This is a genomic window from Candidatus Cloacimonadota bacterium, from assembly GCA_016932035.1.
Classification (GTDB): domain Bacteria; phylum Cloacimonadota; class Cloacimonadia; order JGIOTU-2; family JGIOTU-2; genus Celaenobacter.
Window position 1 is genome coordinate 57,672 of record JAFGDR010000040.1, and the last position, 85,119, is coordinate 142,790.

General features: G+C 39.9%; 88 protein-coding genes and 1 tRNA gene (1 of these 89 cut by a window edge). 41 read left to right on the forward strand and 48 right to left on the reverse strand.

What is annotated here, in order from left to right:
• The 5 genes from JW794_07320 to JW794_07340 form a co-directional block, all read left to right on the forward strand.
• Nucleotides 1–598, forward strand: the 3' portion of a protein-coding gene (locus tag JW794_07320) for an NAD(P)/FAD-dependent oxidoreductase (GenBank protein MBN2017918.1). The gene continues 503 nt to the left of window position 1, outside the view; the window shows 598 of its 1,101 coding nt (coding positions 504–1,101); its start codon lies off the left edge, out of view; it ends in the stop codon at nucleotides 596–598.
• A gap of 73 nt (nucleotides 599–671) precedes the next feature.
• The gene (locus tag JW794_07325) at nucleotides 672–2,549 is read left to right on the forward strand and encodes a tetratricopeptide repeat protein (protein ID MBN2017919.1); all 1,878 of its coding nucleotides are present in this window, start codon (nucleotides 672–674) and stop codon (nucleotides 2,547–2,549) included.
• 1 nt (nucleotide 2,550) lies between these two features.
• Nucleotides 2,551–3,003 carry a TerB family tellurite resistance protein gene (locus JW794_07330; GenBank protein MBN2017920.1) on the forward strand — a complete coding sequence of 151 codons (453 nt, stop codon included), beginning with the start codon at nucleotides 2,551–2,553 and terminating at the stop codon, nucleotides 3,001–3,003.
• Nucleotides 2,996–3,538, forward strand: a complete 543-nt coding sequence (locus JW794_07335) for an HDIG domain-containing protein (GenBank protein MBN2017921.1) — start codon at nucleotides 2,996–2,998, stop codon at nucleotides 3,536–3,538. Before JW794_07330 ends, JW794_07335 begins: the two co-directional genes overlap by 8 nt.
• 13 nt (nucleotides 3,539–3,551) lie before the next feature.
• Nucleotides 3,552–4,445, forward strand: a complete 894-nt coding sequence (locus tag JW794_07340) for a universal stress protein (protein MBN2017922.1) — start codon at nucleotides 3,552–3,554, stop codon at nucleotides 4,443–4,445.
• Nucleotide 4,446: 1 nt separating this feature from the next.
• Here the strand turns inward: JW794_07340 and JW794_07345 are convergent, their stop codons facing one another.
• Complete coding sequence (locus JW794_07345; GenBank protein MBN2017923.1) at nucleotides 4,447–6,102, reverse strand: NFACT family protein; 1,656 nt, start codon at nucleotides 6,100–6,102, stop codon at nucleotides 4,447–4,449.
• Nucleotides 6,103–6,403: 301 nt separating this feature from the next.
• Between JW794_07345 and JW794_07350 the strand changes: the two genes are divergently transcribed.
• The 5 genes from JW794_07350 to JW794_07370 all read left to right on the forward strand — a co-directional run bounded on the left by JW794_07350 (nucleotide 6,404) and on the right by JW794_07370 (nucleotide 11,629).
• Nucleotides 6,404–7,321: a histone deacetylase gene (locus JW794_07350; protein MBN2017924.1), complete on the forward strand. Its 918-nt coding sequence runs from the start codon at nucleotides 6,404–6,406 to the stop codon at nucleotides 7,319–7,321.
• A complete protein-coding gene (locus JW794_07355) occupies nucleotides 7,303–10,005 on the forward strand; it encodes a bifunctional acetate--CoA ligase family protein/GNAT family N-acetyltransferase (protein ID MBN2017925.1) in 2,703 nt (900 codons plus the stop codon). Before JW794_07350 ends, JW794_07355 begins: the two co-directional genes overlap by 19 nt.
• Before the next feature lie 211 nt (nucleotides 10,006–10,216).
• Nucleotides 10,217–10,624, forward strand: a complete 408-nt coding sequence (locus tag JW794_07360; GenBank protein MBN2017926.1) for a hypothetical protein — start codon at nucleotides 10,217–10,219, stop codon at nucleotides 10,622–10,624.
• 126 nt (nucleotides 10,625–10,750) lie between these two features.
• Complete coding sequence (locus JW794_07365; GenBank protein ID MBN2017927.1) at nucleotides 10,751–11,158, forward strand: PH domain-containing protein; 408 nt, start codon at nucleotides 10,751–10,753, stop codon at nucleotides 11,156–11,158.
• A 12-nt stretch (nucleotides 11,159–11,170) separates the two neighbouring features.
• On the forward strand, nucleotides 11,171–11,629 hold the full coding sequence (locus JW794_07370; GenBank protein ID MBN2017928.1) for a hypothetical protein: 459 nt from the start codon (nucleotides 11,171–11,173) through the stop codon (nucleotides 11,627–11,629).
• A gap of 184 nt (nucleotides 11,630–11,813) precedes the next feature.
• On the opposite strand, the gene JW794_07375 is transcribed toward JW794_07370, so the two are convergent.
• From JW794_07375 to JW794_07415, 9 genes are read right to left on the reverse strand one after another with little or no spacing between them, the layout of a single operon-like run.
• Nucleotides 11,814–12,932, reverse strand: a complete 1,119-nt coding sequence (locus JW794_07375; protein ID MBN2017929.1) for a sodium ion-translocating decarboxylase subunit beta — start codon at nucleotides 12,930–12,932, stop codon at nucleotides 11,814–11,816.
• Entirely contained in the window at nucleotides 12,925–13,368 is a 444-nt protein-coding gene (locus JW794_07380) for a biotin/lipoyl-binding protein (protein ID MBN2017930.1), read from the reverse strand. The genes JW794_07375 and JW794_07380 overlap by 8 nt, the downstream gene beginning before the upstream one ends.
• Nucleotides 13,369–13,375: 7 nt before the next feature.
• Nucleotides 13,376–13,882 carry a hypothetical protein gene (locus JW794_07385; protein MBN2017931.1) on the reverse strand — a complete coding sequence of 169 codons (507 nt, stop codon included), beginning with the start codon at nucleotides 13,880–13,882 and terminating at the stop codon, nucleotides 13,376–13,378.
• Nucleotides 13,882–15,432, reverse strand: a complete 1,551-nt coding sequence (locus JW794_07390) for an acyl-CoA carboxylase subunit beta (protein MBN2017932.1) — start codon at nucleotides 15,430–15,432, stop codon at nucleotides 13,882–13,884. Before JW794_07390 ends, JW794_07385 begins: the two co-directional genes overlap by 1 nt.
• A 15-nt stretch (nucleotides 15,433–15,447) precedes the next feature.
• Nucleotides 15,448–15,846, reverse strand: a complete 399-nt coding sequence (gene mce / locus JW794_07395; GenBank protein ID MBN2017933.1) for a methylmalonyl-CoA epimerase — start codon at nucleotides 15,844–15,846, stop codon at nucleotides 15,448–15,450.
• A gap of 3 nt (nucleotides 15,847–15,849) precedes the next feature.
• The gene (locus JW794_07400; GenBank protein MBN2017934.1) at nucleotides 15,850–16,398 is read right to left on the reverse strand and encodes a 2-oxoacid:acceptor oxidoreductase family protein; all 549 of its coding nucleotides are present in this window, start codon (nucleotides 16,396–16,398) and stop codon (nucleotides 15,850–15,852) included.
• 8 nt (nucleotides 16,399–16,406) lie between these two features.
• Nucleotides 16,407–17,294 (reverse strand): 2-oxoacid:ferredoxin oxidoreductase subunit beta, encoded by an 888-nt coding sequence (locus tag JW794_07405; protein MBN2017935.1) that lies wholly within the window; start codon nucleotides 17,292–17,294, stop codon nucleotides 16,407–16,409.
• A complete protein-coding gene (locus JW794_07410; GenBank protein MBN2017936.1) occupies nucleotides 17,291–18,445 on the reverse strand; it encodes a 2-oxoacid:acceptor oxidoreductase subunit alpha in 1,155 nt (384 codons plus the stop codon). Before JW794_07410 ends, JW794_07405 begins: the two co-directional genes overlap by 4 nt.
• Nucleotides 18,432–18,761, reverse strand: a complete 330-nt coding sequence (locus JW794_07415; GenBank protein ID MBN2017937.1) for a 4Fe-4S binding protein — start codon at nucleotides 18,759–18,761, stop codon at nucleotides 18,432–18,434. The genes JW794_07410 and JW794_07415 overlap by 14 nt, the downstream gene beginning before the upstream one ends.
• A gap of 187 nt (nucleotides 18,762–18,948) precedes the next feature.
• On the opposite strand from JW794_07415, the gene JW794_07420 reads away from it, so the two are divergent.
• Both JW794_07420 and JW794_07425 read left to right on the forward strand, forming a co-directional pair.
• Entirely contained in the window at nucleotides 18,949–20,247 is a 1,299-nt protein-coding gene (locus JW794_07420) for an outer membrane protein transport protein (GenBank protein MBN2017938.1), read from the forward strand.
• Nucleotides 20,248–20,401: 154 nt separating this feature from the next.
• Complete coding sequence (locus tag JW794_07425; GenBank protein MBN2017939.1) at nucleotides 20,402–20,818, forward strand: RDD family protein; 417 nt, start codon at nucleotides 20,402–20,404, stop codon at nucleotides 20,816–20,818.
• 58 nt (nucleotides 20,819–20,876) lie between these two features.
• Here the strand turns inward: JW794_07425 and JW794_07430 are convergent, their stop codons facing one another.
• The 12 genes from JW794_07430 to JW794_07485 form a co-directional block, all read right to left on the reverse strand.
• Entirely contained in the window at nucleotides 20,877–22,331 is a 1,455-nt protein-coding gene (locus tag JW794_07430; protein ID MBN2017940.1) for an NADP-dependent malic enzyme, read from the reverse strand.
• Between the two features lie 35 nt (nucleotides 22,332–22,366).
• Complete coding sequence (locus JW794_07435) at nucleotides 22,367–23,497, reverse strand: efflux RND transporter periplasmic adaptor subunit (GenBank protein MBN2017941.1); 1,131 nt, start codon at nucleotides 23,495–23,497, stop codon at nucleotides 22,367–22,369.
• 11 nt (nucleotides 23,498–23,508) lie between these two features.
• Nucleotides 23,509–24,750 (reverse strand): TolC family protein, encoded by a 1,242-nt coding sequence (locus JW794_07440; GenBank protein MBN2017942.1) that lies wholly within the window; start codon nucleotides 24,748–24,750, stop codon nucleotides 23,509–23,511.
• Nucleotides 24,751–24,774: 24 nt separating this feature from the next.
• On the reverse strand, nucleotides 24,775–25,347 hold the full coding sequence (locus JW794_07445) for a hypothetical protein (protein MBN2017943.1): 573 nt from the start codon (nucleotides 25,345–25,347) through the stop codon (nucleotides 24,775–24,777).
• On the reverse strand, nucleotides 25,347–26,096 hold the full coding sequence (locus tag JW794_07450; protein MBN2017944.1) for a TPM domain-containing protein: 750 nt from the start codon (nucleotides 26,094–26,096) through the stop codon (nucleotides 25,347–25,349). The genes JW794_07445 and JW794_07450 overlap by 1 nt, the downstream gene beginning before the upstream one ends.
• Before the next feature lie 209 nt (nucleotides 26,097–26,305).
• Entirely contained in the window at nucleotides 26,306–26,527 is a 222-nt protein-coding gene (locus JW794_07455; protein MBN2017945.1) for a hypothetical protein, read from the reverse strand.
• On the reverse strand, nucleotides 26,491–27,216 hold the full coding sequence (locus tag JW794_07460; protein ID MBN2017946.1) for a CPBP family intramembrane metalloprotease: 726 nt from the start codon (nucleotides 27,214–27,216) through the stop codon (nucleotides 26,491–26,493). Before JW794_07460 ends, JW794_07455 begins: the two co-directional genes overlap by 37 nt.
• A gap of 280 nt (nucleotides 27,217–27,496) precedes the next feature.
• Nucleotides 27,497–29,464 carry a hypothetical protein gene (locus JW794_07465; protein MBN2017947.1) on the reverse strand — a complete coding sequence of 656 codons (1,968 nt, stop codon included), beginning with the start codon at nucleotides 29,462–29,464 and terminating at the stop codon, nucleotides 27,497–27,499.
• 130 nt (nucleotides 29,465–29,594) lie between these two features.
• Nucleotides 29,595–31,652 (reverse strand): T9SS type A sorting domain-containing protein, encoded by a 2,058-nt coding sequence (locus JW794_07470; GenBank protein MBN2017948.1) that lies wholly within the window; start codon nucleotides 31,650–31,652, stop codon nucleotides 29,595–29,597.
• A gap of 16 nt (nucleotides 31,653–31,668) precedes the next feature.
• A complete protein-coding gene (locus tag JW794_07475) occupies nucleotides 31,669–31,860 on the reverse strand; it encodes a hypothetical protein (GenBank protein MBN2017949.1) in 192 nt (63 codons plus the stop codon).
• 59 nt (nucleotides 31,861–31,919) lie between these two features.
• Nucleotides 31,920–33,704, reverse strand: coding sequence for a hypothetical protein (locus tag JW794_07480; protein MBN2017950.1), 1,785 nt, complete (start codon nucleotides 33,702–33,704; stop codon nucleotides 31,920–31,922).
• Nucleotides 33,695–34,672 (reverse strand): NAD-dependent epimerase/dehydratase family protein, encoded by a 978-nt coding sequence (locus tag JW794_07485; GenBank protein MBN2017951.1) that lies wholly within the window; start codon nucleotides 34,670–34,672, stop codon nucleotides 33,695–33,697. Before JW794_07485 ends, JW794_07480 begins: the two co-directional genes overlap by 10 nt.
• 136 nt (nucleotides 34,673–34,808) lie before the next feature.
• Between JW794_07485 and JW794_07490 the strand changes: the two genes are divergently transcribed.
• The 23 genes from JW794_07490 (at nucleotide 34,809) to JW794_07600 (ending at nucleotide 56,374) form a co-directional block, all read left to right on the forward strand.
• Nucleotides 34,809–37,304 carry a T9SS type A sorting domain-containing protein gene (locus JW794_07490; protein ID MBN2017952.1) on the forward strand — a complete coding sequence of 832 codons (2,496 nt, stop codon included), beginning with the start codon at nucleotides 34,809–34,811 and terminating at the stop codon, nucleotides 37,302–37,304.
• 228 nt (nucleotides 37,305–37,532) lie between these two features.
• Nucleotides 37,533–38,159 carry a TetR/AcrR family transcriptional regulator gene (locus tag JW794_07495; GenBank protein MBN2017953.1) on the forward strand — a complete coding sequence of 209 codons (627 nt, stop codon included), beginning with the start codon at nucleotides 37,533–37,535 and terminating at the stop codon, nucleotides 38,157–38,159.
• 1 nt (nucleotide 38,160) lies between these two features.
• Entirely contained in the window at nucleotides 38,161–39,579 is a 1,419-nt protein-coding gene (locus JW794_07500) for a T9SS type A sorting domain-containing protein (GenBank protein ID MBN2017954.1), read from the forward strand.
• A 200-nt stretch (nucleotides 39,580–39,779) separates the two neighbouring features.
• Complete coding sequence (gene sucC, locus JW794_07505; GenBank protein MBN2017955.1) at nucleotides 39,780–40,949, forward strand: ADP-forming succinate--CoA ligase subunit beta; 1,170 nt, start codon at nucleotides 39,780–39,782, stop codon at nucleotides 40,947–40,949.
• A gap of 2 nt (nucleotides 40,950–40,951) precedes the next feature.
• Nucleotides 40,952–41,821 (forward strand): succinate--CoA ligase subunit alpha, encoded by an 870-nt coding sequence (sucD, locus tag JW794_07510; protein ID MBN2017956.1) that lies wholly within the window; start codon nucleotides 40,952–40,954, stop codon nucleotides 41,819–41,821.
• A gap of 9 nt (nucleotides 41,822–41,830) precedes the next feature.
• Entirely contained in the window at nucleotides 41,831–42,676 is an 846-nt protein-coding gene (locus JW794_07515) for a fumarate hydratase (GenBank protein ID MBN2017957.1), read from the forward strand.
• 12 nt (nucleotides 42,677–42,688) lie between these two features.
• Nucleotides 42,689–43,243 (forward strand): Fe-S-containing hydro-lyase, encoded by a 555-nt coding sequence (locus JW794_07520; GenBank protein MBN2017958.1) that lies wholly within the window; start codon nucleotides 42,689–42,691, stop codon nucleotides 43,241–43,243.
• Between the two features lie 45 nt (nucleotides 43,244–43,288).
• The gene (locus JW794_07525) at nucleotides 43,289–43,639 is read left to right on the forward strand and encodes a four helix bundle protein (protein MBN2017959.1); all 351 of its coding nucleotides are present in this window, start codon (nucleotides 43,289–43,291) and stop codon (nucleotides 43,637–43,639) included.
• A 97-nt stretch (nucleotides 43,640–43,736) separates the two neighbouring features.
• Nucleotides 43,737–43,997, forward strand: coding sequence for a 4Fe-4S binding protein (locus JW794_07530; protein MBN2017960.1), 261 nt, complete (start codon nucleotides 43,737–43,739; stop codon nucleotides 43,995–43,997).
• Complete coding sequence (locus JW794_07535; protein ID MBN2017961.1) at nucleotides 43,997–45,154, forward strand: 2-oxoacid:acceptor oxidoreductase subunit alpha; 1,158 nt, start codon at nucleotides 43,997–43,999, stop codon at nucleotides 45,152–45,154. The genes JW794_07530 and JW794_07535 overlap by 1 nt, the downstream gene beginning before the upstream one ends.
• A complete protein-coding gene (locus JW794_07540; protein ID MBN2017962.1) occupies nucleotides 45,144–46,103 on the forward strand; it encodes a 2-oxoacid:ferredoxin oxidoreductase subunit beta in 960 nt (319 codons plus the stop codon). The genes JW794_07535 and JW794_07540 overlap by 11 nt, the downstream gene beginning before the upstream one ends.
• The gene (locus JW794_07545) at nucleotides 46,100–46,642 is read left to right on the forward strand and encodes a 2-oxoacid:acceptor oxidoreductase family protein (protein MBN2017963.1); all 543 of its coding nucleotides are present in this window, start codon (nucleotides 46,100–46,102) and stop codon (nucleotides 46,640–46,642) included. The genes JW794_07540 and JW794_07545 overlap by 4 nt, the downstream gene beginning before the upstream one ends.
• A complete protein-coding gene (locus JW794_07550; protein ID MBN2017964.1) occupies nucleotides 46,639–47,046 on the forward strand; it encodes a 4Fe-4S dicluster domain-containing protein in 408 nt (135 codons plus the stop codon). The genes JW794_07545 and JW794_07550 overlap by 4 nt, the downstream gene beginning before the upstream one ends.
• Before the next feature lie 35 nt (nucleotides 47,047–47,081).
• Nucleotides 47,082–47,960: a CoB--CoM heterodisulfide reductase iron-sulfur subunit B family protein gene (locus tag JW794_07555; protein ID MBN2017965.1), complete on the forward strand. Its 879-nt coding sequence runs from the start codon at nucleotides 47,082–47,084 to the stop codon at nucleotides 47,958–47,960.
• A 9-nt stretch (nucleotides 47,961–47,969) separates the two neighbouring features.
• On the forward strand, nucleotides 47,970–49,925 hold the full coding sequence (locus JW794_07560; protein MBN2017966.1) for a CoB--CoM heterodisulfide reductase iron-sulfur subunit A family protein: 1,956 nt from the start codon (nucleotides 47,970–47,972) through the stop codon (nucleotides 49,923–49,925).
• A gap of 32 nt (nucleotides 49,926–49,957) precedes the next feature.
• The gene (locus JW794_07565; GenBank protein MBN2017967.1) at nucleotides 49,958–50,374 is read left to right on the forward strand and encodes a hydrogenase iron-sulfur subunit; all 417 of its coding nucleotides are present in this window, start codon (nucleotides 49,958–49,960) and stop codon (nucleotides 50,372–50,374) included.
• 98 nt (nucleotides 50,375–50,472) lie between these two features.
• Nucleotides 50,473–51,159, forward strand: coding sequence for a 4Fe-4S dicluster domain-containing protein (locus tag JW794_07570; protein ID MBN2017968.1), 687 nt, complete (start codon nucleotides 50,473–50,475; stop codon nucleotides 51,157–51,159).
• A 25-nt stretch (nucleotides 51,160–51,184) separates the two neighbouring features.
• Complete coding sequence (locus tag JW794_07575; GenBank protein ID MBN2017969.1) at nucleotides 51,185–52,852, forward strand: FAD-binding protein; 1,668 nt, start codon at nucleotides 51,185–51,187, stop codon at nucleotides 52,850–52,852.
• A 95-nt stretch (nucleotides 52,853–52,947) separates the two neighbouring features.
• Nucleotides 52,948–53,961: an oxidoreductase gene (locus tag JW794_07580; GenBank protein ID MBN2017970.1), complete on the forward strand. Its 1,014-nt coding sequence runs from the start codon at nucleotides 52,948–52,950 to the stop codon at nucleotides 53,959–53,961.
• A gap of 6 nt (nucleotides 53,962–53,967) precedes the next feature.
• Entirely contained in the window at nucleotides 53,968–55,428 is a 1,461-nt protein-coding gene (locus tag JW794_07585) for a Ni/Fe hydrogenase subunit alpha (protein ID MBN2017971.1), read from the forward strand.
• A gap of 2 nt (nucleotides 55,429–55,430) precedes the next feature.
• Entirely contained in the window at nucleotides 55,431–55,892 is a 462-nt protein-coding gene (locus JW794_07590) for a hydrogenase maturation protease (GenBank protein MBN2017972.1), read from the forward strand.
• Between the two features lie 35 nt (nucleotides 55,893–55,927).
• Nucleotides 55,928–56,003: transfer RNA gene (locus tag JW794_07595), tRNA-Ala, on the forward strand.
• Nucleotides 56,004–56,134: 131 nt separating this feature from the next.
• Nucleotides 56,135–56,374: a GIY-YIG nuclease family protein gene (locus tag JW794_07600; protein ID MBN2017973.1), complete on the forward strand. Its 240-nt coding sequence runs from the start codon at nucleotides 56,135–56,137 to the stop codon at nucleotides 56,372–56,374.
• Nucleotides 56,375–56,464: 90 nt separating this feature from the next.
• On the opposite strand, the gene JW794_07605 is transcribed toward JW794_07600, so the two are convergent.
• From JW794_07605 to JW794_07680, 16 genes are all read right to left on the reverse strand, one after another.
• Nucleotides 56,465–59,197 carry a PKD domain-containing protein gene (locus tag JW794_07605; protein ID MBN2017974.1) on the reverse strand — a complete coding sequence of 911 codons (2,733 nt, stop codon included), beginning with the start codon at nucleotides 59,195–59,197 and terminating at the stop codon, nucleotides 56,465–56,467.
• 159 nt (nucleotides 59,198–59,356) lie between these two features.
• Nucleotides 59,357–60,223: a radical SAM protein gene (locus tag JW794_07610; GenBank protein ID MBN2017975.1), complete on the reverse strand. Its 867-nt coding sequence runs from the start codon at nucleotides 60,221–60,223 to the stop codon at nucleotides 59,357–59,359.
• 40 nt (nucleotides 60,224–60,263) lie between these two features.
• Complete coding sequence (locus JW794_07615) at nucleotides 60,264–61,115, reverse strand: hypothetical protein (GenBank protein MBN2017976.1); 852 nt, start codon at nucleotides 61,113–61,115, stop codon at nucleotides 60,264–60,266.
• Nucleotides 61,112–62,158 carry an MCE family protein gene (locus tag JW794_07620; protein ID MBN2017977.1) on the reverse strand — a complete coding sequence of 349 codons (1,047 nt, stop codon included), beginning with the start codon at nucleotides 62,156–62,158 and terminating at the stop codon, nucleotides 61,112–61,114. The genes JW794_07615 and JW794_07620 overlap by 4 nt, the downstream gene beginning before the upstream one ends.
• The gene (locus JW794_07625) at nucleotides 62,148–62,894 is read right to left on the reverse strand and encodes an ATP-binding cassette domain-containing protein (GenBank protein ID MBN2017978.1); all 747 of its coding nucleotides are present in this window, start codon (nucleotides 62,892–62,894) and stop codon (nucleotides 62,148–62,150) included. The genes JW794_07620 and JW794_07625 overlap by 11 nt, the downstream gene beginning before the upstream one ends.
• A gap of 4 nt (nucleotides 62,895–62,898) precedes the next feature.
• Nucleotides 62,899–63,684 carry an ABC transporter permease gene (locus JW794_07630; GenBank protein ID MBN2017979.1) on the reverse strand — a complete coding sequence of 262 codons (786 nt, stop codon included), beginning with the start codon at nucleotides 63,682–63,684 and terminating at the stop codon, nucleotides 62,899–62,901.
• Nucleotides 63,685–63,825: 141 nt separating this feature from the next.
• Entirely contained in the window at nucleotides 63,826–65,640 is a 1,815-nt protein-coding gene (gene htpG / locus JW794_07635; GenBank protein ID MBN2017980.1) for a molecular chaperone HtpG, read from the reverse strand.
• 74 nt (nucleotides 65,641–65,714) lie between these two features.
• A complete protein-coding gene (locus JW794_07640; protein ID MBN2017981.1) occupies nucleotides 65,715–66,281 on the reverse strand; it encodes a DUF3267 domain-containing protein in 567 nt (188 codons plus the stop codon).
• Nucleotides 66,274–67,173 (reverse strand): cation transporter, encoded by a 900-nt coding sequence (locus JW794_07645; protein MBN2017982.1) that lies wholly within the window; start codon nucleotides 67,171–67,173, stop codon nucleotides 66,274–66,276. The genes JW794_07640 and JW794_07645 overlap by 8 nt, the downstream gene beginning before the upstream one ends.
• On the reverse strand, nucleotides 67,157–67,624 hold the full coding sequence (locus JW794_07650; protein MBN2017983.1) for an arsenate reductase ArsC: 468 nt from the start codon (nucleotides 67,622–67,624) through the stop codon (nucleotides 67,157–67,159). The genes JW794_07645 and JW794_07650 overlap by 17 nt, the downstream gene beginning before the upstream one ends.
• The gene (locus JW794_07655) at nucleotides 67,593–67,829 is read right to left on the reverse strand and encodes a TM0996/MTH895 family glutaredoxin-like protein (protein MBN2017984.1); all 237 of its coding nucleotides are present in this window, start codon (nucleotides 67,827–67,829) and stop codon (nucleotides 67,593–67,595) included. Before JW794_07655 ends, JW794_07650 begins: the two co-directional genes overlap by 32 nt.
• A gap of 51 nt (nucleotides 67,830–67,880) precedes the next feature.
• Nucleotides 67,881–68,597, reverse strand: coding sequence for a cytochrome C biogenesis protein (locus JW794_07660; protein ID MBN2017985.1), 717 nt, complete (start codon nucleotides 68,595–68,597; stop codon nucleotides 67,881–67,883).
• Between the two features lie 10 nt (nucleotides 68,598–68,607).
• Entirely contained in the window at nucleotides 68,608–69,117 is a 510-nt protein-coding gene (locus JW794_07665) for a thioredoxin fold domain-containing protein (protein ID MBN2017986.1), read from the reverse strand.
• Between the two features lie 8 nt (nucleotides 69,118–69,125).
• Nucleotides 69,126–70,247 (reverse strand): permease, encoded by a 1,122-nt coding sequence (locus JW794_07670; protein ID MBN2017987.1) that lies wholly within the window; start codon nucleotides 70,245–70,247, stop codon nucleotides 69,126–69,128.
• Nucleotides 70,248–70,255: 8 nt separating this feature from the next.
• A complete protein-coding gene (locus JW794_07675; GenBank protein ID MBN2017988.1) occupies nucleotides 70,256–70,579 on the reverse strand; it encodes a winged helix-turn-helix transcriptional regulator in 324 nt (107 codons plus the stop codon).
• A gap of 59 nt (nucleotides 70,580–70,638) precedes the next feature.
• Nucleotides 70,639–71,196 (reverse strand): manganese efflux pump, encoded by a 558-nt coding sequence (locus JW794_07680; GenBank protein MBN2017989.1) that lies wholly within the window; start codon nucleotides 71,194–71,196, stop codon nucleotides 70,639–70,641.
• 95 nt (nucleotides 71,197–71,291) lie between these two features.
• Here JW794_07680 and JW794_07685 point away from each other — a divergent pair, with 95 nt between their 5' ends.
• Complete coding sequence (locus tag JW794_07685) at nucleotides 71,292–72,011, forward strand: class I SAM-dependent methyltransferase (GenBank protein ID MBN2017990.1); 720 nt, start codon at nucleotides 71,292–71,294, stop codon at nucleotides 72,009–72,011.
• A gap of 10 nt (nucleotides 72,012–72,021) precedes the next feature.
• Here the strand turns inward: JW794_07685 and JW794_07690 are convergent, their stop codons facing one another.
• The 10 genes from JW794_07690 to JW794_07735 all read right to left on the reverse strand — a co-directional run bounded on the left by JW794_07690 (nucleotide 72,022) and on the right by JW794_07735 (nucleotide 79,697).
• Nucleotides 72,022–72,672 (reverse strand): cysteine hydrolase, encoded by a 651-nt coding sequence (locus tag JW794_07690; GenBank protein ID MBN2017991.1) that lies wholly within the window; start codon nucleotides 72,670–72,672, stop codon nucleotides 72,022–72,024.
• Between the two features lie 43 nt (nucleotides 72,673–72,715).
• Entirely contained in the window at nucleotides 72,716–73,120 is a 405-nt protein-coding gene (locus tag JW794_07695) for a hypothetical protein (GenBank protein ID MBN2017992.1), read from the reverse strand.
• Between the two features lie 111 nt (nucleotides 73,121–73,231).
• Nucleotides 73,232–73,954, reverse strand: a complete 723-nt coding sequence (locus JW794_07700) for a tRNA 2-thiocytidine biosynthesis protein TtcA (GenBank protein MBN2017993.1) — start codon at nucleotides 73,952–73,954, stop codon at nucleotides 73,232–73,234.
• A gap of 6 nt (nucleotides 73,955–73,960) precedes the next feature.
• On the reverse strand, nucleotides 73,961–74,416 hold the full coding sequence (locus tag JW794_07705) for an arsenate reductase ArsC (protein MBN2017994.1): 456 nt from the start codon (nucleotides 74,414–74,416) through the stop codon (nucleotides 73,961–73,963).
• Between the two features lie 84 nt (nucleotides 74,417–74,500).
• The gene (locus JW794_07710) at nucleotides 74,501–74,998 is read right to left on the reverse strand and encodes a flavodoxin (GenBank protein MBN2017995.1); all 498 of its coding nucleotides are present in this window, start codon (nucleotides 74,996–74,998) and stop codon (nucleotides 74,501–74,503) included.
• On the reverse strand, nucleotides 74,977–75,165 hold the full coding sequence (locus tag JW794_07715; protein ID MBN2017996.1) for a hypothetical protein: 189 nt from the start codon (nucleotides 75,163–75,165) through the stop codon (nucleotides 74,977–74,979). Before JW794_07715 ends, JW794_07710 begins: the two co-directional genes overlap by 22 nt.
• Nucleotides 75,155–75,625 carry a hypothetical protein gene (locus tag JW794_07720; protein MBN2017997.1) on the reverse strand — a complete coding sequence of 157 codons (471 nt, stop codon included), beginning with the start codon at nucleotides 75,623–75,625 and terminating at the stop codon, nucleotides 75,155–75,157. The genes JW794_07715 and JW794_07720 overlap by 11 nt, the downstream gene beginning before the upstream one ends.
• Before the next feature lie 21 nt (nucleotides 75,626–75,646).
• Complete coding sequence (locus JW794_07725) at nucleotides 75,647–77,386, reverse strand: hypothetical protein (GenBank protein ID MBN2017998.1); 1,740 nt, start codon at nucleotides 77,384–77,386, stop codon at nucleotides 75,647–75,649.
• 3 nt (nucleotides 77,387–77,389) lie between these two features.
• Nucleotides 77,390–78,982, reverse strand: coding sequence for a hypothetical protein (locus JW794_07730; protein ID MBN2017999.1), 1,593 nt, complete (start codon nucleotides 78,980–78,982; stop codon nucleotides 77,390–77,392).
• A 283-nt stretch (nucleotides 78,983–79,265) separates the two neighbouring features.
• Nucleotides 79,266–79,697: a hypothetical protein gene (locus tag JW794_07735; protein MBN2018000.1), complete on the reverse strand. Its 432-nt coding sequence runs from the start codon at nucleotides 79,695–79,697 to the stop codon at nucleotides 79,266–79,268.
• A gap of 127 nt (nucleotides 79,698–79,824) precedes the next feature.
• Between JW794_07735 and JW794_07740 the strand changes: the two genes are divergently transcribed.
• The 5 genes from JW794_07740 to JW794_07760 form a co-directional block, all read left to right on the forward strand.
• On the forward strand, nucleotides 79,825–80,754 hold the full coding sequence (locus JW794_07740) for a glycosyltransferase family 2 protein (protein ID MBN2018001.1): 930 nt from the start codon (nucleotides 79,825–79,827) through the stop codon (nucleotides 80,752–80,754).
• Nucleotides 80,741–81,658, forward strand: coding sequence for a glycosyltransferase (locus JW794_07745; GenBank protein MBN2018002.1), 918 nt, complete (start codon nucleotides 80,741–80,743; stop codon nucleotides 81,656–81,658). Before JW794_07740 ends, JW794_07745 begins: the two co-directional genes overlap by 14 nt.
• A 57-nt stretch (nucleotides 81,659–81,715) precedes the next feature.
• The gene (locus tag JW794_07750; GenBank protein MBN2018003.1) at nucleotides 81,716–82,666 is read left to right on the forward strand and encodes a polysaccharide deacetylase family protein; all 951 of its coding nucleotides are present in this window, start codon (nucleotides 81,716–81,718) and stop codon (nucleotides 82,664–82,666) included.
• 17 nt (nucleotides 82,667–82,683) lie between these two features.
• Entirely contained in the window at nucleotides 82,684–84,549 is a 1,866-nt protein-coding gene (locus tag JW794_07755; GenBank protein ID MBN2018004.1) for a cobalamin-binding protein, read from the forward strand.
• A partial coding sequence (locus tag JW794_07760; protein ID MBN2018005.1) for a class I SAM-dependent methyltransferase occupies nucleotides 84,542–85,119 on the forward strand: 578 nt, incomplete at its 3' end. The genes JW794_07755 and JW794_07760, both read left to right, overlap by 8 nt.

Consider the following 85,119-nt stretch of genomic DNA (forward strand, 5'->3'; position numbering starts at 1 on the left):
CAACACAGAAGCAGTTGGCATAGAAAAAGTTGATGACAGCTATATTGTCACCTTTAAAGACGGCTTCCAGGTCAAATCTCCTATTGTGATAAATTCTGCAGGATTATGGTCGGATAAAGTGTCCGGTATGGTTGGCATACACCCGGAAAAACATAACTACAAAATTCATCTCTGCAAAGGTGAATACTACAAAACTACCAAGTATAATAATATCGAACACCTGGTCTATCCTGTTCCTGATCCGACAGGTATCTCTCTTGGAATTCATATTAGAATAAATTTGAATGGTGAACTATCGTTCGGTCCTAATGCATATTATGTTGATGAGCTAGAATACAGTATGGATGAAACCTATCACAGACTATTCCATGAATCCGTCTCAGAATACCTCGACATCGAATTTGATGAAATGTGGCAGGATGATGCAGGCATTCGACCCAAGCTGCAGGGAAAAGGAGAGGGATTCCGGGATTTTGTTATCGAAAATGAAAAAGATAAAGGTTTTCCCAATTTCATAAATTTAATCGGTATCGAGTCTCCCGGACTTACCTGTTGTCTTGCAATAGCTGAATTTGTTGAGAATCTTATCGAACATTGATCAATATATAACATATAAATATTGACATACTTCATAGGTATAGCACGCTCTTTTTTACTAGATCGGGGGTACAATGAAGAGAATAATAGTATTATTTGTAATGGTTTTATTTGTTTCAGTAAGTCTGTGTGCACAAAACGTGACACTGCTCTTTAAGGAAAAAAAGACCTTCTCCAAAGAAAAAGTGTTATCAATCTCTCTTTGTGATCAAAATGGAAATGAGCCTGTTACAGAAGAAGAATTTATTCAGTCAGATATGCTGTATTTTGCATATAAACCAATTGGAGAATGGGAGTTCAAAGAAAAAGACCTTGATGAAGATGTAGCCACGATTTACATCAAGCAGCAAGGTGTTAGGATCGATCAGCAGGAAATTAATGCTCAAACCTTTGATGGAAAAATAAATCAGGTTATTACGGCATATCCGAAGAGGAACTTCAATCTTGCAGAACCTTTCTCTTTCCACAACGAACTGACCAACTCACAGCCAATGATCCTGCCAGAAAAATTCTGGATTGATTACGATGCTTTCCGTAATGCCTATACAAAAGGCGCTGATCTTGCAGATCAAGAACAATACCTTGAATCCTTCTCTGCACTTACGTGCTTCCTCAGTAATACACCTGAGGTCGAAGGTTTATCATTTCATAGACTCACCCTTCAATTGGTAACTAACGATGTTAGGATACTCATAAATGAGACTCAATCAGAATTCAATATTCTCAAGCTCGAACTTATAAAATCTCTTAATGAGACAACATTGGGGCAGCTCGATGATCTGTATTCACAAGCACTTACGCTTCAAGATAGCTTTTCTGTCTATTTTGATTACATGAATAATGCGGAGAGTAATAACCTTCACAATAAACTCGATACTCTCGTGCAGGAATCCGGAGATTTACTTCAGCAATATACTGATGAATTCAAGCTTCAAAAGTTAACGATCTTTGAAAAAGGGCATTATTCCGACAACCGATTTGCGTATTACATCGATCTGCTTAGCAGAATGCTTTGCTACTCTGACAGCATTCACATGATAGACAGTTTGCATCCGATGAACATCGAAACAGTGAACAACTTTCCGGAACAGAAAAATCGTCTTGAACTTCTGGAATGGCTTGATGACTTTCTTGCAGGCATCACTCTTATCAACCGTTCCATCGAGCGGGATCAATGTGTGCTGTGTGACTCTGCAATGATGAACCTTAAGGCTCAGCTCTTAATTGAGAAGCAGCCATATTATGAGATCGTCACCGCATTCAACGAACTTGGTTCACAAGAAAGGGATGCTTTTGCTCAAAACATTTCTGCAGCCTGCGTAAAATGCACAGACGAAGAACTCCTCGATCTTCTCGAGCTTCAGTATCTGTCATGGCTTGCGACGAATTCCAATATATCGGAAACTGTTCTTTCTGCAATAAATAACGGTCTCGAATATGAGAAAGCAGGTAATATCGTAGATGCAGAGCAGCAGTTCACCAAAGCAACATTGCTTGCAAGTAATTATGCACCTCCACAATTCTATCTTGGGAGGATCTACCATCAAAAAGATGAAAAATATACTGCTGAAATATACTTCCAAAGAGCGCTGGAAATTTCTCCAACATATATCTCACCCATGAAATATATGATCGATTTTCTTATTGAGGACGGCAGTTATCAGGAAGCGCTGGATCAGGTGAATACAGCACTCGAATCAAATCCGATCTGGTTTTTCCATTACCTTAAAGCCCTCGCTCTTTACCATCTTGGGCAATATGCTGAAGCTGGCAACGTGTTGAATGAAGCAATCCGGATCAATGGCTTCGACTTTGATGAATATATTCTTCTCGGTGATATATATAAAGGACAGGAGAACATTGACCGTGCCAAAGAAGCGTATAGCAATGCAGGTAAGATCGATCCTACCAATAAAATCTTTACAGAACGGATGGCTTCATTAAAGAAGTGATATGTTTAATTTCAAAAATTTGTTCCAGGCTTCAGAACCTGAAACTCAACTTGAAAACAGCTCTTCGGAGAAACGATTGCAGATTGCAACCTGTGCATTATTTCTTGAAATTGCACAGAGTGACGAACACTTTTCCGAGCTCGAACACAGCACAATTATCGATATTCTAAAACAAGAATTTTCTCTTTCGGAAGATGAGGTGCAATCTCTCATCAAAAGCACCGAACATGAACTGGATGAGAGTATCGATCTATGGCAGTTCACCAATTTGATAAATCAGAATTTCTCTGATGAGGATAAGATCAAAGTAATGGAGAATATCTGGAGAATCATTTATGCCGATCAAAAGCTCGATGCACAGGAAGACTATCTTGCCCACAAGATCGCAAACCTTCTCAGATTATCACATAATATATTAATTGATACAAAATTAAAGGTGAAAAAACATGAATAATGAGATAAAAGAACTCTGGCCTGAACTCAACTGGATCGAAAATGAAGACCTGCAAGAAAAAGTGGCTGCTACGTGGGAACTTGCGTTTTCAAAAAGTGTTCTCACTCCTGAAGATCTTCAGAGAATCCCATTTACTCTTCTTGTTGAAGATTGCAAGGTAAATTTTATGGCGCACAAACGCGCTGTTGTGCATGTTGCGTATGAATCAGCAAAGATCATGCAAAAATTCTTTGGTGATGAACTTCCGATCGATCTCGATGTTGTTGTTGCAGGAGCTATTCTTGCTGATGTGGGCAAATTGCTTGAGTATGAAAAAGACGGTGATTCGATCAAATTCAGCAAATCAGGTCAGCTCCTTCGTCATGCCTTTACCGGTGTTGCACTGGCTCATGCATGTGGCGTGCCGGATGAAGTATGCCATGTGATCGCTGTGCATTCAAAAGAGGGAGATGGCTTCCGTCGAACCACTGAAGGACTCATCATCCATCATGCTGATTTCATGACCTATTTACCATTTAAAAATCTTATAAAATAACGGAGAGACTTCTATGAAAAAAATAATTGTGCCAGTCGATTTTTCTGAAAATACAGAATGTGCATGTGACTATGCACTGAAATTCGCCGCAAAAGAAGAAACCGAGATACTGCTCTTTCATGCGTATATGTATCCTATCGCAACCGCAGATATGACGGACGATGTGGTAGACAGCTCAACGCTGATCACACCTGAAATTATGGACAGTATAGAACAAGCAGCACACGCAGGCATGAAACGCTTAAAAGACAAGCTCGATAAAAAAATTAAGGAGGAAAAGGTTTCGACCATCAAGCTGAAAACAAAAGTTACCAATGGAATGGTCGAATATGAAATCCTCGATGGATGTGATACATACAATCCCGATCTCGTTATTATGAGTTCCTCCGGTCAGGGTCACACTTCAGGAAAATTGCTGGGAAGCATTGCACTCAAGATACTCGAACATGCTGCAATTCCTGTCATGACAATTCCTGATGGTACAAAGTTCAAAAAGATCCGTAATGTCCTGTATATCACTGATTTTGATGAATCGGATATCACTGCCATAGAAAGTCTTCTCAGCATTCTCGATCCCTTCAAGGTCAAAATACACTGCCTGCATGTCGAGCATTCAAAAAAGGATATGCTGGACAATATGCTTATGGATTATCTCAAGAAACATTTCGAGAATGAGTTCAAAAAAGAAGTGATGTTCTTCGAGATCGTACAGGACAAGGATGTCTCAAAAGCAGTTGAAGAGTACATCAAAGAGAAAGATATTGATCTTGTTGGGCTCCTGCATCACAAGCGGGGATTGCTTTCCAAGATATTCCATCCAAGCATGACCAAAAAGATCTTCTATCAAACCGGTCTGCCCATCCTCACTTTTCATGATACCGCAGAAGAGGATGATTCGATAGAATAGTTCAGAATTTTAATGTTCTTGGATGGATGGGATCCACGAACACTGTTTTCTGATTTTTATAAACCACAAACCCGGGAGCGCTTTTCCTAGGTTTTGTTACATACCGAACTTTTGTAAAATCCACCGGAACTTTTGTCGAATGTTTTGCCTTGCTGTAATATGCTGCGATACCTGCTGCAACTTCTCTCACCTTCTCAGGCAAGTGATCGAGTTTCGATGGATTCTTTACAATGACATGTGAACCGTGATAAACCCTCGTATGGAAAAACCAGTCGTCGGGCTTTGCATAATGCGTTGTTAATTCATCATTCTCTTTATTTGATCGTCCGGTAAGGATCTCCCAATTTTTCCCTTCTGCTGAAATAGTAAATCGTCTGAATGGAAGAGTTGTTTTATCTTTAGGCACAGTATCTTTTTTCCCAACAAATCCTTTGAGACTATTCACATCCTCGAATGATCTGATGTCAGAGATTTCCTTTTCAAGTTGAGTTATTTTTTTCTGATTGTTTGTAATATTTCTACTGAGTTTCTCTTTGCCGGATACTGCTTTCTTGTACTTCTTGAAATAGAATTCCATATTCTGCTGTGGGCTTTTATCTGCCTGCAGAGGAATTATAATACTAGGATTTTCACTCTCAAAATAATCAATGACTTCGACTTCATCAATTCCTTCTTTGATCGCATGCAGATTGATCTTTAACAACTCGCCTAATTTCTGCCAGTGTGATGCATCCTCAAGTTCTGTCATATCCTTTTTTTGTTGAGCAAGCGTTTTGAGTAACTTCTTTTTCTTTCGCTCCAGTTCATGCAGGATTTTCTCTTTAGTTTGATGAAGTTGCGATTGAACGATCTCGTTTTTGAAGTAATACTCATAAGCACTATTTACCGATTCCATCTCAAGGCAGTCTTCACAATTGAATACGTTGAAGTATTTGCCTTTGGGATCATAATATAATTTGTTTGATGCAGACCATCTCTCGCACGTTGAGCGAATGATATTTATGAATTCCCACATTTCTTCAGTACGCATCTCAGGCTTAAAAAAATTCTTGAGAAATTTTGGTGTATTGCTGAATTGCGTTATAAAATCTTTCCATAAAACGGGCAATGTATTTGGATATAGCTCAAAGTACATTTCTCTACTCACAGCAAAAATATACGGTTTTTCAGCTGCTGGAGGTGGCGTATATGAAATTCCAGGATACAATTGCCGGTATGCGCTATCCGAGATATGGACTCTTCGATGGCAATCAAGAATAACATCCTCACCTTTTTCCTCTCGTGTGAGTATCAGGTTTTCATAGCGTGGGATTAACTCTAAAATAAGTTTGTAATATGAGGTTTCTCCATAAAAGGATTCTTTTTCAAATGCGAGAACAAGCACCTTGTCGTTTTTCTGCAATTCAATACCCATTATCGTACTTTTTAAGAGGTGTTTTCTCAGCAACAATGAAAGGTGATTATCAGTCCAATCATTATCATCGATATTTTTCGACAGAAAGCAAAGTGGGTTTTTACCATTAAGCGAGATGACAAATTGTATAGATGCAAGATCGAGAACATACGTCGTATCATGGAAATACACTTCTTTTACATCCCTTTTTGTAAAGTGGATCTTATTTTCTTTTTGCCATAAATCAAGAAACGTATATTCCATATTTCAACCTGAATCTTTTAACAAAATATTATGTGATTAATCTCACATATTGTCACCAAGGAATTTATTGTGAATATAGGCAAGATTTATCATATCTGCTTCATTCAACATTGCGGGAATAGTAAACGGAAATTCAACAAAAATATTTCGATTTCTACTTGACAGCTTTTCTATCCTTGCAAAGAAGCACCTTTTAAGTGGTTATTTATGAAATTCTTTGTATATTTTTCATATATTCACTTTAGGAAAGGTTGAAATGCAATTAATTTATAATCCTGTCTTTTTAGAACATGACACCGGCATGCACCCCGAGAATAAGAAGCGGCTCACTTCGCTTGGAGAGCTGCCCGTTACAGAACTCGAGAATGGTGAAAAATATCTTACACTCGTCCACACACCGGAATATGTTACACAGATAAAAGAAGCGTGTATGCGTGGTGGTCATATCGATAATGATACGATCGTTTCTCCTGGCAGTTACGAAGCAGCAATCTATGCAGTTGGTGCTACGATCATGGCATCAGAAACCGGTGACTTTGCCCTTACACGCCCCCCAGGACATCATGCTCATATTAGCAGATCGAGCGGTTTCTGTCTTTTTAACAATGTTGCTATAGCATCACAGTATCATGTTAACCAGGGAAAACGAGTGCTTATTTTCGACTTTGACGGACACCTCGGCGACGGCACGGTGAAATTTTTCAACGATACTGACAGAGTTTTATATTGGTCACTTCATCAATATCCGGCATTTCCCGGCGGTGGAGACGCTGATGAGATTGGGATTGGCAAAGGTGAAGGATACACAATAAATTTACCTCTCCCTCCCGGAGCTGGTGATGAAATTTTTATGGATGCTGTCGAAACCTTCCTCCCGATCGCAAAGGAATTCGATCCGGACATAGTTGCTGTTTCAGCCGGCTTCGATTCCCATCAATATGACCTTCTTCTCGATCTTCGACTTTCGATCAATTCATATTATAAGATTGGAAGGATGCTAACCGATAACTTCGATAAGGTCTTTGCAACACTCGAAGGTGGATACAACATCGAGATGTTCCCCAAGTGCCTTTACAGCTTCCTCGATGGAATCAATCATGATGAAATGAGGTTCCAGGAACGGGAAACGGATTCTATGATACAGACGTACTACGAGTGGGAGGGCAGAAAAGCCATGGCACGACAAGCGCTATCAAAATATTGGAAATCAAAAATTTAAAGGATATATTAATGGGTACAAAAAAACTAACCAAACTTTTTAATCCAAAAGTAGTTGCTGTTATTGGTGCAACTGCACGAGACGGAACTGTAGGATTTTCTTTGATGAACAACCTGATCGGTTCGGGATTCGACGGTATTGTATATCCCATCAATCCTAAACGCACGAATGTTCTTGGTGTGAAAGCCTACAAGAATATTAGTGAAGTGCCTGATAAGGTTGATCTTGCAGTTATTGCCACTCCCGCTAGAACCGTTCCGGCAATTGTCGAAGAATGCGGTGAAGTAGGTGTTGATGGCATAGTACTGATCTCAGCCGGTTTCTCGGAAATCGGCAAAGAGGGCAAGGAACTCACCAAACAGATCCTTGAAATCCTTAGAAAATACGGGATGAGGATGATCGGACCAAACTGTCTTGGATTCATTAAACCTTCTATCAATCTGAATGTCAGTTTTGCTAACAAGATGGCGCTCACCGGAAAAATCGCTTTCATCTCTCAGAGTGGTGCGCTCTGTACAGCTATTCTCGACTGGTCTGTCGATCAGAATGTCGGATTCAGCCATTTTGTCTCAATCGGTTCAATGGTCGACGTCAGTTTTCATGACCTTATCGACTATTTCGGCAGTGATCCCCACACCACGAGTATCGTAATCTATATGGAATCCCTCACCGATGCCAGAAGCTTCCTGAGCGCTGCGCGTGCATTTGCCCGTAACAAGCCGATCATTGTGCTCAAATCAGGAAAGAGCTCGGAAGGTGCGCAGGCAGCGAAGTCGCATACCGGTAGTCTTGCAGGTAATGATTTTGTTTTTGATGCTGCATTCAAAAGAGCGGGTGTTATTCGCGTTAACACAGTCGATGAGCTTTTCCATATCGCACAATCACTTGCGATGCAAAACAAACCGGAAGGAAATCGTTTAGCAATCATCACAAATGCTGGTGGACCCGGTGTTATAGCTACCGATACTTTGATAGAAAAAGGTGGTAAGATCGCCAAGCTCTCCAAAGAGACGATCGATGAATTGAACAAACACCTTTCACCCAACTGGAGTAAGGGTAATCCGGTCGATGTCCTAGGAGATGCAGGTCCTGAGCAATATGAAAGAGCAGTGGAACTCTGTGCAAAAGATAAAAGTGTCGATGGCATCCTTGTTATCCTCACACCTCAGGAAATGACAGATCCGACCGGTGTGGCAGAAAAAGTTGCAACACTCAGCAAGAAATGCAAGAAAACACTACTTGCTTCATGGATGGGTGCCGAAGATATCGCTGAAGGACAAAAGGTGCTGGAAAGTCATCAAATTCCAGTGTATCAAACCCCTGAAGATGCTGTGAAATGCTTCATGTATATGTATGATTATACCCGTAATCTCGATATCCTTCATGAAACCCCGTCTCAAATTCCTCATGAATTTGTTCCGGAAAAAGCAAAAAGCAAACAACTTATCAATGAAGTATTAGCCGATAAGAGAACGGTCATGACCGAGTTCGAGGCAAAGCAGCTTCTTGATTATTACGGCATACCTGTTATCAAAAATGGACTTGCAAAGACCGAAAATGAGGCAATCAAACTCGCAGAAAAGATCGGATATCCTGTTGTTATGAAGATCGCATCACCGGACATTCTTCACAAAACAGACGTTGGCGGTGTGATACTCAATATTGTTAATAAGGAAGAAGCAAAGAAGGCATACAACAAGATCATGAAATCCTCAAAGGAACAAGCGCCCGATGCAGACATTCGAGGTGTATTCGTCGAGCAGATGCTCAAACGTAAATACGAGCTGATCATTGGGTGTAAAAAAGATCCTATCTTTGGACCTACGATTGTATTCGGTATGGGGGGTGTTGCTGTCGAAGTCTTTAAAGATACGACCATCGGACTTCCTCCGCTCAACATGGCGCTGGCAATGAGAATCATTGAGGATACCAAGATATATAAACTGATCAAAGGATATAGAGGCATGCCCGGTGCGGATATTCCATCGATACAATTCCTTCTGTATAAATTTGCATACATGATCATGGATTTCCCGCAGATCAAAGAAGTGGACATCAATCCTTTTGGTGTTGATGAGCGCGGGGGTGTTGTCCTCGATGCAAAAATAATTCTCGATGATAAAGTCAAGGTATCTGCTGAACATCCAAATGAACATCTTGTCATCTCTCCATATCCTTCAGAGTATATAACAGAATACACAATGAGCAATGGGGAAAAAGCGATCCTTCGTCCCATTAAACCAGAAGATGAATTAATGGAAAAAGAGATGTTCTCCAATTTCTCAGAAAGAACACAGCGATACAGATTCTTCCAGCTTATCAAAGATATATCTCACGACGAACTCGTCCGTTACACACAGATCGACTATGATCGTGAAATTGCCATCATTGCTATTGTTAAGGAAAACGGCAAAGAAAAGATGGCTGGTGTAGTGCGATTGATCGCCGATCAATATAATGAAACTGCTGAGTTTGCTATCGTGATTGCTGATCCGTGGCAGAATCTTGGACTTGGTAATAAATTTACAGACTACATCATGGAAATTGCAAAAGCTCGTGGTATTCAGAAGATTTATGCAAACATTCTTGCAGATAATCATATCATGCTGCACATGTTCAGGTCACGTGACTTCAAGATGATCAAGACAGAAGACAGCTTCTATGCTGAAAAAGTTATCAACTAAGCAAGAAATCACAAACTATCATTCAGGAGCATGACCACAAGTTGTGCTCCTTTTAATTTCACCAAAGAAGATCGTTTTATTCTTGTCAGGAAATTCATAATGCACTTCTAAAACAAGTTAACAGGAATATTATGAAAACTGGAGAAAGAAAACAGGTCGATCACATATACTTTGAATTCTATATAATTTATCAACAAGACATAACGAGGGCATGAATACCTTATCCGCAGAAAACCAACGAAAAAAGCTGATCATGATGAAGCTTCAACACACACTGACGTATGTAGGAACATCTGCACTCATATTTGCCGGATACAGCATCATCGGATATTTTGTAGTTATTACCATCCTTACAGTTACTGCAATCATATACACTCCCTACCTGATCAAAACATTGGTACAACTAAAAAAATGGAAATGGATTATCGGTTTTGTGATATTCGTACTGGGACCGATGATGTTGAGTCGTTTCGTTGTTCGAGGATTACTGCTCATACAAATATTGTCATCAATTACATTTTTCATGTATTTTTTATATTGCTGTATATTACGCTACTGTTTACATGACTGGATCGAAGAGATTGACATAGCGGAAGCGGAAATGGATTTTGATGAATAACTATTATTACACATCACTCAGTTTACAATGGATGTCGGTATAAAGGTTGCAATCGTAAATATCCTATTTCATTGACATTTTATCCTTACATTTCAAAAATACCTTATCATCAACCAAGGAGTCTGTATGGCCATAACCCGGGCACAGCTGAAAGATTCACTTACAAGGCTTAACAAACTCCCACTTTTAGATGATGACAATCTGAAAAGAGCATTCGAAAACATAGCTGAAAGAATGCAAGCGAATGAAGATATCGAGTATGTCTTCAGCTCTGATAACATTCCTTCCACCTATCTGCTTGTCGCGACGAATAGGAGAGTCCTTATCATAAGCAGACCTCTCCATGGCAAAGAACACGAATTTGAATTATCCTATAAAAACACACGTAATGTAACATTAAAAAAAGGTATATTTTCACCAAAAATTATCATTCAAACAAGAGATGGAAGGATCTATCGTTTTAGAACTCGAAGTTATGAGGAGTGTATCATGTTCGCTGAATTTATAAATAAAAAGATCAAGTATATCTTATAAAAGGGAGAAACCATGAAAAAAATATTAGTAACATTTACAGCAGTATTACTGCTTGTTTCGATGTCTTCAATGCTTTGTGCATATGATGACGACACACAGGTTATGCTAGAAACGATAGGTGCATTCTGTGCTCAGGGACTGTATCTTACGTATAGTGCGATCGGCACAACGATCGATGCCTGGAGTTTTGATACATACACCGACGAAGACGCTGTTGCAATGATATCGGAATATGTTGGAATGTGTGAAGCCGTAAAAGAACAGTTGGAAATCCTTCTCGATTCAGGTGTCATGAACACTGAAGATGATACGTATGTATCAGAAGTCAACGAAACATTCGACCTTCTGGTCGCTCAAGGTGATGCTGCAATCGACTATATCAACACATACGAAGAGAGTTACCTGGACAGGTTTGAAGTAAAACGCAATGCTGCCTGGGATATGATCGAATATTTGCTTGGATTGGAGTAATTTCTCGAATTTATTTTCAAATAATGGCAGCTGCAAATAGAATACAGATACTCACTGATAAAACGGATTTCCACTGTTAGTGAATTAATTGTTAATTAACTGCGTATTTAATATTTCATTCCGGTTGACCAGTTCAACCGCTACTTCATCATTGAAAATTGAATATTGGCTATTGGATATTCTCTTAGTGTCCCAATATCCCCCACAGGACACCTGCTGCTACTGCTGAACCGATCACACCGGCTACGTTCGGCGCCATGGCATGCATAAGCAGATAGTTTGATTTATCATATTTTTGACCTTCCTGCTGAACAACACGTGCTGAGTCCGGCACAGCAGAAACGCCTGAGGCTCCAATAAGTGGATTTATCTTCCGTTTAAGGAAAAGATTCATTAATTTTGCAAAAAGTACACCCGCAGCTGTGGCAATAGCAAATGAAAATGCACCAAGTACAAAAATTTTCAGTGATTTATATGTAAGAAATACACTTGCCTGAGTACTTGCTCCAACTGCAATTCCCAGTAGAATCGTTACAATATCTGTCAGGGCATTTCGTGCAACATTGGCAAGACGCTCCGTAACACCGGATTCTTTGAGTAAATTCCCAAAGAAAAGCATACCAAGAAGAGAAATTGCACGAGGTGCGATTGCTGCAGTGACGAGTACGCCGACAAGAGGAAATATAATCTTCTCACGTTTTTCAACAATGCGGGGACTCTTCATTTTGATGACACGCTCTTTTGGTGTTGTTAAAAGCCGCATAATGGGAGGTTGAATGATCGGCACCAATGCCATATACGAATATGCAGCAATAGCGATTGGTCCTAAAAGGTGTGGTGCTAGTTGCGATGAAAGAAAAATCGAAGTCGGCCCATCTGCGCCGCCGATAATGCCAATTGCCCCAGCTTCAACGAGATTGAATCCTAAAAGTGTAGCGCCGAAAAAGGTTGCAAAAATGCCGAATTGGGCTGCTGCTCCAAGCAGAATAAGTTTAGGATTGGCAATAAGTGTGGAAAAATCAGTCATCGCACCAATACCAAGAAAGATCAATGGCGGGAAAAGACCGGATTTTACACCAAAATAGATATAGCTGAATACCGATCCCTCATCATACACACCCCCAAAAGTACCGGGAATGTTTCCTACGAGGATACCGAAGCCAATCGGAACAAGGAGCAGGGGTTCATAATGTTTAACAATACCAAGTGTTATGAACACAAGCCCAACCACGATCATGATCAGATTAGTATACTGCAAATGGGCGAACGCAGTTGTTCCAAAGAAACTTATGATCTCATTCATCTTTTGTTTCCTCGATCTCAACCAGTAGTTGGTTCTCAAGAACAGATTCACCAACCTTCACATTGACCTTTTTTATCTTTCCGTTGACCGAAGCCGCAATCTCAGATTCCATCTTCATCGCCTCAAGAATAAGAAGCAGGTCACCTTCTTTGACCTCATCACCTTCCTTGACTTTTACATCAAGAATAACACCGGGCAGAGGTGCTTTCACGTTGCCGGGGCTGAGAAGTGAATCAACATTCTTACCGCTAAGAGAAGGCTGTAGGGTTAGCACTTTTTTGGGGCGTTCGAGTGCTTCGGTACTCTTGCCGTACTCGGGTTCCATCTTGACTTTGTAGGTAATACCATTGATTTCAACTTTTGCATTCAAGCCATCATATTCAACGACCCGACCCTCGAATTTTTCGCCATTTACTTCCATCTTATATGTTTTCATAACTATCCTATCTTTTTTCTTTAACGGCCGCAGTTCGCTGGAAAACCGATTTGTTTCCCATGCGTTCATTCGGCATGTGAAGTTTTGATGACTGGTGCCATTGACTGACCTTTGCTCTCTTCATTGTAAGCAGCATTTTGCTGTGATTTTCAACCTCGTTTTCATGAAGAAAAATCGTCATAACAACTGTTGTTAAGATTTTCTGGTTCAAGGGCACATTCTGTGTACGCGGCTGCACTGGTGAGATCGAAACGATCTTCTTTTTAACCCCCAACTCGTTCTCATCTTTTTCAACAGCTTTATCCCTTTTTCTAAGATGCTTGAGAAGATCGATGATCACCGCAACCAGCAGGAGACTTAAGAAGACAACCACCATACCTGCAAAAACGATATTTCCAGGTGTCGTTTGAGATGCTGTTTCTTCTTCAGTATTTTGAACCTCTGCAAAACAGATGGATGAACTACACAGGAGAATCAAAGCAATAAGTATGAGTATCGAGGTTTTTATTTTCATTATAAAGGAATATTTCCATGTTTTCTTGGAGGATTGGTATCCTTCTTTGAAGCGATCATTTCCATTGCCCGTATGAGTCTCTGCCTTGTTTCAGAGGGCTCAAAGATGTCATCAATATAACCTTTTGATGCAGCCTGGAATGGAGTAGCGAACTTTTTCCTGTATTCTTCTTCAATTTCTGCGAGATATTCATCTGGATTTTCAGAGCTATCAGCTTCTTTCCGAAAGATGATCTCAACTGCACCTTTCGGACCCATAACAGCGATCTCTGCTGAGGGCCATGCATACACAAGATCAGCACCAACATGCCTGCTGTTATATACGCAATATGCACCACCATACGCCTTTCGGATAATTACGGTGATACGAGGAACGGTTGCTTCAGCGATGGCGTAGAGGATCTTGGCACCTTCTTTTATGATGCCGCCATGCTCCTGGCTGATACCGGGCAAAAATCCTGGGACATCTTCGAGAAAGAGTAAGGGAATATTAAAGGCATCACAGAAGCGAATAAATCGAGCACCCTTTTTTGATGCATTGGTATCCAGACAACCGGCAAGATATTCCGGTTGGTTTGCAACAATACCGATAGAATGTCCATTAAGATGAGCAAATCCTACAACAATATTCGGGGCGAAATAGCGAGCCACTTCCAAGAATTTTCCATTATCAACGATACTTTTAATAATATTTACTACATCGTATGGCTTGGATGGATCATCCGGAACGATCGTATTAAGATTTTCACAAATCCTGTCGATCGGGTCAGCACATGCAACAACGGGCGGATCCTCAAGATTGTTATTGGGGATATATTGAAGAAGGTTGCGGATGAGTGAATACGTTTCCTCTTCGGTTTCGGTAATAAATTGGGTAACACCGCTCTTTTGGGCGTGTACCATTGCACCGCCGAGTATTTCAGTTGTAACATCTTCATGTGTAACGGTTTTCACGACCTTTGGTCCTGTCACGAACATATAGCTGTTCTTTTTGTTCATGATAATGAAATCAGTGATCGCCGGAGAATACACAGCACCGCCTGCACAGGGTCCAACAATTGCTGAGATCTGCGGAACAACACCCGAAGCCATCACATTTCTATAAAAAATATCTGCATATCCTGCAAGCGAATCCACACCTTCCTGGATTCGTGCCCCGCCTGAATCATTCAATCCAATAAGAGGAGCACCCATCTTCATCGCCATATCCATGATCTTACAGATCTTCTCGGATACTGTTTTTGAAAGAGAGCCACCAAAAATGGTGAAATCTTGAGCATAAACATACACAAGGCGACCATCGATCGTGCCGCATCCTGTTACAACACCATCGCTGAGATATTTCTGCTTTTCCATTTCGAAGTCGGTACAGCGATGGGTAACGAACATATCAAACTCTTCAAAACTATCCGGATCGACGAGTAGTTTTATTCTTTCGCGTGCAGTGAGTTTTCCTTTTTTATGCTGTGAGATGATCCGTCTTTCGCCACCTCCAAGCAATGCTTCTGCACGACCTGCCTTTAACTGTGCCAAACGTTTTTCTCTGTCCATGTATCTCCTTGGCTCTTATGCTTCCATGCAAAGTTCCAGCAGAACTCCGCTGGTTGATTTTGGATGAACAAAAGCAATCTTTGAACCATGAGCACCATCACGTGGTGTTGTATCGATCATACGAACGCCTTGCTTTTCATACTCATGCAATGCTTTTTCGATGTCATCAACGCTGACAGCGAGATGATGAATGCCGGGTCTATTCTTCTCGAGAAATTTTGCAATCGGGCTCTCGTCAGAGGTCGGCTGTAACAGTTCGATATGACTTTCACCAATCTGGATCATTGCCACTTCCACTTTCTGTGACTCGACAATTTCTCTTCCAACTACCGAAAATCCGAGATCCTTATATGTTTCGATCGCTGCATCAAGATCGGGTACAGCGATACCGATATGATTTATTTTTTCTATCATAATTTATTTTCCTCTTTCCTTTAAATATTTATCTGCAAGAGATACTCCCACGGCAACCGCTTCCATGTTCATCTCAACATAACGTTCCTTGACCCTATTCTTAATTGCTTCTTTCAATGAATTCATTTTTACAATACTGGTAATCCGGCACAAGTAAGCAAGAGAAATAATATTTGTTACGATTGCTTTCTTGAATTTTTCGATTGCAATATCTGTAAAAGGCACACCGATCGATTTGCCTTCAATTGGATTAACTTTTATGGCTGAGGAATCATAGAAAAGGTATCCCGTACATTTCAGGTTCGGAAGGAATTTGTCGGCTGACTCTTGTGTCAGGCAAAGAAGAATATCCAGATCTACGGCACGAGGAAAAAAGATAATTTCATCACTGATGATAACATCTGCACGGCTTGATCCACCCCGGGATTCAGGTCCGTAACTTTGTGATTGCAAAACTTTTTTACCATCTTTGATCGCTGCCTCGGCAAGGATAATGCCAGCAAGGATCAATCCCTGTCCACCGCTTCCACTTAATCTAATTTCATGTTTCACATCTGCTCCTAAACTTCACACTCTTGAGATGTCGGTTTTGACGTCTTGCCGGATTCTTTAACCTGAATTGGTTTCGATACCCGATCCACCAATGCTTGATATTGATCGATGAACTCTGGTTTCTCGATATCATAGAGAATGCCGCGAATGATCTTACCCTGCCGTTTATCTTCGGGGAGTTTATCGTACGCCTCCCTCATCAATGTGCCGTCACGCTGCATTTCAAGCATTTTGACTGGTGAGGAAGTATTATTCATCTTTCCATAAGAAACCGGACATTGTGATATGACCTCGACGACCGAACAACCCTTTTTCATTAATGCTTTCTCAAAGATGGTTCTCGTTTCTGTGGTATGATAGGCAGTACTTCGTGCAACAAAAGATGCTCCAGCACATTTCGCAAGTTCGCAGATATCAAAATTAGGTTCAATGGATCCATAGGGTGCTGTGGTTGCGAATTTACCGATAGGTGTGGTCGGCGAGCACTGTCCGCCTGTCATGCCGTAAATATTATTATTGATCACAATGATCGTAAGATCGATATTTCTACGTGCAGCATGAATGAAATGATTTCCTCCAATCGCTGTCGCATCTCCATCACCTGTAATAACGATCACTTTCAATTCGGGCTTTGCCATTTTGATGCCTGTTGCAAAAGCGATCGCTCGTCCGTGGGTTGTATGAAGTGTATTGAAGTCAACATACACGGGCATTCTGCTCGAACACCCAATACCGGATACCATTGCGATATCATCTTTTTCAAGTCCCAAATTATAGATTGCACGGAGCAGGTCACCAAGAATGATGCCGTTACCACAGCCTGCGCACCACACATGGGGAAACTTCTTATCGTGCCTGAGATATTGATGAATTACTTTTTGCGGAATATTTCTCATGCGACCTCCGCAATCTTTTGTAGGATTTCTTCTGGTGTGATGACCAGTCCGTTATATTTCTGAATGCGGTAAAAACGGTTATGCTGACCGTATTTCGTAACTCGTTTCACTTCATTGATGAGCTGTCCCTGGTTCATCTCCGCAATGATGACAGCTTTTGTCGACTCGAGCATATCTTCGACATCCTGATCCGGGAAAGGCCAGATAGTCAATGGACGGATGAGTCCAACCTTTATCCCCTTTTTTCGTGCCTGAAGAATAGCTTCTTTGGCTGAACGAGCAACAACACCAGCAGCAAAGATCGCAATCTCGGCATCTTCCATGTAGAAGGGCTCTATCTGTATGAGGTCATCCAAATTGTCTGTGATCTTCTTAAGAAGACGATCCATCATATCTTTAGCTTCATCGTGTCTATTGGTCGGGAAACCGCTTTCATCATGTGTCAGTCCTGTAATATGGAATCGGTATCCTTCACCAAAACTGGCAACAGGTGAAATGTACTTCGGGTTATTTTTATAATGCTTATACCATTCAGGAGGAACATTCGGTTTTATCCTTCGTATGATCTTCAGCTTATCTTTTGCAGGAAGTACAACCGATTCTCTCATGTGAGCAAGCACCTCATCCATAAGAAGAATGACCGGTGTACGATATTTTTCTGCAAGATTGAATGCTCTGATCGTCAATTCATAACATTCTAAAATCGAGTCGGGATAGAGTGCGATCACTGGATGATCACCGTGCGTTCCCCAGCGTGCCTGCATGATATCACCCTGCGCTGGACTCGTGGGTAAACCTGTGCTTGGACCACCACGCTGCACATCGACGATCACACAGGGTATCTCTGCTTCCATACCAAAACCGATATTTTCCTGCATCAAAGAGAAACCAGGACCGCTGGTTGCTGTCATTGCTTTCAAACCGGCAATGCTTGCACCGAGAACCGATGCGATACTGCCAATCTCATCTTCCATTTGAATAAATTTATCTCCTCTTTTGGGGAGTTCTTCTGATAAAATTTCTGCTATTTCCGTTGAAGGAGTAATGGGGTAACCTCCAAAGAATTGCACACCTGCATCGAGTGCGCCAAGTGCCACAGCTGCATTCCCCTGGAGTAATATTGGCTTTCCTGCATGCCTATCTGTTGACATTCTTTCTCCTTTCGCTCTTGGCAGCACCAGTTATTGCATAATCAGGACACAGCATATCACAGCGTTCACAGTGTACACACTTATCGGGATTTTTTACATACGGTGCGCCATCGTCTCTAAGACCTAATGTTCCAGTAGGACAAAAGGCAACGCAGATGCCGCATTTTTTACACCATTCATAGTAAATATGCACCGGCGTCTCTCGATAATCGCCGGCATCATCTACCATCGAATCTTTAACTTTCACCTTTTCAATAGTGTCAGCTTCCTGAACAGATTCTTTAACAAATTTACCTTGAGAATTCTTTTTTACCATAATGACTTGTTGCAACAAACTCCTATGAGCTTGTCAAATATTAGTACCTTTTTTTATTTACCTTATTTTTTCATATTTTCTCTATAATTAAAATTGAGGATATAGTATAATAATTCTAAATTAGTTGACAAATAATTCCCTGTTTTTTGCTTTCAAAAAACCTAATCAAATATTGAAAGGAGTAGGTATGAAAAAAGGACTCTTAGTTCTTGCAATGATAACAATATTCGCAGTATCATCACTTATTGCGAATGGATTAAGCTTAAACAGCCTTGGTCCGAGGGCATTAGGAATGGGTGGTGCAATGGTCGGTCTGGCAGATGACCCCACCGCTATCTACTGGAATCCTGCAGGTCTTGCAGGTCAAAATTCCTCTCTCCTTATATTCGGAACTGATGTGATACCTTATGCTTCATATAAAAATGCAACATACGGTATTGATGCAAAAGCAAAAGTAAACAATTATATTAGCCCAAATCTATTCTTCAATTACAATCTTGGTAAATTAGCATTAGGGCTAGGTGCCTATGTTCCCGCAGGTCTTGGTACTGAATGGGATGGAAAAGACTTAGTAGTTTTTAATGGTCCTAATCCAATACCAGTTGTAATACCAGGTGACACCATTTATGTGGACAATCCCTATGCTGGGAAAGCATTTAAATGGAAAAGCAAAATTGCAGTTTTTGATTTCAGTCCAAACCTTGCATATAAAATCAGTGACATGATATCTGTTGGTGCTGGCTTAAATGCTTATTACGGAATGATGGAGCTAGAAAGAGCTGAAGATTTAGTCAACCTTCTTGCACAATTCGGATTAGATCATGATGGATTGCTTGATACTCAAGTAGATTATAAAATCAACGGATGGGGTTTTGGTGGTTTAGCTGGAATCAAAATTTGCCCAATGGATAATTTAAGTATTGGATTTACGTATAAAACACCCGTTAACGTTAATTTCAGCGGTGATGGACATATTGGCGAAAATGCTATAACTGTGGATAAATTAGAGATTGAATGGCCAATGTGGCTTGGGGGAGGAATTTCATTCAATATTACAGATAAGTGGCTTATTTCTTTCGATGCACAATATTCAAACTGGAAATCACTTAAAGAATTATATGCTAATATCAAATTACCTGATGGTTCAACAAAAGTTGATACAATGTATTTAGATTGGAAAGATGCAACTCAAATACGTGTCGGTACAGAATATATGCTTAATGAACAACTAACTATTAGGGCGGGTTACTACTATGATCCAGCTCCTGCTCCAGATGAAACACTCAACATTCTCTTCCCATCATCAACTAATAATGTAATTACTGGTGGTTTAGGTTATGTAATAAACAAATTTAAAGTAGATTTTGGTATTGAATATCTTATGGGAAAAGAACGTGATGTTGCTCAGGCAGAACATAATATGCCAGGTATACATAAACTAGATGTTCTAGCATTTAGTCTTGGTGTTTGCATAGGTTTAATGTAAATTCACTTATATTTCTTTCGGCTCGTGTAATTGTTGCTCGAGCCGTTTTTTTATTTGACAAAATTCTCTTAGTAAACCTGTTTGGTATAAAATAAATCGGGACAGATTGAGATCATATTCATAGGAATTTTGATTGGGGTTTCCCGGAGTGAAGATGAGTCCAACAAAGTATGCAAGCATATTTCGACGGGCAGCAGCACTAGTCCTCGACCTGCCCTTTATTATCATTCTATACTATTTTTGCGACTCAGTTTGTATTTTCCTGCGCGATGCATGGGGAACGCTGTTTGGCACCAACATCAGTATGTATATCATCTTCATCGTTGTATATTTCTGCGCTTTTGAATGTTCATCTCTTAAAGGGACTATTGGTAAGATGCTTATTGGCATCCAGGTTTGTAAACAAAATCCAAATAAAAAAATATCCTTTGCAACCGCTCTTCTACGATTTTTCATAAAAGTTCTATCCCTTCCGATACTTCCTATTGTAGTACTTCTGATTATCATTACAAAAAAACATCAGGGATTACATGACCTTATTGCAGAAACGGTTGTGATCAATGAACAATAAATAATACGGCTCAAGAATTCTCTTAAGCCGTATTATGTTATATATAGGAAATTACGAGTTATTGAACCTGCCCGACTGCCCAGTCCAAGGCATCTTGAAGCATTTGCTGTTCCGGTGAACTAATATAGCCATTCTCGGTGAGTGATGTTGTCAGATTACGTGCATATTCAATATCCCTTTTTGCAATATTGAATGCTTCTTCACGAGTCAATGTGATTCTGGCAACACCGTCTATGATCGCCTGCATTGCGACATCAGCAGCTTCTTCCGGGAATACATTCGCTTCGTCCATTGTCGGCACAATATTATTAGGATCTATACCACGTTTTTCTGCATAATTCGCAAGTGAATATGCGGCAGCAATAGCCATCTCATCCGTAACTTTTTTTGCACGGACCATGAGTGCTCCTTTGAGGATACCCGGGAATCCAAGTGAGTTATTGACCTGGTTCGGGAAATCACCCCGTCCGGTAGCAACGATGAATGCGCCAGCTTCTTTTGCTGCATACGGATAGATCTCAGGCACCGGATTTGCACAGGTAAACACAATAGATTTGTCTGCCATTGAGCTGATCCATTCTGGTTTTACCGTATCTGGTCCCGGTTTTGAAAGTGCGATCAGTACGTCTGCACCTTTGCATGCCTCTGCAAAATCATTGATCCTGTTTGGATTTGTTTTTTCGCAGAGCTCCCATTTTCGATAGAAACGCGTATCAGCCTTGATATCCTCTCTTCCTGCATGCAATCCGCCCTTTGAATCAAACATGATTAACTTTTTAGGGTCACCACCGGCAGCAATAATGATTCTAGCAATGGTTGTATTGGATGCGCCTGCCCCAAGCATCGTGATACGAACATCGGAAAGTTCTTTCCCTGCAAGTTTCAGTGCATTGATAAGACCGGCAAGTGTCACACATGCAGTGCCCTGTGCATCATCGTGCCAGACCGGGATATCACACTCTTCTCGAAGTGTATCCAGAACTTTATAACAATTGGGCTGTGAAATATCTTCGAGATTGATTGCACCAAAACTCGGTTGGCACATCTTCACAAAATCGATGATCTTGTCAGGATCGTGCTCGCCTTTGTCATTATAACTGTCTACACACAATGCAACAGCATCAACACCTCCCAGATATTTCATAAGAAATGCCTTTCCTTCCATCACTCCGAGTCCTCCCGGAGGAGTACAATCGCCATCACCAAGCACACGCGTGGAATCACTGACAACTGCGACGAGATTACCCCTATTCGATAGTTCAAAAGACGCGTCATTATCATCGCGAATTGTCGTTGAGATCTTCGATACACCAGGGGTATACCAAACATTGAACCAGTTAAAACCAAAAACCGCTGCTTTTGGCACGGTCTGGATCTTTCCATTGTAAAAGCGGTGTGAGAGTTCAGCGAGTTTTTTCAGGAAAAATGTTTTAGCTTTAGCTTTCTGTTCTTCGGTGAAGTCGTCTGGAAAGACTTCATCCAGATTTTTCAGTGAGAATTCGACTTTTTTCATCAGTTGTGTTCCTCCACATCCATATTTATAAATTATTAATGCATTCTGAATCTACGACCAAAATTCTGCTCACCTTGATTCGGATTATATTTTTCAACAAGAGAGACCGTATCACCTTCTGCCACACCTTCGATAATTTCAACCTTCTGCAAGTCGTTGATGCCAGTCTTCACTATTGATGGTGTTATAAGTGTATCCAATGTAACGACATAGACAACGTCATTTCCATTATCATCCTGGAATATTGCCTGGATCGGAACGGTAACCACACCTTTTCGCGTCTGCCCGATAATCGTAACATTTGCACTCATGCCGGGACGTAAGTCTATAAGTTCATCATCGATGGACACCTTCACCTCGAATATGCGGATATTATTATTACCGACAGTTGCCATCGGAGAAATATGTATGATCTTACCCTTGAATTTCTTATCAGGGAATGCATCGATCGTTATCTTTGCTTCTCTACCAAGTGCCACTTTGCCGATATCGACTTCATTGATATCAGTGAGAATGATCATCTGCGAAAGGTCTGCGATCGTTATGAGAACAGTTCCACCTGAATAGGATTCACTGGACACGACCATTTCACCCTCTTCAACATCTTTGTGTATGATCATCCCGGATACCGGAGCGGTGACTTTGAGATTCTTCTCAGTAATGCCCACTTCTTCTACCAATTGATGCTGCTCGAGTGCAGAGTCATAATCGATTTGAGCTAATTTCAAGGCATTTTGAGCATCACGCCAAACCTCATCGGATATAAGACTTTTATTATAGAGTTCTTTACTGGATTCATAATCTTTTTTTGCATTCTCAAGGTTGATCTCAGTAGTTTTCAGGTTGCTTTTGATGCGTGAAAGTGTTTGCGCCTGCGACATATCGGGCTCGATCTCAGCAATAATATCCCCTTCATAGATATACTGTCCTTCTTCAACGTACATTTTAATAATACGACCACTCAGTTTGGACTTCACATTCACTTCTTTTACGGGTCTGATCTCACCCACTTCATCGAGAATGATAGAAATATCATCAAGCTTTGCTATCGCAGTAGGAGTTTTTTTCTGCTCTGCTTCCGGTGCTGTCTTCTTTTTCCCAAATAGTGAAAACGCAACCACAGCAACAATGATAATTATGATTATGATCCAAATAAATTTTTTCATACCTGCCTTCTTTAATACCTGTTTAAAAGTTTATCATTATTTATAAGATGAATATTTTCCTGTGCCATGATCAGCAAATAGTATTGGCTGATCCTGTTGCTCATACTCTGGAAACGCTCCTGGCGTGCATTTTCAAGTTCCGTCAGATCTGCTTGCCCGAGACGATATTTCTCGTTCACCAGGTTGAAGTGCATCTCGGAAAGAGCTTCCTGCTTCTGAGCAAGTTCATAACTCTGCTGAAGTTGGTTATAGTATTTTACTGCCTGCAAGAAATCCTGCTGCTCCTGTTTCTTTGTATGTTCATAAAGCAGTTTTGCTTGTTTATAACTGTAGTGCGACGTCTTATTCGAAGGAAGATTAGTCAGTGGATTCAGAAGCGGGTAGGAAAGGGCAATCGTATATTGGATTGGAGAACTTTTTGAATTAAAATCGAAGAGTCCACCTTTTTCCCAGTCGAGAGATTTATTCACGGAAAAGCTCAGGGTCGGGATGAACTCAAGCCAGTTCTGAATGTAGTTCATTTTGGATTGCTTTAAGCTTTCTTTGTAGGAGTTGACCGAAAGGTTGTTGTCTATATCAAGACTGTATTTCTGGTCCTGCATAATTTCATAGTCGATATCATCAAATGTGTAACTGTCTTTGTAATCAACACTTATCATGAAACAGAGATCCATCTTGCTGTTCTCGAAATTATAATTATTTTTAAGGGAATCGATCTGAGCCCGTGATAGGTCTATCTCTGCCTGCCTCATGTCAATTTCGGATACTTTACCGTAATCCCGTAGTGTTTTGGTTTCATCATAGTTCATCTGTGCTATTTTCAGTGCCATTTTCGATACATCAAAAAGCTTTTCCTGTAGAAGAACATTCAGATATGAGGAAATAATATTGTAGATCAGATTCTTGCGGGTGATCTCGAGATCGATCTTGCTTTTCTTCAGCGACGAAAGACCATTTGTGATGCTGAAGTAACGGTAGTCATCACTATAAATGGTTTCTGAAATATTGATACTTCCTGATTTTGTTGTCGTACCTGCTGCTTCTGTTTGTGAGATTGAATAGTTAGCATTGGGAAGAATGTCCAGAACAGATGAATATAAACTCTGTTTGGACTTTTTCATCGAATAGGTTTGATTGGTGATGTCATAGGAGTTTTCCAAACCAATCTGGATAACCTTGTCGATGGTAAAACTTTCTGCAAAAGCTGTGCCTGCAAAGACAAGCATCAAAGCGCATAGAAATATTTTTTTCATGGAGACCTCTCTTGTCTATTTTCTTTAGAAGATTATAAGCAAAATCAGGTTTAAAAAACCAAAAAGCAATCCGAAAAAAGCCCCTATGATTACTAATGGTTTCGTGAGATAATATTTTGCTTTATCTTCGATAAATTTCATTTTTTCATCAGATAAGAGATCGAAAACTTTCTCTTTGACCTGATATTTTTCGGCTAAGTCAGGAATAAAATTCCTGAACAGTTCTTTTAAAAAAAAATCGGTTGTGACCTCAAGGAAAGAAAAAACCGGTTTATATATAAATGGAGGAAGATTCTGAAGGAAGGATTTCTCTTCGAGCCAATGCTGGATCTTTTTCTGAGTATCAAGAAGGAATTCTTCCTTTTTTACATTCACTGCACCGCCAGGGAAACGCTCTATATAGGTTTCATATTTCTCAGTAACAATTTTTGCTATTTTATTCCTGAGGAATACAAGTATTCCAACAATTGGTAGTTCTTTCCCAAAGACTTTTGGCTTTTTCCTCGGATGGAAAAAGATCAGGAAAAGGAAATAGAAAAAACCAATTCCCCACAGAATATTAAGAATAAAAATGATAATAATAAGATACCAGGGCATTAGAAACCTCTACCGACTCCTCCCCCACCACTCATACCTCCGCCAAACCCTCCAAAGCCTCCGAATCCACCGCTGCCGCTACTCCAGCTTCCGCCAGAACTTCTACCTCCCCGCATTCCTCCAAGAAAGAGAAATGGCAGGAATCCCATGCGACTGCCGAAGATCAACATAAGGACTATAAATCCTATAATAAATTTAATAACACGTCTTGGATCATCTTGCCCATCTATGGGATATGGTCCTTCTGGAACTCCATCGAATTGCACACCATAATGCCTGCCAATGACAGAGGCAAGCGCAAGATACCCTTGCAATACACCCTGGTTCCAGTTGTTATTCCTGAGATAAGGAACCATATACGTATCTGCGATCTCGCCTGCAAGTCCGTCCGTAATAAAACCTTCAGCGCCATAGCCAACTTCAATCTTCAATTTCCGTTCATCGATAGCAACAAGGATAAGGCAGCCTTCGTCATCTTTTGAGCCAACTCCCCACGTTGCATATAATTTATTAGCATACGTATAATAATCCTCACCTTGCAGATCTTTTACGATTGCTACTGCAAGCTCGAAGCCGGTTTTTTGCTTGATCTCAAGCGCAAGGCTGTTGAGCTGCTGTACGGTACTGCTCGAAAGCACACCCGCAAAATCATTCACCCATTGTGTCGGTGTGGGATACGTGACTTTCGCTGATATCAGAAGAGGTATGAGTAGCAGTAAACCGATGAGAACTATTGATCTTTTTTTCATTTAACGTATATACTTTTTTTATAATTTGGTTTTACAAAAAATGAAGCTGAAAAATTTACGTCAACTATTATATTGGATTTGCCATGACAGGCATTCATTATAACAAGTATATGTAAACAATCAAACTGCTCTTTATGCTGTTTGTAAGCTGATACAATGACAAGATATTCTATTTATTTTTATCCAATAATTATTTCCCCAGATCCTTATCAATATCGATACACAGTCGCATTATCTTCGGGAAGTTTTCTCCACATTTTATCTGTTATGATAACAACGATAGCCGCAACATCGATCAGAATGCTCAATATGATCATGAAAGATGATCCGTTCATTCCAGCGGGAAAAGAGAGCACGGTAGCAGTGGAATTGAAAGAGGTATGAAGTAGTGTTGTCAAAAGCAGACTGCCCTTTGAATGATTGATAACCATGTAATGAGAAACGTTATCCCAATATTATAATAAAATCTCACGATGAATCCATCGATCCCGCCAGCATAAATTCCACTGAGATGTAACGGCAGATGCCAGACAGTCCATATTATTCCAAGAATAAGTGTTGCAACAAGCGGTGAGTATCGATACTGCAATCGTGGAAGGGCAAATCCTCTCCATCCGATCTCTTCCCGTAAAGGTCCCCTGACAAGAGTAACATATCCACATGCAATGAACACTGAAGACACACCCCCGAAAGACAGTTGAGGAATAAGTTCACGTAATGAAATACCGGCATGCAACGTACAGATAATTGCCGTTAACACGATGAATATGGGAATCATTATGAGGACTACGATATACGATTTCAAATTTACTCTACCAATATAGAGTTTGTTCAAGAGTTCCTTAATCCCTTTTCGGGGATGTAGTCCTCCGCTTATGATAAACGCAGTGATACCTGCATTGATTAAAACGAGCAGCAGCAGGAAAATGGATGCGGATGCCCTGATGTGCAGGTACAATACTATCAGAGCTGCAGTGATTAGGGCTGCGATGGAAAAAACTACCCAGTACTTTTTCCTATCTGTTTTTACAGGTTCCGGTTTTATAATTTGTGAAATGATCATGGCAGCAAATGCTGGTCCGGTACCGCCTATTGCCATAAGAAGAATCTCAGTAGCCATATCCTTGATCGTTACAAACAGCGGTATGAAAAAAATTAACCACGTAATAATGAAGGTCAGTACAAAGTATGATATCAACTGATATTTTTTGATGAAACCATTAAGTAAGCCATGCAGTCACACCTTTCGCACGAAATCAGTTTCGTTTTTTTATTATTTTTTGTAACGTGGTTTTACTAACCAGAACCGATGCTTTTACGTCAATATTATTACATGAACATTGAACGATAAAAAAAGTCCGCATCAAAAGACACGGACTGAATGAATGAAGAAGAAAATATTAACGGACGATCAACATTTTTCCTATTGGCGATATCATAGAACCAGTTAGTTTATAGAAATAAATACCATTCGCAACATCACTCCCAGCAGCGTTCTTGCCATCCCAGTCCGCATAACCACTTTGAGGTATTTCACGCGTTAATGATAGCAATCGCACAAACTGACCTTTTGTATTGTAGATTACGACCTCAGCATCTTCCGGGATTATTCTTTTACTGCTGAACGAAATCCTTGTTGAAATTCCGAATGGGTTTGGATAATTTTCGCATATGATTTGATGTTGCTCGGATTCCGGATTTGTACCAAGAAAACTGAAATCCATTTGAACGATACATTCGTTTATCTGACCACCAGTACATGGTCCCTGTCCCTGAATATATGAACCAAAATCATTGTCATCCATATACATAATGACAAATTTCCCATCACTATCATCGACATCCCGAATGACCTTTTGAGTATATGGATAAACAGTAATTTGGTCCGCAAAATTATAATTTGGATTATAAATATCAGTAAGGTAAAGCGGCTCCGACCAGGTTTCTCCATTATCATTGGATGCGGAAATCGCAATGAGCGGATGGTTAAGATATTCATCATAACCGGGAATGCCGTTCAAGGCAAAGTAGTGATACGTACAGTCTGTCCAGAGCTGCATCATCCATTCATTGTCTAAAGAAAAGGATTGTGCCTGTACACTGCCCCACGGATAAGGAGTATCATAGAAATAATGACCTTGAACATATTGGAGAAGCGTATCACTCGTTACAGGATCGATTCCCCAAGGTACATCATGTCCAGAACCACCAGTATCCATCCACGGAAAAGCAGGTACATTTCTAAAGATAAATTCATCACCGTCCCATACAAATTCTGCCTGAGGGAGAAATTCTATCTGAAAATAATAGTATCCATCGGCATCTTCCATGGTATATTCCTGCAAATAAGGAAAATGAACATTTCCCTCATTATCGATGATCGCTGTACTCTTATATCCGCCGGCTCGTGTGTAGAGTTTATCAGGTATGTCTCCATTGGGGAGTTCGAACTGCGGCAGATTATCAACGTCGTAAAATGCTGATCCTGGACCATCGTCATGTAAATTCGCAGTATCCCAGGTGGCACCATAATCGAAGGACTCCCAGACAAATGCACCCTCCTGTACGGGCATATTACCCAGATCTCCTTCTAACCAAAATGCTAATCCGATAATTGCCACATGGCCTGGATTTACATAGTCTATTGCAAAGGATGCACTCGGTCGGCACGACACGTCACGCCAGCTATATAAGGGACACACTTCAGTCCAGTTTGCTTGATTGATAAGCAAATCGAGATCCACAGGTTGGACATTTTCAATATCAAGATAGAGAATGCGTATATCTTCACACGGATGATCAAAATTATCGTGAGTAGCATTATATGATATATGATAGTATCGTATCCAATCATCACCAAACGGTGACGGTCCTCTATGAATTTGAGGCCAGATATACTCATCCGGTGGTGTTGAATAAAAAATGCCTTTGGGCCAAGGTTCGATTGCATCTGGATTATGGTAAGTTATAACGCATACAGTCTCTAAATCAAGCTCATGCCACGTAACAATTGGGCGTCCGCTTGCCGGGTGTATGTTTATATCTCCATAACCTTGATAATGATTGGGAGGTGAGAAGGGTCCAAGACTATTTACAGTGCCATTAGCATTTAATAAAGCACCGTATTGTAAACGATTGGAATCAAATGTTTCTTTTGCCATAAATGTTAGATATGTTCCATCACCACATTCAGTTTGAGGTGCTATCGGGTATGTATTCAAGCCACCGGGCAGATAATCATAATACGATGTCATGATCGTTGTGGGATAGGTAAGGAATTGGTATTGGGGAACTTGATTGTTCTCAGCAATTACAAGCTGTGAGCTCAAAAATAATATCACAGCAAACATAAAAATCACTCTTTTCATGGTTCCTCCTTTGAGAATACTATTCCCAAATTGTATCGCATATCAAATACGTATTATTTAATAATTCTTGTCAAATAAAAAAGTCCGCATTTTTCAATGCGGACTTGTAATCGAAATATTGCTCTTTACATTACCTTGTTAAGATCATCTTTCCGACAGAGTTTTTTGACCCTGAAAGTTTATAGAAGTAGATACCATTTGTGACATTATGACCGGTATCAGCTTTTCCGTTCCACTCAGCATAACCACTTTGTGGGCTTTCAATTGTCAGATCGAGTGTTCTTACGAGTTGGCCTTTTGTATTATAAATATGTACTTCTGACTGCTGATCGAATCCCTGCTTGCTGCTGAACGAAATCCTTGTTGATGCAGCAAATGGATTGGGATAGTTATTCATTTTCACTATATTGACAACCGGGTCATCAGTACTCCACAGCGTAAAATCGATCTGGATCCTGCATTCGGTGATCTGGCCACCATTAAATTGACCCTGCCCCTGGATGTAAGAACCGAATGAATTATCATCCAGGTAGAAGAGAGTTACTTCTCCCCAATTATCACCAATATCTTTTATGTTATGAGAAATGTAGGGATAGACAGTTATCTGGTTAGAGAAATCAAAATCAGGATAATAAATATCAGTCAGTTCGATTGGTTCTGACCAGTTCTCACCGTTATCGATTGATGCAGAAAGGTACAGTATCGGGTGTTCGGCATATGCTTGATAATCAGGATCACCATCTTCTGCAAGCTGGACATAGGTGCCGTCAGCCCAGAGCTGAAGCATCCAGTTATTTTCAAGATTGATTGCTTGTTTTTGTGCATTTTCATGGAATATGTTTGAATCACCGGGATATTTCGAGAATCCAACTGTATAAATGTACATAGTATCTGCGCGGATCTCACCCCAGGGTACATCATGCCCGGAACCCCCTTCATCCATAAAGGGGAATGCCGGCACATTTCTGTATTCGAACTCAACACCATCCCAAACCAGTTCTGCCTGTGGAAGGAAGTGGTTGAAATAGTAGCTTGATCCATCTTCTGTATATCCGTAGGATTGCATATACGGAAAGTGAAGATCTCCATTGGAGTCAAAGGTTGCAGTGCTGTGGTAAGCAGTTGCACCCACTTCGAGATTAGGAAGAATAGTTCCTGACTGGTTTGTGAATTGTGGAAGATTTGCTACAGTGTAGAAATAATCTGTCGGTCCATCGGAATGTAGGTTATCCGTGCTCCAGGTTTCTCCATAATCGAAGGATTCCCACACAAATGCACCTTCATCTACGGGCATATCTTCTAAATCTCCGGAAAGCCATGCGGCACATCCTATAAATGCAACATGTCCTGGAATTGTTGGATCAACAGCAAATGATTGGAATGGGCGGCAATCCTTATCTCTCCATGAGGTAAAAACTGTTGTCTGATTCCAATTCGCTGTATTCATGATGGTTGAGAAATCTGCATACAGGGTATTTTCAATATCTGCGTAAAGAATGCGTACATCTTCACAGGGATTTCCGAAGGGATCGTCTGCTGCATTATTAGAAAGGAGATAAATTCGAATATAATTATCACCCATTGGAGAAGCACCCTTATACAAATAAGGCCAGCAGTATTGATCCGGAGGTGTGTTATAGAAAATCACAGAGGTTGACCAGAATCCCGGGATATTCAGCAGAGCATAGTCATCATAGGTGAAGGGAAGTTTGGGGTCTGTGCCAAAATCCTCATGCCATGTTGCGAAACAGTTACCGGATGCAGGATGAACCACAATGCTTCCGTAGCCCTGATAATAATCATAGGTTGAGATCGTCCCCCATGCCTCAGGAGTGTTACCATTTCCATAGTAAGCATAGTATTGACGTCTGTTTGCAGTAGTGGTTGGTCTTCCGAAAAAACCGAGATAGGTCCCGGAACCATTGCCGGTTTGAACATCGATTGGGTAGCTACAATAACTCCCCGGCATGTAGTCATAATAGGATGTCATAATATCATTTGGGTAAACGATAAAATCATAGTCCGGCACCGGATAATTATCTCTTGCACCTGTGTACGTTTTCATTTTGTTGATATCATAATTTTGAACAGGCTGCGGCTCGTTGCCGCTTGGTCGCATGATATCAGTTGCATTCAGTGATGCTGCTACCAGGAGCAGCACAGCGAACAAAGTAGTAATTTTTTTCACGTGAACCTCCTTTTGGTTAACGTTTGTTCATTTTAATAAAATATTCGATACTACGATCGTAGGTTCTTTCCTGCTCTTTTGTGAAATAACAGGCAGGAAGCTCTCCCCTTTTTCTGTGATAGGCAATGCATTCGCAGCACATACCTTTCTTGTCACACGGGTACGTGCAATTGCACATATGCATGTTTTCACTTTTTTTACATTCCATAGACGCTCCAAGAATTTTCAACACGACATACAATATTTCGTGTATTTCGTGGTTCCTAACTAATTAATGAAATTCCATTGAACACCAAAACCAACACCAAAGGGATTAACTTCATTGAGTCTGAACATAAAGTAATTTGAGTCAAGAATATTAAATATGTTTGTGAGTTTCAGGTAGATCATAAAACGCTTGATACTCAACCCAACTTCAGCATTGCAAAAGAGTTGATGGTCGATCTTCGTTCCTTCAATATCGAGGGTATTACCAAGGTATGATAGATCAGCATTGGCATAAATAAAATTTTTATGTGTAAAATGACGTTTATTTGTCCACTCGACCTTTGCTCTATATGCCGGATAATTTACCAGTGAATCAGGGCGTTGTGAAAACATCCCGGAAAATCGAAGATGAGAATCAATCGTCAGATAATTAAAAGCCAGTTCGCCAGAAAGATTTCCCCCATAAATATGATAGTTATCAAATTCTTTATAATATGGAGAATCAGCACTGGATGAAGAAAGCCACTGCCATTGACCGTCATTCCTGAACTCCTCATAAAATGCTCCAATTCTCAGCTTGAGAGGATTTGAATGTATATCTATTGTACCTTCCGTAAAGATGACTTTTGTTTTATTATTCAAAGCATATTGCCCGTCATAATAGAAGTTCTTCTCTTTCCTTCGGGCACCGACAGACAGTGAAGAATGAATGGATTCTGTGATTGGAATATCAAATATAAGCTCCGGCATGATAAATGTCGTGTCCGGTTTTTGTGAAAAGATCACATCATTGATGATCTTGATAGAATAGAAATCTGCAAAAATACCCGGTGAATTTATTTCCACCCGTACCAAATAGTCATGCAGCCAACCATCATAATACACATTATCCATATCCTGCACATCTGCTCTCAATAGAAGTTTTGTGGCATATTCTTCCATCGGCAGATTGATACCGATATTAAATTGGTATCTGTTCAGCGTATTCTTGAACTGTCCTGTAACATTCTCCCGGTTATACTGATGGAGAAAAGATACATTGAATATCTTATCAAATAAGCTTGCTGATGCGATATTGCTGATATTCTCTGTTTTTTGAAAGTATTTTTGGGCAGTACCCGGATATTCCGGATTGAAAACATTATACGTTTCAAGCGCTGAGAACATTTTAAAGAATGAATATGAAAAGGTGTGAGATGAAAAGCTCTTTGTGAGTAGATTTTTCTGAACATGAAAAACGAAATTATCAAAATAACTCTTCTTTCCCCATGGACTCGTGTGTTCCCCACTATGAGCATAGAGCTGAAGATCAGCAAGTTCCAGAAATCTATTCTTAATAAATCCGATCCGCTTATCTTCGTTATTGTAATCTCCGTTTCCATATTGCACATCTGTAAGAAGAGCTCTGATGGAGTTTTGTAATGGTGAAAGGTTATAATTATCATTTCTTTGCTGAAGAACAAAATAGTTCAAAAGCGGATAGAATTGCTTCTTTGGTTGTGCATAATTATCCAGCCGGACATTCAAGAAATCAATCGAGCCCTCATGATCAGGTACAACATATCGATTATTCCCAAAAGAGTAGTACTCATCAGTTAAAAAGGATTTTGTTTCATATGAAAAGAATGTATCCTGTAGAGAAACGATATATTCTTCGAGTTCTTCGATCGGCATGATGTCGAGGGTATCTGTTTTTGCTGTTGTGATGGTACTTTTCAGAGAATCGATAGACGTGGAGTCAGGAATAAAGATCCTTTTCTCTTTTCCGGGTTTTGCTTCCTGTGCATAAAGGGAAAAAGCACATACAAGTAAAACCACTAATAAAATATATTTTTTCAAATCCATTGATGTTCCTTATACCATTGATAGGTTCTGTTAACTCCCTCTTGCAATGAAAACTGCGGTTCATACCCGAGAAGGTTCTTTGCCTTCTGTATGCTGCACAGCCAGTAGCATTGCTTCATTTCTTTGACTTTTTGCACATTAACAATTGCTTGCCTGTGTGTGATATATTTTAACCCCTCGTTCGCGATGGCAAGTAAGTAACTTAGGAAAATAGGGATATGTACCGTAACTGCTTTTCTGCCAACTGCTTTCTCAACCGCTGTAATAAAATCTTTAAGAGCATAAATATTCCCATCACCTGCGAAAAAGATCTGGTCGTCTGCTTCAATACTCGCTGCGGCTTCGATGATCATGTTTACAAGATCATCAATATAAACAAGACTGAGATACTTTTTCTTGAATCCGGCAAGGGGTGCGATGTGTTTTTGTACCATCTTAAAGTATTGTAAAAAATCCATATCATACGGTCCATATACACTTGGCGGACGAATAATAACCCACGGTACCGAGCACTCTTCCCGTATAACCTTCTCAGCTTCCAGCTTGCTCTTACCATAATATGAAACAGGGTTACAGACAGAAGTCTCGGTTTTTGGATCTAAGCCATCGGCTGGACCTGCGGCAGCTTGTGTGCTGAGAAAAATAAATTTTTGGATATTGGTTCCTTCAATCGCTCGGAGCACATTCCTTGTTATACCGACATTCGCATCATAATAACGTTTTTCAGAGATCTCACGAACTTTTGCTGCAATATGAAAAATAATATCCTGATCTTTACATGCATCCCGAACTGATGGAACAGAATGATAGTCTGCATAGGTGAAGGTTACCGGCAAATCCTCAAGCGATTTTAGGTTCGATGTTTTTCTGACAAGGCAGGTAACCTCGTACTGCTTTTTCAGTAATGCACGTACAAGATTACTACCGACAAAACCATTTGCTCCGGTTACCAGTGCCTTCTTTTTCATGAGCATAGAAAGAAAATTCTGCTCATTTTTTGTCAATTGAAACTCCAGAAAGTTTATTCAAAAAAATTTGACAATAATTTGCCACAATTCAGTTTGCCTATAAATTATAGAAAAAACAACATTTGTGGAGATAGATATGAAAAATACTTTTTTATTTGTACTCGTTCTTGCACTTCTGATTTCAATACCGCTTTTTGCTGAAAAGGTAATCATTCGCATCGACAATCCGGGGCAAGCCATTGCTTCTTATTTTCTAGATAATGGTTATGATATAGCATCATATTTCCCCGGAAAATATATCGATATTATGATCGCAGAAGAGAAACTTCCTGAGATTACAGCTCTTGGATATGATTTTAAGATCACGAATACCGAATCTGCATGGAAACAGAATCTCGTCACACGAGCTAAAGATATTTATGGATACCGTACTTACGACGATCTCGAAACCGAACTCCTTCAGCTTGCATTTTTAAATCCTTCACTCATTACATTCTCAACGATCGGAGAATCACGTGGAAAATACTACTCAACCTGGGGAAACACGAACTATGATGACTACCAGCACGATATTTTCTGCCTGAAGCTCTCGGATAACGTGGGAGTTAATGAGGATGAAGTAAATATCATCTTTGACGGAGGACATCATGCAAGAGAGCCTATTGGTGTCGAGCTGGTCATGCTGATCCTGAACTATCTTGTTGATAACTATGGTACTGATCCTGATGTGACCTATTGGGTAAATAATGCACAGATCTGGTTTGTTCCATTGGTAAATCCTGACGGGCATAAGATCGTGATCAATCAGGATGATACTTCATGGAGAAAAAATATCAGAGACAATGACCTGAACGGACAGATCACCTGGGGAGGATACTCCTATCCTGACGGTGTTGATCCAAACCGAAATTATGGACCTCTCGAATGGTTTGGCGGTGCAGGCACAAGCGGACCAACAGGTGAGACCTATTGCGGACCGGAACCGTTCTCTGAGCCGGAAACCAGCGCACTCAGAAATCTTCTCGCACAGTACAGATTTGATATTGGCATGTCCTATCATAGTTACAGTGAGCTCATCATGTGGCCACTTGGTTATAATATGTCATGCCAAGCGCCTGATGAAAGTGCAATGGCAAACCTTGGTCAGGAAATGGCTGTTACGGTTCCCTCACAATATGGCGGACACTATACACCCCAGCAGACAAATGCCCTTTATCCCTGCTCAGGTACAACAACTGACTACGGTTATGGAGTAGAAAGAATTTTCTATTTTATTACAGAACTTGGCACGACCTTTATTCCTGATGCGACAACAATGAACAACATAATCAACAATAATCTCTCAGCAGCCCTCATCCTGATCGAACGAATGTTTGATAGAGTTGTGACCGGTATTGTAACCGACAGTCTGTCCGGTGACCATCTCGAAGCAGAAGTTTTCGTGCATGGTGTGGATGATACGGGTACGGAGGTCGAATCTTATATGAGCGGTCAGCATTTTGGTCGTTACTATCGTATTCTGATCCCTAACACATATGACTTCACGTTCTCAGCTTTTGGATATGAACCAAAAACCATCGACGATGTTCAGGTTGTTACCGGTTCTCAAACCGAACTGGATGTTCAGCTCGTTCCAGCTCCCACAACAAACGTACATATCAATCTTGAAGATGAAAATGGATTGGCAATCCCCAATGCAGATGTATGCGTGCTTGATACCCCTCTTGATACTGTTTATACGAATACTACCGGTCATGCTTTGATAGAGGATGTTCCGTATGGAGACTACGATGTTCAGATCTCATCACCTGCTTTTGGTACATTCACCTATCAAATGGATGTTACACAATCACAATATATATTTAACTTTGTTATGGTCGAGCCCTTCTTTATCGACGATCTTGAACTCGGTGCAGGCAAGTGGACTACTACTGATGAATGGGGGTTGTGCTCCACTCAGAGTTATAGTGGGACCAATTCACTTACCGACAGTCCTGTAGGTGAATATGGTAATTACGAACTTTCTTATGCAACTCTTAATGAAGCAATTGATCTGACCAGCGCACTCTCTGCGCATGTTGAATTCATGACGAAATTTGAGATTGAATCTGGTTATGATTTTGTCTACTTCCAAATATCAACAAATGGTACGACCTGGACTGACCTAGACAGCTTCACGGGCAATCTTTCATCATGGCAGCTCAAGAGCTATGACCTCATTGATTATCTCGGTCAAACCGTTTACTTCAGATTTAAACTCGATACGGATACATACGTAACTGAAGATGGTATCTATATCGATGATTTTAAGATTTATCGATTTGAAAATAATTTCTCAAATGATGATCCTGCAATACAGAACATCTTTGCACTGTATCAGAACTATCCGAATCCCTTCAAAAATTCCACCCGTTTATCCTTCTCGCTTCCTGCAAATACAGAACAGGCAGAGATCTCTATCTACAACCTGCTCGGACAGCTTGTTGACAGGATCGAACTCACACCTGAAGATATTATGAACAGGAACATTACCTGGGATGCAGAAGGAAATGAAATCCCTTCCGGTGTGTATTTCTACAAACTCTCAACCGAGAAGAACGAAACGATCAAAAAAATGGTTTTAATGAAGTAACTCAACGCGAGCTACTTATACATGAAGAGGCGTACGAAAGTGCGTCTCTTTTTTTTATTATAAATGAAAGAATCAATTAAATTTTGTACATGTACTAAAAATAAAACTTGACAAAATTATTAATTCACATTCACCTATGGCAAAATTATATGAATGTTTTATGAATTTCGATGTATCGGTTATATATCAATAATTAGTACACGTCCTAAGAAAAGAAAGGATTTTTTTATGATCAAAGAAATGAAACAGCAGCTTATAAAAGATGCTATTGTCAACGAGACAAAAAAGCAATTCCTCGAAAAAGGGATTAATAAAACCACGCTCCGGGCTGTAGCAAAAGAACTCGGTATTGCGGTAGGTAATATTTACTATTATTTTAAATCAAAAGATGACATCTGCGGTATCATCTGGTGCGATTTCACCCATGAATATCTTGATCAGTTCGATGCACAGCTCGAAGCCGATGAACTAAAAACCAAATCAGGACTTAATAAACTGCGACACTATTATGAACACCTTTTCAATTATTTCGAGAATAATCCGCTTTATGCAGATATTATTGCATTCTCAATGGGAGAAAAACCACGCTACCTGAGATTGCCAAAAGAGATAAAAAAGATTGCAAAAATCGCACGAACACGTATCCAGAACACACTTGTTTCTCTCTACAATGAAGGGATCAAAGACGGCAGCATTAAAGCAGAGATACCCAATATATGGTACGAAGCATGGAGCTTTAATATTTCTTATGTTGCCATCATTATCAATATCATCCGTTACCATGAGATCGGAGAAGATGTATATGATTATTACGTAAGTATGTATATGAATAGATTAGCAAAAAACGGAGGTTAACATGCTACACAAAAGGGCTTGCTTGTTCATCCTTTGCATGACAAGTATTTTATTTGTTTTTACAACCGCCCAAGGGGAGATCATTTCTGTACCCGATGATTTCACAACCATTCAACAAGGCATCAACAATGCTGTTGACGGTGATACTATCCTCGTCAATCCGGGCACGTATTATGAAAACATTAATTTCTCAGGTAAGAACATTACACTCACAAGTCATTACATCTTTAGTAAGAACCCTGATTTTATTTTTGATACGGTCATCGATGGAAGTACGGCAACCAATCCGTATGAAACAAGCACCGTTATTTTTAAGAACAATGAGACAGAGCAGGCGATTCTGCAGGGATTTACTATCAAGGGTGGAAGTGGTACACGCTGGGTCGATCCGCAATATCCTGCTTGGACATGGTTCAGCGGGGGTGGTATTTTCATGTATATGGCTTCCCCCACCATAAAGAATAATCTCATTACCGAAAATATTATCGCTACTTCAGGCAGCTATGGTGGCTTATCTGGCGGAGGTTTACTCTGCTTCAGAGGAAACCCGGAAATATCGAACAATATTGTATCGCATAACGAAGCAGAATACGGTGGAGGTATTGTTGTCGACTATTCCGGTGCAATGATCAAAAACAACATCGTTGCGTATAATTCAGCAGGACTTTCCTATGGCGGAGGAGGATTCTATTGCATCAGGAATGACACTGAGCCGATCATTATCGAGAATAATACGATCGTGTATAATCATTCGGATTCCAATGGAGGTGGGATACGTATGTACAGCAGTTCGGGTTACATCAGAAATTGCATTGTTTGGGGTAATACACAGAATTCAGGAGGAACGGTTCATGGTGGCACAAACTCCACGATCTCCTACTGCGATATCGATGCTGTTATCTCAGGTATAGGTAATATTAATGAAGAGCCTGTCTTTGCCGATACACTCTTTCATCTTACCGAAGATTCTCCGTGCATTGATGCCGGTGATCCTGAATTCCTTTATTATGATAAAGAAGACACTGGCAACCCCGGTTTCGCTCTCTACCCCGCAATGGGTACCATAACAAATGATATGGGCGCTTATGGTGGACCGGGTTATTTTGTGCCACCCTTGAGTGATGATGATCCGCCAGTTATAGAAAACATGAACTTTAGAGTATTTCCTAATCCATTCAACAATTCAACAACAATATCAATGTCCATTTCTTGTCCTCTTGAATTTACAGAAGTTACAATATATAATATGAAAGGACAGCTTATTCAGAGATTACAATCTTCATTACTTCACGAGAATCCAATTGAAATAACCTGGAATGGAAGAAATAGTTCAAACAATATGATTGCACCTGGCGTATATTTTGTTCAGGCAAAAAGTAAAAATCATTTGTATACTCGAAAAATCCTTAAACTCGAATAATGATATATTTCGCGTGAACACACCCGGTCTGAGGAGGTCTTTTCAGGAAAAATCTCACTAAATGTGAGGAGGGATTTTTCATCATTCTATATAAAATAATACAAGAATCTGAAAAAAATACATATAATTTCCAAATCACTTGACAAGCAATATGCAGAGTTCTTACGAGCACACTAAATTTTTTAGATTGATAAAATCATATGAATATTCATGAATATCAAGCGAAACAGCTTTTAAAAAATTACGGTGTGACAATCCCCCACGGCAAGATGGCCGAAACTCCAGAGCAAGCATTAGAGGCAGCACGGGATATCGACAGTCAAAAATGGGTGGTCAAAGCACAGGTCCATGCAGGTGGTAGAGGAAAAGGCGGCGGTGTAAAAATCGCATCTTCGATTGAAGAGATTAACACCATTGCAGAGAACATGCTCGGCATGAAATTAGTCACTCACCAAACAGGTCCAAAAGGGATACTCGTTCAGAAGATCTATATAGAAGAAGTCGCCCCTATAAAGAAAGAATATTATCTTGGATTGGTTCTTGACCGTGGATCAGAAATGCCCGTGATGATCGCTTCGACCGAAGGTGGCATGGAAATCGAGAAAGTTGCCGCAGAATCCCCGGAAAAGATCATCAAAGTCATCATCGATCCGCTGATCGGTTTTAGAAATTTCCATAGCAATGCATTGGCTCATGGTCTTGGACTGGATAAAGAACAAGCACGTTCTTTATCAAAATTCACGAAAGCATTATACAAACTTTATAAAGAAAAAGATGCGAGTCTCATAGAGATCAATCCACTTGTGTTAAAATATGATAATACGTTCATAGCTCTGGATGCAAAGATCAACTTCGATGACAATGCTCTTTTCCGTCATCCAGATATCCTCGAGATGCGAGACCTTTCTGAGGAAGAACCTACAGAGTTGGAAGCAAGTAATTTCAATCTGAACTACATTAAACTCGACGGAAACGTGGGCTGTATGGTCAACGGTGCAGGCCTTGCGATGTCTACTATGGACATCATAAAGATCAAAGGTGGAGAACCTGCGAATTTCCTCGATGTCGGTGGAGATGCATCAGCAGAAACGGTCGCAAAAGGTTTCGAAATCATCCTGAGAGATAAGAATGTAAAAGCGATCTTTGTGAACATATTCGGTGGAATTGTCCGTTGTGACAGGATCGCCAATGGTATCCTCGATGCAGCAAAGAAAATAAATGTTGAAGTGCCAGTTGTGGTTCGACTTGATGGAACTAATGCAGAAATTGCTGCAGTTATCCTTAAAGAAGCACACATTTCAAACATCATCACTGCGTATGACCTCGCTGACGGTGCAGAAAAAGCAGTGAAAGCAGCTCAGGAGTTTTGATCATGGGAATTCTCGTAGGCAAACATTCAAAAGTAATTGTTCAGGGCTTCACCGGAAAAGAAGCAACCTTCCACGCACAGCAATGCATCGATTACGGCACTCATATTGTCGGCGGTGTTACTCCCGGGAAGGGTGGACAGATCCATCTTGACAGACCGGTTTTCAGCACAGTTAAAGATGCAGTCGAACATACCGGAGCTGACACATCGCTTATCCTTGTTCCGCCTTCTTTTGCAGCAGATGCTATCATGGAAGCTGCTGATGCAGGCATCAAAGTTATTGTCTGCATCTCTGAGGGAATCCCAACACAGGATGTCATGTACGCAAAAATGTATGTGACTAAAAAAGGTGCCGTTCTTATTGGACCGAATTGTCCGGGCATCATCACTGCTGGTGAGGCAAAGATCGGCATTATGCCGGGAAATATTTTTAAGAAAGGTAATGTCGGCGTTATATCAAAATCCGGCACACTTACCTATGAAGCTGCAAACCAGGTTGTTAAAGCTGGATTGGGTATCACCACTGCAATCGGCATAGGTGGTGATCCTATTATCGGATCAACATTTGTCGATCTGCTCAGAAGGTTTGAAGAAGATCCCGAAACTCATGCTGTGGTTATCATCGGCGAAATTGGCGGTGACCTAGAGATCCAAGCAGCTCATTTTATAAAGGAACACATGAAAAAACCGGTTGTAGCTTTTATCGCAGGACAGACCGCTCCAAAAGGAAAAAGAATGGGACATGCAGGAGCAATCATTGCAGGCAGCAAAGGAACCGCTCAGGAAAAAATGTCCGCCCTCGAAAAAGTAGGTGTTCGTGTTTGTAAATCTCCAGCAGATGTTGGAATGGCAACCAAAGAAGTTTTATCATAAGGAGTTTTCGTGAGAGAAATCAATGTTAATGAAATCATTCCTGTTGTAAGAAAATTGTGTATCGATGCCAATTACTATATCGGCGAAGATGTTCTCGACAAGATCAAAGAGTTTTATGAGAAAGAAGAATCCCCGACAGCAAAAGAGGTGCTTTCCATCCTTCTTGAAAACTATGAACTTGCAGCAAAAGAAAAAATGCCATCATGCCAGGATACAGGTGTTGCTGTTGTATTTATCGAACTTGGTCAGGATGTTCACCTTGTTGGTGGAGATTTTTATGAAGCCATTCATGAAGGTGTTCGACAGGGTTACAAAGACGGATATCTGCGGAAATCTCTTGTTCATGATCCTATCATAGACCGGGTTAACACAAAAGATAATACACCAGCTCTCATCTATACAGATATCGTTCCCGGTGATAAGATCAAGATCACTGTTGCACCAAAAGGTGGCGGATCTGAAAACATGAGTGAAGTTAAAATGATGAAGGCCGCTGATGGCATCGAAGGTGTCGTCGATTTCGTGGTTGACCGTGTCCGTCGATCGGGCGGAAATCCCTGTCCACCAATCGTTGTTGGAGTTGGGCTTGGCGGCAATTTTGAGCAAAGTGCACTTCTTGCAAAAAAAGCTCTTTTGCGTCCTCTTAATGAAAAACACCCTGAAGATAAATGGTCTAAAATTGAAGAAGAAATACTGGAAAAAGTCAATAACCTTGGAATTGGACCTCAAGGATTTGGTGGAAGAACAACAGCTCTCGGTGTATCCATCATGCATAAACCCTGTCACATTGCATCGATGCCTGTTGCAGTAAACATTCAATGTCACGCTGCCCGTCATAAAAGCTCAGTTATATAAGAAGGAGTACACATGGCACAAACGATAAAATTACAAACTCCTCTGACAGATGAAGATGTTTCCAAACTTTCTATTGGTGATAAAGTACTCATTTCCGGAACGATCTACACTGGACGTGATGCGGCACATAAACGGCTAGTCGAGCTTGTTGAAGCTGGCAAAGAACTACCTTTTGATATAAAGGGACAGATCATATATTACGTTGGACCAGCCCCAGCTCCTCCCGGAAAGCCGATCGGCTCTGCAGGTCCCACAACGAGTTACAGAATGGATCCCTATGCCCCCGTGTTGATGGATGTCGGTCTTAAAGGTATGATTGGAAAAGGTCCTCGCAGTCAATCAGTAATAGATTCAATGAAAAAGAACAAGGCAGTGTATTTGGCTGCTATCGGCGGTGCGGCAGTTGTTGTAGCAAAAGCTATCACAGATGCCAAAGTAATTGCTTATGATGATCTCGGCACTGAAGCGATTCGTGAACTCACAGTTGAAGATTTCCCGTGTATCGTAGCCAATGATATTTATGGAAATGACATTTATAAAGAAGGTGTAGAAAAGTATAAGAAGTGAAGCTTGAATTTGGAAACTTGAAATTTGATTCAAGTATAATTTATTATGAAAGAAGTTTTTGAATTAGATGTATATAAATTATCAGAGGAGTTATCGGATTTGATCTGGTATGCCTACGATAACTGGTCAGATAAAGCAAAAATGACTTTTGGATATCAAATCATCAGAGCTGCTGATAGCATAGCAGCAAATATTGCTGAAGGATATGGTAGATATACTCCAAGTGATAGAAAATTATTTTATCGATATGCAAGAGGTTCATTCGAAGAGACAAAATGTTGGCCTCGAAAAGCCATAAGAAGAAAAATTATCACAGATGCAAATGTCATGAAATTTACTGAAATCATAAATGAACTTGGACCAAAACTTAATGCTTTTTTCAAGAGTACAAAATAATGAATAATATTAATCAGCAACAAATTTTTAAATCATCGAGTTTCCAGTTTCCAGTTTCCAGTTTCCAGTTTCAAACATCATCCCCAAGGAGTTTTTAATGAGATATTGGGAAAAACCTTTTGGGAAAGAAAAACCCAAAACAATATGCGGAGAGATCCACATCATTAGTGATCGATGCAAGGGTTGCTCCTTCTGTATCGAGTATTGTCCCCGTGATGTACTTGAACTTTCCACAGAGTTCAATCTCAAGGGATATCACCCTCCAGTTGTAGCAAAACCTGATCAATGTACGTTTTGCGGATTATGCGAAATGATCTGTCCGGATTTTGCAATATTTGTAACTGAGAAGGAGGAGTAGTGTTTCAAGAATCACGACTACACGGCGAATTTTTTATGCAAGGTGATATTGCCTGTGCAGAAGGTGCACTGGCTGCAGGCTGCCGTTTTTTTGGCGGTTATCCCATTACTCCTGCTTCAGAGATAGCTGAACGCATGGCTATGAGACTTCCGCTACTCAACGGTGTGTTCATACAATACGAAGATGAAATAGCCTCGATGGCTGGTATTCTGGGCGCTTCATGGGCTGGTGTTAAATCAATGACCGCCACATCAGGTCCCGGTATTTCTCTTATGAATGAGAATATTGGTCTTGGAATGATGATGGAAGCTCCCTGTGTGGTCATTAATGTCCAAAGAGGTTCACCTTCAACTGGTCTTCCAACAACCTGGGGTCAATCCGATATGATGCAGGCACGCTGGGGTTCACACGGCGATTATGGCAGCATCTCTCTTGTACCAAACTCACCCCAGGAATTCTTCGACCTGACAGTTACTGCTTTCAATTTTGCTGAGAAGTACAGATTACCGGTTTTCATTCTGGCAGACGCCCTTGTTGGTCACATGACTGAGAAAGTGGTCATCCCCCCCGTTGAAGAACTAACAATCATCAATAGAAAATATACAACCAAGAAACCCGGAGAATACCTTGCATACGATTATGGCAAGGATCTCGTTCCTGACTTTGCAAAAGCCGGTGACGGATACCGGTATCATACAACAGGTCTTACACATGATAGACGCGGCTATCCGGACATGACCGTTGAATGCCAGGAAGAACTTGTGCCCAGGCTTGTAAACAAAATCAAGAATAACATAAATGATATTTCTCTGACTGAAGAATATGATATTGAAGGTGCAGATGTTATAGTAATTTCCTATGGCATCACATCCCGAACGGTTCTTCCTTCAATCACCGCAGCAAAAGAAAAGGGCATAAAAGTTGGATATTTACGTTTGAAAACCGTATGGCCTTTCCCAGAAGAAAAGATACGCAAATTGTCCGGGAACGTTGCTGGTTTTGTGGTTCCCGAGATGAACCTTGGACAAATATCTCTGGAAGTTGAACGATGTGCATGCAACAATTCAAAAGTAAAGCTCGTTCCTCATCCCGGAGGTGGTATACATAAATTTGAAGATGTTCTGAAGGCAATCGAAGAGGTCGCACATGGCAAATAATACAGCAAAACCCATTATAGAAGAAAAACCTCATCCAATGGAAGATCTCCTGAGGATGGACAGAATGCCTCATATTTGGTGTTCAGGCTGCGGACTCGGCTCTGCAGTCACAACCTTTGTGGAGGGCTTAAAAAAAGCCGGTGTATCCTATGATAAAACAGCAATCGTTTCAGGCATAGGTTGTACCGGTCGTGTTGCAGGCTATCTACGGCTTGATTCTTATCATACAACACACGGAAGAGCAATTCCTTTTGCAACTGGTTTGAAACTGGCAAATCGTGAATTAACCGTCGTTGTATTTTCCGGCGATGGTGACCTGTTTGCAATCGGTGGCAACCATCTGATACATGCAGCAAGAAGAAATGTTGATATTAATGTTATTTGTGTAAACAATTTTATATATGGTATGACCGGTGGGCAGAATGCACCTACCACTCCTCTCGGCGCTTATAGTTCCACCGCTCCTTACGGCAACTATGAAATGCCCTTCAATCTTGTGGGACTGGCAGCTGCTGCTGGAGCAAGCTATGTGGCCAGATGGACGACCATGCATGCACGCCGTTTAACAGATTCTATCGCAAAAGCGGCTAATAAAAAAGGTTTCTGCTTTATCGAGATCGTTTCCCCATGTGCAACAGTCTTTGCACGAAAAAACAAGGGTGGTTCCGGGCTCGATCTTCTCAAAGAATTTCAGACACGAGCTATTATCGATCATGAAGCAGATCCCACACAAATACCTCTTAGCATGGATAATGAGATCGTTTGCGGTGAATTTGTTAATAAGGATAAACCTACTTTTTGGGAAAATGTTCAAACCGGAATTAAAGCAAAATTAGAAAAATTTTCAAACTGGGAGGAGCTGCAAAGCAATTCCACAAAAATTCCCCATAAAAAATCTGTAACCTATACATCCAGCAGAGATACTTACAATTCCAGGAGCAACACATGAGTGAACTCAGAGTTAAGATATCAGGATTCGGCGGACAGGGGATCATACTATCTGCGTTTATTCTTGGGAAAGCAGCATCAATATATGACCAGCAATACTCCTCCATGACCCAAGCATACGGACCGGAAGCACGTGGTGGTGCCTGTAGCTCGCAAGTCGTGATTTCCCCAAAAAGCGTTGAATATCCGTTGGTTGATACTGCAGATGTACTCCTTGCAATGTCGCAAGAAGGTTATGATACATTTCTCCCAATCCTAAAAAAGGGCGGCATTCTCTGCTATGATACTGACCTGGTTGAAAAGATGCAATCTCATAAAGACATAATCGCAAAAGGGATACCCGCTACTCGTCTCGCTGAAGAACTCGGCAAGAAGATCGTTGCAAACATTGTTATGCTCGGTTTTGCTACAAAACAGGCAAAGATCGCTACTCCCGAGGCAATGAAGGGAGCAATTACCGATTCGGTACCCAAAAAATTCACTGACCTGAACATGAAAGCATTTCAGGCAGGATATGACTATGACGAGGATAAATCATGACATTAAAGATCACTCGCGAACGAATAAAAAATTCCCTAGTTGATAAAATTGAAGAAATTTCAGGGCAAAATGTTTTCGATTGCTACCAGTGCGGTATCTGTTCATCAGGCTGTCCTGTTACAGATTACATGGATTACCCTCCGAATCAGGTAATGCGTCTTGCACAATTTGGTTGCATAGATGATATCCTCAACTCAAAAACCATCTGGATATGCTCGACGTGTCTGCAATGCTCGACGCGCTGTCCCAAAGGTATCGAGGTTGCCAAAGTTATGGAAGCACTCCGAACGATCAATCTGAGGCAACGTGAAGGAACCCTCAAACCGGAAGAACTCAAAACCAAAGAACTGAAAGATCTTCCGCAAATTGCGTTGGTTAGTGCGTTCCGTAAGCTTACAGGATAAATTATTTGCATGAAAATTATTAAAGGAATCAACATATGAAACTTGGATATTTCCCCGGTTGTACTTTGAAAACCAATGCCAAGCATTTTGAAGACTCTGCAATGGAAGTCATGAAAGTGCTTGGGCATCCCTTGGAAGAGATGGCAAACTGGATTTGTTGCGGTACCGTATTCTCTATGACGACAGACGATCTCATGCTCCAACTTGCTTCGATAAGAAATCTACTTCGTGCTGAAAATCAAGGTTATGATGAACTTGTTGCACTGTGCAGCATGTGCTATAATACACTGAAAAGGGCTAAAGAATTTATTCTTAATGATGAGGAAAATCTACGAAAAGTAAATGACTTCATGTATAGAGAAGATTCCGCATTCAAGGGAACGACCGATGTGGTGCATCTTCTGAGTATATTGAAGGACAGAATTACGTTTGATGCAATACAAAAAAAGGTCACGAAACCTCTCAAAGATTTGAAGATCGGCGCATATTATGGCTGCCTTCTTGTTCGTCCGAAAGAACTTGCAATCGATGATTATGAAGATCCAATTATCATGGAAGAACTGGTAGATAAACTTGGCGGTGAAGGTGTTGTATTTCCCTACCGGCTTGAATGCTGTGGAGCATATCAGACGATCACCGAAAAGGATGTGACGATAAAAAGAACGTATGAGATCATCAATTCTGCTCGTGAAGCAGGATGTGAAGCTCTTATAACAAGCTGTCCATTATGTGCATTCAATCTCGATCAAAGACAAAAGGAAACATCTGAAGAATTTTTAGAATTTTCAACCATGCCCGTATTTTATTTCACTGAACTCATGGCTATTGCATTAGGGGTGAAATGGAACAAGGAATGGAAGAAACTGCATTATGTCAATCCCGAACCCTTGCTAAAAGAAAAAGGTTTAATATAGAGGATTATAATGAAAAGAATCGGCGTTTTCATCTGCCATTGCGGTATTAACATCAAAGATACAGTTGATGTCGAAAGACTTACACAAGAACTTGAAACTTATCCTGGTGTTACCTACATAGAAAATTACATGTTTATGTGCTCTGATCCGGGTCAGAACAATATCAAAAATGCCATCCGCGAACATAAGCTTGATGGTGTAGTTGTTGCTGCCTGTTCTCCAACACTGCACGAATCGACCTTCCAGACAGTACTTAAAGAATCTGGCTTAAATGAATTTCAATTGGAAATAGCAAATATTCGCGAGCAGTGCAGCTGGGTACATAATGATATTGAGCAGGGAACACATAAGGCAAGACTTATCGTAAAAACTGCAATTGAAAAACTCAAACTGAACGAGTCTCTCTATCCGGTATCTGCGCCTGTTACAAAAAAGGCTCTGGTGGTCGGTGGAGGAATTTCGGGCATTCAAGCAGCTCTCGATATTGCAGATGCCGGTTTTCAAGTGATCATGGTCGAAAAGAAGCCCTCGATTGGCGGACACATGATTCAACTTTCGGAAACCTTCCCAACCCTCGACTGCTCTCAATGTATTCTCACCCCTAAAATGGTTGCTCTGAGCAAACATAAAAACATCAAACTCTATGTGAATAGTGAAGTTGTAAGTGTTGATGGTTATATTGGAAATTTCAATGTGAAGATCAAACAAAGGGCATTATACGTTGATCCTGATAAATGCAATCTTTGCGACGACTGCACAGAAGTATGCCCTGTATTGGTTCCAAACGAACAAGAGGAAGGGCTGGCGTGGAGAAAAGCCATCTATATCCCCTTCCCTCAAGCAATTCCTGCAACGTATACACTTGATGTTGACCACTGCCTTGGACTTGAGCCGATCGCATGCGGTAAATGCCGCGAAAAATGTACTGCAGGTGCAATTAATTATGATGCTAAAGATAAAATAATTGAGGAAGAAGTAGGTGCTGTAATTGTTGCCACAGGTTTCGATCTGTATCCTGTTGAAAATATTCCCGAATATGGTTATGGAAAATATCCAGATGTAATCACAAGCTTGCAGTTCGAAAGAATTCTTTCTGCAACTGGACCAACTGGCGGAGAAATTTATAGACCATCTGATGGCAAAGTTCCCAAAGAAATCGTATTCGTACAGTGCTCTGGTTCTCGCGATCCCGAACATCACCTCTCATATTGCTCAAAAATCTGCTGTATGTACACACTAAAACATGCCAAACTCTATAAACATAAAATACATAATGGGCAGCCCTATATCTTTTATATCGACATTCGTGCCGGAGGTAAGAGATATGAAGAGTTTGTCCAGCAGGCAGTTTCTGAAGAAGGTATTGTCTATATTCGCGGTAAAGTCGCAAAAATATATAAAGAAGGCGACAAAATGATCGTTATGGGTATGGACACACTCAGTGGTAAAAAGATCGAGATTAAAGCAGACCTTGTCGTGCTCGCCATGGGTATTGTGCCGAGTGAAGGTTCTCACGATCTTGTAAAAACACTGAAAATAAACACAGATGACAAGGGATTCCTTTCAGAAGCTCATCCCAAACTTCGTCCGGTTGAAAGCCTGCAGGCGGGATTTTATCTTGCAGGAACGTCTCAGGGTCCACGTGATATTCCTGACTCGGTTTCCCAGGCATCTGGTGCTGCCTCGAAGGTTCTTGCACTCCTGTCAAGCGACAAGATTTATCATTCACCAATCATTGCTTCTGTAGATAAAGATCTCTGTTCTGGATGTACCATTTGTGTAGGAACCTGTCCCTATGGAGCACGAGAGCTTGATGAAGTTACCAAAGTCGTTGAAGTCAATGAAATTCTCTGTGAGGGCTGCGGTGCATGCATTAGTGCATGTCCATCTGGTGCTGCCCAACAGAAGAATCTGACAGATAACCAGATCGATAACATGATAAAAATAATAGCGAGCGGAAAATAGCTCGTAAAGATACATGTGGAGTAGAAGATCGCATGAAAGATTTTGAACCAAAAATAGTATGTTTCTTATGCAAGTGGTGTACCTATTCCGGTGCCGATCTCGCTGGCACATCAAGAATGAAGTATCCGCCAAATGGTGTCGTGATCAAAACACTCTGTTCATCACGGGTTGATCCTCAACACGTAATGCTGGCTTTTAGCGAGGGATGCGACGGTGTGTTCATAGGTGGTTGTCATCCTGGTGATTGTCATTATCAGAGCGGTAACTATAAGACCAAACGAAGAGTTATTCTGCTAAAAAAGGTACTCGAACAGCTAGGTCTTAATACAAATCGGCTTCGTCTCGAATGGATTTCTGCAAGTGAAGGAAAGAAGTTTGCAGAAACCATGAAAGAATTCACTGAAGAAATAAAAAAACTCGGTCCGATTCCAAAAATCGGCTGTAAATAAATATTCTGAAAGCCACCGAAAGGAATCAAAAATGTTATTTCCTGATTTACTAGATATTTTCAAAATATTTTTAAGTATAAATAATAGGAGGAGTCATAATGCCTAAGAACGTTCCCATGGTGAAAGTATATATTTTAGGGGAAGGTTTTGATGTACCAGAGGGCTCGACCATAATCGGTGCTCTTGAGTATGCAGGATTCCAGCTGACAGTTGGTGTTGGTTGCCGCGAAGGTTTCTGCGGAGCTTGTGCGACACTGTACAGAGAAAAAGGCGACTATAAGCTGCAAGCGGGTCTTGCATGCCAGACGGTTGTCACCGATGGTATGAACATAGCTCAAATACCTTTTGTTCCTGCAGAAAAACCAATCTACGATATCAATAAAGTCGATCCTGATATCGAAGCATTCAAAACACTCTATCCGACACTTTTCAGGTGTGTTGGATGTAATACCTGTACAAAGATATGTCCTCAGGATATTGAGGTTATGGATTATGTCCAGGCACTCATTCGTGGAGATGTCGCCAGAGCAGCAGACCTTTCTTTTGACTGTATTCGATGCGGACTCTGTGCATTGCGTTGTCCGGCTGAAATCGTACAATATAATGCAGCAATTCTTGCTCGTCGCCTCACAGGCAAATATCTTCTTCCAAAGAGTCCCGATCTTGAAGCCAGGGTAAAGGAAATTGCTGAAGGACTCTATAATAATGAGCTTGAAAAACTCACCACCTCAAACACAGAGACCATTAAAAAGCGATATTATGATCGTGAAATCAAAACCGGATAAATTTTAAACATTTAGGAGAATAGATATGTATCCAGAATATATGCGCAAATCGATCAGAAAGGTCGAAAAGACGCGACCCGAGAGACTGAAACTTGCACGTTCAGGCAAAGCAATCTTCCCTATGATGTCCGCAGAAGAACGACAGGAAGTGCTTGATAAATTTCATCCTGACTATAAGAAAGATGCTCGAAAAAAAGTGCGAATAGGACCAAATAAAGGGGATAATATCACAACAGAAGTTGTTGATCAACTCGAAGCTTATTCAAGAATTAAGCCTGATTATTTCGACTTAAAGAATCCTGACTATGAAACAGATGTCCTCGTTATCGGTGCCGGCTCAGCAGGTTTTTCCGCATCCCTTCTTGCAGCGGAAAACGGAGCTGATGTTCTGCTTGTAACAAAACTGAGAATTGGTGACTCTAATTCAATGATGGCGCAGGGTGGTATTCAGGCATCCGTTCGACCTGATGATAATCCCGTACTCCACTATCTCGATGTTATGGGTGGCGGACACTTTGACAATATCCCAGAGCTCGTTAAAGCTCTTGTCGCTGAAGCTCCAGATGCGATACATTGGCTTCAGGATCTCGGGGTTATGTTCGACAGAAATGAAGATGGAACAATGCTCACGAAACCCGGTGGCGGAACATGCAGACCGCGTATGCATTCTGCTCGTGACTATACCGGTGCAGCTATCTGTAGGACAATCCGTGATGAGGTGCTGAATCGTCCAGATAAGATAAAGATTTTGGAACATCAACCAGCAGTCGAACTTATTAAAGATGAAAATGGGAATGTCGCCGGCGCTGTGTTGTATCATTTAGAAAACAGGAATTATTACACGGTTAAAGCTAAAGCGATCATTATTGCAACCGGTGGCTTTGGACGTCTGCACGTTAAAGGATTTGAAACGACCAATCATTACGGTGCTACGGCAGACGGACTTGTCGTTGCTTATCGCGCAGGTGCAAAACTTTTATATATGGATTCAGTCCAATACCATCCAACCGGTGCTGTGTATCCACCGCAAATTCTCGGATTCCTCTGCACAGAAAAACTGCGAGGTCTCGGTGCTCAACCCGTAAATAAGAATGGTGAATTATTCGTTCATCCACTCGAACCTCGTGATATTGAGGCGTCTGCATTCATTCGTGAATGCACAGAACGTGATCTTGGTATTCAGACACCGGGAGGTCAAGTCGGTATCTGGTTGGATTCTCCACTGATCGAAAAGCTGAGTGGACCCGGTACGATCAAGAAGAACCTTCCGGCTATGCTTAGACAGTTCGAACGTTTTGATGTTGATATCACACAAGATCCAATACTGGTATATCCAACTCTCCATTATCAAAACGGCGGTATCGAAATTAATGATCACTGCGAAACAAACGTGAATGGTCTTTTTGTTGCTGGAGAAGCTGCTGGAGGCATCCATGGACGCAATCGTCTGATGGGAAATTCTCAGCTTGATCTGATTGTATTTGGGCGACGTGCCGGTATTTACGCAGCGGAATATGCTAAAAAAGCGAAGACCGGAAAACTAACACTCTCGCATATCACTGAATATGACCAGGAAGTGAAAAAAATCGGTATTGACAGAAAACACATCTCACCGATGGTTCTTCCTGATTATACCCCTGCTTCTGTGAAAGAGCGTCAATACACAACTGAATATCAAGGAACTCTAAGATAATTTCTAATGTATAATTAGATTAGTATTTTTATGATTTATAAATTTGAGTTATGTTCAATCTACGTTAATTCGTGGTTAGTAACCCTGGAGGTTTAATGGCAAAACCGAAAGTTGCTTTTTATTGGTGTGCATCCTGTGGAGGATGCGAAGAAGCGATTGTTGATCTGCATGAAGATATCTTGAAAGTAGCAGAGCTCGTTGATATCGTGTTCTGGCCTTGTGCAATGGATTTCAAGACCAATGACGTCAAAAATATGCAGGACAATGAAATAAATGTTTGTTTTATTAATGGAGCGATCCGAACAGATGAACAGGTAGAGATGGCGCATCTATTACGTAAAAAAGCTCAGATCATTGTTTCTTTTGGTTCATGCTCGCAGCTTGGAGGAATACCTGGTCTTGCCAACTTCTGGGATAAAGAATCGATCTTTGCATCATCCTATGGTGGCAGATGCCCTTCAGTTAATAATCCTGATGGTGTTGTACCACAAGAAATCTCTGAAGTGCCTGAAGGCGAACTAACCCTTCCAGCATTCCACAACACAGTAAAAACGACTGATCAGGTTATCGATGTTGATTATTATCTTCCCGGCTGTTCTCCTGCTCCCTACCTCACTATGCGTGCGATCAATACAATTCTATCTGGTGATCTACCTCCAAAAGGAACCGTACTTGCACCGAATAAAGCACTCTGCGAAGTATGCTCAAGAAATGAAACAAAGCCGGAGAAACTATCCATAGATAGAGTAAATCGTGTTTCATTGGTAGATGTTGATCCTGAAAAATGCTTCCTAGCACAAGGTATTATCTGCATGGGACCAGTCACACGCTCAGGATGTAACGGAGAAGCAGATGGGCGTTGTGTTGCCGCCAATATGCCGTGCAGAGGTTGTTATGGACCAACAACAGAAGTTCACGATGTCGGCGCCAAGATGATCGCAGCTCTCGCTTCGGTCGTTGGACTCGATGGCGAAGAAAACATGAGTGAAACTGCTGTTCAAAAATTACTCGATCAAATCGTTGATCCTGCAGGCACGTTTTACCGATTCTCACTTGCAAAATCCTATTTCCGCAGGAAGATTATGACTGATCCAAAAGAGGAGAAATAACCAATCATGGGTACAAAAGTTACAATAGATCCAATCACCAGACTGGAAGGTCATGGTAAGATAGAAATATTTTTAAATGATGAAGGCAATGTTGATAATGCATACCTTCAAATACCTGAATTAAAGGGATTCGAACAGTTTTGTATCGACCGTCCTGTCGAGGAACTTCCTCGTATTACACCACGAATTTGCGGCGTATGCCCCATGGCTCATCACATGGCAGCCACAAAAACCGTCGATGCTGTCTATCATGTGCAGCCAACTGAAACAGCAAAAAAACTCCGCCAGCTTGTGTATGATTGCTACATTTACGAAGATCACATGCTTCACTTCTTTTTTCTTGGTGGTCCAGACTTCGTTGTTACACCATCAGCACCGGCAAAGGAACGAAATATCCTTGGAGTGATTGCAAAAGTCGGACTTGAGATTGGCACCCGGGTTATCAAGAACCGCAGACAGATTCGAAATATTGTCCAATACCTCTCAGGAAGGATCATTCATCCTGTAGGAGGACTCCCGGGCGGTGTTTCAAAAGGACTCACTGAAGAAAAAAGACAGGAGTTTTTGAAAGTTGCAATTGAAGCTCGTGATTTTGCAAAAGAAAGTATCGAGATTTTCAATAAAATTGTGCTGGGAAATAATGCCTATGTCGATCTTGTAGTCGGTGATATTTACAAACACAAGACCTATTACATGGGTTTGGTTGATGAAAATAATAAAGTTAATTTCTACGATGGCAAAGTTCGTGTTGTCGATCCCGATGGGAAAGAATTTGTGAAATTCGGACCAGACGAATACCTTAAACAGATCGCAGAGCACGTCGAGCCCTGGAGTTATATGAAATTCCCCTTCCTCAAAACAATTGGCTGGAAGGGCTTCAAGGAAGGTAAACAAAACGGCATATACCGCGTCGCACCTCTTGCTCGTCTGAATGTTTCTGAAGGTATGGCTACACCTATGGCTCAGGAAGAGTACGATCGCATGTATGAAATCCTTGGCGGAAAACCGGCTCATAATACGCTGGCATTCCATTGGGCACGTTTGATCGAAGCTCTGTATGCTTCAGAACACATCGTAGAATTACTCGAAGATAAATCAATTACCTCTCCCGACATCAGAAATATTCCAACAGAAGTTCCAACTGAAGGTGTCGGCATCGTTGAAGCTGCACGAGGAACGCTCATCCATCATTATAAAACTGATGATCATGGCATGGTAAAAGCAGTGAACCTGATCGTTGCAACAGTTGGCAACTCGGCAGCAATGTCACTTTCCATTGCAAAAGCTGCAAAAGCACTTATCAAGAATGGTAAGGTTGATGACGGCTTATTGAATATGGTCGAAATGGCATTTCGCGCCTACGATCCGTGTATGGCATGTGCTACTCATTCATTACCCGGTTCTACTCCCCTTATTATAAATATCAATCAAGATAATTCGGTTATAAAAACAATCCGAAGAGATTGAACGTGAAAACGCTCGTTCTTGGACTTGGCAACACAATCATGTCTGATGATGGTGTTGGGATTTTCATAGCACGCAGAATAAAGGAACAATTACCAGAAATCGATGTCATCGAAGCAAGTGCAGCAGGTTTCCGCGTTATCGACGAAATCATTGGATATGATACATTGATCCTGATCGACTCGATCAAAACAAAAAACGGAAAGCCCGGCAACTATTACAAACTCGGAATTGAAGAATTCAAAACAACCCTTCACCATAGCTCTCCTCACGACATGGATATGTTCTCTGCGCTTGAACTGATGAAAAAGCACGATGCTGATCTCCCGGATGAAATAGTCATCTATGCAGTTGAAGTCGAAGACACCTTGAGCTATTCAGAGCAATGCACAAAAAATGTTGCTGCTGCTATTCCAAAATTGACCTCAATCATAATCGAAGAGCAATTTCCAGACAGCAAAATTTGACATAAAAACACGCACATAGATTTTACGCAACACGTGGGGCTATAGCTCAGCTGGGAGAGCATTTGTCTGGCAGACAAAGGGTCACGGGTTCGAGTCCCGTTAGCTCCACCAGTCTTCGTTTTGAGCAAAGCAAAAACGAAGACTGCAGCGGAGGAGTTCCTTCAGGAACGAAGCCGTGCTGATAATTATTGAGAATAAACCTACTCAAAACTACGCCCCGGTAAACCAAAAGGAGTGATATGATGTTTTATGTATATATCCTAAAAAGCCTCAACTTCAAAGATAAATTCTATATTGGTTATTCTACAAATCTAAAATCACGAATTGAAAAACATAATAATGGACATGTTCCTTATACTACCAAACACAAACCCTGGAAAATCAAAACATATGTCGCATTCGAAGAAAAAGAAAAAGCAACTAAGTTTGAAAAATATCTTAAAAGTCATTCGGGAAGAGCATTTATTAAAAAGCATCCCTAATTTGAGCAAAGCAGAAACGAAGACTGCAGCGGAGGAGTTCCTTCAGAAACTATACTGTGCATGTAAGTGATATTGGAAGTTTTCTCTTGTCTATCTGAGAATTACTACCTTACAAACCTCTTTATCAACTCCATCAATCGAAAGTTTTGTAAAATAAATTCCTGAACCAAATCCTTCTACTTGGTTTGTACATGTATAATTCCCCGGATTTTTATTTGTGTTTTCAATGGTTGAAACTAGCTGCCCTTTTATGTTAAAAAGCTGTATCTTCACATTACATGGTTTGTTAATGGAATAACTCACGGCGAGTGTAGCATTCTGCGAACCGACAGGATTGGGAAAAGCCATCAGCATATTGCCGGTCACTTCCTGCGGTTCATCGATCGCGACAGTCTGGTGGAAATAGTACGCACCCATATCTGCAATGGTACCATCAGGATCAAAAGAAGTATTGGGACTCCCAACATCGATACAGGGAGATTTGGTTGAATCGGCAATGGGGAAATGTTCCCAGCTTAAGTGATAGTTCCCGTTAGCTGCATCGACAAACAAAGGATCAGCATCAATATTTCCTACTTGCCAGTAAACAAGCCCGTTGTTATTGATCACAATGCCAAATTCACCACCTGCAACATCAGAGTACTGTATCTCTATCGTATTAGGATCATAGTTTTCACTGAAATACACCTCCTGAGGGTGATCGTTCCACATGATCGTATTGGTGAGAATTGGCGCTGAATTATTAAAACAGAATAGACCTCCACCCTGGTAATCTGAAACATTTCCTTCTATGGTTACATTCTCGAGTACGGGGAGTGACTTATTGCAGAAGATTCCACCGCCATAATATGTGCTGTTATTTTTTGCGATCGTAACATTCTTGAGATAGCTTGATGAGTTAAAGAGTAATATTCCCCCGCCGGACGTAGAGCTGTTTTCTACGATCCGAAGATCATATAAACCGGGCGATGCATCGTTGCAGTGAATTCCACCACCAGTACTTGAATGTCCATTCCTGATAGTAAATCCGCTCAAGATTGCAGTTGAGTCTTCTCCCCCGGAAAATCGCACAACACAATCCTGCTCATTTCCATCAAGGATCGTCTGATCGATATACGAGGTATCTCTCGTTGTCAAATATTTGGAAGCAAGAGTTATATTCTTCCCGTTAAAATTAATGTTCTCGTAATAGACACCGGTATTAACGATTATCGTGTCACCCTCATCTGCGAAATCGATACCCTGCTGAATCGTACCGAATCCGACATTCTGCGTTATATTGAAAATATCGGCAACCGATACATTCACGTACTGCTCTCTTACAAGTGTATCAGATGCATTATTAATATCAGTAACAGTTAAAGAAACAGAGTATGAGCCCAAGTCTGGATAGGTGTAGGAAGGATTTTGTTGGTATGAATCGATGATGCCGTCATTTTGAAAATCCCATTCCCATGTAACAATTTGATTTGGTGCATCGCTGAGGTCATTAAACTGAACAGCATGAGGTACAAATCCGCTCGCGGCATCTGCATCGAAGTAGGCATAAACCTGATCATTTTCCGGATACTGCCTTCTCAAAGAGGGATCACCCTGAATGATCATGCCATAGAACCATGCGCGTTCCCAGCCGGAATAAGCAGCTGTATCAACATTGTCCACCCACCAGAGACGTAGTGACTCGCCAATGGTTTTATCTTCTGAGAATGGCTGATAAAAATCATCGAATTCAAGCATGCTTCCTGTTTTTGTCGAACCTATTGTTGCAAGACCATGATCACTGCAATAAATATATAATCCCCCAAGATTATTGTCCGATGTGTATCGTGAATTTGAGCATGCAAACAGGTTATAAAAGTGCGCATTAGGATAAATATCAGCGACCTGGAAATTATAAACAATTTGGTAGCTGTTGCTATTATTATAATAAAAGTAGTGCGATTCGGGACCAGAATGGACGTGTACCTGAATCAATTCATAATTTGAGATCAACCTGTTATTCAGGTAATCGCTGGCAATTGTCTGCTCTATATCATCGACAAGTTCCACAGATGGATATGCAAGGAGCATCGACTGCTGATATTGGCTTCCCCAGTATGACCAGTCATCATCGATATATGCCAGTGATGTATTATAACTCGAAATAATCCCGTCCCTGAAGAGATGATTGCGCTGAAAATAGGCATCAAGAATTTCTTTTTCAGTTTGATCAACCATATTCATATTGCCGGCAACAATCCTTCCCAGCCCGATTTCAGGATGCATCTCCCCTATGTGAAAATCAAAAACACCATCTTCGTCTACATCGCCCCATAGACCGTTTGTATCTGTGAAGAAAAGGTCGCATGGAAATTCGACCCAGTCCTCATCGGGATCTTGGGTTCCATTATCATTCCAGTCCTCAAACATCTCATACCATGCAACGGGCAGATTTCCGATAAGAACGACATTGATTACTTCATCTAAATGATAGTAGGTCTGGATCTGTAACTTGAGGTCTGCCGGATATACGCCGTCATAGAGAAGCACAAAGGTGTTGAAACCATCATCTATCAGATCCTGTTGAAAGACAAGAAGTGATTGCTCGATTTCATAATAAAGATCGGGAGTGATGACGATCAGGAATCCCTCTCCTTCCATGTTGCCCTTTGACCTGCTTATTTCATAAGAAATAGTCTCACGGGGTGGATTTTTTGCAAACCAGTCCTTGTATGTATCATACTGAGCATTGGGATCGAGATCTCGTGTGACCGGAATGTCTTTATTTTGTGCAAATGCAGCCGTGCAAACAAACAACAATACAATTATGATAATCTTTTTCATCAAGCCCTTATCGAGAATTTTTACCTCAACACAACCACTTTTGAGATTGCTGAACTTCTCCCACTAATACTCAGATCGGTAAAATAAATACCCGGAGATAAATTGTCAACTGTGGTGGAAATTGAAATCTATTCGGCTTAATCTATACCTACAATAACTTTAAAATAACTCTTCCTGCTCGCTCTTCTTCTCATACACCTTCATCTTCCGTGAAATGTCATACTTCGCACACAATTCATCTAAATATTTGTAAAGTTCATCTGCACTGGGAACTGCACACTGATATTGCTCTCCATACCTGATCTCATACTTAGTTCTCAGTCCGGGAAAGAGCTCATCTAATTTTGTATAAAAATATTCCCGTTGCCCACTCCGAAGTGACATACCAAACCACGGAAGAATATACGACGCGCCGCTTTCTTTTGCTTTCCCAACAATTGCTCTCACATTATCTTTTGTGTCTTCAATAAACGGAAGAACCGGCATGAGAAGCACGCCTGTATAAATTCCATTCTTGTGTAACTCTTTCATTGCAGCAAATCGTTCAGATGCAACTGGTGCACCTGGTTCGAGCTTTCTGCACAGGTTATCGTCTGCAGTTGTTATTGTGAAACTTACTGCTGCATATTGCTTAGCTATTTTTCCCAGGATATCAATATCGCGCGTTACCAATGTGCTTTTAGTCAGAACATGAATGGGAAATCTGTTTCTATGGATTACGTACAGTGCTTGTCTGGTCAGTTCTCTCTCTTTTTCGATCGGCATGTACGGATCGTTCATCGAGCCGAATCCAATCGTTCCTTTTATCCTTTTTCGTGGAAGTTCATCCTTGAGGATGTCGATGGCATTTGTCTTAACAAGAATATCAGCAAAATTCTCTATCCTGTAGCAATCACTTCTGGAATCACAATAGATACATTGGTGCTGGCATCCGCGGTAAAGGTTCAAATTATAACGCAATCCGAACCACGTATCCGGCTGCCTCACATGATTGAGGATTGTTTTTACTTGTATATCTTTGATCATCAGATTCTTCGCAAAAATTCCCTATCGAGTGATAATCTTCTTATTCGAGAATATTTTTTATCCTTGCTTCTGCAACAGCGCTCATCTCTTCATCATCAATAATGACATACATATCACGCGCGCGAATGTAACAACTCAATGCCATCTCCGCATCCATCAGATTTTCGTAGGCAACACCGATTGCATAGACATCATCGGCAAGTCCGCCCGTGTTCTCAATAAGCTGGTCGTATTCATGAGCAATCTCAAAGAATTCGATTGCTTTTATCCATTGCTTTTCTTTGCTCAGCGCATATCCAAGTGTATATGCAGCATAGGGAATGATCTTGGGGTCGTCGAGTTTGTTCTTTTTGAACATCGAACGTAAGGCGGGTATGTTACGCTTAACTTTGTCAAATTCCTGGTTATAGGGCTGTTCTGTTTTTAGCAATGCCAGCAGCCTGTATGAAAGAAGCTCTGTCTGCATCTCTTTTTGATTTGTCTCGACTGCCAGTGAAAGCGTTATGACCCTGCCATACTCTTCTTTATCAAATGCCACTTCCATCTGCAAAAGGTAGAGCAGCGGAATCAGGTCGGGTGCATCATTGTGCGCGATGACAGACATCTTCATATACCAGTCATCGTACTGCTCCATGTTATCAAGATAATAATACTGCCGGGCAACACTCAGCCCTGAAATAATGATGCCCTTCAGGTTGTCCACGCTTGAATAAAGATCATATGCCTTCTCAAAAAGGAGTTGTGCCTGGAAATATTTCCCGTCGGCTTCTACTTTCTGAGCGCGTTTCGTGATCTCATTTGCATCCTTTGTGGATTGCAATTCTACATATTTCGGCAAACTCGAACAGGCAAGAAGTCCAAAAAGTCCTATAAAAAGTATTATTTTTTTCATTGGTCTAAATCCATGAGTCTAATCTTTGTATTTTTTTGCTGGGTTGGTGCTTCCTCTTTGATTCCTCCGCGCAGGAAGGGATTATTGTTGAGGGCTTCCAGTGTTTTCTGAGCTGTTTGAAGTGATATCTTGCTCTTTGCAACAATATCCGCAAATTCCGGCATCTGCTGGTACATGAAATCCAAAATTTTGTTCATAGAGACAAGATTCTGGTTCAATGTCAATAGCATATCACGCATCGGGTAGATCAGGTTTTCCCTGCTGGGATCGATCAACTTGACCGCAAGATCATCGGGATCTTTGTAATTAGCAAGCATTTCATCTAGCTGCGCAGCAGTGCCTTTGAAATCATCGGTAAGGTCTGCCACATTACTGAGAATTCTGAACAATGCACCATCTTCGGGATTATTATCTTTTTGCAAGGAGGTCAAAATTGAGTTTATATTTTCCAGTGATACATCCATTTTGTCCGTCATATTTGCAAGGTTATATACCATACGGAAGAGCGCTCCCTGCTCGGGATTGTCATCCTGAGTAAGATTATAGAGAAGTTGATCCACATTCTTCAACACGGATTCCATCATATCCCCGCTCTTTTTGACGAACCCTTCTTTCAACAACCTTTTGCCTTCAGGAGTATCCAGCGACGGGATGAACTCCCCTTCTGCTAGCACTTTGCTCCAATCTGGTCCTTGCAAAAATTCCATGGTGCTTCGTCCGGTAACGGGATTCGTTGCCTTGAAGATTGCTGAATTCTCGACAATCTTGTTTCGGAATTCTTTATACACGATCAGTTCAGCATCGATTTGGTTATTTATATTGAGTGAATACTTCTTTAACTTTCCAATTTCATATCCCTTAAAAAAGAGTTTCGTCGAATTCGACAGTCCGGTTGCATCTACGAACTGTGTTAAAAAATAATATTTCCTGTCAAAGATCCGTTTCGATATTGCGACCACAACAAGGGTAAAAATAAGTGCCATTACTGCAACAAAGAAAAAGATGCCAACGATCTTATCTGTATGCTTAAATTTAAACTTCATCTTCGACTCCTACCAAGTCCGATAATATATCTAATTTCTTAATGTTCTGTAAAAAGTTTTTATCTTCTTTGTATGATATTTTTTGGATAGTCCCCTTTTCGACATGCACAACCTGGTCTGCAACTGCCTTTATGATATCGAAGGAATTGCTTGAGATGATCATGGTCGTGCCTTTTTCTTTGAGATCTTTAAGCATCTGTATCACCTTGATCTGGTTCCTGATATCAAGATTGAAGAGTGGTTTGTTGATGATGATCAACTCGGGATGAGTGATGATAGCGCGAATAAAGGAGAGTATCTTTTTCGAAGTATAGGAAATGAATGCCGGTCTTTTTTCAAGCACTTGAGGTACATCAAAATAGGTGCATAAGTCCTTTATCTCTTTCATCACTTTGGATTTTATAAACTGCATTGAATAGAATTGAACCGGCAAAAGCAGATTTTCAAGCACGGTTAGATTTGAGAGAAATGCACCTTCTTGGAATACAAAGGATAACCGTTTCTTTGTTTCGATCAGTTCATGTTCCTCTTTTTCATAAAGATCGACTCCATCGATAAGCAACGTTCCTCTTAGAGGTTCATAAAAACCACCAAGTACATTGAGCAAAATCCCATTATAGTAACCATACGATCCTATGATAACGCATGTGTTTTTGTCTTTCACATCGAAAGAAATATTTTCCAGGATGACTTGTTCATCGATTTCAACTGACACATTTTTTATTTCGATATTCATGATATTAGAGTACATAGAATAAAACGGTTATGACAATATCAAAAACCACGACTGCGATAACCGATGACACTGCTGCTTTGATCGTACGCTGCGGCACTTCTGTTGTTGCGGTGGATACCTTCAAACCCTGGTAACATGAAATGAGCGCAATAGCCATTCCAAATACTATCGATTTTATCACAAAAATAATTATGTCTGCGAAAGATAATTCATAAAGGAACTGACTCACGAAATAACCAAAATTGATCGGATAAAATATTGTTGAAAAAAGCCACCCACCAATCACTGCTGCAAGATTAAAATAAATCGTAAGAAGAAACATTGCAACGACAACACCAATGAAACGTGACACCACGAGATATGAGATCGGTGAAATACCAAAGGATCGCAGAAGATTGATCTCATTATTAACGATCATATTGCCGAGTTCAGTGGAAATCGCTGTTCCTGACCTTGCTATTACGATAAGTGCAGTAATGATACTGCTCAACTCGCGTATCACCACTGTCACAAGGATCACATATACGAGCTGGCTCTTTCCAAAACCACCAAGTATATAGTTTCCTTCAAGAATGATAAGTCCACCGATACTCAGTGCTATGAAAATAATAAGAGGGAGTGCTTCGTAGCCGGTAAACATGATCTGACGGAGCAGTACAATGAATCCGATTTGTTTCTGGCGGTGAAAGGTAAGTGTTTTACGAAACACCTGCATCACAAAAAGATAGAACTCTTTTGTGTTTTCAAACCGTGTACGAAGACCGGCACCGAGAGATCCAAAAAGACTCAAATATACTCCTTATCGTGCATCCTATATGAACAATTGAACATGAGAAGTGAGTGTGGCATGGAGTTAATTTTTGTCAATAAATGCATAAAGCAAAAGCGTTTACATGAGTAACCGCTTATATAATTTTATCAATTAAGAATGTTAATTGATCATTAGTAATACTTTATTCGATTTCTCGATAAAGGATTGAAGTTCTTTACCGGTAAGAGGTTTCTGTTCAATAAGACCAAGTTCATGGATGTAACTGCAAAGCAGTTGTACCTCTTCGGTCTTACCTTTGTCATTGAGTGTGAGAATTTTTTTCACGGTATCATTTTCACTATTAACAACAAGTGTATGGTTTGCAAGCATATCTGCACCTTCTGGATTTGCAAACTGGCTCATTTCCTGGAATCGGCGCATATGCTCATTGAACACGACCATTGCAGGAATATCTTTCACTTTCAAGCTCTTCACTTCGATAGTGATCTTGTCATTATTCAATGCTTTTTCAAAGACACTTTTGATCTTATCTGAGGGAGTTTTATTATCCTGATCAACGATCTCCTTCTTATCTTTATTCACGATATTTTCATTAATTTCAGAATCGATGCGGACAAATGAAACATTACCCTTATCCATTTCTATCTTCTGGAATACATGTCCATCGAGAATGGTCGGTGCAAAGATAACCTCGACGCCCTGCTCTTTCATCATATTCATATAAGTGACCTGAAGGTCTTCGCTCGGGGCATAGTATATCTTCTTCTGCTTGCCTTCCTGAGGATTTCTGAGAAGATACTCATCAATAGTAACGTAATCACCTTTCGTGGTTTTGAAAATGAGCTGCCCGATTAGATTTTCATAGAATTTCTCTTCGGTCAGCATGCCGTATTTTATGAAATGATTTATGTCATTCCAAAGGTTTTCATAACGTTTTCTGTCTTCTTTGAAAATATCTTTCAAGCTGTCAGCTACCTTTTTGATGATATACTGTGAAATCTTCTTAACCTGTTGGTCTTCCTGCAAAAAACTTCGGGAAACATTCAAAGGAATATCCGGAATGTCCATTCCACCTCGCAGTAAGAGAAGAAATTCCGGCACAACACCTTTTAGGTCGTCTGCAACGAATACATCATGGCAATACAGCTTTATCTTCCCTCTATTCAGATCGAAATCGAGCTGGTTGATTTTTGGGAAATAGAGTATTCCTTCTAGTTTGAAAGGATAATCAACATTAAGGTGTATCCAGAAAAGAGGATCTTCATATTGATGGAAGAGTTCTTTATAGAATTCCTTGTATTCGTTTTCTTCGATGTCTTTCGGTTTTTTATGCCAGAGTGCCTTTTGAATGTTCACAACTTTCTTATCAAAAACAATAGGGAAGGGCATGAAATTACAGTATTTCTCGATAAGGTCTTTTACCTTCATGTCCTCGAGATAGTCTTCGTTTTCTTTGTTCAGAAATATCGTGACGGTCGTACCTGGCTCTTTTCTCTTTCCTTCTGAAAGTTCAAAATCCGTACTGCCCTCGCACTCCCAGTATGCCGGAGTCGAATTCTTCTTATATGAAAGTGAATCGATAGTGACTTTCTTTCCAACCATGAATGAAGAGTAAAATCCCAGCCCAAACTGCCCGATCATCTTACCCTGTCTATCTTTATACTTTTCTACAAAATCCTCAGCGCTTGAGAATGCGATCTGGTTGATATATTTCTTGATCTCCTGCTGGGTCATACCGATCCCATTGTCGTTGATCTCGAGTGCTTTCTTGCGTTTGTTGATCTTAACCTCGACTTGAAGATCATCTCTTTTCACATCAGGATCCATTGCTTCACGTTTGTTCATTGCATCGACTGCATTGGCGATCAGCTCTCGGAGGAAAATATCATGCTCAGAATAGAGCCATTTCTTAATGATGGGAAAAATATTTTCGGTATGAACGGTTAGTTTACCTTGTTTTTTCTCTTGTGCCATTTGTTATGTCCTCAAATATTTTTTTAGAGATAATATAAGTGTAAGATGTACTATGTCAAAGTAAGACTATTGTATTATGAATCAGTTGAATCCAGATACACATAACATCCGGCTCTTGTTGGATGATCCTTCACAAGTGTTTTATAAGGAACCTTCCTGATAAGCCACATTATAAGAAGATCACCTCCGGAAAATAACAGAAAGAGCAATCCTATAATGAAAACAGGTCCGCAATGAAAGATCAGACCTACTATAATTGGAACCACACCGAGTATTACTGCAGGCGCGAGAAGTGCAATGCGATAATAAATGGCTTTTAGTGGTTTTTTGTAATGAGCATACGGTGTGAGAGAGTGCCATTGAATCCCAATATGGATATGTTCAAATCCAGTGTCGCTGAACATACCAAAGACAATTGCATGAAGCCCCTCATGGGCAAAAATCCCTGCTATAATTATTGGTATAACAAGCCACCATCCGAACACAAGCTTCTGTGCAGCAAAGATCAAACTCGTAACACCATAAATGTAAATATAGAGTGGTATCAGAATGATAATGAGTAAAAGTATGATCGGTATGCATTTGATGCTCGCAGTGAACATATCCGTAGATATATCTTCAAATGTATCACTCTCATTCATAGGGTTCAATGTGAATGACCGCATCGAGAATATTGTGCCCTTTCTTGAGTAAAACTTCCCGGACTTTTTCAGCGGTCTCGTGACCTTCCGAAACCGATTTGTTTCCATCAACAAGCACGTGCATATCGACAAATATACCATGACCTCCATCCCGGGTTCGTATCGCATGCGCATCCTTAACTCCCTGCACTTCCATTGCAATCGCTCTGATCTGCTCTTTTTCCTTTGCTGTAACTCCTGAATCAGAGAGTGTCTTTAAGGTAGGATAAACAATATCCCATGATACTTTCAAAATAATGATTGCAACAACGATCGCCCCTATCCTATCGACCACAGCCCATTCCGGTTTAATAACAGCTACACCTACCGCAACTAAAGCGGGTATAGAACTAAAAACATCGGATCGATGATGCCAGGCATTTGCTTTCATTGCGGATGATTTTACTTTGTCGCCGATCTTTACATTCCATCGGTAAAGCAGCTCTTTCACTATGACCGAGACAGCCGCACCAATAATCGCTATCCAAGAAGGTGTAGCGATACAGGGCTTGTTCAATGATGTTATCGCGTTGTAGCCCAATCCGACTGCAACTGCTGCCAGTGCAACTCCTATAAATCCAGTAATGATTGTCTCGATTCGCCAATGTCCGTAGGGATGGTCTTTATCCGGAGGTGCAGACCAGTATTTAACGCCGATCAGGACTGCAAAATCCGTTGCCATATCAGAAAGGCTGTGAACAGCGTCTGCTACGACTGCCTGGCTTTTGCCGAGAATTCCGAGGATAAATTTCAATAATGCCAGAAAGACATTCGAGAATAATCCCACCCAGGTTACTTTTCGTATCTCCCTGTTTTCTTGTTCTACGTCTGAAACGTTAAGCTCGTGTTCCATGCAATTCTTTTAGTGTGCGCTTCAACTCTGGCAAGTTATTTTCTAACCACTCGAGAATACGATCTCGCGTTTCTCTGAACGCACATAATTTTTCATCATGTGATCCTTGCGTATTAGAAGGATCATCAAAAGGTGCATGTACAATAATCTTACCCGGGAAAAATGGGCATGCTTCTTTTGCACTATCACATACAGTGACCACAACTTCGAACATCCGATCCCTGAAAGTATCTATTGATTTCGATTCATGATGTGAAATATCTATACCGATTTCTTTCAGTGCTTCTACAGACATAGGTTTGACTTTAGTTTTCTCTGTGCCTGCACTTTGAGCAATCCATGACTCATTGTAAAAATGATTCACGAGACCCTCTGCCATCTGCGACCGTGCAGAATTATGCGTACAGATGAAAAAAATTTTATTCTTTTCCGAAGAGTCTTTCGAGCTCATAAACTGTCCATATCTTTCCTGTGGATTTCACTGCACCCTCGACAACAAGCGCAGGTGTCATCATAACTTCATATTCCATTATCTTATTGATGTCTGTTACTTTTTCAACTTCTGCATCGATGTTAAGATTTACAAGTGCAGTCCGCACGTTTTTTTCAAGCTGCCTGCATTTTGCACAGCCAGCACCAAGTATTTTGATATTCATTGTTGCTCCTTTTTCGAATTAAATAATTCTCAATTCATTTTCATTATAATATTAAGAAAACAAGTTAAGGGTATTAAATAAAATATATATTCCACCTAAAATTACAAGAACACCGCACACTTTTTTTACAATAATTGCGCCCTTTGTTCTTTCATTCCAATTTAGATATTTTTGTACAACATTCGCAAAAGTACCTGCAAAAACGATAACCAAACAATGACCCAATGCATATGCAAGGATCAGAATGATCGCATATATAATATTGCTTGCAGAAAGACTGAACACAAGCCCGAGCATGGGAGCCATATATGCAAACGTGCATGGTCCAAGAGCAATCCCAAATAATAATCCGATAATAAATGCTGCAAGTAGTCCTTTTCTTCTAAACTTCGGCTGATGGGTGTTTCCAATAAATGGAAAAGAAATTATGTCGAGTAAGTGCAAGCCGATAATAAAGAACAAAATCGCTATGAAGTAATTACCAAAGTTACCGATATCCCCCAGCATCCTGCCCATCAATCCTGTGATTAATCCAATCAAACCAATCGTTATCAGAATTCCAAGCGAAAAAAGTAATGAGATTAGAAATGCTCTCTTGGTCGAAATTCGTCCCTGATCATCAATAAAACCTATAATGAGTGGTATACTCGTAAGATGACAAGGGCTGAGCAATATGCTTAAAATTCCCCATAAAAAAGAAGCAAGTAATGAGAGAAAAATCGACGTGTAAAGTGCTTGATTCAGCCAGTTAAATATGCTCTCGATCATACGCCGTCAATTATTGAACTCCCTGATTTTGCAAAACTTTCACCAACTCGTCTTTGGGGAAAAATCCCTCGTGCCGGAAATACTCCTCGCCATTACTATCAAGAAAGATCTGAGTAGGAATAACGCGGATCTTGTATTGTTGAGCATATGCATATCCCTCTTTGGTTTTGACATCATGAAATACGACATGTACCTGATCGGGATATTCCTTCCTGACTTCTTCCAGGATCGGTTCCATCATTTTGCAGGGAACGCAATCCTTAGAACCGAGTTCAATAAAGGTAACTTGAACCTTTGCTTCTTCGGATAAAGTTTGTTCTTCATCTTCAAATGTAGTCTGAATGTGCTTTTCTGCCGGAGAAGTGATCGGGTCTTCATTTGAATCTGTTTTTACTTGAACCTTTTCGTTTATCTGAACTGGTTCAATTTCTGAAAATTTTGAATCAGTTTCTTCTTGAGTACAACTTAAAAGCACGAATACGGCAAACAACAAGATACTTATAGTAATTTTGTTAAACATATTGTTTCCTATACAAATAAATAATTTCCATACACAAATCCTGCCAGAGTCGAATAGATCACGATAAGCAGAATATATGACATCGCTCGTTTAAATCCCAGCAGTTTCATTAAAACGATAATATTCGGTAAACTCAGCGAGTAACCTGCAAGAAAAAGTGAAAGCGCTGGTCCTTTCCCCATGCCAAGCGACATAAGCGATTGAATGATCGGCACTTCTGTGAGTGTGGCAAAATACATCACGGCACCGAATATGGATGCAAAAAAGGTTGAGAAAAGCCGGTTGCCGCCGACCAAAGAATTCACAACATTTTCTGGCAATGCCCGTGCAACGACTCCTGCAACAAAAACACCTACAAACAAAAACGGTAAGATCTTCTTTGTGAATGACCAGGTCTCATCGATCCAAGCAACCCGGTATTCCTTATCGATCCTCCAAAACACAATATACAATATCACCAGCACATACAAAACAAGGAGTATCGATTTTAGCATAGCATTGATCTTTAATCCTCCCGTAATAAGAAAAGCAAGCTGCATGACAAAAAGCAAGATGATCGGAATCGTTGAGACACTGCTTTCAGAAGACATCGTTCCAAACTCATTTTGAATATTATTGCTGTGATTCCTGAATAATGCCCCCATAATGAGCCCGATCAAGATCGCCCCTGCTATTGCAAAAAACAGGCGAACGAGTGACATCTCCCACCCGAGCACTGTGCCAGTAAGAAAGATAGCTGCAATGTTGATAGCTGGTCCAGCATATAAAAATGCAGTTGCCGGTCCAATACCTGCACCTCTTTTCCAGATACCTGCAAACAAAGGAAGAATCGTGCATGAGCATACTGCAAGAATTCCACCAGAAATCGAAGCTATAGGATAGGATATCCACTTGCTGGTTTTAGGTCCTAATAACTTCAGAACCGCATCTTTTTTTACAAAAATAGTAATAGCCCCAGCAATAAAAAAAGCTGGAACCAGGCAGAGCAGCACATGCTCGCGAGCGTACTCATGGAGCATCGAAAACCCATTTATGAAAGCATCGGTAACCACTCTCTTGTCAAAAGGGAGAAAATACAATGCCAGAAATGCTGCGATAAGCCAGATGAATTTTTTCCACTCTTTGTTCATTTACACACCTACCCGACTGAGCATAGACAGCTTTGCTGCTGCTTGATCTTATCTTCAATAACTGCAGTAACGCAGGTGAAGAATTGTGTGACACACGGAACCTGGAGATGAAAGATCGATTCTGTGCCCTTCTTCTGTGAAGTCACAATCCCGATTGTTTTCAAAATGCTGATATGTTTGGAAAGCGTTGATTTATCGATATCGAAATATTCCAATAATTCTGAAAAGGATTTGTCGTTATCTTTGAGCAACTCGATCACGATCAGTCGAACGGGATGAGCCATCGCCTTGATGACTTCGCTTCTAATTTCGGCTTCTTTATAGGTTATCATGACATCTTCTTTCTTTTTTGGCGAATTTTCCAATAAGGAAATAATGATGTCAATTTTTTTTAACCTAAATGTTCTATGAGTATCTTGATCCCAATAAGTATTAATACAATTCCACCCAAAATATGAGCACTCTTCCCCCATTTGATCCCCATTTTGTGACCAATCAGGACTCCAAAGAATGAAAGAACAAAGGTTATTACTCCTATAAAGATGGCAGGTATGAAAATTGAAAAATCCAAGAAAGAAAAACTCAGCCCAACTGCTAGTGCATCGATACTGGTTGCAATTGCAAGCCCACATAAAACGACAATACTTGTTGAACCGATCAGCTTTTTCCCGGGGTGTGAGTAAAAAGCTTCGTATATCATTCTCCCTCCGATAACGAGAAGCAATCCGAATGCAATCCAGTGGTCGAACGTATCGATGTAGTTTCGGAATAAGTTGCCCCCGAACCACCCAATGATGGGCATTCCCGCTTGAAATATCCCAAAAAATAGAGCAATGATTAAACCCCAGAACAGGAATGACTTTTTTAAGGAAAATCCGCTTGCAAGGGATACGGCAAAGGCATCCGTCGCTAATCCAATAGACAAAACGACTAACTGAATAATACTCATGTTTTTCCTGTTGTTTCCTGATTTGACCACTCAACATTTCTTGTCCATTAAATTGCAATTATTGACCATATAATTCCATTGAATTCAAAAGGTACATGGATATGCAGAAATTAGATAAACGGTTAAAAGAGATTTCTGGAGGAAAGGTACTCGATGTTGCAACCGGTGTGGGTCAGTTTATTGCAGCGCTAATGCCTGCCCTGAAAAATTATGACAGCTTTGTCGGCATTGACACACACGATAAAGCCCTAACTGTAGCGAAAACAAAATTTGAAAACAAACCTGTTGAGTTCATGAAAATGGATGCAACACAAATGGATTTCAAGGATGAGTATTTCGATACTGTTGCCATTCAATTCTCACTCCATCATATGAAAAATTTGGGTAAGGTGCTGAAAGAGATGCTTCGCGTCCTGAAATCCGGTGGTAACTTCCTGGTAAGCGAAATGTATGTGGATGGTCAACAATCCGAAGCTCAGCAATCACATATTAAAATACACCACTTGAGTGCTGAACTGGATATGGCACAGGGAGATTTTCATGATTATACCTTTACCCGGGATAAAATCAGAAAGATCATGTATGGTCTGAACCTCTCCTCCCTGGAAGAATATGACGTCTCGTATCTGATGGAAAATCCGAAACACGAAGAACTTATCACAACCATGAAAGACAGAATCGGACAAGCAATGAAGCGGCACAAGGATCTTCCTGATTTCTCAAGATTTCAGACCAAGTTCGATGACTTCTTCTCCTGGCTGGATGAGCATGGATATGCACCGGCGAGTTCGTTGTTCTTTATTGGAAGGAAATAAGTAATAGTTGTTACATTTGATTAATAATTTCTGATATAGTCGTAATATATGCAAATCCAAACCCGAGATTCAGCAGACTCGCCAAATGCATCTCTTCATTGATCGCACCTGTGCCGTCAGCTGGGAAGAACACACGATAGTCCCGGTAATACGCATCCCTTGCAGTTGACTCGCAGCACATGCAAGTCATAATTCCTGTGATAACTACATCTTTGATGCCAAGGCATCTGAGCACAATTTCCAGATCAGTATTGTAAAAGGATGAGTACCGATGTTTCAAGACAACTTTTTCATTGGGCAAAGGATATAGTTCTTCTACAATATCGCTTTCCGGACTACCTTCTTTGCACATGCCTTCCCACCACCATCCCATAATGCCTGCATCCAGCTTATCAGGATGATGTACATGTTTTGAATAGATAATCGGTCGATTATGCTTTCTGAAATGATCAATCAATTTCTTTATATTCGGAAGGATTGCAGCTCCACCGCATGTATACGTAGGTGAATTCGGATCAAGGAAAAATTTCTGCATGTCTATGACCATCAAGCAGGCATGCTTGGTATCCAGCTCCATCCGATGCTTATTGAAGGGAGCGATCTTATCGAGCCACTGCCTGGTTTTAGATTCGAGTGTTTCTTTAGTGACGTAGGGTTTCATGTGGGTAAAATCCTATTTTTTTTTGTGGATTGATCTATGTTTCTTAGTCTTCGGCTAACGCAAGCTCAAACATGCCACTGAAATTATCAAAAACAAGTTTGATAAAACAGGGCTTTTCGTTTACATCCTCTACAATGACGGCATTGCCATTGATCGTATCATTATAGATGAGGAGCGTGTCTGCATTATCAATATCCAGTATGATAGTGCCTGCAGAATAATCAAGAATTGTATATGTAAGAACTGCTTCATTACTACTGAAAACAAGAGCTTCGCGAGTGCTGTCGGAAAATGCATCACCATTAACTGTATAGGTATAGGCATCCTCAACATTAGTTATTACGGGAGTGTTCTCTGTAATTTGATTATTATGATGTGAGTTAAATAGATTGCATGAGCAAACTGCAATACCAATCAAAAGTACTAAAACTAAGATACTCTTTTTCATTTTTGACCTCTTAAAATGAATTTAATAAGCATTTGAGGTGTATTAAGTTAAATAGTATTTAAAATGTCAATGTTGTTGGAAGGTTGCTTTTTCATAATAATTCATTATCCTTTAGTCTTTCCAATCTTTAAGATCACAACCTTCGAGAGTTTCTATTACCTTTTGTGAAAAATGAGCATCAGGTATTCCTCGATCTATAACCTGAATTATTCTTTTATATTTCTCACGGATGGTCGTTTTTTTGTATGGGCAAGGAATATTAAAATTCGGCAGACCAAGATGTGAATGAATTTTAACGATTTTCTCTTCATCAAGATAAATCATAGGACGAATTATTGTCATAGTACTTTCAGGAATTTCCACTTTCGGTGTAAGTGAACCGAGTTTTTTGTTCTTGATGATGTTCATCAAAAATGTTTCAGCCACATCAGTAGCATGATGTCCGTATGCGACCTTGTGTATTCCTTTGCTTGATAGCAGGCTCGAGAGTGCACCCCGTTTCAGGCGGGAACAGATGTAACAGTTCTCGATTGTTTCATCATCAGGATCGAGAGAATCTTCAAAATAGTGTACGCCTAATTCCTCGCAGTATGCCTTTAATGAAGACGTATCATAATCCGCTATCTTTATATGCGCTGCAGAAAGAGAAAATGAAAGATCAGAAAATGTATTCAGGTAGGATAAAATATATAAGAGAGTTGCACTGTCTTTGCCGCCTGAGAGTGCCACAGCAAGCGATTCCTCTTTGAGCAGTAATTTATAAGTTCTGATGGCACGCAATACATCATTAATAAACCATTTTCCATAATTCTTATTGAAAATTATCTTTCTCATCAATGTTTAAGATTCATGATCAAATACGCTCTTTTGTTTCATCTCATCTATAAAATGGAGAATTTTATCTTTGATCTCATCCCGGAGTATGCGTGTTTTTTTGAGTATTTCATCTCTTGATCCTTGATATTTAGATGGATCATCAAAACTCCAATGAAAGCGTTTAACAGCTCCGGGAAAAATTGGACATTTTTCTTCAGCTTTTCTTTCGCAAACAGTTATTACTACTGACATATGTTTTCCTTCTTTAAAAAGCTCAAACACACTAGTAGTCTTATTATGAGAGATATCAATACCTTCTTCCTTCATAACGTCTATCATAAAGGGATTTATTGTACCCGGAACAAGCCCAGCGGACAGAACTTCATAATCAGCACCAGCGAATTTCTTTAAATATGCTTCCGCTATCTGACTTCGTGCCGAATTATGAACACAAACGAACAAAACTCGTGGTTTTTTCATTATGACTCCTCGTCGTTTAGTTTTAATTATACGACGAGTTTATAATTACTTAATTAATTTTTGGTGAATAAGCGGTTAAGATGCTCATTTATTCACGAGAAGCGACTGAGCCCAATCACACGCTTTCTTACGTTGTTCATCATGGTCTTTGATGGGTTCCCTAAAATCAGTTTTACCGATAATGTCATTGCCCTCTAGAAGGTCTTCCATGTAGACAAGAGTTTTACCGGGACCACCACGATGACAACAGAACAAACCGATTTTCTTATCCTTAAAAGTAATGCTGCTTAGAAATGAACGGACTGCTGGTGTTATGGTCGATGCCCATACTGGTGTACCGATAATAATCATATCATAGTCTTCAGGATTTTTATCACAGGGTAACAATTTTGGTTTCTTTTTCATGACTGCCTGGCGACCGCCGACAAGATATTTTGTTTTAGTATTCTTGATATCCTTCACGGGGACCAATCGAAGAAGATCAGCACCGATACATTCCGCGATACTTTCTGCCAGGTAATGAGTATTTTCCTCAAGAGAATAATAGACAACTAAGCTTTTCACAAAAACTCCTTTTGGGATTCTTGTTGATTCTGTTCGATCGCCTTTTTTGTCAGACAATCCGGACACAGACAATCATATTGGCCATCAACATCAATTGGTGGAAAGGATTCGCACCAGCATATTCTATCATCATTTGCATAGCACGGGAATTCCTTCCCGCAGACCGGGCATGTTTTAATCTTCATAATGATATTTCGGTTTTCCCTCTTTATGAATGAACTCAATCGAATATTCTTGTGGTAATTTAGGTATAAGAAACCAATGCCGAAAAACATTCATGCCACACCCGCCGCCATAATGCTCGATGATCGTAATAATATATGTGTTAGAGAGTGTATCAATTTCTACATCATACGAAAACGAAGCAACACAATCAGCCCAGCTCTCATCTCCCGTTAGTACGAAACGATTAAAATCTATAACTGGTGGTGTTTCTTCAAGCCAGGTATATTTTTCTTGAAGCGCTGTGATTATTGAATCATATTGTGATTGTGTATCAATAATCTTTGGTTCGATCAATGAGTCATAACGGCCTAGGTTTACAGAAAAGATGCCGGTGCGTGTGTAGGTTGAATCAGATTTATCTGCATTCACGTATGGAGAAATCAATAACAAAAACAAACAAAGTGTATAAAAAACTCTCATTGGATATATATCCTGTTTTTCTTAATAAACAAAATTATCATACTGCCCGTAATGAGGAGGTTCTGCTCCAAATTCAATAAATCCAAGATCGGGTGCTGAGTCGGAATATCGATCGGTAATATTCGGGATATAGGTTCCTGCATTGAGCGCATTTCCATTACCAGAAAGTCGTAAATCTATCGATGATGGATCGTACGTTGTTTTATCGTCGGGAATGCTAATGTTATTGAAAATTGAATAATCAACCAGCACACCATGTCCCTCCTGACCTGTTTTATTGTTGAACTCACTCAGATCGGACAAGCGAAACCAAGTTTTGCGGTTATCCCTGCTCCACTTGAACATGAGCTCCTGCCCGGGAATTCTGAAATAGCCATTATAGTCGAGGATAGTTCTTTCATCAGGAGATCCGGTTGCAACAGAATAGGAGGAAGCACCAAGGAAAAGATTGTTCATGATCTGTGCATTCTGCCATATAGGATCAGACCAGAAAGCCCTTTCAGAACCAACAAATGTATTATTGAATATGCACAATCCAGAGGGCCAATTGTGGAGTTTTAACGGAATTCTCACATTATATAACGCATTCCTGAAAATATAAACTGGTCCTCCATAAACCGGTTGCGTGCTTATACCAACGTGTGAATTTGTAATTCTATTATTCCATACGCGTACATTATAGTAGCTGAAATCAGTTTCGATGCAGTCATCTGCTGCATTATAGAGATCGTTATTGTAAAAATCGATGCACATATTGTGCGGTTCATACCAAGGCTCGGGCTCCTCGAGGTTACTGATGGTAACACAATCCCAGAAATTGTGAACGGTATTATAGCAAACTACATGCCCTATTCCATCTACGATTACACCGGTGCAGGTCCCGTATTTTTTCTTTACTCCGTCTCTGTCTGACCATTCATCGACCCGTCCCATGATATGGTTGTTTGCAATTACCCAGTTTCTGGTTTTTGTAAATGAAGCTATCCCATAGTGGATATCGAAGATCGTACAATTCTTCACGACAATACCATCAGCATCATTACCTTTTATTGCGGTAAATCCATTTCTTATTGTGAGATTTTCAAAATGTATGTAACTTTTTCCGGACACATCAAATATCTTACCTTCTGTTCCTTTGCCGTCAAAAATGGCTTCACCCTCTGAAGAACCGCGAATGATGATGGGATTGTTTTTTGAACCACCAAGAAGAAATTCGTATGTGCCGAAGTAAGTGCCGGGATGAATGAGAACAAGAGTTCCTCCAGTTAACTGATGAAGGATATCACTCAGATTTGAATAAGAAGGTTTTTGTTTTTCGCCAGGAAAATTCTCCGGATAGAGATGGAGAATTTTTTGTGGACTCATGTTTTCTTCTGGTGATCGAGTACTTACCTCAATCGTTTTTTCTTTATAAAATCCATCCGGGTCATTGAGTTTCAATTGAACTTCATATAGAGTTGCTGGTTCTAATTGCAGGATACTGCCGGAAAAGAGATTTCCTGTTTTGAATGGATCAAATTCCCGGTTAACTATATCACCGTCGATACGTATGAGAGGTAAGGCAAATTTCCAATCACGGGAATCTTTCTTCTTATATTGAATCATAACCGAAGCATTGAGATTTTCATCACCTTCTATTATCCACCTGAATGCAAGTGATCGGAATGTTGGAGGGTCGACGATGAACTCATCAGATACAATATTATCCTGTGCGTTCAGAATAAGAGGGAGGAGTAAAATTAGGAGTAAAATTCCTCTCATAGTTTATTTTCTCATTGAGAAAAGAATTTTAATAACAACAGCTGCTAGAATGACAAGCCACAGAAAGATCATAGGCACAAGTATAGGTGTCTCGACCTTATATCCCGTTAGCCTGACTTGTTGTTTTTGACTTTTTTTAGAACTTTCAAATTTAAAGAATGTGCCCAGTTGATGAAAAGCATCCTTCGTAAAAAGGTTTTGGGTTTTCCAAGCAAATCTGCCAGGCATATGGGTAGGATTCAATGCATTTTCTTTTGGATCGACTTCATATACTTCTTTATATGGAGTATATCTCTCTTCAAATCTTGGTTGCCAACGAGGACGCAAGACAGAGGAATACCTTCTCTGATATTTATCAATATATCTTGTTGACATTCTCGGAAATAAAGCTCCATATCTACCATAATATCTTATCACAGGTACCTCTCGATGTACACCTGCCCTATTGAATTCTCCAAGAGTTTTAGTTTCTGTCTGAACCTGATATTGATATTCTTGCTGAAAATACTTATTTTCATAAATAAATGTCGTTGGGGTCATTTTCACTTTCTTGGCTGTTATCTTGTTCTTATCTGTTAAATATATGAGGGGCTCGAAGTGCTTTAATCTTTTTCTTTGTATAGGTAAGAACATTCCTCCGACATAATCAGAAGTTACATATTCTGAAATTTTAGCATATAATGTATCTTCCGGGTTTATCATTCTCCTGAACTTCAAAAGAAATAAATCTTTTTGGAATGATACATTCTGATCAGTAATACCTGACAAAACATATGATCCGTCTTTTACCTGAACAATTTTAGCAAGTAATTTCTTTCCGGGTCCAATAAACTCATTATCAAATTCAATATCACCTTGGCTGTCCAGCTTCAGTATCCAGAAATTACTATTAAAATCACTTGAAAACACAGACTCCCCACAAATCATAAAACCATCATCCATTGTGCGAATTACAGACGTTGCAGTCTCAGCACCAAAACCACCAATTGTTCTCTCCCATTCAATATAACCTTCATTACTTAACTTAACTATCCAGGTATCAACCTTCTTCGTTTCAACATCGATCATGTCCCCCCAAAATGTATATCCTCCATCCTCTGTCTGGAAAAGTTCAACGATAATATCGTCACTAGTCCCACCAAAAGATCTATCCCATTCGAACTCTCCCTTTTCACCAAGCTTTAATATCCAAAAGTCTGAGTTTCGTGTTACATCCACGGTTCTTGTTCCGCATAAAGTATATCCATTTGCTGGTTTAACAATTGAATTAACCGCATCATTGTGTATACCCCCGTAGGTAGTTTCCCATATCAATTCGCCATCGCTATTACATTGAACAACCCAGGCATCATCCTTCTGTGAATTATTTTTGTTCTTCTTCCCGGCAACTACAAATCCGTTATTCGGAGCATTACATATCGAATAAAAGCCATCATCATCGCCCCCTTTATAGGTCTTGTCCCACACTAGAATTCCCCTGGAATCCAATTTTACCACCCAGGAATATGAAGAATTATCCTTTTGATCTTTTTGAGTTCCACATATCAAGTAACTCTTATCTTTTAGTTGTAAACATGAATATGGATATTCATTCATGGAACTGTTGCCAATGACATTATACCATTCAATATTCCCAAAATAATTGAATTTCATTACCCACCCGTCAATATTACTCTCGGACTCCAGCATTGTTCCGATCATAAAAAATCCATTATCTGATGTTGGAATCATATCACCTATTTTGTGGGAACCAAAATCCTCATAGAGCTTTTGCCAAAATATGTGAATATCTTGTGCATGCATAGGTGAACATATCATGCACGATAGCAGGAGTATTGTTAAGAGAACAATCGGAATCTTCATTCCTTCTGTAAATCGCCTATGGTCTTTGTATCCCGTGGGTCTGATAAAAATCCTCTATCGCCGTGATCAAATCTTCCTTCACAGTTACGATAGTTCGTATAATATCCCTTAATTTTGCTCTTGCGTGTTCATAGGTAAAATCCTCATGATCCTGCATCCTCTTTAACTCGATATAAAAATCGTTAAATACCCTCTTGACATCATTGTCAAAGAGAACTATATCAAACCCTATATAGGAAAAATCTGAAGCTACATCACTTTTGTCTATTACATCAATATATCGCTCGATGCTGACAAGTTCTGATACATTCTTCGGTTGTTTATGATCTTCAATTCTTTTGACCACCCCTCTGTTCATATCCATCTTATAAGCATAAATTTTTGAAATCCTTTTGATCTGAGGTATAAGAATTGTGTCGCCGTCAGGTAACGTAAATGTAGCTGGCATAATATTTCACCTTTTATATTTTATTAGCAAAATATAAAGTTTTTTTTAGTGTCTTGGTTTGTAAAGAAATTTTTGAAATATTATTTTTTATATTGACATATTAGCATGCATATTAGGGTTTACCAATATGCAAAATGTTGATGTTATAATACCTACACATAATTGTATTTTCATTAACGAAGCAATTAGAAGTGTACTTGATCAAGGCTATCATAATATCAATATATTCGTTGTTGATGACGGATCAACGGATAATACAAGAGAAAAAGTAAGTTTTTTTCTTTCTTCAAATCCTCAAAATATACATTACATATATCAAAAACAACAAGGACCTGCTGGAGCGAGAAATACGGGAATCAAAAAGAGTGCTGGAGAATATATCGCCTTTTTAGATGCTGATGATGTCTGGTTACCAGACAAAATAGAAAAACAACTCAAAATATTAAGCAGAGATACTGATATTGGTTTTGTCTATTGTGATAATTATTTCATTGATAAAAAAGGAAAGAAGATCAAAGATTATATAAGAAAAATTAAACTTGTTGAAGGTAATATTCTTCTTGACTTCTTTTTAGATTTTTTCCTTATCACTTCAGGTATTGTACTTAAAAGATCATGCTTGGAAAAAGTCGGGCTCTTTAATAAAAATCTCCAGGTTGGTGAAGATTTTGAATTCTTCTTGAGACTTGCAAAAGACTTCAAGGCAAGAGTAGTAAAGGAGAAACTCTTTCTCCGTAGAGTCTGGACTGAAAGCTTGAGCAAGAAAGACTATGAGTTGAATAGAAATACAGACATACTTACATTGCAGACATTTGTTCAACAAAATGAAGATTTTCGAAAACAAAACTCCTCTCTTATAAATTTCCGAATCAGCCAGCTATATACTAATCTGGGTTATGCATATTTGAGTCATAAACAAAAAATCAAAGCATTACAAGCATTCTTTGAAGCCGAAAAATGTAAACCAAAAACATTCAAGCTTAAATACCTTCTTTTATGTTTACTCCCCATTTTTCTAACGAAAACGATCCAAAGGATAATTCATGAAAAGAGTTAGTGTAGTTATTCCAACCTATAATTGTGCTGATTACATCACTGAGGCTGTTGATAGTGTTCTTAATCAAACATATAAGGAGATCGAGGTGGTTGTTATAGATGACGGATCAACTGATCAAACAAAACATATACTCTCGGTGTATAATGATAAGATAATGTATTTATATCAAGAAAATCATGGGGTTGCGGTTGCACGAAACAAAGGCATAGAGGTATCTAACGGTGATTATATTTCCTTTTTAGATTCTGATAATAAATGGCTTCCGGATCTTTTGGCAGATAGCGTAGCAATTCTAGAAAACAAACCAGATATTGGTCTTGTGCATAGTGGAAAAATCAGAATTAACGAAAATGGCGATGTTATTGAGGATCATTCGCAGAAAAAGGGTATAAAGCACCTTTCAGGATATATATATAAAAATCTTCTTTTACGAAAAGCAAACTTTAACCTGTCGTCTGTTGTTGTTCGAATGAAATGTATCGAAGAAGTCGGCATGTTTGATGTAAACCTTTCAAAGATCGGTTGTGAGGATAGAGATTTTTTTATCAGAATAGCAAAAAAATATAAGATACAATATATCAATAAACCTTTATATTTGGGGAGATTTCGAGAATCGAGCATGAGTGCTAATTACACCAATATGATGCGTGGACGATACTATATAGTGGATAAATATTGTCCTCCGCATAAAGGATTGAACTTTTTCAGAAATAAAGCCCTTAGTGCAATCCACTTGCAAAGAGGAGACAGCGATATTTGGAAATCGGAATATGAATCTGGCTTGAAAGAGTATTATAGATCCATCCGGTTATTCCCATTTAACATAACATTGTATTTTCGGCTCATAAAAACTTATGTCAAGATACTCCTGCATGGTGGTTTAAAAAGAAAAAAATCAACTTGATAATAAGTTATGAAAACAACATTATCTTACAGAATGAAGAGATTGATACGAGTTTTTATGAGTAAAAGTGGTTTTAATCATATCCTTAGGAAGTTCTATAAAAACAAAATAATTATTATAATGTATCATAACTTTTATGATGAGAATCATAAGAAACATACAAATGTAGGTCTCGACATTTCTTGCTTTGAGAAGCAGTTGCAATATCTTAGAACATATTACAATCCAATCAGTTTGCATGAGTTAGTAAATTATATTCAAAATGAGGTGCCTATCCCTGAAAACGCTGCTGTTCTTACTTTTGATGATGGGTATATGAATAATTATACCCTGGCATTTCCCCTGTTAGAAAAATACCAGATTCCTGCAACGATTTTCATGACCATGGATTTTATTTATAATAGCTTATGGATTTGGGTAAATGCACTCGAATATATTATTTCAAAAGCCAGTATAAAACACTTCAGTATTTCTATTCCTGATCGTGGTCTCGTAACCTTCACTATAGAGAATGAAGAAGAAAAAGCTAAAGTGTACAAGCAGTTGAAAGAAATGTTAAAGGAATTTCACCCATCAATGATTGATAACATAATATCTGAATTAAAAAAAAATTTAAATGTAAAGATCGGTTATAACGAGGTCATTAATTATCAAATGTTGGATGAAAGCACAATAAAAAAAATGTCATCTCCTTTAGTCGATTTCGGTTCCCATACCCTTTCTCATCCGATTTTAACAAGACTTAATACCGAAGAAGTTATTCACGAGATTAAGGATTCAAAAGAAATCCTTGAAAGAATTCTGGGAGAAGAAGTTGAGTATTTCTGTTACCCAAATGGTGATTACAATGAAGAAATCGTTGCAATCGTAAAAGAGCATTACAAAGCAGCTCTTTCAACGGACAGTGGTTTTGTGGACAAAAGTTCTAATATATTTCTTTTACCTCGTATTGCTGCAAAAGCTGATTTTGACCATTTTGTCTGGTCACTTGTTCATCCAGAAACATAAAATTATGAAAATCTAATATGCGAGATAAAAACAGATTTGGCATACTGAAACCTAGTATCGATGCACACACCTTAGGAATTGTCACTATTTCGCAAATCCTTGAACAATGCGATTTTAATGTCATTGTTGGAGATCAATATATCGAAAAAGCTGTTGATAATATTTCTCATGACACCTATTTTAAAGTCATTGAAAATTGGATCTTGGATAATCACCTTTCTCATTTAGGATTCAGTTATAGACTTGATCCTATTGAAGGAGTTGAGCTTTTCAACATATTGATGTATAAGATCATAAAAAGCACTCGACTTCTACAAACGAATAAAAACCTTTCAACAAATCTTTATTTTGCAGGTTTAAAAAGTGCTTGTGATAAAATTGAAGAGCTGTATAATGGAAAAGTAAGAACTTTTATTGGTGACGAAAGAATTGATGAAGTCATTGCAAAATTCAATATTCCTGAATCAAAAATTCCCAAAGCATATATACAGCAATCTCAATATGATAAGATACTGTACGGTTTTTCTCAAAATCTCATTTCAAAAGAACTTCATCACCAAGGAAATTTCTCACAGGATTATCATTATCCCGAATATGGTACATTCAACGATTCTCTGATAAAAAGATTATCATTTGCCCAAAAAGTCCACTCTTTACCTCTTATACGTTGTCATGTTGGACCTTATTTAAAAAATCGGGAAGAAGCTCTAACTCTTTTTTCTGAATGGTTAAAGGATCTCTCCAAGAGCGGGTTGCTGGATATTGTATCTGTAGGTTCATCACAACTGAGTCAGTCCCATTTTGGTGAAGATTGGGGTGATAGACCTAATGGAGGAGGTGTTCCAATCAATTCGGAACTTGATCTCAAAGTCACTTGGGAATGTTCTCTTCCAATGCTTGTGAGGTCATATTCCGGAACGAATAATGTCCCGAAAGTAGCACAGATACTTGAAGAAAATCTTAATATGGCATGGCACGCTCTATCCTTATGGTGGTTCAATCAACTTGATGGGAGAGGATCCTTAAGTCTTAAAGAAAATCTAAAACAGCACATTCATGCAATGCAATATATCTCATCAACCGGCAAACCTTTCGAACCGAATGTTCCTCATCATTTCTCATTTCGGGGAAGTGATGACTTGACATATATAGCATCTGCATACTTTGCAGCTAAGATGGCAAAGAAACTTGGGATTCAGTGTTTAATTCTGCAAAACATGCTGAACATCCCGAAATATACAACGGGCATTATTGATTTGATCAGATCACGAGCTCTTCTCAAGATTGTTCGATCACTTGAAGATAAGAATTTTATAGTAATTCTACAGCCACGAGCAGGTTTAAACTATTTTTCTCCTGATATTGAAAAAGCAAAAATTCAACTCGGGGCAGTATCTGCTCTGATGTCTGATATCGAATACAGGCAAAAAAATTCTCCCCAAATTGTTCATGTTGTCAGTTATTCTGAAGCTCTTTATCTGGCCGATCCTCAAATTATCAAAGATAGTATAAAGATTACAAAATCTGCATTGCTTCACTACCCGTTATACCGTGAATCTCAGGGCATAAAGGATTTTATTGATAATAATTATATACATGATGCAGTTGATGATCTTGTATCCCAGGTAAGGATACTTATCAGCAATATCGAAGAATCGATTCCAAATATATATTCAGTTAATGGATTTTTCGAAATATTTAAAAACGGTTACTTCCCGGTTCCCTTTTTGTGGAGATGTAGGGACGAATTTCCAAATGCTCTATGCTGGAAGACGAAACTAACAGAACATGGCACCAGACTCATTAACGATAATGGAGAAGAGCTTCGTGTCGCTAGGAGACTTGAAAAGGTCAAAGAATTAAATGAGGTTAATAATGATTAAATTTAACAAAGAATACTGGGAAAATAGGGGTAAAAAGAAATTTTACTATAGAGGGGAAGATTTCTATACGGTTACACCAATTCCCTATTATTATCAGCGCAGAAAAGCTTTGCTGGAATTGTTAGATAAGGAATTATATTCTTTAGGTCAAAAAAAGAAGTCTATCTCTGTATTAGATTTTGGGTGCGGAGATGGATTCTTTTCGATTTATACTAAAAAGTTATTACCTAAAAGTTCAATAAGAGGATACGATATTGCCCATAGCATGATCAAAAGAGCATGTGTGAAAAGAAATTCCAACTACATATCAGACGTTCATTTCTCTACAAAATTTCCATCTAAAGAAAAATTTGATGTTATATACATCTTTGCTGTTTTTGCTCATTTGAATGATTCCCAAGTCCATTATTTACTCCATTTACTCCCAAGATTGTTAAAAAATTCCGGGAAGATTTTTCTTTTTGAAGCAACAGGAAATTATCCTTTTAGGGGGTCTAAATGGTATAGGAGAACTGAGAATGAGTATTTAGACATTTTTATGAAAAATAAACTTATGATTAATTATAAAAA

Bases quoted from the DNA above. Each gene is read 5' to 3' on its own strand.
- JW794_07325 (MBN2017919.1), top strand. From the start codon at position 672: ATGAAGAGAATAATAGTATTATTTGTAATGGTTTTATTTGTTTCAGTA.
- JW794_07330 (MBN2017920.1), top strand. From the start codon at position 2,551: ATGTTTAATTTCAAAAATTTGTTCCAGGCTTCAGAACCTGAAACTCAA.
- JW794_07335 (MBN2017921.1), top strand. From the start codon at position 2,996: ATGAATAATGAGATAAAAGAACTCTGGCCTGAACTCAACTGGATCGAA.
- JW794_07340 (MBN2017922.1), top strand. From the start codon at position 3,552: ATGAAAAAAATAATTGTGCCAGTCGATTTTTCTGAAAATACAGAATGT.
- JW794_07345 (MBN2017923.1), bottom strand. From the start codon at position 6,102: ATGGAATATACGTTTCTTGATTTATGGCAAAAAGAAAATAAGATCCAC.
- JW794_07350 (MBN2017924.1), top strand. From the start codon at position 6,404: ATGCACCCCGAGAATAAGAAGCGGCTCACTTCGCTTGGAGAGCTGCCC.
- JW794_07360 (MBN2017926.1), top strand. From the start codon at position 10,217: ATGAATACCTTATCCGCAGAAAACCAACGAAAAAAGCTGATCATGATG.
- JW794_07365 (MBN2017927.1), top strand. From the start codon at position 10,751: ATGGCCATAACCCGGGCACAGCTGAAAGATTCACTTACAAGGCTTAAC.
- JW794_07370 (MBN2017928.1), top strand. From the start codon at position 11,171: ATGAAAAAAATATTAGTAACATTTACAGCAGTATTACTGCTTGTTTCG.
- JW794_07375 (MBN2017929.1), bottom strand. From the start codon at position 12,932: ATGAATGAGATCATAAGTTTCTTTGGAACAACTGCGTTCGCCCATTTG.
- JW794_07380 (MBN2017930.1), bottom strand. From the start codon at position 13,368: ATGAAAACATATAAGATGGAAGTAAATGGCGAAAAATTCGAGGGTCGG.
- JW794_07385 (MBN2017931.1), bottom strand. From the start codon at position 13,882: ATGAAAATAAAAACCTCGATACTCATACTTATTGCTTTGATTCTCCTG.
- JW794_07390 (MBN2017932.1), bottom strand. From the start codon at position 15,432: ATGGACAGAGAAAAACGTTTGGCACAGTTAAAGGCAGGTCGTGCAGAA.
- mce (MBN2017933.1), bottom strand. From the start codon at position 15,846: ATGATAGAAAAAATAAATCATATCGGTATCGCTGTACCCGATCTTGAT.
- JW794_07405 (MBN2017935.1), bottom strand. From the start codon at position 17,294: ATGAGAAATATTCCGCAAAAAGTAATTCATCAATATCTCAGGCACGAT.
- JW794_07410 (MBN2017936.1), bottom strand. From the start codon at position 18,445: ATGTCAACAGATAGGCATGCAGGAAAGCCAATATTACTCCAGGGGAAT.
- JW794_07415 (MBN2017937.1), bottom strand. From the start codon at position 18,761: ATGGTAAAAAAGAATTCTCAAGGTAAATTTGTTAAAGAATCTGTTCAG.
- JW794_07420 (MBN2017938.1), top strand. From the start codon at position 18,949: ATGAAAAAAGGACTCTTAGTTCTTGCAATGATAACAATATTCGCAGTA.
- JW794_07425 (MBN2017939.1), top strand. From the start codon at position 20,402: ATGAGTCCAACAAAGTATGCAAGCATATTTCGACGGGCAGCAGCACTA.
- JW794_07430 (MBN2017940.1), bottom strand. From the start codon at position 22,331: ATGAAAAAAGTCGAATTCTCACTGAAAAATCTGGATGAAGTCTTTCCA.
- JW794_07435 (MBN2017941.1), bottom strand. From the start codon at position 23,497: ATGAAAAAATTTATTTGGATCATAATCATAATTATCATTGTTGCTGTG.
- JW794_07440 (MBN2017942.1), bottom strand. From the start codon at position 24,750: ATGAAAAAAATATTTCTATGCGCTTTGATGCTTGTCTTTGCAGGCACA.
- JW794_07445 (MBN2017943.1), bottom strand. From the start codon at position 25,347: ATGCCCTGGTATCTTATTATTATCATTTTTATTCTTAATATTCTGTGG.
- JW794_07450 (MBN2017944.1), bottom strand. From the start codon at position 26,096: ATGAAAAAAAGATCAATAGTTCTCATCGGTTTACTGCTACTCATACCT.
- JW794_07455 (MBN2017945.1), bottom strand. From the start codon at position 26,527: ATGGTTATCAATCATTCAAAGGGCAGTCTGCTTTTGACAACACTACTT.
- JW794_07460 (MBN2017946.1), bottom strand. From the start codon at position 27,216: ATGGCTACTGAGATTCTTCTTATGGCAATAGGCGGTACCGGACCAGCA.
- JW794_07465 (MBN2017947.1), bottom strand. From the start codon at position 29,464: ATGAAAAGAGTGATTTTTATGTTTGCTGTGATATTATTTTTGAGCTCA.
- JW794_07475 (MBN2017949.1), bottom strand. From the start codon at position 31,860: ATGGAATGTAAAAAAAGTGAAAACATGCATATGTGCAATTGCACGTAC.
- JW794_07480 (MBN2017950.1), bottom strand. From the start codon at position 33,704: ATGGATTTGAAAAAATATATTTTATTAGTGGTTTTACTTGTATGTGCT.
- JW794_07485 (MBN2017951.1), bottom strand. From the start codon at position 34,672: ATGAAAAAGAAGGCACTGGTAACCGGAGCAAATGGTTTTGTCGGTAGT.
- JW794_07490 (MBN2017952.1), top strand. From the start codon at position 34,809: ATGAAAAATACTTTTTTATTTGTACTCGTTCTTGCACTTCTGATTTCA.
- JW794_07495 (MBN2017953.1), top strand. From the start codon at position 37,533: ATGATCAAAGAAATGAAACAGCAGCTTATAAAAGATGCTATTGTCAAC.
- JW794_07500 (MBN2017954.1), top strand. From the start codon at position 38,161: ATGCTACACAAAAGGGCTTGCTTGTTCATCCTTTGCATGACAAGTATT.
- sucC (MBN2017955.1), top strand. From the start codon at position 39,780: ATGAATATTCATGAATATCAAGCGAAACAGCTTTTAAAAAATTACGGT.
- sucD (MBN2017956.1), top strand. From the start codon at position 40,952: ATGGGAATTCTCGTAGGCAAACATTCAAAAGTAATTGTTCAGGGCTTC.
- JW794_07520 (MBN2017958.1), top strand. From the start codon at position 42,689: ATGGCACAAACGATAAAATTACAAACTCCTCTGACAGATGAAGATGTT.
- JW794_07525 (MBN2017959.1), top strand. From the start codon at position 43,289: ATGAAAGAAGTTTTTGAATTAGATGTATATAAATTATCAGAGGAGTTA.
- JW794_07530 (MBN2017960.1), top strand. From the start codon at position 43,737: ATGAGATATTGGGAAAAACCTTTTGGGAAAGAAAAACCCAAAACAATA.
- JW794_07540 (MBN2017962.1), top strand. From the start codon at position 45,144: ATGGCAAATAATACAGCAAAACCCATTATAGAAGAAAAACCTCATCCA.
- JW794_07545 (MBN2017963.1), top strand. From the start codon at position 46,100: ATGAGTGAACTCAGAGTTAAGATATCAGGATTCGGCGGACAGGGGATC.
- JW794_07550 (MBN2017964.1), top strand. From the start codon at position 46,639: ATGACATTAAAGATCACTCGCGAACGAATAAAAAATTCCCTAGTTGAT.
- JW794_07555 (MBN2017965.1), top strand. From the start codon at position 47,082: ATGAAACTTGGATATTTCCCCGGTTGTACTTTGAAAACCAATGCCAAG.
- JW794_07560 (MBN2017966.1), top strand. From the start codon at position 47,970: ATGAAAAGAATCGGCGTTTTCATCTGCCATTGCGGTATTAACATCAAA.
- JW794_07565 (MBN2017967.1), top strand. From the start codon at position 49,958: ATGAAAGATTTTGAACCAAAAATAGTATGTTTCTTATGCAAGTGGTGT.
- JW794_07570 (MBN2017968.1), top strand. From the start codon at position 50,473: ATGCCTAAGAACGTTCCCATGGTGAAAGTATATATTTTAGGGGAAGGT.
- JW794_07575 (MBN2017969.1), top strand. From the start codon at position 51,185: ATGTATCCAGAATATATGCGCAAATCGATCAGAAAGGTCGAAAAGACG.
- JW794_07580 (MBN2017970.1), top strand. From the start codon at position 52,948: ATGGCAAAACCGAAAGTTGCTTTTTATTGGTGTGCATCCTGTGGAGGA.
- JW794_07585 (MBN2017971.1), top strand. From the start codon at position 53,968: ATGGGTACAAAAGTTACAATAGATCCAATCACCAGACTGGAAGGTCAT.
- JW794_07600 (MBN2017973.1), top strand. From the start codon at position 56,135: ATGTTTTATGTATATATCCTAAAAAGCCTCAACTTCAAAGATAAATTC.
- JW794_07605 (MBN2017974.1), bottom strand. From the start codon at position 59,197: ATGAAAAAGATTATCATAATTGTATTGTTGTTTGTTTGCACGGCTGCA.
- JW794_07610 (MBN2017975.1), bottom strand. From the start codon at position 60,223: ATGATCAAAGATATACAAGTAAAAACAATCCTCAATCATGTGAGGCAG.
- JW794_07615 (MBN2017976.1), bottom strand. From the start codon at position 61,115: ATGAAAAAAATAATACTTTTTATAGGACTTTTTGGACTTCTTGCCTGT.
- JW794_07620 (MBN2017977.1), bottom strand. From the start codon at position 62,158: ATGAAGTTTAAATTTAAGCATACAGATAAGATCGTTGGCATCTTTTTC.
- JW794_07625 (MBN2017978.1), bottom strand. From the start codon at position 62,894: ATGAATATCGAAATAAAAAATGTGTCAGTTGAAATCGATGAACAAGTC.
- htpG (MBN2017980.1), bottom strand. From the start codon at position 65,640: ATGGCACAAGAGAAAAAACAAGGTAAACTAACCGTTCATACCGAAAAT.
- JW794_07640 (MBN2017981.1), bottom strand. From the start codon at position 66,281: ATGAATGAGAGTGATACATTTGAAGATATATCTACGGATATGTTCACT.
- JW794_07645 (MBN2017982.1), bottom strand. From the start codon at position 67,173: ATGGAACACGAGCTTAACGTTTCAGACGTAGAACAAGAAAACAGGGAG.
- JW794_07650 (MBN2017983.1), bottom strand. From the start codon at position 67,624: ATGAGCTCGAAAGACTCTTCGGAAAAGAATAAAATTTTTTTCATCTGT.
- JW794_07655 (MBN2017984.1), bottom strand. From the start codon at position 67,829: ATGAATATCAAAATACTTGGTGCTGGCTGTGCAAAATGCAGGCAGCTT.
- JW794_07660 (MBN2017985.1), bottom strand. From the start codon at position 68,597: ATGATCGAGAGCATATTTAACTGGCTGAATCAAGCACTTTACACGTCG.
- JW794_07665 (MBN2017986.1), bottom strand. From the start codon at position 69,117: ATGTTTAACAAAATTACTATAAGTATCTTGTTGTTTGCCGTATTCGTG.
- JW794_07670 (MBN2017987.1), bottom strand. From the start codon at position 70,247: ATGAACAAAGAGTGGAAAAAATTCATCTGGCTTATCGCAGCATTTCTG.
- JW794_07675 (MBN2017988.1), bottom strand. From the start codon at position 70,579: ATGATAACCTATAAAGAAGCCGAAATTAGAAGCGAAGTCATCAAGGCG.
- JW794_07680 (MBN2017989.1), bottom strand. From the start codon at position 71,196: ATGAGTATTATTCAGTTAGTCGTTTTGTCTATTGGATTAGCGACGGAT.
- JW794_07685 (MBN2017990.1), top strand. From the start codon at position 71,292: ATGGATATGCAGAAATTAGATAAACGGTTAAAAGAGATTTCTGGAGGA.
- JW794_07690 (MBN2017991.1), bottom strand. From the start codon at position 72,672: ATGAAACCCTACGTCACTAAAGAAACACTCGAATCTAAAACCAGGCAG.
- JW794_07695 (MBN2017992.1), bottom strand. From the start codon at position 73,120: ATGAAAAAGAGTATCTTAGTTTTAGTACTTTTGATTGGTATTGCAGTT.
- JW794_07700 (MBN2017993.1), bottom strand. From the start codon at position 73,954: ATGAGAAAGATAATTTTCAATAAGAATTATGGAAAATGGTTTATTAAT.
- JW794_07705 (MBN2017994.1), bottom strand. From the start codon at position 74,416: ATGAAAAAACCACGAGTTTTGTTCGTTTGTGTTCATAATTCGGCACGA.
- JW794_07715 (MBN2017996.1), bottom strand. From the start codon at position 75,165: ATGAAGATTAAAACATGCCCGGTCTGCGGGAAGGAATTCCCGTGCTAT.
- JW794_07720 (MBN2017997.1), bottom strand. From the start codon at position 75,625: ATGAGAGTTTTTTATACACTTTGTTTGTTTTTGTTATTGATTTCTCCA.
- JW794_07725 (MBN2017998.1), bottom strand. From the start codon at position 77,386: ATGAGAGGAATTTTACTCCTAATTTTACTCCTCCCTCTTATTCTGAAC.
- JW794_07730 (MBN2017999.1), bottom strand. From the start codon at position 78,982: ATGAATGAATATCCATATTCATGTTTACAACTAAAAGATAAGAGTTAC.
- JW794_07735 (MBN2018000.1), bottom strand. From the start codon at position 79,697: ATGCCAGCTACATTTACGTTACCTGACGGCGACACAATTCTTATACCT.
- JW794_07740 (MBN2018001.1), top strand. From the start codon at position 79,825: ATGCAAAATGTTGATGTTATAATACCTACACATAATTGTATTTTCATT.
- JW794_07745 (MBN2018002.1), top strand. From the start codon at position 80,741: ATGAAAAGAGTTAGTGTAGTTATTCCAACCTATAATTGTGCTGATTAC.
- JW794_07750 (MBN2018003.1), top strand. From the start codon at position 81,716: ATGAGTAAAAGTGGTTTTAATCATATCCTTAGGAAGTTCTATAAAAAC.
- JW794_07755 (MBN2018004.1), top strand. From the start codon at position 82,684: ATGCGAGATAAAAACAGATTTGGCATACTGAAACCTAGTATCGATGCA.